Consider the following 114,249-nt stretch of genomic DNA (forward strand, 5'->3'; position numbering starts at 1 on the left):
GTGCCCTCGGCGAGCGCACCCGCGGTGCCGGTCGGGTCGAGCACGGTCTCGAAGGACGGTCCGGCCACACCCAGCTCGCGCCGCAGGTCCTCGATCGGGAAGTCCTGATGCGACACCAGATCCGACTCGACCCGTCGGGTGTCGGCGAGCAGCGCCCGCCACGAGTTCGACTCGGTGGTGAGCCGGAGGGGCAGCGTCCGGCCGTCCGTGGCGACGTAGCCGGTGGTGACGTCCTGCTCGCCGGACAATGCGGCGAGCACCGTGGCGTGGGCGGCGAGCAGCACCGAACTGAACGGCACCGCCAGGTCCTCCGCCAACCGGTGCCCGGCCGTCACCAGCGCGTCGGGAACCGGCGCCTCGTACTCGGCGACACCGGCCGCCGCGTCGAGCGTCCAGCGTGGGATCGCGGTGAAACCACCGGCGACGAGCACCCCGCGCCAGAACTCCCGGCCGGCTTCCGCTGGCATTCCCATGACAGTCTTCCCTCCACTTACCGCGGTCACGGTGCTACTTACCGCCGACCAGGGGCGGTGCGATCGACATTCATTTCTCTGGCGGGGTTTCCCGCCCAATGGTCGGCGGCCGGGACGTCCGTACCCTTCATCACGAAGGAATCGGCATCGATGACCGCACCATCGCCCACCGTCGCGCCGTAATGGACCAGGGAGCCGACGCCGAGTGTGGAGCCCGCACCGATGGTGATGTAACCCGACTTGAAGGCCCCGTCCTCCTGCGAATGACCCTGGAGTCGACTCCCCGCATTGAGGGTGGCATTGTCGCCGATCGTGGTCAGCGTCTTCTCGATGATGGCGCAACCATCGTCGAAGACATACTTTCCGATCCGGACTCCCAGAAGCCGCCAGACCAAGTTCTTGAACGGGGTGCCGTCGAGCAACCTCGGCTGTGCCAGCAGCTTCCAGTAGCGCTCGTGCCACCAGAAGTACCGGTCGTAGATCGAGCAGTACTGGGGCTGGAGAGGCCTGAACCCTGTGACGATGCGTTCGACCAGCACCACGTAGAAGGTGCCGAACACGAACATGAACACGCCGAGCGCGGCGATCACCAGCGCGCCGAGCGCCCCGTAGAAGTCCGCGGTGGCGAGCAGGGCCACGGACACCACGAAGAAGAGGAACCACCGCACCAGCAGCAGCAGCGCCATGCTGACCAGGTCGTACCTGTTCTTCGCCGCGATGGCGTGACGGCGCTTCACCCTCGTCAGATGAGCCATCTTGGTGTCGCGTTGGACCGAGCGCGGAATCTCGAAGCTCGTCGAGCCCAGAACCCCGGTGTCCTGCCGGACCTCTCCGTCGACCGGAATCCCGACCTTCGTGGCGAGAAGGCAGTTGTCGCCCGTCTTGCCCTGTGCCGGATAGACGATGAAGTTGCCGAGGAAGTTGTTCGCCCCGATGGCGGCGGGCGACACCCGGAAGGACGTGCTCGAGAACTCGGCATTCATGACCGACAGCCCGTCGGCGACCACCGTCCCGCTGCCGACGGAGGTGAGGAACGGGTTCTCGGTCCGGACGTCCATGCCGAAGTTGCACCCGGTCTGCACGACCGGGTCGAGCTTGAACCCGACCCACTTGAAGTAGGGGACGATGTAGGAGCTGTCACCGAAGAGGTTCACGAAGAACCGCATGTTCGTCGTGCGCGCGATCGCTCGGTGGGCCCAGTGGTGGAATCCGTACAAGGGGTAGAGCTTCCCCGGTGTGATGGCCTTGTTCAGGAGCCGAGGGACGATACCCACGAACAGCAGCGCGAGGATCAGGAAGCCGAAGAAGACCGAGGTCGAGAAGATCAGGGCGTCGCGGTAGAACCACCAGCTCTCGAGAGCCACCGGGTCCGCGTCCATGAGCTCATTGAGCTGCGGAACCTCGGCGAGCAGGACCACCAGGCCGCCGACCAGCACCGGCATTCCCACGACCAGCACGCCGAGCGCCTGCGTGACGCCGAAGAACGCCCTCTTGACGGTGTTACGGCTGGGCGCCGGGCTGGGCAGGCGGAAGTTCTCCTCCGTCTGCTGCGCCGGGGATCCGGACCAGCGCCCGCCGGCGGGAACGGCCTGGCCGGCGTTCAGTGAGGAGGCGTGCCCGAGTTGGCCCCCGTCGCCGACCGAGGTGTTGATGTCGAGCACGCTCATCTCGCCGACGAACGCACCCTTCCCGAGGGTGACCGCGCCGGTCCGGATGACGCCGGCCTCGGCCCGGTAGCAGTTGAAGAACGCGTCCTTCCGGATCACGGCGCCGGCACCGACCGTGAGCAGATCGGTGCACACCGGCACGTTCCGAGAGAAGATCACGGCCCCGCGCCCGATCTTTGCGCCGAGCGCGCTCAGGTACAGGTTGTAGAGCGGTGAGGTCGTGCTCATGCGCGACCGACCGCCGATGAACAGGAGCAGCGGGTTGGTCCGGATGAGCGTCTTGACGGTCCAGAAGCGGACGTAGGTCAAGCTCCAGACCCGGATCTCCTGGGGCTTCCAGCGGCCGATGATCAACCATTTGGCCACGATGGGAAGGACGCACAGGCCGATGACGGCGCCGCTGCCGAACAGGAGTGACCGCAGGTAGATATCAATGAGCCGGGAAGCGGCGGAGATCCACTCGTAGCCTGCGTTGGTGACGAGCGCAGCGAGATAGGAGTATGCGAGGAAGATCAGGATCTGCAGCGTTCCGCAGACGAAGTACTCCAGCTTGCCGGTGGCCCTGGCCGCGACTGGTTCCGGGGTCGGGCTCTCGATCATCTCGATCGCCGGGGCGGCGAACCCGACGGTCGGGGACGGTGCCGCGACGACTGCGGGCGCCGTGACCGCGACGGCCTTCGCCAGGCTTGCGATGGTCTGGTGCCGGTAGACGTCCTTTATCGATACCGACGGGAGGTCTGCCCGTTTCCTGACGCGCGCGCAGAAATGCGCCATGACAAGCGAGTCGGCACCGAGATCGTCGAAGAAGTGGCTGTCGACCGGCACCCGGTCGACGTGCACGACGTCCGCCAGCACCTCGGCGAGGCCCAGTTCGATGCTGGTCAGGGAGTCTGACGGACCATCCTGGATGGCCGGAGAGTTACTCCGAACGGTTGGAGGTGCAGCCACCGGGGCTGTCATCACCTCGATCGACTCTCCCACTACACGAGCTCCTTGCACAGGAAGTTGACAGTTTCGATACGGGTTCCGAGGAGCTCGCGGCAGGACCGCGGCAACCCGGTTCTAGGGGGAATTGAAAAGTGATGCGCATCGCTCTCGTGCTCGGGAATAGGATGCAGTCGAAAGTGACCGGGGACACTTCCATGAAACTGATCCAGATGATCAAGAAGGAGTGTCCCGAAATTCGCATCCGGCACATCGTCGACCAGCGACGACGGGTCGAACCCACCATGCCGGAGCAAGATCATCAATCCTCCTTACGTGCGAGCACTCAACTCCCCTACGTGCGATCGCTCATCAGGGTTCAGATCGCGGTCAGAGCGATCTCCTGGTGCCGGGGCGGTGGCGGGGAACCGCACTTCCGGCCGACGGTCCCGAGAACTGGCTGTCGGAGAGAGGCATCCGGGAAATCGTCAGATCGGGCCGCGATGTTTCACGACGCGTCAGTTTTCACTCGCCTGGACCTCCCCGCAGGAAAGTGTAACCCGAACGCGAGGGGATTCCATGCTATGTGACGCTGCGCGCGCCATCCAGCAGCTGTTACAGTGAGATCCTCGGGTTCAAGGAATGGTCAAGGTTATACCAATAATCATCTTCGACAGGTTGTCACAGGCCGCTTCGTCCGATTTGTATCGCATTAACCGCAGTATTGAAGATCAGATCGGCAGCGGGAACCACCCGTTTGGCGGCACCGAAAAGCCCGGCCGGTGCGCCTGGGGCGGTCCGCGCGGCCGCTCGGGCGCGCGTTCGCCCCAAGCTGATCAGCGGGAGCGCAGTGAGGTGCGTCATGGGCCGGCGCGATGCTGCCCCGCCGTCTCGCAGGGGGGTGCCTGACGTGAGCCCCGGATGGCGGGTGCCCGGCGCGCGGCTCACGGGGTAGGTACGGCGCTGCGGGCGCCGAAGTCGATGCTCATGACCGTCGGGCTGCCGAACCACTGCGCGTAGCGGCTCAGACGTGCCATCGGGCGGGCCCGCCGGGCGCCACCTGGTAGCGGCACGCCCGGCCGGTGCGGATCGACGCGGACAGATGGGCCCCGGCTTCCGGGGCCGCTCGGGTGATGGCGTCGATGACTCCGCGCAGGGTGCGGGTGACGTTCACCCTCGCCCGCTCGTCGGCGCCGGACACGGTTCTGCCTCGTCCGCCCAGGCCGGTGGCCCGGCGAAGCTCGTCGAGCAGGGCGGCGCGCTCGGTGGCCGCGCGCTCGGCGCCGGGGATGTCGCCCGTGGCGTCGGCGACGTCGAGCGCTTCCTCGAGCGCGGTCAGGCGCCTCCGGTACGTATTACGGGCGGCGTCGTCGAGCACCGGCTCCGCCGCGACAGCGGCCAGGCCCGCGCCGCCGGCGGCCAGGTCGAGCGACGAGATCTCCTGCCCGGACGCTGCGAGGAGCGCGCGGAGGTAGGCGACACCGCGGCCGTCGCGGAGCCGGGCCCGCTCGTCCCCGGCCTCGAGTAGCCAGTCCGTCCCGTCGCGGCGCAGCGTCCACTCGTCGGGCGGCGGGATGAACGCCGCTGCCGGCTCCGGCATGCCCAGCGGGGCGGCGATGTCGCGTGCGCGCCGGCGATGGGCGCGGGCCAGTTCGGCGTCGCCGTCGTGGCCGCGTCGGGCGAGCGTGTCGGCCAGCGCGGCCACGGTGTGGGCGAGGAAGGGCAGCGCGCCGTTCTCCTCCTCCCACGCGGCGGCTTCCGTGAGCAGTTCGACCGCCTCGTCGAGCAGGCCGAGGTGGGTGGCGAGGATGCCGAGATGGTGCGCGACCGGTCCCGTGACCGTGTTGGCGCCCGCCCACACCACCAGCCGCCCCCGGTAGCCGGCCAGCGCCTCGTACAGCCGGGTGGCGGCTGCCGTGTTCCCAGTGGCGACGGCCACCGCGGCGAGGTCCGCGGCCGCCCCGAGCCAGCGCGGCCCCGTGCCGGCCAGCACGCGGGGCAGGGCGCGTTCCAGCTCCAGGCCGGCCTCCGCCGTCCTGCCGAGCGACACCAGGAACCGGGCCGCCGTGGCCTCGTAGAGGTGCCCGGGGTGGCGACGCGAGAAGGCGCGCAGTCGCTCCAGTTCGGCCTGGTCGTCGGTAGTCGGTGGGTCCCCGCGCAGCAGCGTGATCGCCCACCGCAGGGTGATGACGAGCCGGTCGGTGTCGGCCAGCCCCACCCGCCTGCCCTGCTCGGCGACCTCCTCGATCAGCCGGTGGGCCTCGTCGAACCCGCCGCGCACCGTAGCCAGCATCGCGTACCGGGACACGACCATCACCGCGCCCGCCGTGTCGCCCGCGATGCGGGCCTCGCGTTCGAACGCGGCCAGTGCCGTCTCCGCCTCCCCGATCCGGCCCAGCTCCATCAGCGCCACGAATCGCCAGAAGATGCCGCGGCGCTCGAGCCCCAGATCCGCGGATCCGCGGGCCAGGTCGACGATCTCGCCGGCCGCGGCGAGCCGGTCCTGCGCCCCTCCTGGATCCCACAACGCGTGCAGCCGAGCGTCGAGGACCTCGGCGAGTACCGCCCGGTCACCGTTGCGGCGGGCCAGGGCGAGGGCCTCCTCGACGAGGACGCGGCGCCGGGCCGCGACGCCGGTGTCGCCGAGCAGCCCGTGGGCGAGCCGTGCTTTCAGCCGGGCGCGGGTGGCGTCGTCACACGCCCGGGTCAGCGCCGTCTCCAGCAGCCCGACCAACCCGGAGTCGACCTCGAGGAAGCCCTCGCGCGACGCCGTGCCCAAGGCGAGCGCCACGACCGGATCACCGCTCGCGTCGGCGTCGATAGTCGCCGCCAGCGCGCGGGCCGGGCCCGGTAGACCGCGCGAGGCCACCCACAGCGCGTGGCGCACCTCGGGGCGTGCCTCGCCGGTCACCTCGCCGATACCGGCGGGGCTCAACGGCCCCAGCCACACCTCGTCGGCCATGCCCAGCGGTGCTGCCGAGGTCGCGAGCAGGGCGACCGGCCTGCCCACCACCCGCCCCGCCAGCAGTGCCAGCAGCGCCAGCGCGTCCGGGCCGCCCAGATCCACATCGTCGACGACGATCAGCCGGCGTGGCGTCGAGCACAGTGCGACGGTCGCCGCGTCGAGATCGGAGAACTCCGGCTCGTCGAGCAGGCGGGCGGCCAGCTCGTCGGGCCCACCGGCGTCGCGTACCAGCTGCGCCCACACCTGGCGTCCTGGGTTCCCGCCTGCCGGCGTCCCCCGGAGGACCTCGAACCCCTGCTCCCGGGCCGTCGCGGCGGCGACGTCGGCCAGCGCCGTGCGCCCGGACCCGGGTGGGCCGGCCACGACCAGGACGTCTCCCGATCCGGCAGCGGCGCGGTCGAGCAGGCGCGTCAGCTCGGCGAGCTCTCGACGCCGTCCGGCCAGGTCCACGGGATCCAGGCTATTTCGTCAGGCGGACGGCGGACCGCACCCCGCCGCGGCCTGTCTCACGCGCGGCGCGGTGCTGGAGCCGGGGCGCGGTGCAGGACCGCCACCGCGAGCGCGACGATGCCGGCGGCGCCGGTCGTGGCCCCCACGCGCTGGAACAGGCCGACCAGACCGAGGGGGCCGGCCTGGCCGGTGACGACACACAGGGCGAAGAACAGCAGCGCCAGCCCGCGCGCCGCCCAGGCGTAGCGCGTCCAGCCGGACACGCGGCTCATGGCCGAGCCGAGGTAGAGGAACGCCACCGCGAACAGGAGCAGCCCGACGGCGCTGATCACGCTGTGGACGACCCCGTCACCGTCGGCGAGCTGCGCGGCCGCGGTGCAGCCGGGTTCTGCCTGGCTGCAGGGAAGCCGGCCGAACGCGGCCGACAGGTCCCCGCCGCCGTAGACGGACAGCGCGAGCAGGAGCGAACCGATCGCGGCCGGCCGACCGGCGGGCCGCAGCATCGGCCACACCGACCGCGCCGCGAACCCGACCAGCGCCGCGCCGCACAGGGTGAACACCACGATCAGCACCCACGCGCCCGGGGCGCCGGTGGCGTACATGTCGCTGATCGAGTGGGCGAGGACGCTGTAACCCGGTGGCTGCCACAGCGGGGCGACCAACCACGTCAGCACGAACCCGACGTGGGCGACCAGCGCGATCAGTGCCCAGCGCCGGACGGTGCGGGTCGCGGACGGTCGATCGATGCCTCCGCTGTCGGGTGCCCTGAGCACGGCTACCCCCTCACCGGCGGCCCAGGAACGGTTCCGTGGGCGAACGCGGTGACTCACCGTGTCCCAGTGACGCCGCGATCGACATCCATCACGCGTCGAGAGCACCGGATCGAAGGTCTGGTCGACGGCGACTGTGGTCGAACGCGTCAGGTCCGGACTGCGCTCTGCCTGCGTCCGACCACGAACCACAGCAGTGGGCCGAGGAAAGGCGCACAGAAGGCGAAGATGATCCAGACCAGCTTCATGCCCCCGCTCTGGTGGCTCCCCAGCACGCTGATCAGCGCGGCGATGAAGAAGACGAGGTACGCCAGAACGGCGAGGACCATTCCGGCGGCCACGACGGGACCCCAGAGCTGCTGGGAATCCTGGAGGGCGGTGACGGCGAGGGCCGACGGCATCGAGCGTCTCCTTGTCGAGGAGTCGTGGCGGTGGTCCGCCCGAACGGGCGTGGTGCCTGTCCGTCCATTCAGTCTGGGATCGACCGGGGCCCTTCACCTCGGCTCAACGGCTCCTCGTGGCCGCACCGCGTCGTACTTCCGGTCGACCCCGCTGATCATGCGGAAGTCGTAGGGCGGACCGGGGCAGGCCGCGATCAGCGCCGGGCGAACCTGCGGCGGTAGGCCGGGGTCACGACCACGACCGCGAGGACGGCCATGACGACCTGGAAGAGCAGGGCCCAGGTCGGCACCCCGGCGAGGGCGGCGATGGCCGTGCCGCCGAAGGCGCCGGCGATGGCGCCGAGAACCGTGCGCCAGCCCGCGATCCCCTGCCTTCGCCGTACGACGCGGTGCCCGATCGCACCGACGACCAGCCCGACGACGATCGCGGACACGATGGGGAAGTAGGTCTGGATGGCCGAGATGACGGCGGGGTTGACGGCGGGGTTGGTGGACACGGTTCCTCCCGGGTGCGTCCAGGGGCCGACGCTGTCGACCCGTGGTGACGATCAGCTCGTCGATCCACCCCGTACACGACCCGGCAGCGGCATCCGGTTCAGCCCGTCAGGCCCAGCTTCACGGCGCGGGTGAACTCGTCGTCGACCAGCACGACGTCGAAGCCGGCTCGGTCGAGCAGGCTCGCCGCGATGCCGGCCCGGAACCCCGAGGCGCAGTGCACCCACACCTGTCCGGTCGGGATCTCGCCGAGCCGGCTCAGGAGAGCGTGCATCGGGATGTGCGTCGAACCCGGTATCGAACCCGCCGCCCGTTCGTCGGGACGGCGTACGTCCAGAACGACGGTGCCGCCGTCCTCGCGTGGTCGGGCGAGCTGGTCGAACGTGACCCGCGGGTAGCTGTGGACCCGGTCGGGATCGGCCAGCTCGTCCGGGCCGCCGATCGCGGACCCGTCCGGGCGGTCGATGCCGATGCGCACCAGTTGACGTTGCGCGCCGGCGATCTGCTCCGCGCTCTCGCCGACGAGGGTGAGTGGCGTTCCCCAGGGGACGAGCCAGCCGAGGTAGGTGGCGAACTGCTGGCCGAGCTCGATCCCGATCGTGCCCTCGATGTGCGCGGTGGAGTAGGCGGTGCGGCTGCGCAGGTCGACCACCCACTCGCCGGCCTCGATCCGCGCCCGCAGCGCGGCGGGCTCCACCGGGCCGACGGGGGAGAGGTCGGCCGGCCCCGGGCCCTGCCGGTTCCGCGCGCCCATGTGCGCGTAGTAGCTCGGGTACGCGGTCAGCCCGGCGATCAGGTGTTCGACGAACGCGTCCTCGTCGTCCTCGGTGAGGGCGTCGTTGCGGGCGCGCTCCTGCGCGATGGTGCTGCCGCTGCCGCCGGTGGCGGAGCCGGAGGAGCAGAAGCTGCCGAAGCCGTGGGTCGGGTAGACCTCGTCCGCATCGGCACTCAGCTCGACCAGTTTCCGGGCCGAGTGGTACTGCGCGCGGGTCAGTTCCTCGGTGCGCCCGGCGTCGACGAGGTCGGTGCGGCCGACGCTGCCGTAGAGCAGGGACCCGCCGGTGAACAGCGCGGCCGGCCCGCTCCCGTCGTCGATCCGGTACGAGAGGTGGGTGTCCGTGTGCCCGGGTGTCGCGATCACGCGGACGTGCATCCGGCCGATCCGGAGTTCCTCCCCGTCGCGTGCCGGGTGCCGCTCGAACTCCACGGCGTCCTCCGCGGCCACCACATAGCGAGCGCCCGTACGCCGGCTCAGCTCCAGCCCCCCGGTCACGTAGTCGTTGTGGATATGAGTCTCCAGAACGACCGCGCACCGCAGGCCGAGGGCGGCGAGCACCGACTCCACGCGGTCCAGATCACGTTGAGGATCGATCACGATCGCTGACTGTCCGTCATGGGCGATGTAGCTCCGATCGCCCAGTTCGCTGGTCTCGACGATGCTGACTGCGACGGTCATGTCCCAACCCCTCACCTTGGGTAATGACCGTACATTAACTCGCCTCTCCCACTTCGTGGGCGCGATGGTGGTCACGCTTTCTGGGTGAGGCAGCAGAAAGGCGAGGGGAATTGTCGGAACCACGCCGATTCCGCGGTCCGCTACCGCGCGGTGATGTCCAGGGCGGCGATCAGAGCAGCGATGTCCCGGTGCCGGGTGGCGGCAGGCCAGACGGCCCAGGTCCGCCGCACGACCGGGTTGTCCACCAGCGGGTACCACTCCAGCCCGTCCGGGAGGGGCTGTCCCCAACCGGGGGAGGCGAGCCCGAACGCCCTGCCGGTGCCGATGCCGGCGAGCTTGACCTCCGGGGTGACCGGCCGGTCGTCCGTCGGTTGGTCGTCCACGACGATGCCCTCGGCGCGCAGGATGGCGGTGACCTGGTCGTGCCACCCCGGGCTGTCCGACCGGGCGAAGCCCATCCAGTGCAGACCCGCGAGCCGGTGCAGGTGGACGCCGGTGTCTCCGCGGATCTCCTCGGCGCGGGCGGAGCTGAGGATGACGCCCATGGCTTCTCGAACGGCCAGCACGATGTCGAGTTGGGGATCGGTGGGTCGATCGCGCACCAGCCCCACGTCGAGCTCACCGGCCAGCAGTGCCGCAAGCTGGGTGGTGCCGGACGCATGCACGACCGTGGCTCGCGTGTCGGGGTAAGCCTTGGCGAGCTCCCCCAGGGCTCTCGGCAACAGGTCCAGGGGAAGCTCCAGCGGCGCGCCCACGCGGATCTGGCCCGCCGTCACCTGCGACTCGGCAGCCGACGTGACGGCAGCCATGGTGGCGGTGACCCGGTCGTGATGCTCGATCAGACCCCGGGCCTCGCGCAGCAGAGTCGCGCCGGCGTCGGTGGTTCGGGAGCCGGCGTGACTGCGCACCAACAGCCGTGCGCCGACGCGGCGCTCCAGCGAGTTGATGGTCTGAGACAGTGCGGACTGGCTGACGTGAAGCTTCCGCGCCGCTGCCGACAGACCACCTTCCTCGACCACCACCACGAAGGCGCGCAGTTCGCGGATTTCCATACCGCCCATTGTGGCGAGCGCAACCGCGACCGCGCTGGTCGTCGCCCCGACCCCGCGTCGGGGCGCTCGACCGTGCTGATCAGATCGCTCCCTTTTCCGGGTCGCCTGCCGGCACCGAGGCCAGCACCTGGACGTCCATCGGGGCGCTCAACGCACCGTCCAGCGCGTCCATCAGCCCCCGCAGCGCCGGGCTCTTCGTGTGCGCCTCGAGGGCCGCTTCGTCGGCATATTTCTCGATCATGACCAGGCGGTCGGGACCCGCGTACATCGCGTATCTCAGCACGCGCGGCTCCTGCGCATGAGTTTGTTCGATCGCGTTGCCGAGCGCTGCCTGAACGTGGTCCCACCGACCCTCGGCCGGCGACATCGAGGCGATGACGACGACCTCTGATGTGGACATGCATCTCTCCTTACCGGGAGGGAAACGGGTGCTGGTGTACCTCAGATCGCGGTGCTCCCGGCGTCGACGTGAATCGTCGAACCCGTCATGTAGCTGGTGCGGGGCGAGGCGAGGAACAGGACGGCCTCCGCGATCTCGTGGGCTCGCGCCGTACGGCCCAGGGGAAGCGTCTTGGCGATGTCCTCGATGCTCTCGCCCCACTCCAGCAGCACCCCGTCGGTGCGGGTGGGGCCGGGGCTGACTGCGTTCACCCGCACACCACTGGAACCGAACTCGGCGGCCCAGGTGCGCGTGAGCGAGGTGAGCGCCGCCTTGGACGCGCTGTAGACGGAAGCGCCGGGGATGCCCTTCCACGCGGCGATGGAGGTGATGTTGATGATGCTGCCGCGGCCCTGTTCGAGCATGTGCGGTACGAGCTGGGCGACGAGGAAGTAGGCACCCCGGACGTTGGTGTCGAAGATCCGCTCGAACGAGGAGACCTCCTGCTCGATCGTGGGAGCGACGGGGAACGCGCCGGCGCCGTTGACGATGATGTCCACCGACCCGGCCTCACGGACGAGTTCGGCCACGGAGTCGAGGTCGGCCAGGTCGGCAGCGACAAATCGCACCGAACCTGCCTCGTGGATGTCCTCGACAGCCTTCTTGCCGCGTTCCACGTCGCGCCCGGTGATAATCACGTCGGCGCCTTCCCTGGCGAGCAGGCGGGCGGATTCGAGACCGATTCCCGCGGTGCCGCCGGTGACGAGTGCGGTTTGACCTTGCAGTTCCATCGTGGAGCCTCCAGAGGTGATCTCATCGAGCTTGCTCCTGATTGAACCGCCGCCCGCGGCGCGCTATTGCTTTTGACCAGTGGGATTACCGTGGGACGGGCATAAGATCTGCTTGTGGCCCGATCGGACCGGTCCTCAGAGGAGCGGGCCGAACACCAGGCCGGCGGCGATCATCAGGTCCAGAGCGCCGCACCACTCGGCGTAGGACCGCGAGACCACCCGGTCCTTGGCCAGGTGCACCCAGTCCCACACGGCGTGGCCGAGCCACCCGGCGGCCACGAGGTACCGCCCGAGGTCGGGATCGACAACCAGTCCGGCGACGGCGAGCGCTCCGAACCCGGCCATCCCGACGAGCTGCAGCCGGAAGTCCCGCTCCCGATGGCGTCCGTGGCTGGTGCCCCAGATCGCCGCCGCGAGAGCGATGGCAAGGAGGACCACGGAGGGCTCGATCCAGTCCTGTAGGCGCATCGCGATGAACAGCGCGATGCACACGAAGAACACCGGCCACGTCGCGCGCCGACTGCGCAGGGCCGCCACGATCACGTAGAGCATCGGCAGCGTCAGCAGGGCCTCGGCAAGGCCGTGGGTGGCGTCGTCCGTGACCTCACCGAGGAGTGAGTCGGCGCCGGCTGCGACTCCGACGACGGTCGGCCAGCGCTTCGCCGCGGCGGCCAGGGCACGTGTCGTCCGGGCTCGGGGGCGGCTGGGAGTGGAGGTAGGGGGAGGAGTGGTGTTCATGGCTTCAGGCTCGATGCGGACCACCGCACGTCACAGATGCGCGATGTCATCGCCCGGCCATGCGGTTCGCATGGTCCACGTGTGCGGCGAGCCGCGCCGTGGTCAGAGCCAGCCGTGTTCGCGCGCCGTGGAGATCGCCTCGGCCCTGCTGGCTGCTTCGAGCTTCGCGACAGCCGCGGCGAGGTAGTTGCGCACCGTTCCCGGCGACAGGTGCGCCTGCCGGGCGATGACAGCGACCGGGATGTCGTCGCCCGCCAGCCGCAGGACGTCGAGCTCGCGAGGAGTGAGGGGACACTCCGGGGCCAGCAGCGCGTCGGCGGCCAGGGCCGGATCGACGTAACGCCCACCCTCGTGCACGCGGCGGATCACCTCGGCGAGCAGAGCTGCTGGTGACCCCTTCGGGACGAACCCGCGCGCGCCGCTCCGCAACGCGCGGCGCAGCAGCGGCGGGCGACCGTGACCGGTCAGGATGACGACCGCGCACGACGGCGCCGCCGCCGCGATCTCGACGGTGGTCTCCAGACCGGACAGCCCGGGCATCTGCAGGTCGACGACCGCGACGTCCGGCCGGTGCGCCAGCACCAGCCCGACGGTATCGCGCCCGTCGCCGGCCTGGGCCACCACCTCGATGTCGGGCTCGAGTTCCAGGAGTGCCGCCACCGCACCGCGGATGAGGTGTTCGTCGTCGGCGAGGAGAACGCGGATCATGCGGGCACCGGAACCCTCGCCGTGAGGGTGAACGTGCCGGCCCGCGCCTGCACGCTCACCGTGCCGTCGACCTCGGCCAGGCGATCGGCGAGGCCGCGCAGGCCCCCGCTGTACCGGTCGGGTGCCGCGTGGGCCACGCCGTCGTTCGTCACGACCATCCGGACCTGCTCGGGTGGTGTGTCGACGTCGATCGTGCAGCGCGCGGCGCGGCTGTGGCGCAGCACGTTGGTGACCGCCTCGCGGAGAACCGGCACCAGATGCGACGCCTCGGCCGGCAGGTCGCGGTCGGGAAACTGCACGACGCATCGCACCCCGGCCGATCGGAGCACCTGCTCGACGGCGTCGATCTGGTCGCGCAGATCGACGGCCCGGTAGCCGTGCACCGTCTGCCTGACCTGCGCCAGAGCCGAGGTGGCCAGGCGCTGGATCTCCGCGGCCTGCTCGCCGGACCGTTCGGCATCGATCGGCGCCAGCCGCTTGGCCAGCTCCGCCTTGAGCGCGATCACCGACAGGTCGTGGCCGAGGAGGTCGTGCACGTCCCGGGCGAACCGCAGACGCTCCTCGCTCACCGCGAGCCGAGCCAGCGCGTCCTGCCCGTCGCGGGCCTGGACGACCAGCCGCCACAGCCCGATCTGCAGACCGTTGACCAGCGCCAGGCTGGTGCCGATGCCTGCGGTGATCACGACGTACTCGACGACCGCGCCACCGTTGGCCCACCCCACTGCCGCCGACACGGCAACGGTGAGCACGACCGCCGCGCTCGCAGCGGGCGCTCCGCGCACCAGCAGAGGCACGGCCCCGATGAGCGCGGCACCCAGCCAGGCCCAGCTCTCCCACCGGCCGGACTCCGCTCCCAGCGGCCCGACGAGCGGAACGGACACGATCGACGCGCCGAGCAGAGCCGACGACGACAGGCGACGACCCCGGGAGGAGAGTCCAGCCCGCAACTCGTTGACCAGCGCCCAGCCGAGACCGGCGCTGAAGGCCGCGATACCGACCGCGCCGAGCAACTGCTGCGTGAGCCGGTGTTCCACTCCGAGCCCGATCACCGGCATCGCGACGCTCGACACGAACATGATGCCCAGAGCGGCGAGTGTCACCAGCCGAGCGCGCCGGTACCCCTCCTCGAACTCGATCTCCGCCCAGCCGATCGGTGGAACAGAGCGGTGGGGCACGTCATGACGACCGGATTCGCCGGAACGCACGTGACCACCTCCGTCGACACCCTGTTCCTCCGAAGGATCATTGCGTACCCGGCAGGGGTATGAACAGCAGGCGCCGGCCGCCGCCTGTGGCCTGACCTACGAGGGCAGCGCGGCGGCCCCCTGGCCGGCCTCCCGCGCCACGCGTTCCAGCCGGTCCCGGTGGCTCTGGCGCTGCTCCTGGTCGGCCAGAGTCATGTTGTCGTTGTCCTTCCGTAGCCCGGCCGCCCCGTCGATGAGCTCCCGGACGATGTCGGCGTGCCCGGCGTGCCGGTGGGTCTCGGCGATCAGGTGCACCAGGATCTGGTGGAGCGTGACCTCGTTGCGGGGTGCGGGCCAGTGCGGCACCCGGCCGGGCGCGTCGAGCGCCAGCGCCTCGATCGTGGCGTCCGAGTGCGCCCACGCCCGGTGGTAGAGGCCGATGATCTGCTCGCGCGACTCGGCGGCGGTGGCCCACAGGTCGGCGTCGGGTTCGGCGTCGTCCTCGAACCAGGGCAGCGGTTCGTCCGACGGCCGGCCGAAGGTGTCGCCGAAGTAGCCGAACTCGACGCTGGCCAGGTGCTTCACCAGCCCCAGCAGGTTGGTGCCCGTGGGCGTCAGCGGGCGGCGGCTGTAGTACTCCGACAACCCGTCGAGCTTCCACAGCACGGCCTCGCGAGCAGCCTGCAGATAGCGGTGGAGATCCGCTTTCGGATCAGATCCGGTCATACCGCGCAGCTTGCCATCGGGTACCGACGAATCCCCGATCATTACCCTTGACCCTCTCACCGTGTGAGGCCCTGTACTCGGAGCCGCCATGTTCACCATCGGAGACTTCGCCGGGCACGGCCGGGTATCGGTCCGCATGCTGCGTCACTACGACGCCATCGGGCTGCTGCGCCCCGCGCACGTCGACCCGGCCACCGGCTACCGCCACTACCGGGCCGAGCAGCTCATGCAGCTCAACCGGATCGTCGCGCTGAAGGACCTCGGCTTCAGCCTCCACCAGGTCCGGTCGATCCTCCACGACCGCGTCGGTGCGGAGGAGCTGCGCGGGATGCTGCGGCTGCGGCGGGCGGAACTGGAGACGGTCATGGCCGACGCGGCGGCGCGCATGGCCAGGGTCGAGGCGAGGCTCCGGACGATCGAGAGTGAGAACCACATGCCCACCGACGGCATCGTCGTGAAGAGCCTTCCGGCCCTGCGGGTGGCCGAGCTGACCGGCACCTCGGGAAGCTTCGACCCGCGGGAGATCGGGCCGGTCGTCCGCATCCTCCACGAGGAGCTGCGCGGCTGCCTGGACACCGCCGGGGTGCAGGCGACCGGCCCCGCCGTCACCCGGTACGAGGACGTCCCGGGCACCGGCGGCGTGGTGGTGCGTGCCGGCCTGCCGGTCGCAGTGGCCGTCGACCACGTCGAGGGCGCGCCGATCGTCGACATCGACGGTGTCGACCGTGCCGCCACCGTCGTGCACTGCGGATCCATGGACCACTTCCTGCCCACCGTGCAGGCGCTGGCCCGCTGGCTCGGCGCCAACGGCCACGGCTTCACCGCGGAGCACGCCCGGGAGCTCTCACTGGCGCGGCCGCAGGACCGCGCCGGGTGGGTCACCGAGCTCCAGGTGCCCATCGCGGGATGACCCTCGGACCCGGGCCGCGATCACGGCAGTGAGGCGGGCAGCCCGAGAAGCGCGAAGTTATCGGGGCCGATGAACGAGGTGATCTCCGCGACCCGGTCGCCGCGGAGGGTCAGCACGTTGATCGACCACCCGACATGGGCTCCGGCGGCGTCGTTCCAGAGGTAGCAGCCCATCGCGGGCTGGCCGTTGGCGCTGGTGGGGAGGTGCCGCCATGATCCACATCCGGTCAGCGGTACCCGCACGGCGAAGTCGGTGACGGCCTCCAGGCCGTGGTACCAGTGCGGCAGCGGCGGCATCTCCCAGGTGACGTCCTCGGTGAGCAGCGCGACCAGTGCGTCGGCGTCGCCGCGTTCGATCGCGGACGAGAAACCGGCGACGATCTCGCGCCTGCGGGCGTCGTCGATCTTCCGCAGCGTCTGCTGCTGGGTGGGAGAGGGCACCTTCTCCGCGACGATCACGCGTGCCCGCTGCAGCGCGCTGTTCACCGCTGCCCGCGAGGTGTTCATCATCGTGGCGATCTCCGCGGTGGAGAAGCCGAGCACCTCGAAGAGCAGCAGCGCCGCCCGCTGGTTGCCGGGCAGGTGCTGCAACGCGGCGACGAAGGCGAGCTCGACGGCCTCGCGCTGTTCGTAGCGCGCGTCCGGGCTGAGCGGGCCCTCCGTGAGGGCCGCGTCGGGGTAGGGACCCAGCCAGGCGACGTCTCCCCGCGGGGCGGCGTCGACCACGGCGCGTTCGCTGGACGGACCGAGGTCGACGGGCAGCGCGCGCCTGCCCCGGCGTCGGACGCTGTCGAGGCAGGCGTGGGTGACCACCGAGTACAACCACGAGCGCAGCGAGCTGCGCCCCTCGAAGGACGCGAGCCCCCGCCACGCCCGGAGCAGTGCGTCCTGCAGGGCGTCGTCGGCGTCGTGGGTGGACCCGAGCATGCCGTAGCAGTGGGCGTGCAGCTCCCGGCGCAGTGGCTCGACGAGGCGGGAGAACGCGGCGTCGTCGCCGTCGCGGGCTCGGGTCAGGTCGTCGGCCGCCGGAATCGTGGTCTTCTGAGAGATTTCGCCCACGAGCGATGATTCTGCCCGACGGTGGGCGTCCCCATTCCCGACCGAGCACCATGCCCGTTCCAGGAGGCCCGATGAACGCCCCGTCGACCGTTCCCGCCACCGTCGCGACCCTGGAGGTCCCCGGCGCGCGGCTGCACTACGAAGTACGGGGCCACGGCCCGGTGGTCGTGCTCGTCGGCGCCCCGATGGATGCGGCGGCCTTCGCGCCGCTGGCCGACCTGCTCGCCGCCGACCACACCGTGCTCACCACCGACCCCCGTGGCGTCAACCGCAGCCAGGTGGCCGACCGCGACCGGGACTCCACCCCGGAGATGCGTGCCGACGACCTCGCCCGGCTGCTCACCCAACTCGACGCAGGCCCGGCCGCGGTGCTCGGCTCCAGCGGCGGAGCCGTCAGCGCGCTGGCCCTCGTCCAGGCCCACCCCGAACTGGTGCACACCGTCGTGGCCCACGAGCCCCCGCTCACGGAGCTGCTCGACGACCGTGAGCAGCTTCGCGCGCAGACCGAGGGCATGATCGCCACCTACCTGGCGGGCGACGTCATGGGGGCGTGGACGACCTTCTTCGCCCAGGCCCGGATCGACCTGCCCGACGGCGTGATCGAGCAGATGTTCGGAGGGGAACGCGACCCGCAGGCGGTCGCGGACGAACACCACTGGTTCGCCCACGAGATGAGCCCTACCACCCGCTGGCAGCCCGACCTCGCCGTCCTGCGGGACAGCCCGGTCCGCATCGTGGTCGGCGTCGGCGAGGAGTCCGGCGGCCAGATCTGTGACCGCACGTCCACCGCGCTCGCCGCCGCCCTCGGTATCGCACCGACCCGGTTCCCCGGCGACCACACCGGGTTCGTCGACGATCCCGAGCGGTTCGCCACCCGGCTGCGCGCGGTCCTGCAGGACCACTGAGATCCGGAGCCGACGATGACGCAGACCACCACCCAACCGCTGGACCACGCCTTCACCGCGCCGATCGAGAAGGACGGAGCCTTCGCCACCTACGTGACCGTGCCGGACTCCGCCGAGCTCCTCGGCACGAGGCGGCCCGTCAAGGTCGCCGGGACGATCGACGGCCACCCGTTCACCGCCACCCTGATGCCGTCGGGCAGCGGCCCGCACTGGCTCCCCATCAAGGCGGCCCTGTGCAAGCTGATCGGCAAGCACGCGGCGGGTGTCGAGGTGGCGTTCCACCTCGAGCAGCGGCTGAGCTGAACCGGCGGCGTGGTCAGTCGGGCGGATCGGACGCGGGCGGTCGCCAGGAACGGAGCAGCACGTCGACGGCGTCGACCACGACGTCGCCTGCGATCTCGTCGGGGAACAGCAGGCGCTGGATGAGCAGGCCGTCCTCGAGGGCGTGCACGATCAGGGCGAGCAGTGCCGGATCGGCGGGAAGCGCGCCGTACTCGCCGATCCGTTGCTCGATGGCCGTCTGGATCGAGGAGCGCGCCAGCTTCTCGCGCTGGGCCAGCATGGGCAGCGCCTCCGGGTTGCGCAGCGCATGCAGCACGAGCTCGAGACGCAGCGCCATCCAGTCCGGCAGGTTCTGGTCCCGTTCGCGGTTCCACTGCCGCAGCGACTCCAGCATGTCGCCGAACGACTCCGCCCGCCGTTGCAGGGCGCTGACCTCGGCAACCTCACGACGCGTGCGTTGTTCGAGCAGCTCGGCCACGAGCTCCTGCTTGTCGGCGAAGTTGCCGTAGAAGGCACCGCGCGTGTAGCCGGCCCGCTCGGCGATCTGCTCGACGGAGCTGCCGTTCACCCCGCGCTCGGTGAAGAGCTCGCGCGCAGCCTCGAGCAGCCGCTCGCGGGTCTGCGCCCGGCTCTCCTCACGGGTCAGGCGCTTCCTCGCCACGGTCGCTGAACCTACAGGCGCCGTCCGACGCCGGGCGGCACGGCTACGCCACGGCATCGACCGCGGGCTGCACCGGGGTGAACGTCCCGAACCGGGACTCCAGTACGGCGGCGGCCTGGAGGCACAGGTCCTCTCGATGCCACGGTCCGATCACCTGGACGCCCAGCGGCTGGCCGTCGACCACGCCTGTCGGAACGGCGACCGCCGGCACCCCGAGGAACGTGGTGGCGGTACACAGCCGCATGGCGCGGATGATGCTCTCCCCGGCTTCGTCGTCGTCGAGAGCAGCGTCGAACGGCCGCTCGGTGTAGACGGGCCCGAGTACGAGCGGGTAGCGCTGGGCGAAGGCGGCCCAGTCGCGCATCACTCCGTGCCGAGTGGCCGTGGCCTGCAGGTACGTGGCGAGGTCCGCCGGGTGCCTGCGCCGCATCGACAGCTCCATGTGCGCCGCGGACGCGGCCGTGAGGAGCGGCCGGATCCGCGGCCAGCCGAGCCCGAACTCCGTGGTGATCAGCGTGCTGTACGCCTGGATCGCGTCGTCGATCCGTGGTGGCTCGGCCTCCTCGACGACGTATCCGGCATCGGCGATCGCTGCCGCCGCCCGTTCGATCTCCGTGCGGATCTGTGGGTGCACCCCCTGGCCGCCAGGATCGACGGACACCGCGACCCGGATCGGCTCGGCACACTGCGGCCCGACGAGCGGGACGGCGACGGCGCGCGGGTCACGCGGATCGGTGCCGGCAAGCACCTCGAAGGCCGCCTGCAGGTCCGCGACCGTGCGAGCGATCGGACCGTCGGTGGGGAACAGCTGTGAAGCCAGGGTCGGGTCCGTGTCGCCGATCCGGTGCTCCATCGGAATGCGGCCGTAGGTCGGCTTGAGTGCGGCCACTCCGCAGAACATCGCGGGTAGTCGGACCGAGCCGCCCGCGTCGTTGCCCAGGCCGATGGCCGCCATTCCGCAGGCGGTGGCGGCCGCGTCCCCACCGCTGCTGCCGCCAGGGGTCCGGATGGCGCCCCACGGGTTGCGGGTCTCCCCGAACAGTTGGCTGACGGTGTTGTTGCCGCCGATGGTCAGGTCGGGCATGTTGGTGTGCCCGACCGCCACGGCGCCGGCCGCGCGCAGCCGTCCCACCGGCGGCGCGTCACGAGCGGCGACGAGGTGGCGGAAATGCGGAATGCCGTGTGTCGTCGGGTGCCCGGCGATGTCGATGTTCTCCTTCACGGTGAACGGCACCCCGGCCAGCGGGCCGAGGGGGTCTCCCGCCCGGCGAGCGCGGTCGATGCGGTCCGCGGCGTTCCTGGCGTCGCCGGCGACCAGGTTGGTCACGGCGTTCACGGCCGTGTTCACCTCGGCGATGCGGGCCAGGTGGGCGTCGACGACCTCCCGCGCGGACACCTCACCCGCGAACACTGCGCAGGCGATCCTCGTTGCACTCCATGTCCACAGGGGCTCGTTCACCCCATCAAGATACAGATCCGTATTCAAATTCAGGGCTGTATTTGGGTTGTCGGCCCGCCAGGTGTCCCCAGCGGTCGGCGAGCTGGGCCCACGGTCCGGTGGCGGCCACCCGGCCCTCCTCCGAGGACGACGACGCAGTCGGCGCGGGCCGGTGCGGACCGAGCACCGCCACGCGTGACCTTGACCGGCAACCTCGGATCACAAAACACGCCTCAGGCGTTGGCGGCGAGGTCCCAGCCGCTCAGGACGACCAGCAGGGCGAACACCTGAACGTGCCGAGGCAGGTCGGGCAGGGTGGCCACGGTGTCGTCGGCCTGCAGATGGGCACGGCGGATCGAGCCCGCCGGCCGGCCGTCGATCATGAGACGCTCCTCCGGACGCCAGAAGGAGGCACGCTCGAAGTCGTACGTGCGGCACTCAGCCTCGATCTTCCAGTGCTTACGGCCGGCCCGGGCCGCGACCGCGACCTCGGCGCCGACGGTGTGGTCGGTGAGCTCGTAGCGGGAGGCCAAGAAGTTCGTCCTCACCTCGAAGCCGCGGCCGTCCAGCTCGAACGTGCCGCCGGTGCGCCACGTCCTGGCATCCCACCGGGTCAGCGAGTGACCGTCGATGGTGATCTCGTAGTCGTTTGCCCAGAAGGCCTTGCGGGTGGCCTTCAGCTCGGTCATGCCGCGGCCGCCAGGATCAGCGCCAGCGCCTGCCCGATCAGGTTGTTGGTGACGTGAGCCAGTACCCCGGGCCAGACCGAACCGCTGCGGCGGCGGAGCTCGGCGGCGATCAGGCCGACGATCAGCGCGGTCACGAAAACGGCGTTCAGGCCGTGCATCAGGGCGAAGATCAGCGAGCTGCCGACGACACCGACGACCGCGCCGTAGCGCAGCAGCGCCGTGGTGACGACGCCGCGGAACAGGAACTCCTCACCGATCGGCGTGAGGACGGCCAGGAACAGGAACGACAGGATCAGCGTGAGAACTCCGCCGCCGGCCGCGTCGAGATACGGCTGCTGAATGTTCTCCGAGGGGCTGGTGAGGTAGTAGACGACCAGGCCGGCGACACGGGCGAGGACCGTGGCCACCAAGCCGCCGGCGATCCCGATCAGGAGCCAGCGGCCGGTCGACGGGCGTACGCCGAAATCGCGCCAGCTCAGGGAGCGGATGCGTGCGGCGACCGCGAATGCGGCGAGGCCTGCCACACCTGAGAGGGCGGCCAGGATGAGGCCGGCCGTTACCGGGCTGATTCCGTCAGTGACGCCCGTCCGATTGAGAGTGATCGGCAGGCCGTAGCCGACCAGTGCCAAGACGGCCAGACCGGCCAGGATCTCGGGCCAACCCGGTCGCTTCGTCTCGATCTGAGTGTTGGCGGACACGACAAACGACCCCCATACGTACTTTGCCTATGCCAAACACCCAGTAGCCCATCTTGTCCTAGCTCAAACCACGCGACTGCGGATCTCGTCCAGCACGGCACCGACCATCTGGATCGAGCCCTCGTCGAGCACGTTGCCGAACTCCACCACCTCGGTGTCCGGGCCGGCGACCGCGGCGAGGTCCGGTTCCTCACTCGGGACGACCAGCATCGCCAGGTCGGGACGAGGCTCAGTGGCCGCAGACGGGACGACGACCACCTCGGCGCGGCCGGCCGCCGCCAGCCAGTCCCTGACCTGTTCGGCCTGGTGCGGGGTCGAATAGCGGACGCCGGCCCGGGCGCCCTCGGGCAACCCGGCCACCTTCATCAGGGTCAGGATGTGCGGCGCCACGACGACCGCGACGGTCTCGATCTCCCGGCCGGAGGCGTGCGCCCAGCGCCGGACCTCAGCGAGGTGGAAGAACGTGGTGACCACCAGCTCGGCGTCTGCGGTGCTGGTGTCGAGTTCGGTGAGCAGGCTCGGGCGTACCTCGGCGTGCAGCCGGTCGGACAACTCCTTGGCGAAGGCAGAGGCACGTTCCTCGTTGCACTCGGCGAAGACCACCCGCACGTCGGACCCGGCCTGCCGGGCGATGACGTAGGCAGCGTCGCGTACCTCTTCCGGCGTCATCCCGCCGCGGACCGCCGCCAGCACCGCCTCGCGGAGATCGGAACGTCTCCGGGGCGGCTCTTCGGCGATCGTCGTCCCCGACGCGCCCCTGGTCTCGATCAGCTGGAGCTCGCGGAGCATCGCGTACGCCTTCGCGACCGTGTTGCGGTTGACACCCAGGTTGTCCGCGAGCCGGCGGACCGGCGGAAGGCGATCGCCCGGCCGCAGGCCACCGCCCTCGACCAGATACCGGATCTGCTCGACGATCTGGCGGTAGACCGGAGTTGCCGACGTCGCGTCGACGGTCAGCTCGCTCATCAGCCAACCCTATGTCCTAGGACGTTCACCTCGGGATCGTGCCGGTTGTGCTCAGGTCCGGGCGGAAGCTGCGCTAGACCAGCTCCAGCTCGCCCTTGGACTCATCGGAGGCGCGTCGAGCGGGCTGCTGCGAGTCGCTCAGCCCGCCAGGTGTCCCCAGCGATCGGCGAGCTGGGTCCAGGGTCCGGTGGCGGCCACCCGTCCCTCCTCCAGGACGACGACGCAGTCGGCGCGGGCCAGTGCGGATCTCTTGGAGCTGGCGCCCACGACGGTGACGCCGCGCCTGCGCAGCGCGTCCCACAGCTCCACCTCGGTGCGAGCGTCCAAGGCAGAGGAGACGTCGTCGGCCACCAGCAGCTCAGCGCCGGTGGCGAGGGCCCTGGCCAGCGCGAGCCGCTGGACCTGCCCGCCGGAGAGCCGCACCCCGCGGTGGCCGACCAGCGCCCCGTGGCCGCCCGCCTCCTCCACGTCGGTCTGCAGCCGGGCGTCCGCGACGGCGTCGGAGAACCCGCGGTCGTGGTCGAGGGCGATGTTGTCGACGAAGGACCCGGACAGCACCCGCGGTACCTGGCCGACGTAGGCGACCTGGCCCGGGCGGAGGAACAGTTCCGGGTCGTCGATCTCGCGGTCGTTCCAGCGGATGCTGCCCTCGTGGTCGACCAGCCCGGCCAGGCTGGCTAGGAGGCTGGACTTCCCCGAGCCGACCCGTCCCGTCAGCAGGACGAGGGAGCCCGCGTCCACGTCGAGGGTGACGCCGTCCGTTCCGACCGTGCCGTCGTCGTGGACCGCGGTCACGCCGTCCAGGCTGAGCCGCTTCAACGGCACCCGGCCGACGGCCGGTGGCGCGGGCGCCGCGCCGGTGGCCAGGTCCACCCCGGGGGGCAGGGAGATCAGGTCGTCGGCCCCGGACAGCTCCGACATGGCCTGCAGCCAGCGGCGCGCCACGGGCGTCTCGGTGACGGCCGCCCCGAACACCGTGCCGAACCAGCCCGAGCCGGCCACCGCCGTGCTCACCAGGAGCGCGGTGGCGAGGTCCCACACCCCGGCCAGGTGTGCCCACCAGGTGACGACCACACCCAGCTGGACCAGCAGTCCCGGCACGCCGTCGAGCAGCGTGCGCACCCGGTGCTCGTGGACCACCGCCGCCACCCGCTGCGCATCGACCTGGACCAGGTGGGACTGCACCGCGGACGTCGCGGCGGCCAGCTTCACCGTGCGGGCGGCGTCGAGTGCCGAGACCAGCGACGCGCCGAAGCGGGCCCTGGCGTCTCCGGCCTCGCGGCCCACCGCTCCCGCGAGCGGAGCACCGGCGGTGGCGGCCGCCGCCGACACGACCAGGATGCCGCCGATCACCGCTCCGGCCAGCAGACTGCGGGCGACGACCGCGGTGACCAGCACGACGCCCACCCCGTTGATCACGTCGACCCACCGGTCGCCGTAGATCACCAGCCGGTCCGAGTCGAGGGCCCTGGCGACGACCTCCCCCGGAGGCGTGCGCACCAGGCGGCGCTGCATCGTCTGCCCGCGCAACGCGGCGAGGCGCAGCCGCAGTGTCACCGCCGACCACCACAGCGGGTAGACGCGGAAGGCCAGTGCGATGGCCAGCGGGGCGACCAGGAGCGACACCGCGAGAGCGCCGGCTGCCGTCCACGCGGGGGTGCCCTGCTCCAGGGCGGTGACCAGCAGGCCCCACAGCCAGCCGGTCACGGCGCCGTATGACCCCAGCAGGGACGCGGTGAGGAACGCGAGCGCGCCCACCACGCCCCACTTCGGGTAGGCACGCAGCATCCGCAGCACCGTGCGCGCGAGACGGGGACGAACGGGGGCGGGCGCCGGCCTCGGCTCCCGACGCTCGCCGCGGCTGAGCAGGATCCCGGCCTCCGCGGGGCGCCCGGTCTCCCCGGCGGCGGCCAGCAGGTCGCGGAACGGCCCGGGCTCGGTGGCCAGCCGGGCGCGCGGCCCGTGCTGGACGACACGTCCCCGGTCGAGCACGGCCACGGTGTCGCACCGCCGCGTGGTGGAGAGCCGGTGGGCGATGACGATGCCGGTGCGGTCGGCGAGCAGCCGGTCGGTGGCCCGGGTCACGAGGCGCTCGGTCTGCGGGTCCATGCGGGCGGTGGCCTCGTCGAGGATCACGACCGCGACGTCGCGGACCAGCAGCCGGGCGAAGGCGACCAGTTGCTCCTCTCCCGCGGACAGCGTGCTGCCGCCGCTGCCCAGGCGGGTCGCCAGGCCGTCGGGCAGGGATCCCACCCACTCGGTCAGCCCCAACGCCTCGACGGCGCTCTCCACCGTGGCGCGCGGGACGTCGAGGAACAGGGTGATGTTCTCCTCGAGGGTCGCGGCGAGGATCTCCGTGCGCTGCGTGACCACACCCAGCGCCCGGCGCAGGTCCTCCATCGCCGTCGCCGTGACGTCCTGGCCGGCGACGAACACCGTGCCCGCCGGTGGCTCCAGAGCCCGCGACAACACCTTGGCCAGCGTCGACTTGCCGGCGCCGGTGCGGCCGACCAGCGCACACGTCGTGCCGGCGGCCACCGTGAGATCCACCGACCGCACGGAGAAGCCGCCGGGATACCCGACGGTGAGGTCGCGGAACTCGACAGCGGCCGGCCCGGCAGGCACGGGCGCGCCACCGACCGGCTCCTGTGGTGCGGTCAGCAGGCCGCCGATCCGTTGCAGGGCACCGAGGCCGGCCTGCACCTCCGGCAGGTGCTGGGTGACCTGGTTGAGCTGCCCGGCGAACGTCGTGACCAGCAGCCACAGGGTGACCAGCGCGGACACCTCCAGCTCGCCCCCGCCGACCAGTGCGGCGCCGCTCACGGCGAGGGCGGCGAGGGCACCGTGGACGACGAGTCCGGTGCGCAGGCCGACCTGGGTGGCGGCGGAGCAGGTGGCGGCCACGCGGTCCAGCACGTGCCGCGAGAGGCGCGCGTACTGGCGCACGACGTGCGGCTGCCCCAGCGAGGAGCGCACGTCGTCACGTCCGGCGACGGCCTCCTCCAGCTGGGCGGAGTGGTCGGACCACGCGGCCTCCTCGGCAAGCTTGCGCTCGGCCGTGAGCCGGGTGAGCGGGCGCACCAGCGCCACGGAGAGCAGCGCCACCAGCGGGAACCCGATCCAGGCAGGCCACCACGTCAGACCGGCGACCACCCAGGCCAGCACGGAGCGCAGCAGGGCCCGGCCCATGTTCCAGCCGGTGCGGCGCAGCAGCACGCCGACTTCTCTCGCGTCGTCGTCGACCCGGTCGAGCACCTCCCCGACAGCCAGTTCCTCGAGTGCCGGCAGCGGCTGGTGGAGTGCGGCGTCCAGCAGGTCGGCCCGCAGCCGGCCCTCGGCGCGGCCGACGACTCCGGAGAAGGCCGTACGCCCGGCCGTGTCCAGGAGGGTGGCCCCGAGCAGCAGGCAGGCGAGCAGCCCGACCAGCCAGGTGGTGGGTTGGTCGGCCAGCTGTCCGGCGACGACGGCCGCGAACGTCTCGGCCGCGGCGGCGACGCAGGCCACGACGACGGCGGCGGTGGAGGCGGGCTCGGCCAGCCGTCGCCAGGTCAGCCCTGCTGCGCGCACGTTCCCCCGCCCCCGGCACGGCCCGGCGACCGGGACCGATGGTGTTCGTCGGCCCGCACGCTAGCGCCGGAGTGCTGCTACCCGCCTCGGGTTTTCCGGGGCCTCCGCGCCCGTGGGACGGGGCAGAGCGCGCGTCGGAGGCTCAGCCGCCGATCTCGAGAGTGACCACGTCGGACACGGAGCGGCCGCCTCCGATGTCGCCGTCGACCACCAGCCGGGGCTGCTTCAGCGTGGCCCCGTCCTGGACGGTCGAGAGGATCAGCTGCTTGCCGGCGAGGGTGGCCTCTGCGGGGGTGACGGCGGCCGCGTAGTTGTCGGACCCGACAGCCACCACCGCCGTCCTCGACCGGACGGTGACTCCCGCGGCGCGCAGTGCCTGGGTCAGCGAGGGGCCGGACACGGTGTGGGTCTCCGGGCCCGTGGAGCCCGCGAACGTCACCGAGACCTCCTTCGCGGGAAGCCGGCTCAGCTCGTCCTCGGTCAGCGTCACGCGTCCGTCCGCGGTCACCACCTGCACCGAGCCCGGCGCGACCTTCGCGACTCCCGCGTCGGACACGGCGACCCGGACCGAGTCGACGTCGGAGATGCTGCGAGACCGGTTCGAGTCACCGGGCACCACCAGCCCGACGTCCGGGCCGTCCGCGGTGAGCACGGCCGGGTTCGCCCCGAACTTCGGGTCGAGCTCGCCCAGCGCGAAGGTGACGGCCTGCTTGTCGTGACCGGTGACGGTCAGCGTGACGCGCAGGTCGGTGTTGCGGCCGGCCGGCAGGGTCGGGGCGGACTTCTCGATCACGTCCTGCAGGGACACCCCGGTGACCGTCAGCGGTCCGTCGCCCGGCTCCACGATCGCGAACTTCTGCTCGCCGAGGTCGGCGAGCTCAGCCGCGGTGTAGGTGGCCGGGGAACCCACGTCGCCGGTGACCGAGACCGTGTCGGCCTCGACCGGTGCGGCGTATGCCGGTGCCGACACCGTGGCCAGCGACAATGCTCCGGCCACGGCCGTCACCGCGATTACCCGAGAAACGGTCAACCTTCGCACTTGTGCTGGTCCCCCTCTTTTTGCCCACCGGACAGATGTCATGAACGCGAACCTGCGGCAGCATCGGCCCGGTGAGACTATCGCCGCGCGTCGAGCGGGAGGTCTCCGGTGGAGCGGGTCTGCGGCGCACGCGGCCGCTCCGATCAGGCGACCCGTTGAACGGCGGCCCGCTCGGGGGAGGCGAGCACGTCCTCGCCGTAGAGGTCGTGCACCCAGTTGGTCTGGTAGACGGTGTCGAGGTAGCGCTCGCCGAGGTCCGGGGCGATCGCCACCGCGGTGAGGTCGCCGTCGTCGTGCCGGGCCAGCCAGTCCATCGCACCGCTGACCACGGTGCCGGTGGAGCCGCCGAACAGGAACCCGCGGCGGGCCAGCCGATGGCAGGCGCGGATGGCGTCGGCCTCCTCGACGTGCACCACCTCGTCGACGAAGGACTCGTCGAGCAGCGGCGGACGGATGTTCATACCCAGCCCGGGGATCATCCGGCGGCCTTGCGGGGTGCCGAAGGACACCGAGCCGACACTGTCCACTGCGATGATCCGCACCGGCCGGCGCCGGTTCCGGAAATAGCGCGCGCAGCCCATGAGGGTGCCGGTGGTGCCGGCCCCTACGAACAGCACGTCCAGGTTCGGGAAATGGCGGTCGATGGCGGGCGCCGTCGTGCGGAAGTGCGCCTTCCAGTTGGCCTCGTTGCTGTACTGATTGAGCCACACGTATCGGTCGTCGGAGGCCCGCAACGCGTGGATGTAGTTGATCCGTGCGCCGAGGTAGCCGCTGTCGGGATCCGGCTCGGTGATGATGTGCACCTGGCTGCCCAGAGCCTCCATCAGCCGCCTGGTCGCCAGGTTGCAGCGGGAGTCGGTGACGCAGATGAAGCGGTATCCCTTGTTCGCCGCGATCATGCTCAGCGCCACGCCCAGGTTCCCGGACGAGGACTCGACCAGCACCGATCCCGGCCGGAGCACCCCGTCCCGCTCGGCGGCCTCCACCATCTCGGTGGCGGCCTTCAGCTTGATCGACCCGGCGAAGTTGAACCCCTCGCACTTGAGGAAGAGCGAGCGTCCGAAGACCGTTTCGAGGTCGACGTAGAGGTCGTCCTCGTTGAAGCCCTGGGGAACGGATATGACTGGCACGATGGATCTCCTCAGCTGCGATATCAGGACTTCGGGCGTCTGGTGACGAGAAATATGATTCGTCCGGAGACCCCGTCCGGGCCAGCGGGGCAACCCCCGATACCGAGGGGTCGGCACCCGTAGGGAACGGGTGGTTTTCCCCGCGATCCGGGAGGCGTCCCGCAATTTCCCGAGCACGGCGGTAGGGAATTCCCTACCTTTCGCGTGGTGGCCGTGGGTCCGGTCTGGGAGCCGCGGAGCACCCCGACCGTAGGGTGCCGCCGTGGCCGGTCCCGAGATTCGCCGTTCCCTGTACTCGCACGCGCACCTGCGTCGGATGCCAGCGCTCGTCCTGCAACGGATGATCGACTACCTGCCACCCGACACCCCGCCCAGCGGTCCGGACGGGCCGGTCGCGGTGCTGGAGCAGCGGATCGCCGACCTGCTCGGTACCCCGGCGGCGCTGTTCTTCCCGACCGGTGCGATGGCCCAGCAGGTGGCGTTGCGGGTGCACGCCGGGCGCAGCGGTCGCGTCACCTTCGCCGCGCACCCGACGAACCACCTGACGATGTGGGAGCAGCAGGGATTCAGCGCCGTCCACGGACTGCGGTACCACCCGGCCGGTGACCCGAACCAGCTGTTGACGGTCGAGGATCTGGCAGCCGTCGCGGAGCCGCTGGCCGCCGTGGTGCTCGAGCTGCCACAGCGGGAGATCGGCGGTCAGCTCCCGGACTGGGACGATCTCGTCGCGCAGGTCGACCTGGCCCGCGAGCGCGGGGCGGCGGTGCATCTGGACGGGGCACGGCTGTGGGAGGCGCAACCGCACTACGAGCGCTCGTTCGCGGAGATCGCCGCCCTGTTCGACTCCGTCTACGTCTCGCTCTACAAGGGCTTGCAGGGTGTGCGCGGCGCGGTGCTGGCCGCCGACCGGAGCATCGTCGACGAGGCCGCGGTGTGGCGGCACCGGCTGGGCGGCGCGATCCCGGAGGCATGGCCGTTGGCCGTGTCCGCGCTGATCGGGCTCGACGACCTCCTGCCGCGGATGCCCGCCTTCCGGGACCACGCGGTCGCCATCGCTGCCGCGGTCAACGCCGGCACGGAGGCGTCCACGGTGCCGGCGCAGCCGCTCACGCCGTTGTTCCACGTTCATCTGCCCGTGTCGAAGGACGCGGCAGATCGAGCACAGGAGGAGATGCTCGCCGAGCACGGCACGCAGCTGTTCTCCCGCACCCGTACCTCACCCGATCCGAACCGCTGCGTGTTCGAGGTGTCCGTCGGCGAGAACGCCATGGAGTTCACGCCCGACGAGGTCGTCGGCCTGCTTCGCGAGCTGCTCGACCGGGCGGCCGGCCGCGCGATGACCCCCTAGCTGTAATGCCCAGGCGGGTTGTTGACCCGGCTGGTGAGTGGGTGGCCGCGGTGGGTTTTCTCGTCGGGGTGGATCTCGGCGTAGGCCGAGCTTCTTCGCATCCACGTGCACCAGCTCGCCCGGGCGGGCGTGTCCGCAGCGGTGGATCACCGTGCCGGTGGGGGCGGTCGAGCCAGGCCGGCCGGGCGAGTCCGGCAGGCCTCCGCCACGAGCGCTGAACGGGCGTTGACCTGCGACGACTAACAGTGATTCGAACATCTGTTCGAGTATGATGGAGGGGTGTCGGACAGCCCGCTCGCCACCGCGCATCGCCTCCTGGTCGAGGCGATCGACGCGCTGTGCGCGGCCGCTGAGTCCGGTGCCACCGACGACGACCTGCTCTCCGCCCTCACCCTGTGCGAAGGCACCAGCAGACGGTTGGACCGGGTCGTCGTCGCCACCGTGTCCACGCTGGAACGGCGCGGCACGTTCGCCGAGCGCGGCTACAAGTCCACCCCGGCCGCGCTGGGCGATCTGCTCGGGTGGGAACGGTTCGAGGCCCGTCACCGGGTGGTCGCCGCCGAGCAGGTGTGCCCGCGGGTGAGCCTCGACGGCACCGCGCTGCCCGCGCGGCTGGCCGCCACGGCAGAGGTGTTCGCGGCCGGGCAGACGGGTCTGCGGCACGTCGCGGTGATCGCCCGCGTGCTCGCGACCCCGGCCGCGGAGCGGCTCACGCCCGAGGTGTGGGCCGGTGCCGAGGCTCAGTTGGCGGAGAAGGCGGGCGTGTATACGCCATCGGAGTTGCAGGCTTGGGGTATCGCGCTGGTCGAGGCCCTCGACGAGGACGGCCCAGAACCCGACGACCGCCCACCCGCTGCGGTCAGCGAACTGCACCTGACCCGCCACCGCGGCAAGCCCGGCGGCACCCTCAAGGGCCGGTTCGACGACGCAGCCATGTTCGACGCCATCGCCACCGTGATCGACGCCCACGCCCGGCCCGTCACCGCCGACGAACCCCGCAGCCCCGCCCAACGGCAGGCCGAGGCCCTGGCTGATGTGTGCGGGTACGTGCTCGACCACGGTGACATTCCCGAATGCGGCGGGCGGCGCCCGCACCTGACCGTGCTGATCCGCCTCGAAGACCTGGAGAACCGGGCCCGCGCCGCCTACCTGGACTTCGGCGGCACCCTCACCCCGCAATCGCTGCGGATGCTGGCCTGCGACGCCGCGGTCGCCCCCATCGTGCTCAACGGCACAGGCCAACCCCTCGACGTCGGGCGGGCCACCCGCACCATCCCCGACGGCCTACGCCGCGCCATCGCCGCCCGCGACCGCGGCTGCGCCCGACCCGGCTGCGGCCGACCCGCATCCTGGTGCGAGGTCCACCACATCAAAGCCTGGCAGGACGGCGGCGACACCGCCCTGCACAACTGCGTCATGCTCTGCCGGGCCTGCCACCGCCTGCTCCACCACTCCGACTGGCAGGTCCGCATCCGCGACGGGCTCCCCGAGTTCATCCCACCCGCCTGGATCGACCCCCAACGAAGACCACGCCGAAAACCGCTCCTGCACCTCGCCGCGTAAGGGGTCGAGCAGATGGACGCGGTTGGCGGAGCCTCTGTGATCACTGGGGGGACATGGGGGGACACATGTCCTCAGGCCGACACGCCGTCAACAACGCACGGGCACTACACCTAGCCGCTGACCCGCCGGACGGCGTCGACGACCTGTGGCCCGTGCCCCAGTTCGGAGTCGTTGTGCCGGGCTTCCGGTACCTCGACGTACGAGGCGCCTGCGGCGTCGGCGACGGCGCGGCTCTGTGCCGTCGGCACGATCTCATCGGCTCCTCCGGCCACCACGATGGTCCGCACGGTCACCGACCCGACGGTCTCCCGGACCGGAAAGCGGTCCCGCAGCAGCGCGCGGGCGGGCAGGAACGGATAGTGGAGCGATCCCATGTCGGCGAGCGAGGTGAACGGGCTGCGCAGCACCAGCCCGCCGACGGGTCGCTCCACCGCGAGCCGGGTGCCGACGGCTGCGCCGAGGCTCTCCCCGAACAGCACCATCCGCGCAGGATCCACCCCGCGCTCGGCGACGAGGTGCCGGTACGCGGCCCGCGCGTCGGCCGCGAGGCCCTCCTCCGTGGGTGAACCGGGATTGCCGCCGTAGCCCCGGTAGTCGAGCAGCAGCACGTCGAACCCCTCGGCGGTCAGGGCGCGGGCGAGCGGGACGCGAACCGCCCGCGAGCCGGCGTTGCCGGGGAGGACCAGCACGGTGGTGCCCGTGGCCCGAGCGGTCGCGGGCGCGTACCAGGCGGCGAGGTCGAGCCCGTCCTCGGTGCGCACGTGCACGGTGGATCCGCCGGCGAGCACCTGCTCGGGCGCCGTGCCCGGCGTCCCCGATGGCAGGTAGACCAACCGCCTCTGGAACGCCCAGGCCAGCGCGGCCACCACGACGGCGAGCACCACCAGCGCGACGACGACGCGCAACGCTGTGGCCACCCGGCGCAGTCTGCCCGAGCGAGCTTTTGATGGCGTGCATAATCTAACTGTGGATTCCGCAGGGGAGAACGGCAGCGTCATCGGCGAGAGGATGGTCGCACTCGGCAACGATGTGAGCCTGCAGGTCGCCGAGATCGGTGAGGGCGAGCCGGTGGTCCTCCTCTGCGGCACCGGCCAGCACCACTGGATGTGGGCGCCGTTGCTACCCGCGCTGTGTCCGCGGTTCAGGGTGATCAGCTACAACCACCGTGGCATCGGCGACTCCGAGCGCGGCGCCGGGCCGCTCGGTATGCGATCCCTCGCCGACGACCTCGCCGAACTGCTCGACGCCCTGTCGGTGAACCGCGCCCACGTCATCGGCTGGTCCTTGGGCAGTGCCGTCGCCCAGGAGTTCGCCGTCAGCCACCCGGCGCGAGTCGCGTCGCTCGTGCTGGCCTGCACCTGGGGGCGGACCGACCAGTTCCAGCACGCCGTGTTCACCGGGTTGTCCCATCCCTGGCGCACCGGCGACCGGGCCGCCGGTCTCACCGCGATGCGCATCGTGTTCTCCCCGGAACTGCTCGTCTCCGGACGTTTCGTACCGGTCACGGCCCAGCTCGACACCATGTTCCCGAGCACCCCGTCGCAGATGTCGGCGATGGTCGAGCAGTGGGACGCCGACGGCGCCCACGATGCCCTCGACCGCCTGGGGGCGATCGAGTCCCCGACACTGGTGATCTCCGGAGAACAGGATCTGCTGACCCCGGCCCGTTCCGGTCGCGCCGTGAGCGACCGCATTCCCGGCGCGCGCTTCGAGCTGCTGACCGGACCCGGCTCCAGCCACGGGCTCATGTGGGAGCGCACCGAGGAGTTCACCTCACTGGTGTCGAGGTTCCTGGCCGGTCACCGGGGGCGTGGGAAGGCATAGTGCGGTGGCCGCCGAACTGGTGCGCCGGGCCGGTGTCGGCGGCCGCGGCGCGCAAGGCATCGGCAAGGCGGGCGGCCGGCTCGGACAAGGGGCGCGGGAGCCGAGCCAGGAGGACGCGCCGCTGTTCCTGCGAGCCGCCGCGCACCGTGAGGACGCGCACTCCGGGTGGCACCGCCGGTACGAGTGAGCCGGGCAGGGTGGTCACCCCGCATCCCGCGGCGACGAGATGCAGCTTGGCCAGCCAGTCACGGGCCGTGTGCGTGATCTCGGGCCGTTCGTCCAACCCGGGCCAGACCCCCAGCCGGTCCTGTTCCCGGGTGGAAGGGCTGGCGATCCACCGCTGACCGCGCAGGTCGGCGACGTCCACCGAGTCGGCTGCGGCGAGCGGGTGGGTGGCGGGCACCGCGACCTGCAAGCTGCGTTCGGCGAGCACCTCCAGTTCCAGCGAAGGTGTCTCGCTGTCGGGCGGCCGGAACGGCGGCACCGACGCCACCACGGCGAGATCGACAGTGCCGGCCCGCAGGGCGCGGACCAGGGCAGGTGTGCTGCCCTCCCGGGAGCTCACGGTGATGGCGGGGTGGGTCCGGCGCAGCGCGGCCAGCGCTCGGGGCACCAGGAGGGCGCCTGCACTGGTGAACCAGCCGAGCCGGACCGTGCCCACCTCGGTGGGCAGGCCCGCGAGCTCGCGGGCCGTGGCGTCGATCTCGTCGAGCACGGTCGCGGCCCGGCGCAGCACGACGTGCCCGGCGGGGGTCAGACGCACCCCGTCGTGGCGCCGCTCCAGCAACGTGGTGCCCGCCGCGCGTTCGAGCGTGGCGATCTGCCGGGACACGGCGGACTGGGTGTAGCCGGCCGCGGCCGCGGCCGCGGTGAGGGTGCGGCGCTCGGCGACCTCACGGAAGACCCTCAACGTGACCAGCGAGACGTCCGTGAAGTCCATGCGGTCCACGCATACCAGGTGTTCACAATTCTCGTTGGTCGCATGGGTCCCGGCCCTCATAGCGTGGGGGCGTGACAACGCCACGCATCGCACTGGTCACCGGTGCGAACCAGGGACTCGGCTTCGCGCTCGTCGAGGGGCTGGGAGCCCGCATGGGCCCGGACGATCTCGTGCTGCTCACCGGGCGCAATGCCGGACGCGTCGCGGACGCCACCTCGCGCGTCGTCACGGACGCCGCCACGAGGAGCCACGTGGAAGGCAGGGTGCTCGACGTCAGCGACTCCGGCGCCGTGGCCCGGCTGGCCGCCGAGCTCGACGACCGCTACGGCGGAGTGGACATCGTGATCTCCAACGCGGTCGCCAGGGTCACCCCGGACCGGTCCCAGCCCGATCAGGCCGACGAGGCCATCGGCGTCGCCAACGGCGGCACCCATGCGGTCCTGCGCTCGTTCGGCCCGGTGCTGCGACCCGGCGGACGGCTGATCGTGGTGGCCAGCTCGCTGGGCACGCTCGGCCACCTCGACCCCCGGCTCCACGCCCTGTTCGACGACGCCACGCTGGACGAGGTCGAGCAGGTCGTCGAGTCGTGGCGCGAGGCCGTCCACGCCGGGACGGCCGAGGCGCAGGGCTGGCCGCGTTGGCTCAACGTGCCGTCCAAGGTGGCCCAGGTCGCGGCCGTGCGGGCCGTCGCAGCGCAGCGTCGGGCGACCGATCTGCCCGTTGGCACGCTCGTCGCGGCCGTCTGTCCGGGGCTCGTGGACACCCCGACCTCCCGGCCGTGGTTCGACGACTTCAGCCGGGCACAGACCCCGTCGACGGCGGCCGAGGCCGTGCTCGACCTGGTGCTGTCCGACCACATCGATCCCGCCGCCTACGGCGAGCTGGTCCGCTTCGGCCGGGTGCTGCCGTGGCACGGCGGCACCCCTCCGCGGTCGCAGGACCAGCTGCTCACCCGCTGACATGGCGGGAGGTGAACCCGCGCAGCCGCAGGCTGTTGCCCACCACGAAGGCTGAGCTGAACGCCATCGCGGCGCCGGCCAGCATCGGGTTGAGCAACCCGGCGGCGGCCAGGGGCAGCGCGGCGACGTTGTAGGCGAAGGCCCAGAACAGGTTGCCCCTGATCGTGGTCAGGGTCCGTCGGGCCAGCCGGATCGCGTCGGCGGTGGCCCGGAGGTCGCCGCGGACCAGGGTGATGTCGCCCGCCTCGATCGCGACGTCGGCGCCGGTACCCATGGCCAGCCCGAGGTCGGCCTGGGCGAGCGCGGCAGCATCGTTCACGCCGTCACCGACCATCGCCACGACCTTGCCCTGCTCCTGCAGCCGCTTGATCACCTCGACCTTGTCGGCGGGCAGCACCTCCGCGATCACGGTGTCGGGGCCGGGCTCGATGCCGACCTCGGCGGCGACCGCGTGCGCGACGGCCGTGTTGTCGCCCGTCAGCAGCACGGGGGTGAGGCCAAGTGTCCGGAACTGGGCGATGGCCTGCGCCGAGGTGGGCTTGACGGTGTCGGCGACGACCAGCACGGCCCGGGGGGTGCCGTCGACGGCAACGGCGATCGCGGTGCGGCCCTGCGCCTCGGCCGCGGCCTTCGCCGCGGCGAGATCGTCGGGCAGGGGCTGGCTCCACCGCTCCAACAGCTCTGCCCGCCCGACGAGCACGGCGTGCCCGTCGACCACACCCTGGACCCCGAGCCCCGCGTGGTTGGCGAACTCCTCGACCTCCGGCAGGGCACCGACGCGTTCGGTGGCGCCGCGGGCGATCGCGGCGGCGATCGGGTGCTCGGAGGCGTTCTCGAGCGCCCCGGCCAGCCGCAGCACGCCGTACTCGTCGACGTCGTCGACACTGTCCGCGGCCGCCTCGGCCATGGTCACCGCGACGAGGCTCATCCGCCCCGTCGTGACGGTGCCGGTCTTGTCGAGCACGACGGTGTCGACCCGGCGGGTGGACTCCAGCACCTCGGGACCCTTGATCAGGATGCCGAGCTGCGCGCCCCGTCCCGTGCCCACCAGCAGTGCGGTGGGCGTCGCCAGACCCAGCGCGCAGGGGCAGGCGATGATCAGCACGGCCACCGCAGCGGTGAACGCGGCTGCGGCCCCGCCACCCGTGCCGAGCCAGAAGCCGAAGGTGGCCGCGGCCAGTGCGATGACGATCGGGACGAACACGCCGGAGATCCGGTCGGCGAGCCGCTGCACCGGTGCCTTGCCGTTCTGGGCGTCCTCGACCAGCCCGGCCATCCGGGCGAGCTGGGTGTCGGACCCGACCCGGGTGGCCACCACGACCAGCCGGCCCGCGATGTTGACCGTGGCTCCGACGACCGTGTCGCCGTGCCCGACCTCGACCGGAACCGACTCCCCGGTGAGCATCGAGGCATCGACGGCCGAGACTCCGGCCTCCACCACGCCGTCGGTGGCGATCTTCTCTCCGGGGCGGACGACGAACCGGTCGCCGACGGCGAGCTGGTCGGCCGGGACGCGGACCTCGACGCTGTCCCGGAGGACGGTGACCTCCTTGGCGCCCAGTTCGAGCAGCGCGCGCAGGGCGGCGCCGGCGCGGCGCTTGGCGCGGGCCTCGAAGTAGCGCCCGGCCAGGATGAACGTGGTGACGCCGGCGGCAACCTCGAGATAGATGTTCCCGGTGCCGTCGCTACGGCTGATCGTCAGCTCGAACGGATGGGTCATGCCGGGCACGCCTGCGGTGCCGAACAGCAGGGCGAAGAGCGACCAGAGGAACGCCGCGAGAACCCCGATCGACACCAGGGTGTCCATGGTCGCGGCGCCGTGGCGCAGGTTGACCCAGGCCGCCCGGTGGAACGGCCAGGCCGCCCACGTCACCACCGGCGCGGCGAGCGTCAGCGAGATCCACTGCCAGTAGGTGAACTGCAGAGCCGGGATCATCGCCATGGCGACCACCGGCACCGCGAGCGTGGCGCTGGTGATCAGGCGGTGGCGCAACGGCAGCGTCGCGTCCGGCTCCTCGGGCCCGGACGAGCTGCCGGTGGCTGCCGGCGGGGAAGGCAGGGTGGCGGTGTAGCCGGCGGCCTCCACCTGTGCGACGAGCGTGGCCGGTGCGACGCCGGCAGGCGCGCTGACCTTGGCCTTCTCGGTGGCGTAGTTGACCGTGGCGGTGACCCCGTCGAGCTTGTTCAGCTTCCGCTCGATCCGGTTCGCGCAGGACGCGCAGGTCATGCCGCCGATGGTGAGCTCGATGCCGGTGGTGGTGGTGGCGTCCGTGGGCGCCGTGGTGGTGGTGGTCATCGTTCCGGATGCGCCTTTCACGATCAGTGGCCGTGGCCGTCGCTGTGACCGGCGGGCGGTGCGACGTCCGCGATCGCGGCGCCGGTCGGCACGGTGAACTCCGCGGTGCGGACGACGTCGCCGTGCCGGAAGTCCAGGAACAGCCGGTAGGTGCCCGCGCTGGGGACCGCGGCCATGAACGAGATCTGTGGTCCCGCCGCGGTGCGGCCGTCCCCGGGTGCGCCGTCGGGATGGACGTGCAGGTAGGCGAGGTCGCCCTCGCGCAGCGCGACCAGGTGCCCGTAGGCGGCGAGGTAGGGCTGCAGGTCGTCGACCGGGCGGCCGTCCTTGCTCACCGTCAGCGTCACCGGTGAATCCCGCCCCGGCACGAGCTCACCGGTCAGCCCGACGGTGTACCCGTCGACCTGGGCCGTCCGGCTCGCCGCGTGCGTGACGGGCTCGAAGGCCCCCGCGGCGACCAGGTCGACGCCGAGCGTCGTGCCTTCTGACCCGGTGGGGGTGAAGTCGGCGAACGCGCGGTAGGAGCCCGCGGTCGGGAGGGTGAGTGGCACCCGCCACGTGCCGTCGGCTCCCATCTCGGGGTGGACGTGCTGGTAGGCGGTGGTGTCGCGGCGCACGACGATCAGGTGCATCCGCTTGTCGTGCTCGACGTCGAACGCGGTGACGGGCTTCCCGTCGGGCCCGGTGATGCGGAAGGCGAACTCGGTGGGCGTTACGGGGGTGAGCCTCGGGTCGGTGGGCGTGAAGGTGTAGCCGGCCCTGCTCGACGCGAGGCCGCCCGGCTGGTCCGGCGCGGCCACCACCACGGTGTCCGCGGTCGGGGCGGGCACTGCGCCGGACACGCCGGGGTCGGCAGAGGCGACGGAGCGGGGGCCGACAGCGCTTCCGGCCGCGTATCCGGCGCCCACGAGCAGGGCGAGTGCCGCGCCGTATGCGGCGAGTTTCGCGGTGGTGTTCATGTCCTTGTCCGTCCTGGTCGGTCGCGGTTGCCGGTGGGCAGCGGGTCAGCCGGCGAGCCGGTATCCGGCCTGGGCGACCGCGGCTTCGACCGCCGCGGCGTCGACCGGCCGGTTGCTGGTGACGGTGACCGCGCCGGTCGGCAGGTCAACTGCCACGCCGACCACGCCGTCGATCTCGCTGATCTCCTCGGTGACCGACGCGACGCAGTGCGCGCAGGTCATTCCGGTGACGGTGTAGGTGTTCTCGCTCATCAGAGGGGTCCTTTCGTCAGGTACGGGTAGGGGGTACCTGTATCTGCGAACGGGACGCTAGCACCGGGTGCGGGGTCGGACGAAGAAGATCAGTCGAACGGAGCAGTACCCCTGGGGGGTAACCGAGGATCAGAAACCGACGCCCGCCGAGACCACCAGGTGTTCGGCGATGACGTCGTGCGCGATGCGGGCCGCGTCCACAGACACGGCGAGCGGGACGTCCGGGGAGTCGATGGTGATGAGCGCCTTCCACAGGGCCCAGCCCCGGGCCCGTGCCCACATCGCGTCGTCGGCAGGCATCAGGGACCGGAACGTCTCGCGGCTCTCGCCGTGGAAGAGCGTCCACGTGATGACGAGGTCGCAGGCCGGGTCGCCCACCCCGCACGTGCCGAAGTCGATGACCGCGGCGAGGCGGCCACGGTCATCGACGAGGAGGTTGTTGGACGCGATGTCGCCGTGGAACCAGACCGGCGCCCCGGTCGAGGACGCCGCGAGGGCGGCGTTCCAGGCGTCGGTCGCGCCGGCACCGTCGACCCGCGAGCCGAGCGACTCGACGGCCTCGCGCGTCTCGGCGTCGTAGACCTCGAGCGGGGCGCCACGGAAGAAGCAGTGGGCGCCTGCCGCCGGCCCACCTGCCGCGTCGACGTGCTGCAGCGCCACGAGGAACCCGGTGAGATCCCGGGCGAAGCCGACGAGGTCGCCGACCCGTCCGGGAGTGGCGAGGTCCCCGTCGATCCAGCGGCGGACCGACCACGGCCACGGGTACTCGTCGGTCGGCGCGCCGAGGGCGAGCGGGACGGGGATCGGGAGCGGCAGGTGGGGTGCCAGCCGCGGCAGCCAGGTGTGCTCCTTCGCGACACTCTGCACGTAACCCGCGGCGCTCGGGAGCCGCACCGTCATGGTGTGCCCGAGGCGGAAGGTGCGGTTGTCCCAGCCGTCCACCTCGACCGGCACCACGGGGAGGTCGGCCCACTCGGGGAACTGTGCGGCGACCAGGCGCGCGGCGAGGGCGGCGTCGATCCGGTCGCGGTGCATCGCGAGCATCGTGGCGCTCCCGCGCTGCCCGTGGCGACCGATTTCGCGGGCTCGCGGGCTCACCCGCAGAGATGTGAGCTCACCAGGTCCGGGGAAGGCCGGGGTGCAGGCGTGCGATGTCTCCGCTCTCCAGGGCCACCAGGACCGAGTCGTCCGCCGCCATGGCGACACCGTGCGGCTCGTCGCCCTCGTGGAACGTGTGGAGTTCCGTGATCTCACCGCGCTCGGAGATGCGGGCCACCGCGTGGGCGGACCAGAGGGTGAGCCAGCATCCACCGGCGCGGTCGGAGGTGATGGCGTGGGGTCGCGCCGAGCGGTCCGGCAGGTCGAACTCCTGGAGATCTCCCGCAGGTGTCATGCGGCCGACGCGCCCGGCGTTGATCTCGACGAACCAGATCGCGGCCGTGTCGGCGGTGATGCCGACGGGCCCGCAGGCGGGGTCGGGCAGCCGGTGCAGGGTGATCGACCGGGCGGCGTCGATGCGTCCGATGGCGCCCACCCGGTTGAGCGTGAACCACAGCGCGCCGTCGGGACCCGGAGTGATCATCGAGGGCATCCCGCCGGCGTCGGGCAGGGCGGTCATGGACACGTTCCCGTCGAGGTCGAGGCGGCCGATTGCCTCGGCGCCGATCGCCGTGAACCACAGCGCCCCGTCGGGTCCGGCGGTGAGGCCGTACGGCCCGGCTCCGTCGGGGACGGCGAAGCTCCGCCGGGTTCCGTCGCCTGCGATGCGGTCGATGCGGTCGTCCCCGTTGCGGGTGACCCACAGAGCACCGTCAGGCCCGATCGCCGGCTGGGACGGGCGGCAGGCCGGGTTGCCGAGATCGTGGATCTCGACCGGTCCGGCGGCAGGCAGCCGGGCGACCTGCCCGGAGTGGACGAGTGTGGTCCAGGCGGCGTCCTGCGAGTCGACGACCACCACGTACGGGCCGCTGCCCGGCACACCCAGCGGCGTGCGGGTGATCTTCCTGATGAAATCCGCCTTCGCCACGAGGCCCTCTCCTCCGCCGTACGACAATCGCCGCGTGCAGTAGAGCGGAGCATTGTCGTCGCTGTCTCGCCAATACGCTGTTGTCCGGCCGCCCAGCCGATCGGGCATGCTGCCGCGATGCCGAGGAGAATGGCCGATCCCGTTTTCCGGGCGGCTCAGGAGGCCGGCCGGTATGCCCCGCACGTGCGTCCGATCAACGAAATGGTCGACGCACTGCGCGGTGATGCGCGCGGCTGGATGCCCCACGTCGCTCCGCTCCACGGCGGCACCACGGCTCGCGTGCTCAGCATCCTGCGCGATCCCGGGCCGGCCACCCGGGACGGTGCGGGATCAGGGTTCCTGTGCATCGAGAACGACGACCCGACTGCCGAGCGGCAACTGCAGATGTTCACCGACGTCGGTGTCGGGGCCGCAGACATCACGCCGTGGAACGCCTACCCCTGGTACATCAACGCCGCTCCCCGGGCGGCCCAGCTGGATGCGGGTGTGGCGCCGCTGGTGCAGCTTCTCGAGCTCATGCCCGACATCCGTGTGGTGTTCCTGCAGGGCAGCCACGCCCGAGCCGGCTGGACGCGCCTGACCAGGCGGCACCCGGGGCCTGCCCGGCGGGTCGAGAAGGTGGTCGCGACGTTCCACCCCGGCCGCCAGGCGCTCTTCCACCGCGACCCCGAGGTGCGTCGCGCCCGAGCGGAGCACCGGGAGAGCGCCTATCGCGACGTCGCGGCCCTCATCCGCTGACCGTCAGCCGCGTGCCTCGCTGAGCTCGGGTGCGTGGCGGTGGAGGTGGAGCGGCGCGGTGTGGATCCAGAACGCGTACACGATCCAGCCCAGCATCGCGAGACCCAGCCACGTGATCGACCGGTAGATCAGCACACTGGCCGCCGCCGGACCGGCGGCGACACCGGAGGTCACCAGCGCGGCGAGCAGGCTCGTCTCGGCCAGGCCGGCACCACCGGGAGAGATCTGCAGGGCGATGCTGCCCTGCACGAGCAGGAAGCCCACCAGCAGCACTCCCCAGGGCACCGGGGCGCCCACCGCGGCGACGCTGGCAGCCAGGCTCAGGAAGTCCAGTACCCACGTGAACGCCGCCAGCGCGGTGAGGCCGAGCCATTGGCCGACGCTCGGCTGCAGGAGCGTGATCCGGGTGGACAGCCGCTGGGAGACCTCGTCGGCGCGCACCGTCCAGGCATCGCGGCACGTGTGGCAGACCCCGGGTATCCAGCGGGCCACCAGCACCACCAGGTGCAGAGTGCTCCGCAGCACGGCGGGATGCGTGACCACCTTCCACGCGCCGACGGAGCCCAGGATGATCACCAGGGCGAGCACCACGGCAAGGGCGAGCGGGATGTGGCCGGCCATGCCGAGTCCGACGACACCCAGCACCAGCAGGGAGAGCGTGGCGAGCACGCCGGCCATGAGCACCGACCAGGACGCCAGGGCCGAGTCGATCCCACGGCGTCGCAACTGGTCGATCGCGTAGACGATGGCACCGGCGCCGCCGACGACGGGCACCGTGGTGGACACGGCGTTCTCGACGAAGTTGATGCCCTGCACCGTGGTGAACGGCAGGGTGCTCCCGCCAACGCGGAGTAGCTGCCGGTGCAGCTCGCCGTACAGGACCAACGGCGCGAGCCCGCACACGACCGCGACCATGAACCATTCCCACCGCAGGTGGTCCAACTGTCCGATGGCGGCGCCGGCCTCGGCGGCCAGGCCGGGCACCAGCCAGGCCAGGTAGCCGATCGCCGCGCCCACGACCGCCCAGTGCGCGATCGTCTGCCAATGCTTCTTGAGCATCAGAGCCGTACCGGCGTCGTCTGCTGGTCGTTGCCTCTGGTCACGTCCCCGGCCGGTTTCGGTTCGATCGAGCGTTCCTGTGAAGTGATCGCTTCTTCGCCATGATCAGAAGAAACGGATAGATCGCGAGCAGGGCAATCCCTCCTGCAGCGGAAGGTGCGGCAACACCGATCGCCAGCCCGGCCACCCACAGTATTACAGATGTGAACAGGGTGACGTAGGAGATGAGCCGCCACGGAGAACGCTGTGGCCCCATTGGTGCGGCGAGCCTGCGGGCCAGTTCGGGATCACTTCTTCGCACTGATTCTGCAATCCTGCTCAACTGCAGGAAGTCATTGTGATCAAGGCTCATGGGTTGATCACCGACGGCGGCCGGGCCGGCTCGTGCTCCGTCATGGACGTGGGATCCTCTCCGGGGGTCACGGGGGCCGACCTGCGGCTCGTCGGGGCGGCACGATGGTGACGAGCACTGCGTTGAACGCTTCGGTACGGCTGGGGTGGGTGCCGATCGCATCGCAGAGCGCGGCCCGCCGTGACGCTGTGCCGCACGGCGACAGCAGACCGCATTCATGATCTCCCGCGCGTCGATGCGGAGGAGCGGGGCGCCGAGGATCTCGTCCGTGTCGGCGTCGATCACGAACTCATGAGCCCGCAGGTTTCCCTTCCAACATACGCGCGAGACATCGCCATGAGCTGTGTCACGATCTTTGCCGCCCACCCCACGAGCGGCCGGAGGGCGGGTCAGGAGAAGGTCACGAGCACGCGGTCGAGCGGCATCTGGTCCCGGTGCGGGCCGTCGCCGGGGAGGGGCTGCACCGGCAGGGGGCGCGTGGTGTTCTCCAGCTCGTCGAAGGCTGCGGTGGAGGTGATCTGCCCGGTGGTCGTGAACGAGTCGATGACGTAGGGCACGCCTTCCGAGGTGAGCGGCGACGGCCCGTCCATCACGTGGAAGTGCAGGTGGGGCGCCGACGTGTTGCCGGAGTTGCCGACCACCCCGAGCTGCTGGCCCCGGGTGACCCGCTGTCCTTCGTTGACGACGATGGAGCCGTTCTGCAGGTGTGCGTAGAGCATGTAGAGGCCGCCACCGATGTCGATGATGACGCTGTTCCCGTCGGCTACCGCGGGGGTGGTGGTCGCGGGCAGCGCACCGGGCTTCTGGTCGGGCAGGCCGTTCTCCACGTGGACGACGGTGCCGTCGGCGGCTGAGATCGTGCGCTTTCCGTAGATCGTGTAGTCGGCGGGGTCCGCCGGGTCGTCTCCGGTGACGGTGCGGTTCCGGTCGTCGAGCTGCTCCCAGTCCACGGCGTACCGCTGGGCCAGCCATACCCGGTTGTCGATGGGCAGCGGTGCCCGGCGATGCCGCGGGGAGTCGCAGCAGCTGTCGGCGGCGATGTAGCGGGCACCGGGTTCGAGCGGTGGGCCCAGGACGGGCGGCGTGAGCGGCGAGACGGGGACGGAGGCCGGCCCCACCGTCGCGGTTCCTCCCGGCAGGCCGGGGCCGGAGACCGTGACCCGGTTGTCGAGGCGGTCGGGGACGTCGGACCGCACGGGGAACTCGAGCGTGACGTACAGCGTGGCCGTCTGCGCCTCGGTGAGCTGCTGGACGCCACCGCGCTCCGCGGGCTGGGCGAGCGCTGCGGCGACCTGGGCCTGGTCGAGGGTCTGGAGAACCGCCCCGGACGGGGCCAGCACCTCGGCCGTCGTCGGGGTCAACGTGAGCGGTGTGGTGTTCTCCAGCGCCAGCTCGTAGGTGACGATGACCTTGCCGTCGGAACCGGTGAACGGCACGACAGGTCCCCGGGCCGTCACGAGCAGCGGTGTGAGCGCCGTGGCCGTCGTGGTCGTCCGGGACTCACCGCTGACCGGGCTGGTGGTGGGGGCTGCCCGGGGCTCGGCCGGTCTCGGCGCTGCCACGCACCCCGTGATCACCATCGCCGCGGCGGCGAGCAACCCGGCCGCTGCCGTTCGACGCCGCGACGCTGCCATCACCGCTCCTACTCGGGCGGGCGCACGTTGTCCCCCCGGCCGCGGCGCCGGACTCGGAAAAGCTCTACCGGGGGTACTCGGCTGTGGACCGGGGGCGTTACCGGCTGCCGGTACCCGTCCCGCCGGTGTACGCGTGAGTGAGATCGAGTGCCGCGGGAACCCTGGTGCGTCACCGCGCGGAAGGGGAAGTGATCCACATGATGACCGTCATCACGGAAGTGACGCTCGAACCCGGCTCCGAACCTGAGTGGGACGCCGCGATGCGGGAGCGGCTGGCGACCGCACGGGGCCGCCCGGGATGGGTGGGTGGCCAGCTGCTCATCCCGCTCGACGGGCAGAACAAGCGCGTGGTCGTCGGCACGTGGCAGAGCCGTGCGGACTGGCAGGCGTGGCACGAGGAGGGCGCGTTCGCCGAGACGCGCGCCCGGATGGAGGGCCTGCAGGAGGGCGAGAGCGCGGTGACCTGGCACGAGGTGGTGGTGGAGGCGCGCGGGGAGTCGACGGACTGATGCCGGGCAGGCACGCGTCGGGGTAGAGAGGAGTCATGACAGACGCGAAGGCCGCCGACCTCGTGGTGCGAGCCGGCACCGTGCACACGATGGACCCGGCCGCTCCGCTCGCGACGGGTGTCGCGATCCGGCAGGGCCGGATCGTCGCGCTGAGCAGGGGCCTTGGCGAGTGGGACGGGCTCGCCGACCTGGTCGGACCGGAGACCACGGTGCTGGACGACCCCGCCCTCGTCGTGCTCCCGGCGTTCGTCGACACCCACAACCATCTGATGTTCGCGGCCCGCAACGTCCTCGGGGTGCCGGTGTCCCGGGCCCGGGACATCCCGGAGTTCGTCGAGCTGATCCGCCAGCGCGCCGCGCGCACACCGGCGGGGAGCTGGGTGGTGACCGCCGCCGACTGGCACGAGGTGCGGCTGGCGGAGCGCAGGATGCCGACGGCGACGGAGCTGGACCGCGCCACCACCGACCACCCGGTCCTCGTCGTGCGCGGCGGGCACAACGGCGTGCTCAACTCGGAGGGGATGCGCCTGGCGGGCATCGGGCCCGACACCGCCGACCTGCCGGGCGGCTTCATCGACCGCGACGCCGCGGGCCGGCCGACCGGATGGGTGCAGGACACAGCGCTGGAGCTCGCCCACCGCGTGGTGCCCCCGGTACCCACCGAGCTGCTCGCGAACGGCCTGGCCCAGGCGGCGGCGGAGTACGCGGCGCACGGCCTCGGCACCGTGCGGGACCCGGCCGTCACCCCGCCGGAGTGGCAGGCCTACGTCAGCGCCGCGGCGGCCGGACGCCTGTCGGTCCGCAGCCACGCGATGATCTGGACCACTCCGGCGGCGATCGAGGCCGCGGGGTCCATGGACGCCTACCTCGACGGGCTCGAGGCCGAGGACATCCGGCCGCGCACCGGCGCCGGCCTGCTGCGGGTCTGGGGCCTGAAGATGGTGCTCGACGGCGGGGTGGAGGCCGCCGCGCTGGAGCGACCGTACGCCGACCGGCCCGGCTACCACGGCGAGCTGATGTGGGACCTCGACATCCTGACGCAGGTGCTGGCCGTGGCGGTGCGGCGGGGTTGGCCGACCGGAGTGCACGCTTTCGGCGATCGTGCCGTGGCGGTGCTGCTCGACGCGGTGCGGGCGGTGAAGAGCCGGACCGGGCCGCTCCCGCCGGGGATGCTCGTGGTCGAGCACGGCGGTCTCATGGGTGACCGGGTCGCCGACGCGGCCGAGCTGGGAGTCCCCATCACCGTGCAGCAGGCGCTGCTCGAGGGGTTGGCCGAGCCGCTGGTGGCTGCCTGGGGGGTCGACCGGGTGGCGGACATGTTCCCGCTCCGGGAACTGCTGGACGCGGGAGCGCGCATCAGCGCGGGTACCGACCACCCGATCGGTCCGCTGGATCCGCTGCGGGGGGTCCACGGCATGGTCACCCGGCGGACGCCTGCCGGGTTGCTCGGCGCGGGTCACGCCATCAGCCGGATCGAGGCGTTGCACCTCTACACCACCGCGGGGGCCCGGCTGCTCGGCGGCGGAGCCACCGGGACCCTCGTGCCCGGCGCCCCGGCCGATCTGGTCGCCTACCCCACCGACCCGTTCACCCATGAGCTGGACGAACTGCTGGGCCTGTCGCCCGCCGCCACGGTGGTGGACGGCCGGGTGGTGCACCTCAGCGGGTGAGCCAGTCCGCGACATGGTCACATATCGCTGTTCCGGAGCCGAATTTTCAGCGATATGTGTCCATGTGACGGGTGTGGTCACCGCCCGAGCCGGGCATCCGTCCCTGTGGAACTGTTTCCTGATCTTCCGTATACGGACTGGCTGGGCACCCGTGCGACCCTGCACCGCTACGCCCAGATCGTCGGCAAGATCCGGCTGGCGGCGAGTCCGCGCCGCAACCACTGGTGGAGCGTGCCCTTCCACGTCACCGGCCGCGGTATCACCACCCGGCCGATGACCGACGGGACCACGATCTTCACCATCGACTTCGACCTCCTGGACCACCGGCTCGACGTCACCGCACTCACCGGCGAGCGGTACTCGTTCCCCCTGGCCGGGCAGTCGGTCGCCGGTTTCCACGAGCAGGTTCGCCGGGGGCTGTCAGCCGTCGGGGCGGACGTCACGATCGCCCAGCCCTGGCCGTTCGACCTGCCCGACTCCGGCCGGCCCTTCGCCGAGGACACCGAGCACTCCGTCTACGACACGGCAGCGGTGACCCGCTACTGGCGGGTGCTGAGCCAGGTGAACCTGCTGCTCGAGGAGTTCGCCGGTGGCTACTCCGGCAAGACCAGTCCCGTGCACCACTTCTGGCACACCTTCGACATCGCCGTCACCCGGTTCGGTGACGCCCACGTCGAGCACCCGGCGTCGACGGACGCCGTGACCCGCGAGGCCTACTCCCGGGAGCTGGTCAGCTTCGGCTTCTGGTTCGGCGACGAGACCTTTCCCGAGCCGGCGTTCTACTCCTACACGTCGCCGGAACCCGCCGGGCTGGCGGACGAGCCCCTGCGTCCGACGGCGGCCGGCTGGGTCGAGCGGGGCGGCAGCCACCTCGCCGTGCTGCGCTACGACGACGCCCGAGCGCAGCCGGACCCGCGGGCAGCGGTGCTCGGGTTCTACGACAGCGCCTACCGGGCAGGCGCGGGCCGGGCCGGCTGGGACATCGACAGGTGGGCGTGTGCAGGCGGCGTCACCGATCCCGTCATCGAGGCCGAGCGGCGCAGCGCGCGGCAGGCGTGACGCCTCGGGCACGGCAGGATCGGGCGGAGGAGGGCGGACGCGGAGGGAGGACCCATGGATCGCGTGCTGACGCGCAAGGGCGAGGCGACGCGTGCCCGGATCGTCGAGGGTGCGGCGGAGGTGTTGAGGGAGCGAGGGGTCGTACCGACCACGCTCGACGACATCCGGATCCACACGGCGACGAGCAAGGGGCAGCTGTTCCACTACTTCCCGGACGGGAAGGAGCAACTGCTGCTCGCGGTCGCCGAGTTCGAGGCGAACCGGGTGCTCGACGACCAGGAGCCCCATCTCAGCGGTCTGACGTCGTGGGCTGCGTGGGACCGGTGGCGAGAAGTGGTGGTCGAGCGGTACCGGCGACAGGGCGAGTCGTGTCCGCTCGGCTCCCTGGTCCTGCAGGTGGGCCGGTCCACTCCCGGCGCGCGAGCCGTGGTCCTCCGGCTCCTGCGCACCTGGGAAGCCGCACTGGCCACCGGGATCCGCGCGATGCAGGAGCAGGGCAGGCTCCCCGTCTCTCTCGACGTCGACCAGTCCGCCGCCGCGTTGCTGGCAGGCATCCAGGGCGGGGTGACGATCATGTTGTCCACGGGGGAGAGCCGGCACCTCGAGGCGGCGCTGGACACCGGCATCGCGCGGCTGCGAGCACTGGACCCACTGCCGGGCGGCACTAGGACGGGATGAGCAGGAGCTTCCCCGTGGTCCGCCGGGACTCGATGTCGGCGTGGGCCGTCGCCGCATCCGACAGCGGGTAGCGCCCTCCGACCCGGACCCGCAGCCTGCCGGTCGCCACGAGCCCGAAGACCTCGGAGGTCCGCGCGACCAGTGCCTCCCTGGTGCGCACGTGGTGGGAGAAGACCGGATAGGTGAGCCGGACGCTCTTCGGCAGGTCCGTGGGGCGCAGGGCCGGGATGCCCATGAACGGCCCGTAGAAGGCCAGGGTCCCGTGGTGGCGCAGGGCCTGCAGCGACGACGGGAAGGTCGCCGCGCCGCCGCCGTCGTAGACCACGTCGGCACCGTCACCGCCGGTGAGCTCCAGTACCTCGTCCTGGAAGCCCTCACCCTGCCGGACCAGGACGTGGTCGGCACCCGCCTCGCGCGCCACCCCCACCTTCTCCTCGCGCGAGACCACCCCGATCACGCGCCCACCGCGGGCCGTGATCATCTGGGTGAGCAGCAGCCCCACGCCTCCGGCAGCCGCATGCACCACAGCGGTGTCGCCCGGCCGGATGGCATGGACCTCGGTGGTGAAGTGGTTGGCCGTCAGACCCTGCATCATCACGCCGGCGGCGGTGTCGTCGTCGATGACGTCGGGCACCGCCACCAGCGCGGCAGCAGGAACGGCGGCGTACTCGGCGTAGCTGCCCTGGTGGTACACCCACGCGACGCGCTGCCCGACCTCGAACCCCTGCGCGCCAGGGCCCAGCCCGACCACCCGGCCCGTTCCCTCGACACCCAGGACCGCCGGCAGGGCCCAGCCGTCGTTCGCCACCGAGCGGACCCCGACGTCCATGTAGTTCACACCGGCCACCGTCACCTGCACCAGCACCTCTCCGGGCGCAGGCGCCGGTGTCGGCAGTTCGGTCTCGCGCAGCACCTCCGGGCCGCCCAACTGCGTGACCGTGATCGCGTGCATCGTGGATCTGCTCCCTCGTTCCGCCGGAGCCGCTCCGTGACTGCGGCATTCCGAGCGACAGTAAGGAGCAGATATTGGACCCGCAAGTCCAGAAATCGAAGGGGTTTTTCTGCCGACTCATCCCATTCCTCCGGCGGCGGCGGTGATTTCTCGGCCCGATTCCCTAACGGCGGGCGGTCGACCTGCGAGAGAAATACCGGTCGACAGCGGAGGGGACCACGTTCATGGCCGCAGCGCGCGTACCGCTCAACTTCTTCGGGATGCCGTTCGGGCTGGCCGGTCTGGGTGGCACCTGGCTCGAGGTGGCAGGCAACGGTCTGGCGACGCCGGTGGTCGGCAACGCGCTCCTCGTTCTCTCGGCGCTGGTGTGGCTGATCGTGCTCGTCGGCTACCTGCGTCACGCCCTCACCGATCGGTCCGCGCCGGCCCGCGACCTGCTCGACCCGGTGGCCGGACCGTTCGCGTCGTTGGCCGTGATCACGCCGATGCTGCTGGCCGCCGAGGGCGTGTATCCGTACGCGCCGGGCGTCGGCATGGTCCTGCTCGACGTGTTCCTCGTCCTCACCGTGCTGCTCGGAGCGTGGTTCACCGGGCAGTGGATCTACGGTCCGCTGGAGGTGGACAGGTTCCACCCCGGGTACTTCCTGCCCACCGTCGCCGGGGGCCTGATCGCCTCGGCCGGGGCCGCCGAGGTCGGCCAGCAGCGGCTCGCCGAGGTCATGCTCGGGCTCGGCGCGGTCTGCTGGATAGTGCTGGGCTCGATCATCCTCGGGCGGATGCTGTTCCGGCCGCTCCCGCCGGGGCCGGTGCTGCCCACCGTGGCCATCGAGGTGGCGCCTGCGGCGGTCGCGAGCCTCGCCTGGTTCGCGCTGAACGGCGGCCGGATCGACGCCGTCGCCGCCTTCCTCGGCGGCTACGGCCTGCTCATGGCGCTGGCCCAGATCCGGCTGCTGCCCGCGTACCTGCAGCTGCCGTTCATGCCCAGTACCTGGTCGTTCACCTTCAGCTGGGCCGCCGTGGCCACGGTGGCGATCCACTGGCTCGACGACGGCAGGCCCAGCGGCTACGCCGCCTACGAGTACCTCGTGCTCGCGGCGATCACCGCGCTGATCGGCGGTATCGCGATACGCACCCTGACGGCGATCGGACGGCGGCAGCTGCTGCCCCTGCCGGCGCCTGCCGCGGACGCAGTGCCCTCGACGGGCCGGGTCGAGACGCCGCCCGTACAGGTCAGGACGGGGTGGCGTCGTTAGCTGACCGGCCCTCGGATCGTCTCCACCTGTCCTGCCGCTCGCCTCCATCGTCGATCGCCCACGGACCCGCGTGGCCGGATCGGTACCGAGATGCTGACGTCAGATTCAGGTCTGGAGCCGCAATCCACCCACCGTCCGTATCCGCGGGAAAAGGATGATTCCGGCGTTCTGCGGTGAATGCGGTGAATTGACTCCGCGGCGACGGCCGTGCTCCTGTGGAAACGTGGCGGACCGGCAGATCGGTGTGAACACGAGTTCGGTGGACCGCCCCCAGCAGTGGAGTTGCGACGAATCGACCATCGGCACCCGGCTGACACGCGAGTACGGACTCCGGCACCCCTTCGTGGGCGCCGGTATGGCGTTCATCGCCCATCCGCCGCTGGTGGCGGCGGTGACCAACGCCGGGGGTCTCGGCATCATCGGCGCCTCGCCCGACCCGCCGGCCAGCCTGCCGGTGATGGTCGCCGAGGTGCGCGAGCTCACCGACGGGCCGTGGGGCGTGGACCTGATCTGCGCCGAAACCGGTATGGGTCCGGCGTGCACCGACGGGCACATCGACGCGTGCGTTCAGCTCGCGGTGCCGCTGGTGGTGTTCCACCACGGGCTGCCGCCGGTGGACTGGGTACGCCGGCTGACCGATGCGGGCGCCCGGGTGTGGATGCAGGTGTCCTCGATCGAGCTCGCCGCGGGAGCCGTCGAGCTCGGTGTCGTCGGCCTGGTCGCGCAGGGCGCGGAGGCGGGTGGCCACGCCCGCGGCGTCGTTCCGCTGCACGACCTGCTCGCCGGGACCCGCATCCGGTTCCCCGAGCAGCTGCTCGTCGCGGCGGGTGGCATCGCCGACGGGGCGGGTGTCGCCGCCGCGCTGCGGGCGGGCGCCGACGGGGTCTGGGTCGGCACCCGGCTCGTCGCGTCGGCCGAGAGCCACGCTCACCCCGAGTACAAACGGCGGCTGGTCGACGCCGCCGGGCCGCCCGTGGTGACCACGGCGTTCGGACCGGAGTGGCCGGGACAGCGCTACCACCTGCTGCCGACCAGGGCCGTCGCCGAGTGGGCCGGTCGGGAGGACGCCATCCCCGACCCGCCGCCTGCCGGAGTGATCGGTCGCACCACCCTGTTCCCGCACAGCGCGCGGACCCCGTACGACATGCCGACGTTCAGCGCGATCCCGCCCACGGCCGACACCACCGGCGAGTGGGAGGAGATGGTCTACCCGGCGGGCGACGGTGTCGGTCACGTCCGTGACGTGCGGCCCGCCGAGCAGATCGTCACCGGCATGATGAGCGAGGCATACCGTCTGCTCTCGACGAGCTGAGTGCAGAGCTCGCACGCACTGCGAAGGAGGAGACCGTGGCGGACGCACGACAGCGGGCGCAGGAGTTCTGCGAGCGGTTCGGCCTGCGGCTGCCGATCCTGCAGGCTCCGATGGCCGGAGCCTGTCCTCCCGAGCTGGCCGTCGCGGTGGCCGAGGCGGGCGGCATGGGTGGCGCCGGGGTGCTGCAGTTCGCCCCGGTGCGCATCGCGGAATGGGTGGAGCAGTTCCGCGCCGGCTCCTCCGGTGCACTGCAGCTGAACACCTGGATCCCGGAGCCGCCGGTCACCGATCCCGACGAGCGGGAGCGCCGGGTCTCGGAGGCCCGCGAGTTCCTCGGGCGGTTCGGGACGCCGGACGACGCCGCCGGGCCGCCGCCCCCGGCGTTCGACGCGCAGTGCGAGGCCATGCTGGCTGCCCGGCCCACGGTGATCTCGTCGATCATGGGCGTGTTCCAGCCGGACTTCGTCCGCCGGTTGCACGAGCAGGGCATCGCCTGGTTCGCCTGCGCCACCACGCTCGGCGACGCGCTCACCGCCCAGGAGGCCGGCGCCGATGCGATCGTGGCGCAGGGCATGGAGGCAGGCGGGCATCGGGGCAGCTTCGACCAGGAGGCAGCCGAGCGCACCGACGTCGGGCTGTTCGCCCTGCTTCCCCGGTTCGCCGACCACCTGCAGGTGCCGATCGTCGCCGCGGGCGGGATCGCTGACGGGCGCGGGGTCGCGGCGGCACTGGCGTTGGGCGCGAGCGCGGTGCAGGTGGGCACCGCTTTGCTGCGCTGCCCCGAGACGGGAGCCAGCAAGGAGTGGGCCGCGGCGCTGGACGGCCTGGCTCCGGAGGCCACCGTGGCCACCCGGGCCTACTCCGGCAGGCTGGCGCGGGCGGCGCCCACGTCGTACGTGCGGGCGTGGACCGAGCCGGGCGCGCCACGGCCGGCGCCGTTCCCGGATCAGCTCCGGCTCGTCGGGCAGTTGCGGCGGGGTGACCCGGACGGCATGGACGAGGTCAACCACTGGGCCGGGCAGAGCGCTGCGCTCGCCACCGAGGAACCGGCGGGTGAGGTGGTGTCCCGGATGTGGCGCGACGCGGCCGGGCTGCTCGCCTGACCCGGGCTCAGGATCCCGTGAAGCACCAGCGGGTCTGGCTGTAGGGGTCCTTCCCGAACCCGAACGCCGTGGCGGGCTCGATCCGGTACACGAGTGCCAGTCCCTGTCCGCCCGCGAACCCGCCCTCGCGGACGTCGAAGTGCCACTCGCTGCCGTACTTCTTCTCCCACGCGTCGGCGAGGACCTGCAGCCTGTGCGGATCGGTCACGCGTTCGGCCCGTCCCTCCACGGACAGGTCGAGCCCGCCGTGCAGGACGTTGGTGCCCGTGGTGAGCACGACCTGCGGGTTGGCTGCGATGTTGCGTGCCTTCTGCTCGGCCTCGCCCGTGCAGATGTGCGGTGCGCCGTCGACCCACACGGTCAGCAGCGGCGTGACGTGGGGCCGTCCGTCCGGCCGCACGGTGGAGAGCCACGCCACCTCGGCCGCGGCGAGGTGCGCCTGGGCCGTGGACCACGGAGTGGGTACGGCCTCCGGATCGCCGAAACGGGGGTCGATCTGCGTGGTGGGCTCGGTGCACTGCATCCGGTGTCCTCTTCTCTCGCTGGTCGTCGTCCCTGTGAGGACCGCACTGGGCGGTGGTTCTCATCGGATCCGGGCGATGCGTCCGGAGGATCCGTCCTGCGCGTGACACTCGTCCCGGCGGGTGACCCCCTGGCTTGACCGCCATGAGGGACGCGCCGACGATCGGACGGCAGACTCCTCCAGGCGGGAGACACGGTGTTCCCCGGAACCTTCGCGGCGCTCACCCCGGACAAGCCGGCAGTGGTCATGTCGGACACGGGTGCCGTGATGACGTACGCCGAACTCGACGAGCGCTCCGTCCGGCTCGCTCATGTGCTCCGCGACGCCGGGCTGCGCCCCGGCGACGTCGTCGCGCTCCTCGCGGAGAACATCGCGGAGTTCTGGGTGGTGTACTGGACGGCACTGCGCAGCGGCCTCTACTTCACCCCGGTCAACCGGCACCTGTCGGTACCCGAGATCACCTACATCGTGACCGACTGCGGCGCGAAGGCGCTGGTCGTCTCGGCGGCGATGGCCGACGCGACCCCCTGGCTGCCCGACCGGACCCCGGGCGTGGTGCTCCACCTGGCGATGGGTGGCCCGCGGGACGGGTACGACGACTACGAGGCCGCACTGGCAGCCGCGTCCCCCGAGCCGTCCGCAGACCAACCGCGCGGCGCCACCCTCCTGTACTCCTCGGGCACCACGGGGCAGCCGAAGGGGATCCGGCCGCCGCTGCCGAGCGAGCAGATCGGTGCCCACATCAGGCCCGCGGCCCGCATCCTGCGCGAAGCGCACGGTTACGGCGCCGACACCGTCTCCCTGTGCCCGGCGCCGCTCTACCACGCGGCGCCACTGGCGTTCTGTGGGACCGTCCACGCCACCGGAGGCGCGATCGTGGTCATGCCGCGGTTCGACGCCGCAACCGCGCTGGCGGCGATCGAGCGGTACCGGGTGACCCACAGCCTGTGGGTGCCGACCATGTTCGTCCGGATGCTCAAGCTGCCCGACGGCCGGCGGACGGCCCACGACCTGTCCTCGCACCGGCTCGCCCTCCACGGCGCAGCGCCGTGCCCTGTAGAGGTCAAGCGGAAGATGATCGAGTGGTGGGGCCCGATCCTGCACGAGTACTTCGCCTCCAGCGAGGGGCTGGGGATGACGTTGATCGACTCGGCGGAGTGGCTGCGGAAGCCCGGGTCCGTGGGGCGCCCGGCGTTCGGCATCCTGCACGTCTGCGACGACGCCGGGAAGGAACTCCCCACCGGCGAGGTGGGGCTCGTCTACGTGGAGCGCGACGTCTTGCCGTTCACCTACCACAACGACCCGGAGAAGACCCGCCGGTCGCAGCACCCGGAGCACGCCAACTGGGGGACGACCGGCGACATCGGCTACCTGGACGAGGACGGCTACCTCTTCCTCACCGACCGCCAGGCCTTCATGATCATCTCGGGTGGGGTGAACATCTACCCGCAGGAGGTCGAGAACGCGCTGGCACTGCACCCCGCGGTACTCGACGTCGCGGTCTTCGGCATCCCCGACGCGGACATGGGGGAGCAGGTGAAGGCCGTGGTGCAGCCCGCGCCGGGCGTGACGACCGGGCCGGAGCTGGCGGGTGAGCTGATCGCCTACCTGCGTGAGCGCATCGCGCGCTACAAGGTTCCGCGCAGCATCGACTTCGCCGACGCGCTGCCGCGCAGCGAGGCGGGCAAGCTCCAGAAGGGCAAGCTCCGTGAGGGCTACCCGGGCTGACCCCGGCCACGGCGTGCCACCTGACCCGCCCCACCCCGCGAGTCGCCCGTTTCCCGTCCGCGAGTCGCCCGTTTCGTGTGCGCGAGTCGCCCATGCGGGCGCAGTGCACTGCGCCGTGAAGCGGACCGCCGACCTACCGGTACTGCACTGAAGGGCCGATGTGACGCGAGGGCGGCCGCGCGTACCGTTTCCGGCCAACTCTGTGCCAGCAGTGCAGACACCGGGCCGCCGTCCGGCGGTCCGGCACGCCACGTCGGCTCTCGGAGCGGGCAGCCAGGCAAAGGGGCCGTACCCATGACCGTGGACGTCGCCACCCGTGATGGCTCGCGGGTACATCTGCCGGACGCCACCGTGACCGAGCTGATGTCCCGGCTGCGGGGTTCGCTCGTCACGGGGGAGGACGCGGCGGCCGCGGTCGAGCCGTGCGAGGTGTGGAACGCGATGCACGCGGACCGGCCCGCTCTCTCGGCCCGCTGCTCCGGGACCGCCGACGTCGTGGACGTGGTGAACTTCGCCCGCGACCACGGGCTGCTGCCGGCGGTCCGCGCCGGCGGCCACTCGGTGGCCGGGTTCTCGACGGTCCGCGACGGCATGGTCGTCGACCTCTCCGCGATGCGGGGCGTGCAGGTCGATCCCGAACGGCGGCTGGTGCGGGTGCAGGCCGGAGCCCTGCTCGGTGACGTCGACCGCGAGACGCAGGCCTTCGGCCTCGCCACCCCACTGGGCCGGGTCTCCGAGACGGGCGTGGCCGGGCTGACGCTGGGCGGGGGCTACGGGCACCTCCAGAACCGCCACGGGCTGTCCTGCGACAACCTCGTGGCGGCGCAGGTGGTGTGCGCGGACGGCACGATCCGCACGGCCTCGGCAGGCACCAACCCCGACCTGTACTGGGCCATCCGCGGGGGCGGGGGCAACTTCGGGATCGTCACGACCTTCACCTTCCGGCTGCACCCGGTGGGTCCGGTCGTGGCGTTCGCCGGCTCGTTCTACCCGCTCGAGGACCTCGCGGACATCGAGCGCCGGTGGCGGGACCACGTCGTCACCACACCCGACGCGGTGACCTCGTTCGTCGTCACGATGACGTTCCCGGCCGCGCCCGGGATGCCCGACGTGGTCCACGACCGGCCGGTGGCGATCGTGGGCGGGGTGTACTCCGGGAACCCGGACGAGGGCATGCGGGTCATGCAGCCGCTGCGTGAGCTGGGCACCCCGCTGTTCGACCTGTCCCAGCCCATGCCGTACTCCATGGTGCAGGCGGCCTTGGACCCGGTCTTCCCGCGCGGGAGGCTGCGCGCCTACTGGAAGTCGCAGTACCTCGACGAGCTCACCGACGACGCCGTCGACGCCATCGCCGGGCGGGCGCTCGACCGGCCCGCCCCGCAGACGCTGGTCAACACCTTCCACATCGGCGGCGCCGTGCATGCCGTGGGGTCGCAGGAGACCGCCTTCGCGGAGCGGTCCTCCCCGTTCATGGTCTCGGTGGACACGACGTGGACCGACCCGGCGCAGGACGCCGCGGCGATCGCCTGGGGCCGCGCCGCGTGGGAGGAGATGGGCAAGTTCGGCAACGGCAACGTCTTCCTGAACTTCACCGGGCTCGCCGACGAACCGGTGCAGGCGGGGGTGGGCAGCGCGTTCGGGCGCAACCTGCGACGCCTCGGGCAGATCAAGGCGGCGTACGACCCCGAGAACCTGTTCCAGGTGAACAACAACATCGTGCCCGCGTCCTAGGGGCGAGTCAGATCTCGGGTGCCTCGGGGTCGCGGGCGAGCACGGAGCGGCCGCCGTCGACCGGGACGGTGGCGCCGGTGACGAAGCTCCAGTCGTCGGACAGGAGGTGGGCGATGGTGGCGGCGACCTCGTCCGGCCTGCCGATCCGCCCGACGGGATGCAGGAGGCGCATCTCCTCCTCCACCCGGGCGGCCGCGGTCGGTCCGAGTTCGCGCAGCAGGGCCGTGTACCGCTCGGTGGTGACCGAGCCCAGCGCCACCGCGTTCACGCGCACCCCGTGGGGTCCGTACTCGACCGCGGCGGCGCGCGTCAGCCCTTCGATCGCCGCTTTCGCGGTGACGTACGGCGTGCAGCCGGGTACCGCGCGCCCGGCCTGATGGGAGGACACGTTGACGATCGCCCCGCCGGTGCCCGCCGCGAGGAACCGCCGGACGGCGACGGTGCAGCCGACCACGGCCGGTGCGAGGTTGGCCGCCACCAGGTCGAGGACGTGACGCGCCGGTGAGCTGTGGAGGGAGGCGTCGCGGAACACCGCGGCGTTGTTGACCCAGCCGGTCAGCGGGGCCAGTTCCTCCGCGCGGTCGGCGGCGTGCTCGGCGACCGACTCGTCACCGGCGTCGCCGACCACACCGACCGCGGTGGGGTGCCCGGTGAGCCAGCCGGTGGCCGTGGGATCGAACTCGACGGCGACGACGTGGCCACCGTCGCGCAGGAGCCGCTCGACCACCGCTCGTCCGACGCCGCGTCCCCCACCCGTGACGACGTAGGAACGGGCCTCGTCGCTCCTCGTCACCGGTCTCACCCTAGTGCCGGGACGGGGACGAAACGATCATCCCGGCCACTGTGACCGAAGTTGCAGATCTTGGATGTGTACCTGAACGACGCAACGACGCGCGGCGTCGGCGGCCCGCCGACACGCCGGGTGACCAGGAAGGAGCGCGCCCTTTCCCATCCGGCGGCAGGGTCAAACCGCCGTGTGACGAAAACCACGATTATCGGCGACGGACTGCTCCGGATCTGCTGTCACGGCGGCGATCTCGATTGGTCGCTGTTAACTTCTTGCAACATGGCTGCACCTGGTACGCACTCTGCCGCCGCCGTCGGGACCCCGGGAGGGACCGCCACCCTGTGCCGTCCTGACGTGGACGACGGCGTCGACTGCTGGCGCCTGGCCGCGGCGTCCAAGGTGCTCGACGTCAACTCCCGCTACGCGTATCTGCTGTGGTTCCGGGACTTCGCCGCGACGTCGATCGTCGCGAAAGCGGACGGCGAGGTCATCGGATTCGTCACCGGTTACCGGCGTCCGGACGAGATGCACACACTCGTCGTCTGGCAGGTTGCGGTGGCGGAGGACGCCCGTGGCTGCGGATTGGGTGCGGCGATGCTCGACGCTCTCTTCGGCGCTGTCCCCGGCGCCGATCATCTGGAAGCCACGATCACGCCCGACAACTCGGGATCGATTGCATTGTTCACCGCGTTTGCCGACCGGAACCGCGCCGACATCCGGCGTAGCGAACTGTTCGGCCCCGACCTTCTCGGCGCTTCCCACGAGCCCGAGATCCTGTTCAGGATCGGTCCGGTCGGGCGCCGAAACACCTGGGACGAGGGATGAGGAGTCATGACCGTCTTCGAGGATCTGGAGTCCGAGGTCCGGAGCTACTGCCGAAACTGGCCGGTGGTGTTCGACACCGCGCAGGGCGCACGTCTGAATGACGTCGACGGCCGCTCCTACCTGGATTTCTTCGCCGGCGCCGGTGCCCTCAACTACGGGCACAACCCGCCGCAGCTGAAGGAGCCGTTGCTGGAGTATCTCCGCCGGGACGGCGTCACTCACGGTCTCGACATGTACACCGCGGCCAAGGGTGAGTTCCTGCACACATTCGAGGAGTTGGTGCTGAGACCGCGCGGGCTCGACTACAAGGTGCAGTTCCCCGGACCCACCGGGGCCAACACCGTCGAGTCGGCGCTGAAGCTGGCCAGGAAGATCACCGGCCGCGAGTCGATCATCAACTTCACGAACGCCTTCCACGGGATGACCCTCGGTGCGCTCTCGGTCACCGGTAACTCGATGAAGCGCGGCGGCGCCGGTATCCCTCTCGTGCACGCCACGCCGATGCCGTTCGACAACTACTTCGACGGCACGGTGCCCGACTTCATGTGGCTGGACCGCCTGCTGGGCGACGCCGGCAGTGGTCTCAACGAACCGGCCGCCGTCATCGTCGAGACCGTGCAGGGCGAGGGCGGCATCAACCCCGCCAGGGTGGAATGGCTGCAGGGCCTCGCCGATCTCTGCCGTCGGCACGAGATCCTGCTGATCGTCGACGACGTGCAGATGGGGGTGGGGCGGACGGGGCCCTTCTTCTCCTTCGAGATCGCCGGTATCCAGCCCGACATCGTCTGCCTGTCGAAGTCGATCAGTGGCTATGGCCTGCCGATGGCGCTCACATTGATCAAACCCGAATACGACCAATGGGGCCCCGGCGAGCACAACGGCACCTTCCGTGGCAACAACCTCGCATTCATCACCGCCGCTGCGGCGCTCCGCGAATTCTGGTCCGATGACGTCATGGAGCGTTCCACACTCGCGAAGGGCGAGCGCATACGCGAGACACTCGAGGACCTGGCCGGGACAGCGGGTGACGGCCGGCTCGTGCCCAAGGGTCGGGGACTGGCCAGGGGTCTGTGTTTCGCACAGCCGGGGCTGGCGGCCAAGACCTGCGCCGCGGCATTCGAGCGCGGGCTGTTGATGGAGACGGCGGGACCGTCGGACGAGGTCATGAAGATCATGCCCCCGCTGACGATCACGGACGCCGAACTGGAGGAGGGTCTGATGGTGGTGCGCGAGTCGGTCGGGACCACGCTCGAGGGGGCGACGGCATGATCGTGCGCACCCTGGAGGAGATCACCGACACCGAGCGCGACATCAGCACCGAGCACTGGCGCAGCAAGCGGATCGTGCTCGCCGGTGACGGCGTCGGCTTCTCGCTGCACGAGACCGTGCTCGACGCGGGCTCGGTCAACGACTTCTGGTACGCCAACCACATCGAGGCCGTCTGGGTCATCGAGGGTGAGGGCGAGCTGTACGACAAGGACAACGACGAGACCCACCGGCTGGAGCCGGGATCGGTCTACGTTCTCAACGGCAACGAACACCACCAGCTGCGACCGCGTACACGGATGCGCACGGTGTGTGTGTTCAACCCGCCCGTGACGGGGCGTGAGGTCCACGACGAGAACGGCGTGTACCCGCTGATCGTCCCGGCCACGGAGGAGGAGGCTTCCTGATGACGTTGCTCGACACGACCACGGCCGACCGCTATCCCACCCGGGTGGCGGACCGGCCCTCGCTGATCGAACGCGTCGAACCCACGGTCTGGGGCGGTACCGACGAGCCCGGCCCCCTGTCGTCCGACGAGCTCGCCGCGCACGACCGCGACGGCTTCGTCACAGTGCCGCAGCTGCTCACCCCCGACGAGGTGGCCGCGTTCGGCGCGGAGCTCGACCTGCTGGCCACGGACCCGGGGATCCGCGAGGACGAGCGCACGATCGTCGAGAAGAGCTCGCGGCAGGTGCGCTCCATCTTCGAGGTGCACCGGCTCAGCGACGCCGTCGCGGCGCTCGTCGCCGACGAGCGGGTGGCAGGCCGCGCGCGCCAGATCCTCGGCTCGGACGTCTACGTCCACCAGAGCCGCATCAACTACAAGCCCGGGTTCGGCGGGGCCGGCTTCTACTGGCACTCCGACTTCGAGACCTGGCACGCCGAGGACGGCATGCCGACACCGCGGGCGGTGAGCATCTCCATCGCGCTCACCGAGAACTACCCGCACAACGGCTGCCTGATGATCATGCCCGGCTCGCACCGCACGTTCGTCGCGTGCGTCGGTGAGACACCGGCCGACCACTACAAGGAGTCGCTGCGCGAGCAGGAGATCGGCACGCCCGACCCGGAGAGCCTCACGACCCTCGCCGACCGGCACGGCATCGCCATGCTGACGGGCCCGGCCGGGTCGGCCACGCTGTTCGACTCCAACTGCATGCACGGCTCGGGCAGCAACATCACCCCGTACGCGCGGTCGAACATCTTCGTGGTGTTCAACAGCGTCGACAACGGCCTGACCGAGCCGTTCGCCGCGCCGTCGCCGCGGCCGTCCTACATCGCGGCCCGGGAGATCACGCGCGTCCCGCGCTGAGCGCGGCCGTCACAGGGCGGGCTGGCCGCCGCCGTCGAGGGGCAGCAGGTCGGGGCGCTTGGGCACGAACCCCTCGCCGGTGCGGCGACCGCGCATCCGCCTCCGCACGTAGGGCATGACGAAGTCGCGCATCCAGACCAGGTCCTCGCGCTGGCGGTGCCGCCACGGCGCGGGCACGGCAGCAGGCAGCGGTGCGCGCCAGTCCTCGACGACGGGCTCGCCGAGCGTCTCCAGCACGCGCAGCGCGACGCGCCGGTGCCCCTCGGCGGTGAGATGCAGCCGGTCCCTGCCCCACGTGCGGGGATCGGCCAGCGGGGCCATGCCCCAGAGATCGACGACCGTGCTGCCGTGGCGCTCGGCGCTCGCCCGCATGAGCTCGTTGTAGCAGGCCACCCGGCCGCGCAGGCGGCGGATGATCGGGTGCATCCGGCCCAGGTCGAAGCCGGTGAAGACGAGCACCTGTGCTCCGGTGGCCGTGACCCGTTCCAGCGCGGAGTCGAACCGGCGGGCGAGGTCGTCGGTGTCGCAGGTGACGCGGATGATGTCGTTGCCGCCTGCACAGAACGCGATGAGGTCGGGGCGCAGGCGTTCGGCCACGGGAAGCTGGTCGTCGACGATCTGGTCGAGCAGCTTGCCGCGCACGGCGAGGTTGGCGTAACGGAACCCCGGCCTGCTTGCGCCCAGCCGCTCCGCCACCCGGTCGGCCCAGCCGCGCGGCGTGCCGTCAGACCGCCAGTCGTCCAGGCCTTCTGTGAAGCTGTCACCGAGCGCCACGAAACTGTTGCCCGCCACGTCACGCCCCTCGTTAAGGTCCGCTTCACCCTCTCGTCGGGTGCAGATCGCTCCAATATCACCCAGGAACGGCGATCCGCGCCACCGTCCGCCGGGTGATCTGGTGTGTGTACAGCGACACGAAGCAGTCACGAGGGCCGAGATAGGGCACCCTGACCTGGTGGCTCGTCGCAACCCGAACCCCGACGCCTCACTGGCGGAGATACTCGGTGGCCACGGAGCGGCGGTGGACGCGACCGTTCCGGTCGTCGCGTTCGTACTGGCGTTCACGATCGCCGACGCCGTGGCGTGGTCCTCGCCCGTGGCCTGGGCCGGTGGCGCGGCCGTGCTGGCGGCCGCGGTGATCGGCGTGATCCGCATGCTCGGCGGCAAGCGCCCGCGTGCCGTGCTGCTGGGCCTGCTCGGGGTGGCGGTGGCCGCGCTGGTGGCGCTCTACACCGGCCGCGCGGTCGACTTCTTCCTCGTCCAGATCGTGTCCAACGCGGCGAGCGCGCTCGTGTGGGCGGTGTCGATCGTGATCAGGTGGCCGCTGCTCGGCGTGGTGGTGGGCACCGCGCTCGGCCAGCGCACCCGGTGGCGCCGCGACCCGGACCTGCTGCGCGGCTACCAGCGGGCCAGCTGGGTCTGGGTGGGCCAGTACCTCGTGCGTCTCGCGGTGTTCGTGCCGTTGTACCTCGCCGACGCCGTGGTCGCGCTGGGCATCTCGCGGTCGGTGCTCACCTGGCCGCTCGTGGCCCTGTGCGTCGCGTTGTCCTGGCCGGTGCTCCGTTCGGCGCTGCCTCCGGGACATCGCGGGCTGCGGCATCCGGAGGCAGGCACGAAGGGTTCCCGACCGCCGACGTGAAGGCGGTCACCAACGGTGGTCATCCGGAGCGATTCAGACGGGCGCCGCGTTGAAATCATGGACGTTCGAGAGCCCGAAGATGTGATCGCCGACAGGAGCCATGCCTCAGTACCCCCCCGCCCCCCGTCCCGACCACTCCCGCCCCGGCGCGCGGCAGACGCCCCCGGTGCGGATACCGGCGCAGCGCACCCCACCGCCGTCTCGAACGCCTCCGACCAGGGTCAGCCCGCCCACGACCGAGGCGACGGTGCCGACGCAGCCGAAGGGCGGGATCGACCTCACGCTCAACAAGGTGCTGGCGGGCGCCGGGGCCGCGGCGACGAGCGCGGTGCTCGGGTCCTTCTTCGGCGCGGCGGGCACGGTGACGGGTGCCGCGCTCGGCTCGGTCGCGAGCACCGTGGCCTCCACCCTCTACCAGCAGTCACTTGACCGCACGCGGGACAAGATCGCGGCCCGCATCCGGTTCACCCGCGGCCGCGGCATGGATGCGGTGGAGGAGCGGGCCACCGAGATCACCATGCCGATGCCGCGCATCTCCCCCGAGGCGGCCACCACCCAGCTTCGCGTCGGACCCGGCGTCCAGCCGGTGGTCGCGGCGCGGTCCCCGCGGCACCGGATCCTGCTCTGGTCGGGTGCGACCGTGCTCGTGTTCGTGCTCGGCCTGCTCGCGATCACGGGGGTCGAGTGGGCGAAGGGTTCCACCCTCACCTCAGGCCAGTCCGGGACGTCCGTCGGCCGGGTGATCGAGGGCAACCACGAGCCGAGGCACAAGGAGGAGCGGATCGAGCCGACCCCGACGCCGGAGCCGACGCCCACCCCGACCACGAGCGCCGACCCCAGCACCGACCCGAGCACCGCTCCGGGCGCCGGTCAGGACAGCAGCGGCACGAACTCGTCGACCGACCCGGGCGACGGTGGCAGCGCCACCTCCCGCCCCGACGCTCCCGGCGGCGACTCCGGCGACGTCCGGAACGGTGGCTCCGGGAACGGCGGTGGCTCGGGGAACGGCGACTCGGGGAACGCGGGCTCCGGGAACGGTGGCTCCGGAACCGGTGGCTCGGCGAACGACGGCTCCGGGAACAACCGATCGGGCGGCGACGGCTCGGGCGGCGACAACCCGGGCTACAACGGCGGCGCGGTCCCGACCCCGCTGGTCGCGGTCCCCGGCGCCGGCAACTGAGCGGTCCTCGCAGAGCCGGCGGCCTCGTCGCAGAGGCTACGGAGCCTGCGAGGACGGCAGCCGGTCTGCGAGGACGATCACGCGCGGAGGCGGGCCGCCAGTGCGGCGGCGGCCGCTCGCGGGTCCTCGGCCTGCGTGATCGCCCGCACGACGACGACGCGCTCGGCACCGGCGTCCAGCACCTCGTCGAGGCGGGTCTCGTCGATGCCGCCGATGGCGAACCACGGCCGCGACGGTGACCGACCCGCCACCGTCCGCACCAGATCGAGCCCCGGCGCCGGCCGGCCCGGCTTGGTCGGCGTCGGCCAGCACGGGCCGACGCAGAAGTAGTCCACGCCCGCCTCCTCCGCGGCCGTCGCGGTCTCGTCCGCGCTGTGCGACGAGCGCCCGACCACCACGTCGTCGCCCACGATCTTGCGGGCCCAGGCGACGGGCAGGTCGTCCTGGCCGAGGTGCAGGACATCGGCGCCGGCGGCGAGCGCCACATCCGCGCGGTCGTTCACCGCGAGCAGCGCGCCGTGCCGGGCGCAGGCCTCGGCGAGCACCTCCAACGCCGCGAGCTCATCGCGGGCCTCCAGCGCGCCGTCGGTGCCCTTGTCACGTAGCTGGACGATGTCGACACCACCCGACAGCGCCGCGTCGGCGAACCGGGCGAGGTCGCCGGTGCGGCGCCGCGCGTCGGTGCAGAGGTAGAGGCGCGCGTCGGCCAACCGCGCGCGCAGGGCGTCTCCGTCGAATCCGGGCACGGTGCCCGACCCTACGCGGCACCGGACGCGGCGCGTACTGTGAAGCCCAGGTGACGCACGGGAGCCCGGCAGCGGGCTGAGAGGGGATCCGCAGATCCCGACCGTCGAACCTGATCCGGGTCATGCCGGCGCAGGGAGCGGGGAGATGACGAACTCACGGTTGACGGTGATCGGTGCAGGGGTGATCGGCCTGTCCTGCGCCTGGCGAGCCGCGGCAGCGGGCCTGCAGGTCACGGTGCTCGATCCGGCTCCGGCCTCCGGGGCGTCCTGGGTGGCGGGCGGCATGCTCGCACCGGTCACCGAGGCGTGGCCGGGCGAGGAGGCGCTCCTGGAGCTCGGCGTGGAGTCCGTGCGTCGTTGGCCCGGATTCGCCCAGGAGGTCGCCGCCGCCGCGGGCCGCCCCGCCGGGCTGCGCACCGAGGGCACCGTGGTGGTCGCCACCGGAGCAGGCGACCGCGCCGAGCTGGACACTCTGGCGGGCTACCTGGCGCGGCTCGGCCGTGCCGTCGAGCGCCTGTCGGGCCGCGAGCTGCGGCGCCTGGAGCCCGCACTGGGTCCGGACGTCCGCGGTGGCCTGTCGGTACCCGACGACCTCGCGGTCGACAACCGCGTGTTGCTCGCCGCCCTGCGGGCCGCGGCCGAGCGGGCCGGGGCCACCGTCGTCGAGAGCGCCGCGCGGGCCGTCCTCGACGATGGAATGCGCGTCACGGGTGTGCGCACCGACGGGGCCGAGTTCCCGTCCGACCTCGTGCTCGTCTGCGCGGGTGCCCACTCCGCCACGCTGCACCCGGTGCTGCGCGGGCTGGTGCGCCCGGTGAAGGGCGAGATCCTGCGGCTGGCCCACCGCGCGGGCGCGTTCCCGCCGCCGAGCCGCACGGTCCGGGCGCTGGTGGACGGCCGCCCGGTCTACGCCGTGCCGCGCGACGGCGGCGGCCTCGTCATCGGAGCCACGCAGGCCGAGACCGGGTTCGACACCGAGGTCACCGTCGGCGGTGTGCGCGACCTGCTGCGCGACGCCGAGCGGGTGCTCCCCGGCATCGCCGAGTACGCACTGGTGGAGAGCGCGGCCGGCCTGCGGCCGGGCAGCCAGGACAACCTGCCGCTGGTGGGCGCGCTGGGCCCGGAGGGGCTGCTCGTCGCCACCGGCCACCACCGCAACGGGATGCTGCTCGCACCGGTCACCGCCGACGCCGTGCTGGCGCTCCTGCACGGCCGTCCGGTCCCCGATGCGGTGCGTGCGGCGGACCCGCACCGATTTCGCGGAGCGCATCGGCATCCCGAGGAGGTAGCACGTGCACGTGTGGATCAACGGTGAGCAGCGCGAGCTGGGCGCGGGCGCGAGCGTGCTCGACGCGCTCACCGAACTGGGCGCGCCGAGCAGTGGCGTGGCGGTCGCGGTGGACGGCGAGGTCGTGCCGCGGGCCGGCTGGGCGGACACCCGGCTGGCCGACGGCGCACGTATCGAGGTCCTGACGGCGGTGCAGGGAGGATGACGATGATCGGAGAGTCCGTGACACGTTCGGACGTCGACGGCGACGTCCTGGTGATCGGTGGGCGGAAGATCCCGTCCCGGCTGATCATGGGGACCGGTGGTGCGGGCAACCTGGAGATCCTGGAACGCGCGCTCGTCGCGTCCGGCACCTCCCTGACCACGGTGGCGATGCGGCGGATCGACGCGGCCACCGGCACGGGAGTGCTCGACCTGTTGCGTCGCCTGGGGATCGAGGTGCTGCCCAACACGGCGGGCTGCCGCACCGCGGCGGAGGCCGTGCTCACCGCGCGGCTGGCGCGCGAGGCGCTGGAGACCGACCTCGTGAAGCTCGAGGTGGTGGCCGACGACCGCACGCTCCTGCCCGACCCGATCGAACTGCTCGACGCCGCGGAGCAACTCGTCGACGACGGCTTCACGGTCCTGCCCTACACCAACGACGACCCGGTGCTGGCGCACAAGCTGGAACAGGCCGGCTGCGCCGCGGTGATGCCGCTGGGTTCGCCGATCGGCACCGGGCTGGGCATTCGCAACCCGCACAACATCGAGATGATCGTGGCGGCCGCCTCGGTGCCGGTCGTGCTCGACGCCGGTATCGGCACGGCATCGGAGGCCGCGCAGGCGATGGAGCTGGGCTGTGATGCCGTGCTGCTCGCCACGGCGGTCACGCGGGCGGCCGACCCGGAGCGGATGGCATACGCGATGCGGCTGGCGGTGGAGGCGGGACGCGCCGCGCGGGGAGCGGGCCGTATCCCACGCCGCTACTGGGCGCAGGCCTCCTCCCCGGACCCGGACGCCGGCTGAGGTCCGCCCTCACTCCACGAAGCAGAACTCGTTGCCCTCGGGGTCGAGCATCACCTGGAACGAGCCATGGGCGTCGGTGACCACCCCTCCGCTGCGGGTGGCGCCCAGCCCGACGGCTTCGTCCGCGGCCGCCGCGACGGCTGGCCCGGAGAGGTCGAGATGCAGCCGGTTCTTCGTGGCCTTGGCCTCGGGCACGGCCTGGAAGGCCAGCCGGGGCATGCCCGGCGGATCGACGTAGGACCAGCTGGGCTGGCGGTCCACGGGCGCCCCGCCGACCAGAGCGGCCCAGAACCGGACGAGCCGGGCCGGGTCGTGGCAGTCGATGACGATCTCGTCCAGACGGGCGCGCACGCGGGCACGATAACGGCCGAGCGCGTCAGCCCTCGAGCATCGGCACGACCGGTTCCACGCCGGCGCGATGCCGCCGGGCGAGCTCCTGGTAGATGCCCGGGTTGCCCTCCACCCACCACCGGGCCGACTGCGTCAGCGGACCCTTCTCCCGGGCGACCGTGTCCAGCACGAGCCGGTCGTCGGGCACCACGGTGTTGGGAGCGACGGTGGCGCCCGCACCCACGAGGCAGCGCGCCCCGATGCGGGCGCCGTCCTGGATGGTCGAGCCGTTGCCGATCAGCGCCTCGGGGCCGATCACGCAGCCGTGCACCACACAAAGGTGCCCGATCGTCGCACCCGCGCCGACCTCCGTGATGGGATCATTCCCGCCGTGCAGCACACAGCCGTCCTGCACATTCGCGCCCTCGCGGATGATGATGGGACCGAAGTCGGCGCGGAGCACCGCGTTGTACCAGATCGACGCGTTGGCCTCGACGCGAACATCGCCCACCAGCGTGGCGGTGGGGGCGACGAACGCGTCCGGATGCACGGTCGGGGACAGGCCCTCGAAGGAGAACAGCGGCATGGCCCGCAGCGTGCCACCCGGGTGCGTCCGGCGCGTCGATCGGGCAGCCGTCTCCCTGCCGGGCACCGTGGTGGCCGACCGTGGGGAGGTGCTCGGCGATGATCGCACGACGTGGGCCGGTCCTCGTCGCCATCGCGGTGGTGCTCGCCGGATGCGGTGCCGAGTCCGGGCCGTCCGGTCCGCCGCCCGGCGCCGCGCTGCCCGAGCCGGTGCCCACGGTCCGGTCGACCCCACGGACGGGCTCCACGACCGGTGAGCCGACCGCGGTGCCGGTCTACTACGTGGCGGACACCCCGGCGGGCCCGCGGTTGCAGCGGGAGTTCCACCGCGTGCCGTCGGACGACCGGGCGAGTGCTGCCGTGCGCGAGATGCTGGCCGAGCCCACCGGGACCGACCCCGACTACCACTCGTACTGGCCGTCCGGCACCACGTTGCGCACCCCGGTACGCGTCGAGGACGCCACGATCGTCGTCGACCTGGCGGGGACGAACGGTGCCCCGCCGAGCGCCGAGCTCGCGGAGCTCAGCGTGCAGCAGCTCGTGTTCACGGTGCAGGGCGCGCTGCGGTCCGCCGACCCGGTGCGGATCCTGGTGGACGGCCGGCCGGTGGCGCGCCTGTGGGGGTCGGTGCCGACGGCCGAGCCGGTGCGCCGCGGCGACGACTACGCGCTCCGCTCCCTCGTCCAGATCGACGGGCCCGCCGACGGCGCGGTGGTCGGGCGCGAGGTCGAGGTGACCGGTGAGGCCGCGGTGTTCGAGGCGACGGTGCTGTGGGAGGTGCTGCGCGACGGCGCCGTGGTGCGGTCCGGCGTCACGAGCACCACCGAGGGCCAGCGGTTCGCCCCGTTCGCCTTCACGGTGGACCTGGCGCCCGGTGACTACGTCGTGCGGGTGCTGGAGGACGACGCGTCCGGCGGCGAGGGACGCCCCGTTCTGACCGACGACAAGTCGGTGACCGTGCGCGGATAGGCGCCCACCGCACGTCAGTCCGGTGGGGCCTTCGGGGTCCTCAGCCCCAGGCTCCGCAGCTCCAGCGCCGCGAGCCCGTGCACCACGGCCCGGTCGTCGCGCCGCCAGGCCGCAGCGGGGTCGGGGGAGACCTTGAGCAGGCGCCGGACCGGCAGCCGGGTCATCGCGCGCAGGGCCAGGAGATCGGAGTCGACGGAGCGCACCGCCACGGCCGACCGCGCCGCCCGTGCGTACCGGAGGCGCAGCGGCAGCCACACGAGCAGCACCGGCAGCGCCCCGAGCACCACGATCCCGACCGCCGTGCCGAGCGCGACGGTCGCGACCGTCTCCAGCTGCTCCCGGCCTGCCGTGGCCAGCGCATCGCCCGCCCCGGTGCCGCCGCTCAGCCCGCGGGCGAGGTCGTCCCCGACGAACGGCACCTGCTGGGCGGTCCGCGCCGCCTCGTCGAAGGCACCGCGAATGGTGTCGCCGGCTTCCACCATCGTCCGGGCGGGCCCCTGCAGGCCCAGGATGAGCTCCCGGGCCGCCTGGGCGGCCAGGACACACAGCACCAGCCAGCCGACGACGAGCAGGTCCGCCAGCAGCTGGAGTGCTACCCGCGCCGGACGTTCGGCGTAGAACCGCATGGCGGCGCAGCGTACGGCCGACCCCGACCCGCCCCCGACCCCACCGGCCACCCCCCGCCCTCCCCCCGCGAGTCGCCCGCCCCGGCCCCGCGAGTCGCCCGTCCCGCGATCTCGCCGGCGGGTTCGCGCTCACCGCGGACGGGATGGCCTGGTTCCGTGACGAGCTGGGCTTCGTGCCGGCCGCATCACGTCGTCCCGTGGCGCGCGCGTGCCTCGACTGGACCGAACGGCGGTCGCACCTGGCGGGGCAGGCCGGCGCCCACCTGCGATCCCGGATGCAGCACAACGGCTGGATCGCGGGCAGGGGCAGTGGGCGTGCCGTCGGCTGACCCCGTCGGGGACGCGTGCGCTGTCCGACCTGCTCGGCGTCACGCTCCCCGCCGCCGCGACACCGACCTGACGGGCAGGTCGCGCGGCGGTCAGACGTGGATGGGGCCCTGCCGCTCGGCGAGGCGGGAACCGGCGCCACCCCAGTGCAGGGCGATCATCTCCGCGGCGATCGAGACGGCCGTCTCCTCCGGGGTGCGGGCGCCCAGGTCGAGCCCGATGGGCGACGACATGCGGTCGATCTCGGCCTCGGTCACCCCGACCTCACGCAGGCGCTCCAACCGGTCCTCGTGCGTGCGCCGCGAGCCCATCGCCCCGATGTAGCCGACCTCCGGCAGCCGCAGGGCCACCTCGAGCAGCGGCACGTCGAACTTCGGGTCGTGGGTGAGCACGCACAGCGCCGTCCTGGCGTCGATCCGCCCGGCCTCCGCCTCGGCGGCGAGGTAGCGGTGCGGCCACTCCACCACGACCTCGTTGGCACCGGGGAAGCGCGACGCCGTGGCGAAGACGGGACGCGCGTCGCACACGGTGACGCGGAAGCCGAGGAAGCTGCCGATCTTCGCGACCGCCGCCGCGAAGTCGATCGCACCGAACACGATCATCCGGGGCGGCGGGGCGAACGACTCGACGAACACGTCGAGGCCCTCGCCGCGGCGCTGCCCGTCGACGCCGTAGTGCAGCATCGCGTTGCGCCCCGCGTCGAGCAGGCCGCGGGCGTCGTCGCGGATGGCGTCGTCGAGACGGGCCGAGCCGGTGCCGCCGTCGGTACGGTCCGGCCACACGATCAGCCGGGTGCCGAGCCGCTCGGCCGGGCCGGACACCACGGTGGCCACCGCGACCGGCGACTCGTCGCGGATCGCCTCGGCCACTGCGCCCAGCTGCGCGTACTGCTCGGGGTCGACCTTCTCCACGAAGATGTCGATGATCCCGCCGCACGTGAGCCCGACCGCGAAGGCGTCGTCGTCGGACACGCCGTAGCGCTGCAGGATGGGCCGCCCCTCGGCCAGCACCTGCTGCCCGAGCTCGTAGACGGCTCCCTCGACACAGCCTCCTGAGACGCTGCCGACGGCTTCACCGCCCGGGCCGACCAGCATCGACGCGCCGGGCTGACGTGGAGCGGAACTGTATGTTCCGACCACGGTGGCGAGCGCTGCCGGCTCGCCCTTGTCCCACCAGCCTTCCAGCTGGCGAACTACGTCACGCATGTCTGACCACCTCGAGCAGTTGTTGCAGGGTGGCGAGGCTGTGCCCGGCCAACAGATCGTCCAAGTACGGAAGTGCGGCAACTATTCCGCCCTGTACCGGCGCGTAGCCCTCCTTTCCCGCGTGGGGGTTGACCCACACCAGCCGGTGGGCGAGCCGCCGCAGCCGCGCCATCTGCTGGGAGAGCAGCTCGGTCCCGCCGCGTTCCCAGCCGTCCGAGAAGACCACGACGACGGCGCGTCTGGCAGCGCCGCGTTGCCCCCAACGGTCGACGAACGCCTGCAGCACCTCGCCGAGGCGAGTGCCGCCCGACCAGTCGGGGATCGCCTTGCCCGTGGCCGCCAGCGCGCGTTCGGCGTCGCGCATCTGCAGCTCCCGGGTGACCCGGGTGAGCCGGGTGCCGAGGGTGAACACCTCGACCGCGCCGGGCGACCGGCGCACCACGACGTGGGCGAAACGCAGCAGCGCGTCGGCGTACGGCTCCATGGAGCCCGAGACGTCGACGAGCAGCACGATCTTGCGAGGGCGCCGGGAATGGTCGCGACGCCGCAGCTCGCGCAGCTCACCCTGGTTGTGCAGGGTGGCACGCAGGGTGGCCCGGCCGTCGGTGCCGCCGTGCCGGGACGGCCGCATCCGGCGGGACCTGCGCCGCGGCAGCTCGGGCTGCAGCAGGGCCAGCAGGCTGCGGAGGTGTTCGCGCTCGGCAGGCGTGAGCTCGGCGAGGTCGCGGTTGCGCAGTACCTCCGCGCCACTGGTGCGGGCCCGGATCTGCGGCTCCTGCCCGTCGTCGTCGCTCTCACCGTCGGAGTTGTCCGGGGTGAGCGCGGCGAGCGTGGGCGGTGGCGGCTTGCGGTGGTCGCTGATGTCGGTGCGGCCGCCCTGCGGCGGGGTGAACCAGTCCTCGAACGCGCGGTCGTAGCGCGGGAGGTCGTCGGGGTCGGAGCAGAGGGTGAGCCGACCGGCCCAGTAGGTCTGCGTCCGGCTGGTGACGTCGAGCGCGTCGAGCGCGGCGAGGAACGCGGCCACCCGGTCGGTGGTGATCGCGAGCCCCGCGTTGCGGAGCACGACCGTGAATCCGACCAGACCCGGGACCGGGTCGTCGGTCGGCGCTGGCATGGGCGCGGTCATGACTCAGGAGGCGAGCAGGGTGTCGAGCTGCTTGCGGACGCGGTCGGCGTCCTCGCGGTACTTGAGGACGGCGCCGAGCGTGGCGGCCGCGCTGTCGACGTCGAGGTGCCGGGCGCCGACGAGCTGCAGGGCGCGAGCCCAGTCGATCGTCTCGGCCACGCCGGGCGGCTTCAGCAGGTCGGACCGGCGCAGCTGCTGGACCGCCCCCGCCACCTGCGCGGCGAGGCGCTCGGGCAGGCCGGGTAGCCGGGAGTGCAGGATCTCGATCTCGCGCTGCAGATCGGGGTGGTCGAGCCAGATGTAGAGGCAGCGCCGCTTGAGTGCGTCGTGCACCTCGCGCGTGCGGTTGGACGTGAGGACGACGACCGGCGGCACCTTCGCCCGGATCTCACCGATCTCGGGAATGGTGACCGCGTGTTCGGTGAGCACCTCGAGCAGGAATGCCTCGAACTCGTCGTCGGCGCGGTCGATCTCGTCGATCAGCAACACGCTCGGAGTGGTCTGCAGTGCGCGCAGGATGGGCCGGGCGAGCAGGAAGCGCGGGTCGTACAGGGACGCTTCCACCGCGTCGGCGTCGAGCGTCGCACCGGTGGCGCTCGCCGTGGCCTCGAGCGCGCGCAGGTGCAGCAACTGGCGGGGGAAGTCCCAGTCGTACAGGGCCTGGGCCGCGTCGATGCCGTCGTGGCACTGCAATCGGATGAGCTCGGCCCCGAACACCTGCGCGAGGGCATGGGCCAGTGCGGTCTTGCCGGTTCCCGGCTCGCCTTCGCAGAACAGGGGCCGGTTCATCTGCACGGCCAGGTACGCGGCGGTGGCGATGCCGTCGTCTGCGAGGTAGCCGGTGGTGCGCAGGGCAGCCGCCAGCTCGGTGGGGGAACCCGTGGCGTTCGGGCGATCGGTCACGGATCCAGCATGACTGAACAGGGGAACCCTAGCCACCGCGGGTGAGGACACGGGGCCCCGCGGGGGGTGGATCCGGCCGAGTTTCATGACATCGGCTACTCGCTGTGACCGGCCCATCTACTGCCGGACCAACAATACTTCCGGTTTGATTGTATTGGATCCACCGTGATGCGACCTTAATCGACAGGCGCCCTGACCTGCGAAAATATGGACATTGCCACCTGTTCCCGTTGCCTGTCGTGATCTCGGTCACCCATCTGGGGTTTGACGATTTCCCGAGGGCCTCTCGTAACGTCTACGGCCGGTCGTTCCGAGAGGGCCGATCGGAATACATCCGGAGCTGTCGCACCAGGGCCCTGTCCCGCAGTTCCGGTCCGTCGAGATGGAGGCGGGACAGGGCCGAGGACGCCATTTCGGAGAAGTCGCCCCAGGCTTTGCCGAGATGACAAGGAGCTGCTCGCCGGGTCGAACCCCCTGCCCGCTGACGAGCAAGTTCTCCTCGATGGCGCGAATGGAGAACAACGAAATGACTTCACGACCTGTTTCCCGCAAGGGCCGAAGTCTCCTGCGTCTGGCACTCGCCGGCGCAGTTGCGGTTGGTGTCCCGTTCGCTGTTGCAGGCACCGCCAATGCCGCCCCCGACTCCGCCTGGGACAGGCTTGCCCAGTGCGAGAGTGGCGGCAACTGGAAGATCAACACCGGAAACGGCTACTTCGGTGGCCTGCAGTTCAACCCCACGACCTGGCGGGCCTACGGCGGCTCGGGTATGCCGCACCAGGCGAGCCGGCAGCAGCAGATCGCCGTCGCCGAGCGGGTGCTGGCGGCGCAGGGCTGGAACGCATGGCCGTCCTGCTCGCGCAAGACCGGTGTGCGCGGCAACGTCTCCCAGATCCGGGCCTCCGAGCCCATTGCCGCGAAGGCCCCGGCAAAGGCGACGGCTCCGGCCAAGGCCAAGGCCAAGGCCAAGGCACAGGCCAAGGCGCCGGCGCGGGTGGAGAGGGTTTCGGCCCCGCACCTCGCCAAGAACGGCGCGGACTACACCGTCGTCAAGGGCGACACGCTCAGCAAGATCGCCGCGGACCGTCGTCTTCCCGGCGGCTGGCACGCACTCTTCGACCGCAACACCGACGTTCTGAACAACCCGAACGTCCTGCGGATCGGTCAGCAGCTCGACCTGCACTGACGCGCCCGTGCGCGGGTGCGGAGCGGCTTTGTGCGGCTCCGCACCCACGCGCGGCCACAGCCCTCAGGTCGAGCCGACCCACTCGTCGGTGCCGTCGGTGAATGCCTGGTGCTTCCAGACGGGCAGCAGCCGCTTCACCTCCTCGACCAGTTCGGCGCAAGTCTCGAAGGCCTCGCGCCGATGGTCGGCAGCAACGGCGCAGGCGAGCGCGACGTCCCCGATCTCGAGTCGGCCGACCCGGTGGCTCACCGCGATCGCCCGCACGCCCGTCGTGCGTGCAGCGATACCGGCCGCCACCTCGGCCACGACCTTCTCCGCGCTCGGGTGAGCGCTGTACTCCAGGCCGCGCACGGCCCGGCCGCCGTCGTGGTCACGCACCACGCCGGCGAACGTCACCACGGCGCCTGCGGCGGCGTGGTCGACGAGCGCGGCGTGCTCCGCCACGTCGAGCGGCGACTCTCCGACGGCAGCCCGTAGGACTGCCGCTCGGGTGGTTGCTTCCGTCATCGATGATCGCCTCCTCGAAGCTGGTCCACCGCGTGCTCCAGCACCTCGGCGAGTACCGACAGGCCGTCACGGACCCCACCTGTAGATCCGGGCAGGTTCACGACGAGCGTGCGCCCTGCGACCCCGCTGAGTCCGCGGGAGAGCACCGCCGTGGGCACCTTCGGCGCTCCGGCCGCCCGGATCGCGTCGGCCAGGCCGGGCACCTCATAGTCCAGGACCGCGCGGGTCACCTCGGGTGTCGCGTCGGTGGGCGAGATGCCGGTGCCACCGGTGGTGATCACCACGTCGACCCCGTCCGCGACGGCGGACCGCAGTGCGTCGCCGACCGGTTCGCCGTCGGGCACCACGGACGGGTCCGGGGTATCGAACCCCCGCGCGCGCAGCCAGTCGACGATGAGTGGGCCGCCGGTGTCGGCATATACCCCTGCGGAAGCCCGGTTCGACGCCGTCACCACGCGGGCGCGGCGGCCGGAAGCGGTCACGAGCGGTCCTCCGGACGCGTCCAGGTGCCCGTCTTGCCGCCGTCCTTCCGCTCCACCCGCACGCCGTCGAGTACCGCGGCCGGGTCGACGGCCTTGACCATGTCGTGCAGGGCGAGCCCGGCCACGGCGACCGCGGTGAGCGCCTCCATCTCGACGCCGGTGCGGTCGGTGGTGCGCACGGTGGCCCGGATCCGCACCTCCGCTCCGTCCGGCTCGAGGTCCAGCACCACCCCGCTCAGGGCGATCGGGTGGCAGAGCGGCACGAGGTCGGGGGTGCGCTTGGCGCCCATGATCCCGGCGATCCGCGCGGTGGCGAGCGCGTCGCCCTTCGGCAGGCCGTCACGGCGGAGCAGTTCCACCACCTCGGCGGTGGTGCGCAACGTGCCGGTGGCGACCGCTGTGCGCGCGGTGGGTTCCTTGTCGGTGACGTCCACCATGCGGGCGGCGCCAGCCGTGTCTACGTGGGTGAGCTCCACACCCGAACCCTACGGCGTGGACGAAGCCGGTGCCGCGGCGCGCAGAAGCGGGCACGCGAGGGTGATCTGCCTCACTCGGACGCAACCTCCGATGATCTCGAGCGTTGGTAAAGAGGGGATGGTGAGCAGCCATAATTCTGCCCCACTGCGCCGTTCGGAGTACACGATCGAGGTGTGCGCCGCTCCGCGCGCTGTGTTTGCTCCCGGCCCGCGCGGACGTAGCGTCCTCCGCGGCACTCCGGAACTCCCCAGGTTCCGAGGGCCCCGGAACCGCAGCGCTCCCCTGTCCGGCGGTCCCGGCTCCCCGTCGCCTCACGAAGCGCGGGACAGGAACGGACCGTGGCGGCAGCCCCACTGTCGCCCCGCCAGCTCCCCGGCGGACGTCCGTGCGCAGCGCACGGAGATACACCCATGGCGCGCTACCGCGGCCGTCACCGTGCCCCCACCACGACCGGGCGGACCATCGCCCGCACCGCACTAGCCGGAGCCGTCGCAGGAGCACCACTCGTGATCGCCACCCCGGTGGCGCACGCGGCGACCGACAGCACGTGGGACCGCGTCGCCCAGTGCGAGAGCGGCGGCCGGTGGGACATCAACACCGGCAACGGCTACCACGGCGGGTTGCAGTTCTCGCCGAGCACCTGGAGAGGTTTCGGCGGCGCCGAGTTCGCCCCGGTGGCGTACCAGGCGAGCCGTGCTCAGCAGATCGTCGTCGCCGAGCGCGTGCTGGCCAAGCAGGGCTGGGGCGCATGGCCCGTCTGCTCCCGCAAGGCCGGTGCCGTCGGCGAGCCGGCCACCCAGCGCAACGCCCCCGCCCAGCAGGTGCGGCTCAGCGCTCCCGCTGCCCCTGCCGCCACGAACGGCACGTACGTCGTGCAGCGGGGGGACACCCTGTCGTCGATCGCGAGCCGCCACGGTGTCGCCGGTGGCTGGAAGGCCCTGGTGGACAAGAACCCCGGACTCGCCGGGAACCCGAACCGGATCTCCCCCGGGCAGCACCTCACCCTGTGATCCGGCCTGCTGACCCGCAGCCGACCTCGGCAACGGGGCCGGGTGCGGGTCAGCAGGACCGGTAGCGAGCCAGCTGTTCGGGAGTGTCGACGTCGTCGGGGTCGGCCAGGTCCCCGCACTCCACCAGAGCGAGATCGGGGTTGCCTGCCAGGTAGCCGCGGGCACCGGCGTCGCCGACCGCCACAGCACGCACCCCGGCCCAGTGTGACCGTCCGATGAGGACGGGATGGGCCGGGTGCCCGGAGTAGGCGGCGCGCAGCAGGACGTCGGGGCCGGTCCGGGCCGCTATCCGGGCCACGGCCGCGGCCGTGACCCCCGGCAGGTCCACCAGATGGACGAGCGCGGCCTCGGGAACGGGGTCGAGCCCTTCCAGCGCGGCGAGCCCGGTGCGCAGCGAAGCACCCATGCCTTCCTGCCACCCCTCGGCCACGACGACGTGAACGCCGGACGGGACGAGGTCGGCCACGTCCGTGGCCGCCGCGCCGAGCACCACGACCAGCGGCGCGCAACCGCCGTCGGCCAGCACCCGAAGGGCTCGCCGGACGAGGGGCTCACCGCCCAGCTCGACCAGCGCCTTGGGCCTGCCCATCCGGCGCCCGGCGCCCGCCGCGAGCAGCAGGCCGGTAGGGGCGCTTATCTGTTGATCTCCGTGACGGGGTGCACGTACGGCACCTCATCGAGCGGGAACTCCACGTCGCCGAACGGCGACAGGGAACCCTGCCGCGGGCTGGCGAGCTCGCTCACCGGATGTTCGCCGTCGGGCAGCTCCGGCCACGTCGGGTCGATCCGGCCCTCACGGGCGGCCTTGGCCACGGTGTCCTCCTCGGGGTCGGGCGTCGCGGCCGATTATCCCGTACCGGGCCGCGTGGTGAGGGACGAGGTCACGTACAGACCACTTCGGACCACATCGGGACCCGTCGCAGCACCCCACTGACGTCCTGACGATCAGGTGCGGTACACGAGGGGCGTCGTCCCGCGGGTGCCGACTACCGTGGAGACGATGCCCACTCCGCTGGTCGACTGGTTGCGCGCCCAGGACGACGAGACTCTCGCGGTTCTGCTCCGGCTGCGTCCGGACCTGGCCGTGCCGCCCCCGGCGGACCTCACCGTGCTGGCCACCCGGGCCGGTATCCGGGCGTCCGTCCACCGCGCGTGCGACGACCTCGACCGGGTCACGCTCATCGTCCTCGAGGCGCTGGTCGTCGCCGGTGCGGACAGCGCGCCGGTCCCGTTCGCCGAGGTGCGCAGGCTGCTGGGTCCCGACGTGCCCGGCGCGGCGCTCAGCGGCCCGCTGGCGGCCCTGCGCGAGCGTGCGCTGGTGTGGGGCCCTGACGACGAGCTGTCCCTCGTCCCCGCCGCGCTCGACGTGGTGCCGCGCCATCCCGGCGGCCTCGGCCGGGAGGCAGCGGGCCTTGCGGGGTCGTCGGAGCTGTCCGGGCTGCTCGCTGCCGTGTCTCCCGACGAGCGGCGGGTGCTGGACGCGCTGGCGGCCGGCCCGCCGATCGGGCGCAGCCGCGCGGGGTCGGATCCGGACAGCGCGGTCGGCAGGCTGCTGGCCCGCGGGCTGCTCGTGCGCGTGGACGCCGAGACGGTCGAGCTACCGCGGCAGGTGGGGCTGGCGCTGCGGGGGGACCGGCCGCTCGGCAACGTCGACGTCACCCCACCGGACATCGGGGCCAGGAAGCGCGGTGCCGACGTCGTCGACCGCACCGCGGGAGGAGCCGCGCTGGGCGTGCTCCGCCAGCTGGAGCTCCTCATCGGCTTCTGGGGCCGGACGCCACCCGCCGTGCTGCGCTCCGGCGGTCTGGGGGTGCGGGAGCTGCGCCGGGCGGCCAAGGAGATGGACGTCGACGAGACCGTGGCCGCCCTGCTCGTGGAGCTGGCCGTGGCGGCCGACCTCATCGGGGAGAGCGACGGCGTCGCACCGGACTGGGTGCCCACCACCAACGCGGACGTGTGGGCGGCAGGCGGTCCCGAGCTGCGCTGGTCGCTGATCGCCCGCACCTGGCTGGACCTCCCGCGGTTCCCCGGTCTGGTGGGCCGCAAGGACGACGCCGGCCGCGTGATCGCGGCACTGTCCGAGTCCGTCCGGCGCCCGCTCGCCCCGCGGGACCGGCGCCGGGTGCTCGCCGGGCTGGCCGAGCTGCCTCCCGGCACGTCGCCCGGGTCGTCCGCCGCGCTCCGCGACGTACTCGCCTGGCGCGCCCCGCGCCGCGGCGGCCGGCTGCGCGACGAGGTGGTGGGGTGGGTGCTGGCCGAGGGCACCGTGCTCGGCGTGGTCGCCCTCGATGCCCTCTCCACGCCCGGGCGGGTGCTTCTCGACAAGCCGGACGGGCTGGTGGTCGCACTGCGCGCCACCCTGCCCGAGCCCGTCGACCACGTGCTCCTGCAGGCCGACCTGACCGCCGTGGCTCCCGGCCCGCTCCAGCCCGAGCTCGCCGCGGAGCTCGTGCTGGTGGCCGAGGTCGAGTCGGCGGGTGGAGCCACCGTCTTCCGCTTCACCGACGCCACCATCCGCCGTGCGCTCGACGCCGGCCGCACGGCCAGCGAGCTGCACGAGCTGCTCGCGAAGCGTTCGGCCACCCCCGTGCCGCAGGGCCTGACCTACCTCATCGACGACGTCGCGCGCCGGCACGGACGGCTGCGCGGGGGCGTGGCGTCCGCGTTTCTCCGCTCCGACGACGCCGTGCTCATCAGCGAGGTGCTCGCCCACCCCGACAGCGCGGCCCTGGAGCTGCGCCGGATCGCGCCGACGGTGGTGGTCTCGCCGCTGTCGCTCGTAGAGCTGCTGGACGGGCTTCGCGCCGCCGGTTTCAGCCCGGCCGCCGAGGACACCGGCGGCGCCGTGCTCGACCTGTCCGACAAGGGCAGACGGACCGCGCCCCGGCGGCGAGTGCCCGGACGCACCGGGTCGCCGCCGGAACCCGGCGGCGAGCAGCTTGCCGCGCTCGTGTCCCGGATGCGCGCCGGTGACGCACTGGCCGGCGTGCGCCGCGATGCCGGAGCCCGGGCCAACGGGGGCATCCCCGACCTGCTGCGGTCGGCCGCCGCTGCCCGGCAGCGTGTCTGGATCGGGTTCGTGGACGGGCACGGGGTGGCGGGCGAACGGGTGCTGGAGCCGACGAGCGTCGGCGGCGGTGTGGTGGAGGGCCGGGACACGGTGGAGGGCGGCCTGCACCGCGTGCCACTGCACAGGATCACCAGCATCGCGATGGTCGAGGGCTCGTCGAACGACTCCTGAGCGCTCCTCACGCCCGGACGCAGCCAGGCGCCTCCCCGGCGGAGCTCGCCCTTGCGGGAGAGCGGAGCCGGGAGAGACGCCTGGTTCGTGGAGTGCGTGCCTGGATCAGCGAGCGCCTGCGGTCATCCTGTGTTGCATGGCGTGCTCCACCAGCGCGATGAGGGTCTGCTTCGTGGACTGCCGGATGCGCGCGTCACAACTGACGATCGGGATGGCCGGGTCGATCGACATGGCTTCCCGGACGTCCTCGACACGGTGCTGGAGCAGCCCGTCGAAGCAGTTGAGGCCGACGACGTAGGGCAGCCCGCGGTCCTCGAAGAAGTCGATGGCCGCAAAGGAGTCGGCCAGCCTGCGGGTGTCGACCAGCACCACGGCGCCGATGGCGCCCTTGACGAGGTCGTCCCACATGAACCAGAACCGGTGCTGTCCGGGCGTGCCGAACAGGTAGAGGATCAGCTCCGAGTCGAGTGACACACGGCCGAAGTCCATGGCCACCGTGGTGGTGACCTTGTTGGGCGTGGCCGCGAGGTCGTCGACTCCGGCGCTGGCCTCGGTCATGACGGCCTCAGTGGTCAACGGAACGATTTCCGAGACCGAGCCGACGAACGTGGTCTTGCCGACGCCGAAGCCGCCGGCCACCACGATCTTGGCGGAGATGGTTGCCGCGGTGGCGATCATCTGCTGTCCGAATCCCCCTGATTGATTGGTCAACGCCGACGCTGAGCGAGGGGGCGACCCGTCAGGTGGGTAACTAGAGCCGACGGAGTCCACTCAACACCCTTTCCATCAGAGCGAGGTCCGGCACGTTGCCGGCGCTGCTCGCGGTCTGGTGCACGGTCACCGCGCCGAGTGCCGCCATGTCGCTCAACAGCACCCTCGCGACCCCCAGCGGGAGTGACATGAGTGCCGCGACCTCGGCGACCGAGCGCGTCTGCTCGCACAGTTCGGCGATGACCCGGTGCTCGACCTGCAACAGGCCAATCTGGTCCCGGCCAAGTCGGCTCGTGGACACCAGAGTTTCGATGGCCAGATCGAGCCTGGCCTTGGTACGACCACGAGTCCAGGCGTACGGCCTGACCGCCGATGCACCCGCCTCCTGGCCGAGTTGTTCCGCCTCGACGATGCGCATGTCGATCGGCGCTGTCGCCGGCCCCGGTTTGAACAGCTCGGGCGAAGGTGCCGCGCGCTGAGCGGCCGCACTTTCGTCCGAGTCGGCAGGGACGTCGTCGTTCAGCTCGACGTCAGCACCTCGCCTGCGCCCCCACTTGCGGCGGCGCGGCGTGCGCTTGGCATCGAAGCTGAACCCGTTCATGACGTCGGCGAAAGTTGGCTCCGAGGATTGCCGGCGCTCGTCGTCGGGCCCGGGGGGCATCGGACTCACCTGCCTTCCTACCGATCGGTTGCCATTCCGGGGGTGGTACGGGGTGGGGGTGTTGCTCAGAACCCGCCGAAGGAGCCCTGCAGCTCGGCACGCAGCTCAGGCGTGAGGAGCTGGCCGACGCGGTCGACGAGCAGCGTCATCTCGTAACCGATCAGCCCGATGTCACAGCTCGGGGAGGCCAGCACGGCGAGGCACGAACCGTCGCTGATGGACATGAGCAGGACGATCCCGCGGTCCATCTCGACGACCGTCTGCACGACGCCACCGGCGTCGAAGCAGCGTGCGGCGCCCTGGGTGAGGCTGACCAGTCCGGACGACACCGCGGCGAGCTGGTCGGCCCGGTCGCGGGGCAGCCGGTCGGAAGCTGTGAGCAACAGTCCGTCGGCCGACACCACGATGGCGTGGGCGACACCTGGCACCCGCTCCGCGAAGTTGGTGACCAGCCATCCGAAGCGGCTCGGCTGCGTCTGTGGCGCCGTCATGAAGACTCCTCGTCGTGATTGACACCAGCGTTGGCGGAATTCGAACCAGCGTTGGCCCCTGAGCCCGGGTCCGCTGCGCCGCGCATGCGGCTCTCGCGGCCTTGACGGACACCGTGCTGGTAGCTGGCGAGCCGACCCCGGACGGTCTCTGCGCTTCGTGCGGAGGAGACCGGAGGGGCCAGTACTGCAGATCCTGCGCTGCCCGGCACGAGCCGTGCCCGTGGGCGCCGTTTGGGCAGTCCGGCGGCCGTGACCTCGTCGGGCTGCTCGGCGACCACCGCGCTCGCCGCTCGCCATCCCTCGTCGGCCTGGCTCGCGAACTCCTGGTCCGCTGCTCGGGCGACGGGCTCCGGGGTGGGAGCCTTCTCCGGTGCCTGGCGGGTCTGGCGGACCGGCTCGGGCGGAGCGGGTGCCGGGGTCGGGGTCGGCGCTGCAGCGGGTGCCGGTGCTGCGGCGGGCGGCGGGGTCGGAGCAGGAGCCGGGGGCAGCGGTGCCGGTGCCGGTGCCGGCGTGGGAGCCGGCGGGGGCGTGGGAGCCGGTGCCGGGCTGGGCGCCGACTGCCGCATCGGAGGACGCTGCGCCGACGGCCGCGGAGGCCCGCCGTGCTCGGTCTGCCAGTTGACCGGGATCGGGCGGTTCGAGCGGAACCACGCCGACGCGATCTCCTCGAAGATCGGCGTGGTCTCGCTGGGGTCGAACTCGCCGGTCCTCCGAGGGCTGACGGGTGCGGCTGCCGGCTCCGCGATGACCGGAACGCTCGGGGCGAACAGCTCGTCAGCCTGGACAGGAGCCTCGGCCGGAGCCGACTGCCCGACCTCAGGCTGCTGAGCGTGCTGGGCCTGAGCGTGCTGGGCCTGCTGGACAGGCTGAGCGGGCTGAGGCTGCTGAGCGGGCTGGCTGGGCTGGGGCTGCTGAGCGGGCTGGGCCTGCTGGGAGCGCTGAGCCTGCTGGCCGGGCTGAGCAGATCCGGCCTGCTGACCGCGCTGGTCGGAGCCTGTGCCCTGGGTGAACTGCCGCGGAGCCGGCTGCTCCGGCCGAGGCGTGGTGGCCCGGGGCGGGGGCAGCGGGTTGCCCCGGCCCAGGATCGGCATGGGCATCGTGAGCGGGGCCGGTGGCACCTGAGGCGGAGCGCCTCGTTGTGGCAGCGCCTCGCCGGCGCGCCCGGTGTCGACCGGGAACGAGCCGGTGGGCGGTGCGCCCGCCGAGGCCTGCTCAGCTGCGCGGTCCTGGCCCGATCCCGGCTGGTCGCCCTGCTGCTCACCGCCGTGGGCGGCTTGCTGGCGGGGGTTCGACCCGGAGTCGTCGGACCGCGCGTCCCGACCGGCAGGGGTGGCGCCGGTGCTGAACGTCGGGCTCCCGTTGGAGGTGGTGGGCTCGCTGGGCGAGTACCCGTTCGGGGCGGCGTCGCTGCTGGACCACAACGAGCGGGAGGTGTCGGGCTGGCCGCCGTTGCGGTAGGACCCGGTGTTGAACGTGTTGCCGGGCTGCTGGTTGGGCGTCTGCCGCTGATCGCGCCGCTGCTGTTGTTGTTGCTGTTCGAGCTTGGCCGCATCAGTGGCGGCCTGTGCGGCGAGATCCCGAGCCCGCTGTACCGCCCGCTGCTCCGCCGCGGCCTGGTCGGCCGCCGCCTGCTCGGCCGGATCGGGCCTGCTGTGCTGCGGGGGCTGGCCTTCGGGCCGGACCGACTGGCCCGGTCGCCTGGTGGGCAGCTTCCCGATCGAGCCGGAGCCGTTGACCGTGGGAGGCGGCTGCGTGGAGAACAGCTGCCCGTCCTGCCCGGCCGGTGCGTCGAAGACGCCCGTGGGGTTGGCCGGACCGTCCGTGCCCGCGACCAGCGCCGAGAGCGATCCGGGACGGGCCGAGCCGTTGGTGCCGGGACGCTGCGCGGAGATGGTGTTCGCGCGGTTGGGGATCGCGGGGGCCGGGCGCTGCGGCTCGAGCGGCTCGGCGGAGGAGGGGATGAGGTAGCCGGGCACGGTGACCGACGCGGTGAGGCCCGCACCGGGACCGCCCGCCGACGACGTGCTGAGCCGCACGTTGACGCCGTGGCGGGCGCCGAGGCGACCGACCACGAACAGGCCCATTCGCCGGGACGCCGACACGTCGACGGTCGACGGACCGCCGAGTCGCTGGTTGGCGTCGTTGAGCTCGTGGTCGATCATGCCGACACCGCGGTCCGCGATCTCGATGACGATCGATCCGTCGGCCGTGCGGGTGGTGCTCATGACCACCTGCGAGTCGGGCGGGGAGAAGCTCGTGGCGTTGTCGAGCAGCTCGGCAAGCAGGTGGACGAGGTCGGACGCCGCCCGGCCCACGACGTTCACCGTGGGCGGGGCCTGCACGATGATCCGCTGGTACTGCTCGACCTCCGACACCGCGGCGCGGAGCACGTCGACCATCGGGATCGGCGCGATGTTGCGCTTGGCCAGGTCGGTGCCCGCGAGAACCAGGAGGTTCTCGCTGTTGCGCCGCATGCGGGTGGCGAGGTGGTCGAGCTGGAACAGGTTGGACAGCTGGTCCGGGTCCTGCTCGTTGCTCTCCAGCTGCTCGATGAGCTGCAGCTGGCGCTCGACGAGCGCCTGGCTGCGGCGGGAGAGGTTGACGAACATCGCGCTGACGTTGGACTGCAGGGCCGCCTGTTCGGCCGCGAGGCGGACCGCCTGTCCGTGGACCGCATCGAACGCGCGGGCCACCTGGGCCACCTCGTCGCGGCCGGTGAGTGGCACCGGATCGACTTCCACGTCGGGCGTCTCGCCCGCGCGCATGCCCTCGACCGCCTGCGGCAGTCGCCGTTCGGCGACGTCGAGTGCCGTGGTGCGCAGCACCTGCAGCGACCGGAGCAGGGCCCGGGCGACGAGCACGGCGATCGTGGCGCCGATGAGCAGGCCGAGCATCAGGATGACCGAGTTGAGACCGGCCTCGTTGCTGGCCCGCTCCTCTGCCGCGGCGCTGGAGCCGGCCAGTGCCTTGCGGATACGGGTGGAGGCGCGCTCGGCAGCGGCCTTCGCGTCCGCGTAGGCGGAGTCCCACGCGACGGCCGGGACCGAGATCGGCCTGTTGGGCGCGGTGAGGAGGATCTGATCCTTCAGGCGCTCGCGCTGCGTGTTGGCGGTGGCGTCGAGGGGGTTACCGACGACACCCAGGGTGAGCGCGGACTGGTACTCGCGCAGGGCTGCCGTGAGCTGGCTGTCGGCGGCGAGTGCGGCTTCCTCGTCGGAGGGCCGCAGGGTGCGGGCCTTGATCGCGGCACCGAGCACCGTGTGCTGCAGGGCCAGCTGCTCCGAGGTGTTCATGACGGCGGTGAGGGCGTCGGGGAGACCCCCGATGCCCGGCGTGCTCAGCTGGCGCAGCAGGGCGCGGCCGAGGACGTCGACGCTGTCGATGATCGTGGTGTAGCGGTCGGTGAGCTGGTCGGAGGTGACGGCGGGGTTCTGCGCGGCGTCGGTGCGGATGGGGCCGAGGCCCGAGAGCTCACGCTCGGCTTTCTGCAGCGCGCTGCGCGTGGTGACCTCGAGCTCGGCCGCGCTGTGGACGGCGCCGAGCATCTGGTCGATCTGACCGTCGGTCTGCTGGAATCCCGCCTCGAGGGCGGCGCGGTCGTCGACGCGGTTGCCCGCGGCGAACAGTGCGGCGGCGTTGCGCTCCTGGCGGAGGGAGTCGGCTGCGCTGGAGACGTGCTGCGCCACCTCCAGCAGGCGGCTGCTTCTGCCGAGTTCGGCGGCCTGGCTGGCCTGGTCGGACACCCGGAGGATGCCCAGGGCCAGGGCCAGCATGGCCGGGATGAGACAGACGATGACCAGCTTCCAGGCCAGCGTCCAGTTTCGCGGGTTGAACCGCTCGGACCAGGTGGCCCTGGTCTCGGTGCTGGTCACGTCAACGTCCCCCTGATGATTGCCGGCGACGATCGAGCGAACTCTGGCACGCACGGGTGATCGCCCGCGAGACCGAACAGGCTGAGCTGCGGTCCAGGGGCGGTGGGTGGCCGGGAGCGGGTGCCAGGCTCGGGGAGCAGTGCTATGAGCATCGGGTCGATCCGTCGCGCCTTCTGTCGGGGGCGGGCCGGTCGGCTGTTCCGGCCCGCGTGGTGCGCGCTCCGCCGGCTCCGACACGCGCCCTCTGGGGAAGGGCGATGACCTCCAGGACCCGGTACGATCGCGGTGGCACACGTGCACTTTCGGACAGAGCCGGCACAGCATAGCCGAAGTGGTCGATCACACCTTCGCCGAGGCCGGACGGCGGCGTTCCCCCGAACGGATCACCTGTCGGTGCGCGCGGCAGATCACGGTAACCCCCGGCGTCGGCCGGGTTTTTGTGAGGAGTACCACACGTATGACCGACGGGCCGCTGATCGTCCAGTCCGACAAGACGCTGCTGCTCGAGGTCGACCATCCGGCCGCCACGGAGGCCCGGGGGGCCATCGCGCCGTTCGCCGAGCTGGAGCGCGCGCCCGAGCACGTCCACACCTACCGGGTGACGCCACTCGCACTGTGGAACGCGCGTGCCGCGGGCCACGACGCCGAGCAGGTGGTGGACGCGCTCGTCCGCTTCTCCCGCTACGCGGTACCGCAGCCGCTGCTGGTCGACGTGGTCGACACGATGGGCCGGTACGGGCGTCTGCAGCTGACCAACTCGCCCGTGCACGGGCTCGTCATGGTGGCCCTCGACCGGGCGGTGCTGGAGGAGGTGCTCCGGCAGAAGAAGATCGCCCCACTGCTCGGGGCCCGGATCGACGACGACACCGTGCTCGTACACCCGTCGGAGCGCGGGCATCTCAAGCAGGCGCTGCTCAAGATCGGCTGGCCCGCCGAGGACCTCGCCGGCTACGTCGACGGCGAGGCGCACCCCATTGCCCTCGCCGAGGACGGCTGGTCGCTGCGCGACTACCAGCGCCAGGCCGTCGAGGGCTTCTGGGCCGGCGGTTCCGGCGTCGTCGTGCTGCCGTGCGGGGCGGGCAAGACGCTCGTCGGCGCGGCCGCGATGGCGCAGGCGCAGGCCACCACGCTCATCCTCGTCACCAACACCGTGTCCGGACGCCAGTGGAAGCGCGAGCTCATCGCGCGCACGTCGCTCACCGAGGACGAGATCGGGGAGTACTCCGGCGAACGCAAGGAGGTCCGGCCGGTCACGATCGCGACCTACCAGGTGATCACCCGCAAGACCAAGGGCGAGTACCGGCACCTGGAGCTGTTCGACTCCCGGGACTGGGGCCTCGTCATCTACGACGAGGTGCACCTGCTCCCCGCGCCGGTCTTCCGGATGACCGCCGACCTGCAGTCGCGGCGCAGGCTCGGCCTCACCGCCACCCTCGTGCGCGAGGACGGCCGGGAGGGCGACGTCTTCTCGCTGATCGGCCCCAAGCGCTACGACGCGCCGTGGCGTGACATCGAGCAGCAGGGCTGGATCGCCCCGGCCGACTGCGTCGAGGTCCGGGTCACGCTCACCGAGGCCGAGCGGCTCGGGTACGCCGTGGCGGAGGCCGAGGAGCGCTACCGCATGGCCTCCACCGCCCACACCAAGCTGAACGTCGTCAAGGCCATCCTCGGCAAGCACCCCGGCGAGCCCGCGCTGGTCATCGGGGCCTACCTCGACCAGCTCGACGAGCTCGGCGAGGTGCTCGACGCCCCGGTCATCCAGGGCTCCACGAAGAACAAGGAGCGCGAGGCGCTGTTCGAGCAGTTCCGCCGGGGTGAGCTGCCGGTGCTCGTGGTGAGCAAGGTGGCGAACTTCTCCATCGACCTGCCCGAGGCGAGCGTCGCCGTCCAGGTGTCGGGCACCTTCGGCTCACGGCAGGAGGAGGCCCAGCGGCTCGGCAGGCTGCTGCGACCGAAGGGCGACGGCCGGCAGGCCCACTTCTACTCGGTCGTCTCGCGCGACACGCTCGACACCGACTACGCGGCACACCGGCAGCGGTTCCTGGCGGAGCAGGGCTACGCCTACCGCATCGTCGACGCCGACGACCTCCTCGGGCCTGCCGTGCCGGACGTGGGCTGAGCCGCGGTCCCGGCTCTCGCCTCAGGACGATCGAGGGTGGCGCACCGCCTCCACCACCGACGCCATGTCCTCCGCTCCGTGACCTGCCTCGCCTGCCGCCGCGAACTGCCCGTACAGCGCGCGCATCAGGCTGTCGTCGACGCCGGCGCCGCGCAGGGCGTCGGCGATGAGCGAGGCGTCCTTGGCTGCGCCGTCGGTGGTGAACGAGGGCGCGTAGTCCCCGGCGATCATCGCGCGACCTTTGAGCTGCGCGTAGCCGCAGTCGGTGCCCCCTCCCGCGATGGTGTCGAGAAACTGCTGGGGATCCAGCCCGAGGCCCTCGGCCAGCCCGATCGCCTGCGCGGTGCCGCCCATGACGGACAGCACCCAGGAGTTCGCCACGAGCTTGAGCCGGTGGCCGTCGCCGGGCAGCGGGCCGACCCACACGGTGCGGGCGCCGACCGCGTCGAACACCGGCGTCACCGCGTCGCGGAGATGCTCCGGCCCCCCGGCCAGCACGAGGAGCTTGCCCTCCTCCGCAGGCTGGCGGGTGCCCAGCACGGGGGCGTCGACGTAGTCCACGCCTGCCTGATCGGCGAGTTCGGCGAGCCGCAGCGCACCGTCGAGCCCGACGGTGCTCGACTGCACCCAGACCGCCCCTTCCGCGGCGGACGGCAGCGCCTGCTCCATCACCGACTCCACGGACGCGGCGTCGAAGAGCATGCTGACGATGACGTCGGCCCCGGCCACCGCGGAGGCGGGGTCCTCGGCCACGGTCGCGCCGACGTCGGTGAGCGCGCGGGCCTTCTCGGCGTCGCGGTTCCACACCGTGAGGGCGAGGCCGGCCCGGGCGATGTTCCTCGCCATTCCGGCGCCCATGATGCCGGTTCCCAGCACCGTCACGGCTTTCGTCGTCGTGGTCGTCACGGTCGTTCTCCTCGCGTTGTCGGTGTCGGTCCGATGCCGTCGGTGCCCACGTGAATCGCGTCGGCGCCCGGCCGGCGACTCTCCGGGACTCAGCCTATTCCTTGCGGCAAGAATGAACAGTGGGGCCGCCGACTTCTGCTCGAGAGAAGCATTTTGCCTGCTCAGAGCCGTCTACGGGCCATTGATCGGCATCGCGGCCGGCCAGCGGGAAGGAATAGATGCGGCCCGACCGCGATTTTCGAGGGAATAGATCACCGGGGTCCTGGCCGGTCGGCGGAACGGCGAAATCGACAAACCGTGCGGACGAGATGTCCGGGTGCGCAAATATCGCCACCGAGCGGTTCAGGGGCGAGTGCGCTCGGGCGTGCTCTCGCGGATGATCACCTCTCCGCGTACCCGCCGGATCCGCGGCTGGTCGGCGGGCGGCTCGAGCACCAGTTCCAGCGCCCAGGCGCCCAGGTCCTCCAGCGGCAACCGGACGGTCGTCAGGGCCGGGGTGGCATCGCGCAGGGTGACGATGTCGTCGAACCCGGCCACCGCCATCGTCGACGGCACCGCGATCCCGCGGTCGCGCAGCGCGGCCAGTGCGCCGAGCGCCATCACGTCGTTCACTGCGAACACACAGTCGATGTCGGCGCCGCGGTCGAGGATCTCGATCATCGAGTCGTAGCCGCCGTCGCGGGTGAAGCCGCCGTGCGCGACGCTGTCCTGGCCGATCTGCACCCCGGCGCGCGTGGCGCCCTCGCGGAACCCGGCGAACCGGTCGCGGGCGGTGAGCAGGTCGGAGCGGCCCGCCAGCACCGCGAACCGGCGGTAGCCGCGGCCGCACAGCGCCTCGGCGAGTGCCCTGGCGCCTGCCCGGTTCTCCAGGACGACGGTGTCGGCCGCGATCTTGCGCTGGCTGATGAAGGCGACGCGGCCGCCGGACTGCTCGAACGAGCGCACCTCGGCGCCGAGCCGTTCGGTGAGGTCGCGGTCGTGCACCCGGCTGCCCACGACGATCACGGCGCGGGCCCGCTGACTCCGGAGTGCGGCCACGTAGTCGAGTTCGCGTTCCTCCCGCCCGAACGTGCACGCCATCGTGACGACGAGGCGGTGGTCCTCGGCGGCCCGGATGGCACCGGCGGCGATGGAGGAGAAGTAGGGGTCGCCGACGTCGCCGATCACGAGTCCCACGAGGTTGGTGCGGCCGCGGGCCATCGCCTGGGCCTGCGCGTTGGCCGAGTACTGCAGGGTGTCGGCGGCCTCCAGCACCCGTTCGCGCAGGTCCGGGCGTACGCGCCGGGTGCTGCCGTTGAGCGCGCGGGAGGCGGTGGCCAGTGAGACCCCCGCCGCGCGTGCGACGTCGAGAAGCGTGACCGACGCGGTCGTGACGCGGTCGCTCATGGCCGGGCCTCCTGTGCTGCGGGACCGGGCCGGACCAGTGGACCGGACGGGCCGCGCCGTCGATGGCCGCAGTGCCGTCCGGCCGGGTCCAGGTCCCGTATCGGTGGAGCCTACCGTCCACCCCGGGCGAGGAAAGCGCATTCCCCCGCTCGGGTGGCGTGGCCGGTGCTCAGCCGGCTCCGCCGGCGGGTACCACCGACCCGATGCGCACCGGATCGTAGGGAGTGAGGAAACCGCACATGCCCAGAACGGCCGGAGCCGGCTCCTCGATGCGTGACACACCCGCGTCCAGCAGGTGCGAGTGGTCACCGGTGGCCAGCGCGGCCAACTGCTCGCCGGTCCGTCTGCTCACCGCTGCCGCGCCCTCCTCCCACCGTGTCCGCCACGCCGCCAGCTGGGGCCGCACCAGCGCCGCGGCAGCGGCGTAGAACTCGTCGAGCGCGGCACCGTTCCCCGCGCCCAGCTGCTGCGTGAGCTCGGCGAACCCCTCGATGGCGAGGTCCCGCCGGGCCCGCGCACGCTCCTCGGACGGCACCCCGTCCGGACCCGCCAGCGAGGTCGCGCGCTCGTAGGTGTCGCGGTCGGTCAGGTGGGCAGGCGGGAGGGTCAGTACCGCATCGCCCGCCTCCGGCAGGCCACTGTTCTGCATGACCACCACCACGTGCAGGTCACCGTCGTTCACCGCGCGGTGGATCGTGCCCGGGGTGAACCAGACGACGTCCCCGGTGTGCAGCGGTGACTCCACGAGGCCTTCCGCCGCGGTCAGGGTCTGCAGCCTGCCGGTGCCGCCCACCACGATGTAGCACTCGGAGCAGCACAGGTGCATGTGCGGCGAGCCGCCGCACAGCCCGTCGGCGGTCTCCCACGGGTAGACGCGCAACGCGCTGATCCCCACCCCACCCGGGAACTCCGGCAGGGCAGCGCTCACAGCGAATGCTCCGCGGCGAAGCCTTCGCACTCCTCGCGCGTCCAGATCCGGTCGGCGACGGCCACCCGGTGCTGCAGGGAGAGCGAGACGCCGTCGGCGAGCGTGATCTCCTTGTCGAAGGCGGGCGAGGGGTTCACCGCGGGGAACGGGTCGTTGCGCACGAACCAGGTGAGCGTCCCGTGGCTGGTCGACCCGGCGAGGACCAGCAGGGTCGCGCCGCCGTCGACGTCGTCGTTCTTGCCCGTGTATGCGAGCCACGGAGACTCGGTGGTGCCCATCGTGTCCGGGCCACCGCCACCTCCGGCGGTGATGATCTCGCCGCCGGTGAAGCCGCGGGGCCCGCGCCAGAAGAACCCCGTGTAACCCGCGTTCGGCCGTCCGTGGGTGGTGGGGCTGCCCAGCTCCAGGTCCTCGCCGCGGACGTTGCGCAGCTCCGTCGCGAAGTCGAGCAGCCACGTGCCGCGCTCGGCGTCGACGCCGTGGAAGCGCAGCGTGCGCGTCTCGGCCACCCAGCTCTCGCCGGTGGAGGCCACCCAGGTGAGCGACTCGCGGAGGGTGAGCTCGTCCCCGGTCAGGTCGATGATGTCGAAGGAGTCGTGGCGCATCGTGCCGACGTTGTCCAGCGCGACGTAGCCCTGCCCGTGCACGTAGGTGTTGCCGCCCCAGAAGTTCTGCCCGGACACGTGCGACCAGGTCATCTGCAGGCCCTTGTGCCAGCGGTGGTCGTGCGGGCGGTACGCCGCCACGAGCGCGCCGGACAGCGTCCGCATCGGGTACAGGTAGGGCTTGGGCGCCTCGAACGTGGGCAGGTCGTGGCCGTAGACGTAGCTCGCGATCTCCACGTCGCCGACGCCGATACCGATCTTCAGGCCGTGCTCGTGCGTGACTGTCAGCCCGGTCATCGGGTCACCTCCGCCGTGACGCCCGCCGTGTACTGGCCGGCGCCGTCCAGGTGTGCGTGGAAGGGGTTGCCCGGTGCCAGCTCGTCGCGGGTGACGGGCCGGCCGGTGATCGCCGACTGGTACAGCCCCGTGATCAGCTCCATGCTGCGGCGCCCGTCGGGACCGCTGGCCGGTGGCCGACCACCGCGGTCCATCGCGTCGAGGAACTCCGCCAGCTGCGCGTTGTGCGAGCTGCGGACGTCGGTGGCCGGCAGCCAGCCCGCCGAGCGTTCCTCGTCGACACCGCGCCGTGGCGTCCAGGTCCAGTTCGAGTTGTCGTAGCCGTACAGGTGCGAGACCTCGACCGTGGCGTCGGAGAAGTCGAAGCGCAGGTAGCTGACCTCGCGCGGCGACAGGACGCTGTTGACGACCGACACCAGCGCTCCGGACTCGAACGACACCGCGGCGAGCGAGACGTCCTCGGTGGCGATCCGCCGGTCCAGGGTGCCCATCATCGCGCGGACCTCGCGCCAGTCCCCGAGCAGCGAGAGCATCAGATCCATCTGGTGGATCCCGTGCCCCATCGTGGGGCCGCCGCCCTCGGTCTCCCACTTGCCGCGCCACGGCACCTCGTAGTACGCGTCGTCGCGGTACCAGAGCGTGTGGCAGATGCCCACCAGCGGACGTCCGAGCGCCCCGGTGGCGATCTGCTCGCGCAGGGTGCGGGCCGCGGAGCCGAACCGGTGCTGGAACACGTACCCGACGTACGGGCCGCCCTCCCGCTCCTCGGCGGAGAGCGAGTCGTACTCGGCCAGCGACAGCACGGGCGGCTTCTCGCACCACACCCACGCGCCGGCTTGCAGGCAGGCCCGGACGCCGTCGTGGTGGGCCGACGGCGGGGTGCAGATGATCGCCAGGTCGGGCCGTTCGGTGGCCAGCATCGTGTCGAGATCGGTGTAGCTGTGTTCCACCCCCCACTCCGCGGCGAACGCGGCGGCGCGGTCGCCGTCCACGTCGACCACCGCCACGACGGTGGCGCGCCCGTCCTGGGCCTGGATGGCAGGCAGGTGGCGGCCACCGGCGATGGCGCCCGTACCCACGATCGCGACCCGGTACTGCTTCTTGCCGTCTGGCATGTGCACGAGCTCCCTCGGGTTGTCGTCCGAACTCAGCGGTGACGCTGGCGAATGGCCTGGGAAGGGGTGACGAAGCGCAGGCTGATGGCCAGCCCGAGTACCGCGACGAGCATGTAGGTCACGGCCATCGCCGCCGTCAGCGGACCGGGCACGCCGCCCGGGTCGGAGATCGCACCGAAGAGTGCGACGACGAGCGTCTGGGTGTCGGCGGCCGAGACGAAGAACGTGAGCTCGAAAGCGCCGAGGGTCCTGACGAGGACCAGGATCCCGGCCGCGAGCATCCCGGGCAGGAGCAGCGGGATCAGCACCCGGCTGAAGAGGCGCAGGTTGTTGGCCCCGAAGACCCGTGCGGCGTTCTCCACCTCGGGGGAGATCTGCTCGACGAACGGAACCATGATCAGGACGACGAGCGGGAGCGTCGGCACGAGGTTCACGAGCACCACGGCCGTCATCGAGCCGCCGAGCCCGACGCGGTACATGAGCGCCGCGAGCTGCACCGCGTACGTCATCGGCGGCAGGATGATCGGCAGCAGCATGAGCAGCATGACCACCGACCGGCCGGGGAAGGCGCGGCGGGCGAGCAGGTAGCCGGCAGGCACGCCGGCCAGCAGCGCGATCACGACCACCGCGATCCCGGCCTGCGCCGTGTTGGCGAGAGCCTGCGACATGCCGGTGCTCGACCAGGCCCTGCCGTACCAGGTGGCGGTGAGGCCTGCCGGCCACCAGCCGCCCCGCCACGTGGTGGCGAAGGACTGGACGACGACGGACGCCAGCACCCCGAGGATCACGGCCACGAAACAGCCCGCGGCCACCCACGTGATCACGGCGGTGAGCGTCGGGCGCTCGCGCCGCGTGCGCGCGGGCGGACCGGCCGCGAGGTCGGCGGCGAGATCGGCGGTGGTCATCCCTTGCCTCCCGTCGCCGGGCCGCGGTAGAGCCGGTTGCGCAGCAGCATCAGGACACCGAGGATCACCAGTTCCAGCACGGTCATGACCACCGCGATGGCGGCGGCCGCCGGGTAGTCCGAGCGCTGCGAGGCCGCCTGGTAGATCGGCAGCGTGAGCACGTGGGTGGCGTTGTCGGGCTGCCCCACGAGGATGGCCGACGGGAACACGGCGAACGCCTCCACCAGGCAGAGCGTGAACGCCGTGATCAGGCCGGGCACGGCCAGCGGCATGATGATCCGCCAGAACCGGGCGGCGCGGCTCGCGCCGAGGGTGGCCGCGGCGTCCTCGATCGACCGGTCGATGCCGCCGAAGAAGCCCATCAGCATCACGAACGCGAACGGGATGCTCACAAGGGTCGTGGCGATGAACGTGCCCGTGTAGTTGTAGATGAACTGCTGCGGTGGGACGCCGAGCGAGGTCAGCAGCAGGTTGATCCAGCCCGTCGGCGAGAAGACCTGGGTCATGCCCTGGGCGATGAGCACGGAGCCGAACGTCAGCGGCAGGAGCACCACCAGCGTCACGATCCGGCGGCCGGGGAAGTCGCGGCGCATCCGGAAGGCCAGCGGCGCGGCTGCCGCCACGCTGAGGACCGCGACGGGCACGGCGAGCCGCAGCGTCTTCCAGATGGAGTCGCGCAGGTACGGATCGCCGAAGAAGTCGGTGTAGTTGGCCAGCGGGTCGCCGCCCTTGAGCGGCTGGAACGAGATCGACAGCCCGTAGAGGAACGGGTAGACGAACAGCGCGCCGATGATCAGCACCGCGGGCAGGATGAGCAGCAGGGTCCAGTCCACGCCGCGCTCCGCGAGGCGATGGCGCAGCGGCTGCGGCGGCCGTGCCGGTGCGGTGGTGGCCGGCTCAGCCGTGAGCGTCATCGGGCACCTCCGCCCGCCCCTCGGCGGGGAACACCAGCACCCGCTCCTCGGGGGCGCCGAGAGTGACGCGTGCGCCGGCCGCCACCGGCTTCTCGGTGCGGAAGTGCAGCACCACACCGCGTTCGGTCCGGGCGCGGACGGCGAGCTCGCGGCCGTGGTACTCCACCACCTCGGCGAGCGCGGGGACGTCGTTCACCCCGGCCCGTCCCGGCACGATGTCCTCCGGTCGGATCGCGACCATCACCTCGGAACCGGCCCGGAGACCCGCCGCCGGGTCGGCCGTGCCCTGCAGCCGCAGGTCCTCGGCGACCACGCAGACCCGGCGCGGGTCGCTCTCCACCCGCTCCACCCGCGCGCTGATCATGTTGCGGTAGCCCATGAAGCCTGCGACGTACGCGCTCGCCGGCTGGGTGTAGACCTGCTCGGGCGTGCCGCTCTGCTCCAGCCTGCCGCCGCGCAGCACCACGAGCCGGGTGGCGAGTGACAACGCCTCCTCCTGGTCGTGGGTGACGTAGAGGACCGACAGCTCGCGTTCCTGGTAGAGCCGCTTGATCTCGGTGCGCATCTCGATGCGCAGCGCCGCATCGAGGTTGGACAGCGGCTCGTCCATGAGCACGATCTCGGGATCGATGGCCAGTGCCCTGGCGATCGCGACGCGCTGCTGCTGGCCGCCGGAGAGCTGGGACGGGAGCTTGCCCGCATGGTCGGCGAGCTGGACGAGGTCGAGTGCGCTCTGCGCCCGCCTGCGCCGTTCCACGCGTGGGACCTTGCGCATCGCGAGCCCGAACTCGACGTTGCGCGCCACCGTGAGGTGCGGGAACAGCGCGTAGCTCTGGAACACCATCCCGAAGCCGCGCTTGTCGGCAGGCAGGGAGTCGATCCGCTTGCCGTCGCGCCAGATCGAGCCGGTGGTCAGCGGCTGCAGTCCGGCGAGGCAGGCCAGCGCCGTCGACTTGCCGCAGCCGGACGGCCCGAGCAGGGCGACGAACTCACCGCGGGCCAGTTCGAGGTCGAGGTCGGTCAGCGCGGCCGTCTTCCCGTACCAGCGCGACACCTGGCGCATCTGCAGCGAGCCGAAGGTGCTCTCCTGCGTGCGCCCGCCGGTGGTGCGCTCAGCTACCGACATGGCTGCCGACCTCCCGCTGCCACAGGTCGAACGCCTCCACCATCGTCGGGGGTGGGAGCGGCGCATGGTTCTGACCGGACGCCAGCGCCTGCGGGTAGAAGTCCGGCCTGCCGAACTGCTGCAGCAGCGCCTGGCCGTCCGCGGGGGCGTCCGACGGCTTCACGTTCTTGTTCGCGGTGATCAGCGACCCGGTGGCGTAGGTGAGGGCCTGCTGGTCGGGCTGCAGCGTGAACTTGATCAGCTCGAGCGCCACGTACAGCGTCTGCGGCGAGACCCCCTTGGGGATCATCATGAAGTGGCCGTCGCCGATCCAGTGCTGGTCGGCGAACATGGCTACGTCGTCGGTGCCCGCCCACGTGCCGTCCCGGCGGCTGTTGATGTCCATCGACACGATGGTGGGGATCAGCTGCAGCTGACCGGAGCCGAACTGCTGGTTCATGATCGTCGAGCTGGCGGGGTACGAGGTGACGTACTTGCCGAGCTCGCGCAGGTAGGCCCAGGTCTTGCTCCACCCGTTCACGGGGTCGGAGGGATCACTGTCACCCAGCATGTACGGCAGCGACATCATGAACGTGCGGCCGGGACCCGAGTTTGCGGGCTGCGCGTAGGTGAACTGGCCGGGGTGCTCGCGGGCCCAGGCCAGCAGCTCATCGGGAGTCTTGGGTGGCGCGCTCGTGGTGCCCGGATGGAAGGCGAGCAGCGGGCCGTTCGGGTTGTACCGGTTGAGGACGCCGTAGCCGCCGCTGAGGTCCTGCAGCTCCTTGCTCGGCGCGTCCTGCACCTGCGAGAGGTCGGGGAGGCTCGACGAGAACTGCGGCAGCAGCTGCATGATGAGGTTCTCGGTCTGGCCGGCGCCCAGCACGTCGGGGCCGCCGAGAACCACCGAGATGTCGACCTTGTCGGCCACCTGCTGCGCGCGCACCTTGCCTGCCACGTCGGGGGCGGGGGCCGTCTGGTAGCTGATGCCGGAGACGAGCTCGGGGTGTGCCTTGGCGAAGTTGTCGTAGATGACCTTGTTGCCGGTGAGGTTGCCCGCTCCGTCGAGCAGCGTGAGGGCGATCGGACCGGTGGGTCGCTCGGGGGTGACCACCTCATCGGCGCCGCCGGTCTGCTGCGCTCCGGGTGCACCGCACCCGGCGAGCCCGAGCAGCACCACGGCGGCAAGACCCAGGCCGAGCCGGCCGCGTCCCGTACCACGACTGATCACGTTGTACCTCCATGTACGGCGTGACGGGAAAGCAGTCCACGAATCCGGTATGCGCTTTCCGGACGGGCGTGGTAATCGCTTTCCAGCATGACCTTGTCCGCCGGACGGAGTCAAGACCACCCGAACGCATCACGTGGGTCGTTCGCGCCCACCGTCCTTGTCGACGACCCGTAGATCTACGGACGCCGCGGGGCCGTCACGGCCACTACCGTTCAGGACATGGGCGGGACCACCGCACCAGCGCTCCTCGGGGGGATTCGCCACGGAGGCGGCGCTGGATGCCGGGGGACTTTCAGGTGGTCCCGCCCACATCATCGACACCCGGCGTCCTGGTTTCCGTACGGCGGGGATCCGCCGTACCGGTTCCGTAGTTCTCCGGACGCCCCGGCCGGTTCGCGCGTCCTAGCATTCGGATCATGGAGACGACCACCGCACCGGCCCGCCGCGGCCGCGTCCTGTACGGGGTCGCGCTGGTCCTGACGATCCCGCTCTCCCTGGTGACGGCCTTGTTCGGCGTGGGGGCGGGCGGGATGTTCGCCCTGTGCTACGACTCGGGGGTGAGCGCCGCGGCCGACCGCTGCGCCGCGGTGGGGATCTTCCTCGCGGTCGCCTGTCTCGCGACGCTGCTCGTTCCGGTGGTCTTCGGCATCTGGGGCCGGCGGGCCACCACCCGGGCCCAGGTCGCCGCCCGGCTGGGTGTCTGCCTGCTCGCCTACGTGGTGCCGCTGCTCTTCTTCGGGGCGATCACCCTGCTCTGAGCTCGTACGGAACGCCGAAGGGGCGGCACCCGGAACCGGGTGCCGCCCCTTCGGGACGTGCTGGGTACTGCTCGGTGGGACGGACTCAGAAGTCCATGCCGCCCATGCCGCCGGTCGGGTCGCCACCGGCCGGGGCCGGGTTCTTCTCCGGCTTGTCGGCGATGACGGCCTCGGTGGTGAGGAACAGGGCCGCGATCGAGGCTGCGTTCTGCAGCGCCGAGCGGGTGACCTTGGCGGGGTCGATGATCCCGGCCTTGATCAGGTCCTTGTACTCACCGGTGGCCGCGTCGAGGCCCTCGCCGGCGTTGAGGCCGCGCACCTTCTCCGCGACGACGCCGCCCTCGAGGCCGGCGTTGATGGCGATCTGCTTGAGCGGAGCCTCCAGCGCAACCTTGACGATGTTGGCGCCAGTGGCCTCGTCACCGTCGAGGCCGAGACCCTCGAACAGGCCGGCACCGGCCTGGATCAGGGCGACGCCGCCGCCGGCGACGATGCCCTCCTCGACGGCCGCCTTCGCGTTGCGAACGGCGTCCTCGATGCGGTGCTTGCGCTCCTTGAGCTCCACCTCGGTGGCCGCTCCGGCCTTGATGACCGCAACACCGCCGGCCAGCTTGGCCAGGCGCTCCTGCAGCTTCTCGCGGTCGTAGTCGGAGTCGGTGCGCTCGATCTCGGCGCGGATCTGGTTGACCCGGCCCGCGATCTGGTCGGCGTCCCCGGAACCGTCGACGATGGTGGTCTCGTCCTTGGTGACCACGACCTTGCGGGCGCGGCCCAGCAGCGACAGGTCGGCGTTGTCCAGCTTGAGGCCGACCTTCTCCGAGATGACCTCGCCACCGGTGAGGATGGCCATGTCGGCGAGCATCGCCTCGCGGCGGTCACCGAAGCCCGGGGCCTTGACGGCAACGGACTTGAAGGTGCCACGGATCTTGTTGACGACCAGGGTGGCCAGGGCCTCGCCCTCGACGTCCTCGGCGATGATCGCGAGCGGCTTGCCGCCCTGCATGACCTTCTCCAGCAGCGGGAGCAGGTCCTTGACGGTGGAGATCTTGGAGCTGACCAGGAGGATGTAGGGGTCCTCGAGCTCGGCCTCCATACGCTCCGCGTCGGTGACGAAGTAGGGCGAGATGTAGCCCTTGTCGAAGCGCATGCCCTCGGTGAGCTCGAGCTCCAGACCGAAGGTCTGGGACTCCTCGACCGTGATCACGCCTTCCTTGCCGACCTTGTCCATCGCCTCGGCGATCAGCTCGCCGATGGTGGAGTCGGCCGCGGAGATCGAGGCGGTGGCAGCGATCTGCTCCTTGGTCTCGACCTCCTTGGCGGTCTTGAGCAGCTGCTGGGAGACGGCCTCGACGGCCTTCTCGATGCCCCGCTTGAGCGCCATCGGGTTCGCACCGGCGGCGACGTTGCGCAGGCCCTCACGGACCAGCGCCTGCGCCAGCACGGTGGCGGTGGTGGTGCCGTCACCCGCGATGTCGTCGGTCTTCTTGGCAACTTCCTTGACGAGCTCGGCCCCGATCTTCTCCCAGGGGTCCTCGAGCTCGATCTCCTTGGCGATCGACACACCATCGTTGGTGATGGTGGGCGCGCCCCACTTCTTCTCCAGGACAACGTTGCGGCCACGCGGGCCGAGCGTCACCTTGACAGCGTCGGCGAGGGTGTTCATGCCGCGCTCGAGCCCGCGGCGCGCCTCCTCGTCGAAAGCGATCATCTTCGCCATGGGGGTGTTGTCCTCCGATTGGGATGACACGAAAGTCTCGCGTCGAGCCCGGCGCCCGCGACGGACGACCGACAACCCTGCGCCGGTCTCACCTGCTCGACATCTGGCACTCTACCGTGCCGAGTGCCAACCCGGTTTTAGCACTCGCGCCCGGCGAGTGCAAGGTCACCCGACGGTGGTGGGAAGCCCCGGAAACGAGCCGGGGGGACCGGTTCGACCGATCCCCCTGGTGACTCGCTGCGTCGACGGCTCCGTCAGATACGACGCACTGCGTCCGCCTGGCTGCGCCCGTCCCGGCCTGCCGTCGTCTCGAACTCCACGCGGTCGCCCTCGTCCAGCGTTCTGAAACCGTCCGACTGGATCGCGCTGTAGTGGACGAAGACGTCCGGCCCGCCGTCGGTGGCGATGAAGCCGAAGCCCTTCTCCGCGTTGAACCACTTGACCGTGCCCTGAGCCACGGCACCTCCATGTTCCTCGCTGATCTACGCCCGATCGACGCTACCCAAAAACCAGCGCCTGCGCCCTTATGAGATCGCTGAGTGCGGTCAGGCAGGATGCCTGTGTGGCGAGCTTCCCGAGGACCGTAGAAGAACACCGTGCCGTGGTCGCTGCGCTGCTGCCGCAGATGCCCGCCGAGGACGTCCCGGTCGGGCAGGCCAGGGGGCGCGTGCTCGCTGCCGACGTCGTGGCAGCGGTCTCGCTGCCGTCCTTCGACAACTCGGCCATGGACGGGTACGCCGTGCGCGCCGCCGACCTGCAGGGCCGGGAGGACTCGCGTCCCGTCGAACTGCCCGTCGGCGCCGACATCCCGGCGGGGCGGCTCGACGTGCCACCCCTCGAACCCGGTACCGCTCACCGGATCATGACGGGAGCCGCGCTGCCCGCAGGGGCCGACGCCGTGGTGCCCGTCGAGGACACCGACGGCGGCACCGCGACGGTCCGGCTCTCCGCCACGCCCGCCCCGGGCGCGCACGTCCGCTACGCGGGTGAGGACGTACTGGCGGGCGATGTCGTCCTCACCGCCGGCATGGTGCTCGGCCCGGCCCAGATCGGGGTGGCGGCCGCGGTCGGTGCGGTCACGGTGGCGGTACGGCGCCTGCCCACCGTGCTGGTGCTGTCCACCGGCTCGGAGCTGGTGGCGCCCGGAATCGCGCTGCAGCCGGGGCAGATCTACGAGTCGAACGGTCCGATGCTCGCGGCCGCGGTCGAGGACGCAGGCGGTCGTGCCGAGCTGCTCCGGTTCGTCCCGGACGACGTCGAGCAGTTCCTCGACCGGCTCCGCCGCCGCCTCGAGGCCGGGCACGTCGATCTCGTGCTGACCTCCGGCGGGGTGAGCGCCGGGGCCTACGAGGTCGTGCGCGACGCGTTCTCCGGGCGGGGTGTGGAGTTCGGCAAGGTCGCCATGCAGCCCGGCGGGCCGCAGGGGGCTGGGCTCGTCGACGAGCTGGGCGGGGTCGGAGTGGTGACGCTGCCCGGTAACCCGGTGAGCTCACATGTCTCGTTCGAGGTGTTCGTCCGGTCCGCTCTGCGTGCCTCGTTCGGGCATCCGTACCCTGATCGGCCTGTCGTGACGGCTACGCTGAGTGAGCGGTGGACGTCGCCCGCGGGGCGCCGGCAGTACCGCAGAGGCGTCCTCGATGCGGTGCACGGCACGGTTCGCGAGGTCGGCACCCCGGCGTCGCACCTCCTCGGCTCGTTGGCCAGGGCGGAGTGTCTGGTCGTCGTTCCGGAGGCCGTAACAGAGCTCGACGAGGGCTCGCCGGTCGAGGTGTGGTTGCTCGAGCCCTGAGGTGGGAGAGGGATGTGACTCAGGTCACATCCCTCGGAGGCAACAATTTCCGCTCCCAGAGCGTCTTACTGATTGGGTGTTCGGCCGATCGGTGCACATCACAGCCTTTCAGGGCCTGTGATCTGGACGATCGATCGGGTACTCGGGGATACTTGTAGAGCGGCGTCGGGAAACCGGGGTCGCGTCGCAACAGACCTACCGCCCGTCGCTGGGGAGCGGACGAGCGGTTCCACGGCCGGGGTCGTCGTCTCGGGGGATGACGGCCCCGGCCCTTTGCGTTCACCCGGTCCTCGGCCCGGTGACGGCAGTGTGGCACACGGTGACGATCTGCTGTCGCGTACCGTAGCCGCCGCTGCGATCGTCCCGTGTCGCCACCCGGAGGAGCCGACCCGCCCCCATGCCCGACCCCATCGGAGCCGCCCCTCCCGGGGCCTCCCCTCCAGCACCATCCCACGCCGGGCTGTCGCTGCCACACGTCGCCGGGCTCATCCGCGCCGCCGTCCCTCCGATGCATCCCGGAGGCCGTCCTCTGGTGGCAGCCGTGGCGGCAGCGGCAGCGGTGGTCAGAACGGCCACCGGCCGCGGCACCTTCGTCGGCGCCCTCGCCACCGCCGCCACCGCGGCCTTCTTCCGCGACCCCCGCCGCGTCCGGCCGCCGCTCGCCGACGTGGTGCTCGCCGCCGCCGACGGCACGGTGGCCACCATCTCCGACGTACTGCCCCCGCCCGAGCTGGCCCTCCCGCCCACACCGGTGTGCCGGGTGAGCGTGTTCCTGTCCGTGCTGGACGTGCACGTGCAGCGGATCCCCGTCGACGGGCGCGTGCTCGCCGTCGAGTACCGCCCCGGCCGGTTCCTGTCCGCCGACCTCGACAAGGCCAGCGAGGACAACGAGCGCAGCGCGCTGCTCCTCGAGACCTCCGGCGGCGTCAAGCTCGGGGTCGTGCAGATCGCGGGGCTGCTCGCCCGGCGCATCGTGTGCGATGTCGGCCCGGGCGACGAGGTCGCGGCGGGCGAGACCTACGGGCTCATCCGGTTCGGGTCCCGCGTCGACGTCTACCTGCCCCCCGGTTCGCGGGTCACCGTCTCCGTCGGGCAGCGCACGATCGGCGGCGAGACCGTACTGGCCGAGCTGCCAGGGCACGGGGTGTCCTGATGCCCGCCCCGCCCTACTCAGCAGGTGTCCGGCTGCTGCCGAACGCCGTCACCGTCCTCGCGCTCTGCGCCGGGCTCTCCGCCGTCTACTTCGCCCTCAGCGGACGCTTCGAGCTGTGCGTCGCCGCCGTGGGTGCCGCCGCGCTGTGCGACGCGCTCGACGGGCGGCTCGCCCGCCTGCTCGACGCGAGCACCCGGATCGGCGCCGAGCTCGACTCCCTGGCCGACCTGGTGTCGTTCGGCGTCGCGCCCGCGCTGGTCATCTACATCTGGGCGCTGGAGGGCAGCCGGTTCGGGTGGATCGTCGCGCTGGTCTTCGCCATCTGCATGGCACTGCGACTGGCCCGCTTCAACACCCTGATCGACGTCGAGGACGAGTACCCGTTCACCAAGGAGTTCTTCGTCGGCGTCCCGGCTCCCGCCGCGGCCCTGTCGGCAGGAATCCCGCTCTACCTCACCCTGCACTTCGGGCCGGGCTGGTGGTCGACCCCGCTGCTGGTGGGCCTGTGGGCCCTGCTCGTGGCCGGGCTGATGGTGAGCCGACTACCCACGCTGTCGTTCAAGACCGTGCGGGTGCCGCCCAACTACATCGCCCCGCTGCTCGTGCTGGTCGGTATCGCCGCCGCGCTGCTGATCACCGCACCGTTCCTCGGGCTCGCCATCGTCGCCGTCGTCTACCTCCTGCTCATCCCCTACACCGGCTACCGGTACCGCTGGCTCGCCCGGCACCCGGAGGCCTGGGGCGTCCCGGTCCGGGAGCGCCGCGCCGTCGCCAGGGCAGCGCGCTCGGCCCGCCGGCTCGGACTGCGCTCCCCGCTGCGCCGCCGCGTCGCCGGCCGGGCCAGCGCCATGGCCCGCGCCGTCCGCCGGTTCGGCGACGACCCCACCGGAGCCATCCAGCGCGGCCGCGCGAGCAACGGCCGCACCGGCAACGGCCGGGCCCCCGGCCCGGCCCCCCTGCCCCCTCGCAGCAGGCTGCGGCTCGGCCTGCGCCGGGCCCGCCGCCGCTGACCCCTGCCCCGACCCGCGTCATGGACACATAACGCTGTCTCGAGCCCTTCCGAACAGCGTTATGTGTCCACAACGCTGACGGCGGGGTGCGGGGGGTGCGGGCGGGCGCGCTGCCTGGGGCTGGCCGTCCGCGCGAGTCGCCCGTTTCGTGTGCGCGAGTCGCCCGTTTCTGCTGCGGCCCGGCTTCGCGGCCGCGTCGTGGTCCCGTGTCGCTGTTCGACGCCGCCTGTTTCGCGTCATGTGTCCATGACGCGGCGGGTGCCGGGGGTGTGGGGGAGGGCGTTAGCGTTCAGCCCGTGCCGGCTCCCTCGATCACTCTCGTCGCCCGCCTCGCCGCGTCCGCTGCCGACGCAAGGCGTGGTGTCGTGCGGCTGCACCCCGAGGTCATCGATGCGCTCGGGCTGCGGTCGTGGGATGCCGTCACGCTGACGGGAGCCCGCGTGACCACGGCTCTCGTCGCTCCAGCAGGCGGGCCGGCTGGGCAGGCGACGCTGGACGACGTCACGCTGTCCAACGCGGGGCTGTCCGACGGCGCCGCGGTGGTGGTGGCGCCGGCACTCGTCGAGCCCGCCCGTCGGGTGCTGCTCACCGGCTCCCGGCTCGCCCGTGCCTCGCTCACCCCGGAGACCGTGCGGCTCGCGTTGCTGGGCAAGGTCGTCACCGCGGGCGATGCGGTCTCGCTGCTGCCGCAGGACGTCGAGCCGGCCCCGGGCCTGGACGTGCACACCGCCCGCAAGCGCGTCGCCGGTGCTCTGGGCAGCGCGTGGACCACCGAACTGCTCACCGTGGGGACCGTCGAACCGGCGGGAGCGGTGGCCGTGCTGCCGAGCACGGTGGTGGGCTGGGAGGGTGGCCCGGTGACCGGGGTCCCGGTCGACGGGGCAGTGCCGTCCGCGGCTGCGGCGGGCGGTGCCGTGCAGGCCCGGGCCGTGCCGGGCGCGCCGGCGGCACCGGCCACGTCCGCCGTCCGGGAGGCCGTCGAGCCGGCCGTCGCCGAGCCGACCGTTGCCGTCGAGGATCTCGTCGGCAACACGGACGCCGCGCGCAGGCTCGTCGAGTGGCTGGAGCTCACCCTCGACCGGCCGGAGCTGCTCACCCGACTGGGCGGTTCCGCCCGGCTCGGTGTGCTCCTCGTCGGACCTGAGGGCGTCGGGAAGCTGACGTTGGCGCGCAGTACCGCTGCCGCCGTCGGCGCGACCTGCGTGGAGCTCGCGGCGCCGGGGGTGGCCGCGATCGAGGCGGGCGCCGCATCGCAGCGGGTGCACGAGGTGATCGGTTCGGCGCGGGCGGCGGCCCGGGCTGGCACCCGGACGGTGCTGGTGGTCACCGACGTCGATGCCCTGCTCCCGGCCGCGTCACCGCCACCGCTCGCCACCATCGTGCTGGACGCGCTGCGGGAGGCGGCGGGGACGCCGGGGCTCGCGCTGGTCGCCACCACCTCGTCGCCCGAGTCGGTGGACCCACGGCTGCGCGCTCCCGACCTCGTGGACCGTGAGCTCGGGCTGGCGCTGCCCGACCTGCGCACACGCACCGAACTGCTGCGCAGGCTGCTGGCCACGGTCCCGCTGTCCGACGACGTGGACCTCAAGGCGGTGGCCGAGCGAGCCCCCGGGTTCGTGGCCGCCGACCTCGTCGCGGCCCGGCGGGAGGCGGCGGTGCAGGCCGCGCTCCGGCACACCGGTGAGGGTGAACCCCGGATCTGCCAGGAGGACCTGCTCGACGCCGTCGGCTCCGTGCGCCCGATCTCCATGTCGTCGTCGGACACCCTGCAGACCGGCGGGATCAGCCTCGACCAGGTGGGCGACATGGTCGAGGTCAAGCAGTCGCTCACCGAGGCGGTGCTCTGGCCGCTGCAGTACCCCGACTCGTTCGCCCGCCTCGGCGTCGCCGCCCCGAGAGGGGTGCTCGTCTACGGTCCGCCCGGCGGCGGCAAGACCTTCCTGCTGCGCGCGCTGGCCGGCACCGGACAGCTCAACGTGTTCGCCGTGAAGGGCGCTGAGCTGCTCGACAAGTACGTCGGCGAGTCGGAGCGTGCGGTCCGCGAGCTGTTCCGAAAGGCCGCCGACGCCGCGCCGGCCCTCGTGTTCCTCGACGAGGTCGACGCCCTCGCCCCGCGGCGTGGGCAGTCGTCCGACTCGGGCGTCGCGGACCGGGTCGTCGCCGCGCTGCTCACCGAGCTCGACGGAGCGGAGCCGCTCCGCGACGTGATCGTGGTCGGCGCCACCAACCGGCCGGAGCTGATCGACCCGGCCCTGCTGCGGCCGGGGCGGCTGGAGCGGCTCGTGTACGTGCCGCCGCCCGACGCCGCCGCCCGCGCCGAGATCCTGCGCGCGTCCGGGAGGAACATCCCGCTGGCCGACGACGTGGACCTCGACGCCCTCGGCGCGGACCTGGACGGTTACTCGGCCGCCGACTGTGCCGCGGTGCTGCGCGAAGCCGCTCTCGCCGCGATGCGGGAGTCGCTGGACGCCGCCGTGGTGACGGGCGCGCACATCGCCGCGGCCCGCGCTGCCGTGCCGCCGTCGCTGGACCCGCTGCAGGTGGCTGCGCTGGAGGCCTACGCCGAGCGCCGGGTGTCCTGACCGGCCGGCGTCACCTGCCGCGGTAGTCGTTGGTGGCGATGACGATCAGTCCGGGACTGGCCTCGTCGAGACCCTGGAACCGCGCCTCGACCCGCAGCCCGAACTGGGTGGCGAGTGCCTGGGCCGCCTGCTGCTCGGACGTGCCGGGGCGGTAGTAGACGGTGCTCGTCGGGATGATCCCGGACGGATAGTTGCCGACCTCCTCGACCTGCCACCCGGCGTTGCGGAAGTCGGCGGCGGCACGGGCGGCGAGACCGGTGATGGTGCTGTTGTTGTAGACCCGCAGCGGGGCGCGCACGGCGCCGGAGCCTGCGGCGCCACCCGGCCGTGTGACGTCGTCCTTGGTGGTCGGGCCACCCGCCCCACCCGCTCCACTCCCGCCACTCGAGCCGGACGGGGCCGGGGCGGCGATGCCGGGGGGCGGCGCCGCGACACCGTTGGTGGGGGTGGGGCTGAACGACGGCAGCGGCACGGCGCTGTCGCCGGTGGGGGCGGTACCGCTGGGGGGCGGGGCGGCCGCGCTCGCGCTGGGAGCGGGGGTGTCGGTGACCAGGGTGGACGGGGGTGGCGCAGCCGCCTGCGAGCCGTTGTCGCCACCACCGCCGGTGGCGAGCGCGGTGAGGCCGACGACGCCGGCGATGATCCCGATACCGATCAGTGCGAGACCGCCGATTCGCAGCGGAGACGGCCCTCCGGACGAAGCGGGTGCGGTCACGAATGCCTCCGGTGGGGGGTTAGTTCCGTTCAGCGGCCGGGGCGATCATGGTGCCGCTACCACGGCTCGATGCCCAGGCGACGCGCCGCACGAGTGCGCTGCCGGCTGCTGCGCAGCCGTCGGAGCCTGCGTACGAGCAGTGGGTCGGCGGCGACTGCCTCCGGCTTGTCGATCAGTGCGTTGAGGATCTGGTAGTAGCGGGTGGCCGACATGTCGAACAGCTCGCGGATCGCCTGTTCCTTCGCGCCGGCGTACTTCCACCACTGACCCTCGAATGCGAGGATCTCGCGCTCCCTGCGGTCCAGCTCGCGGTTGGCGCTCCCGGCGGGAGACCCCCCGCTGGGGCCGGTGGCGGACTCCATCACGCTCCTTGCAGGCCTGGCCGTCGGCGAATGACATGACTGTCATTCGCGGCGGCCATTCAACCACGATGGACCGACGGAAAGCGGTCAGGCACGCAGCACCCGGTGGAGTGGATCGATGGTCGGTACCCCACCGGCGACCCAGTGCGGCGGCCAGAAACGTGCACCGGGCCCTCGCGCGCCAGAACGGCGCCTCGCGGCGTTGCCCCGCACCCGAGTACAACCCGGTACGCGGATGCGGGGGCGCCTTGCGACGCGCCGTTCTGATCACGCGATCACCCCGGCAACGTTCCCGGCCACCGCACTAGTCTCGTCACCGTGGCTGTCCGTCCCATCCGCATCGTCGGTGACCCCGTCCTGCACACGCCCACCCGGCCCGTCGAGGTCTTCGACGACGAGCTGAAGGCGCTGGTCGAGGACATGTTCGACACGATGGCTGCCGCCGACGGTGTCGGCCTCGCCGCGAACCAGATCGGGGTCGACCTGCGCCTGTTCGTCTACGACTGCCCCGACGAGGAACTGCGGGAGAGAGTGCGCGGCGTCGTCGTCAACCCCGTGCTGGAGACCTCGGAACGTCCCGAGACGATGCCCGACCCCGAGGACGACGAGGAGGGCTGCCTCTCGGTGCCGGGCGAGCATTTCCCGACGGGCCGTGCGGAGTGGGCCCGCGTCACGGGCTCGGACGTCGACGGTGCGCCGGTGGCGGTGGAGGGTCGCGGGTTCCTGGCCCGGTGCCTGCAGCACGAGACCGATCACCTCGACGGCGTGATCTACCTCGACCGGCTCGTCGGGCGTAACCAGCGTGCCGCCCGCCGGATGCTCAAGCAGCTCGACTGGGGTGTGCCGGGGCTGGCGTGGGATCCGGCGACGCAGCAGGCAGAGGACGTCTAGGAGCGCCAGGAACACGAGTGGAGGGCGTGGCGTTCCGACTTCTGTAACACTGTAAGCAGAAGGAGGTCGCCATGGACGAACTCGACTCCTACTCCCGCACCGTCAGTGCGGTGGCGGCCGAGCTCACCGGGCGGGTGGCGGCGATCCGCACCGGCCGCGGCAGCGGCTCCGCCGTGGTCGTCGACGACGACGGCGTACTGGTCACCAACGCCCACGTGGTCGGCGACGCCACCCGGGGCCGCGCCGACTTCGTCGACGGCACCCAGGCCGACATCGTCGTCGTGGGCGCCGACCCGCTCTCCGACCTCGCGGTGCTCCGCGCCGCACGGCCGGGCGACCTACCGCCGCCCGCGCGGCTCGGCGACGCCGACGAGCTCGTCGTCGGCCAGCTCGTGGTGGCCGTCGGCAACCCGCTCGGCCTCGCGGGCTCGGTGACGGCGGGCGTCGTGAGCGCGCTCGGACGGGCCCTGCCCACCCGTAGCGGGAGCGCGGGGCGTGTCGTGGAGGACGTCATCCAGACCGACGCGGCGCTGAACCCCGGCAACTCGGGGGGAGCGCTCGCCGACAGCCGCGGGCGCGTGGTCGGGATCAACACCGCTGTCGCCGGGGTCGGGCTCGGGCTGGCGGTGCCGGTCAACGCGACGACGCGGCGGATCGTGGCCACCCTGCTCGCCGACGGGCGCGTGCGACGCGCCTACCTCGGGGTCGTCGGCGCCCCCGCGCCCGTGCCTGCGACGGTCGCCGAGCGCTACGGCCGAGGCAGCGGGCTTCGCCTCGCGGAGGTGATCGGCGGCAGCCCGGCGGCCCAGGCCGGCCTGCGGGCCGGTGACCTCGTGCTCGACGTCGGCCGTCGCCCGGTGCAGGACGCGCAGGGCGTGCAGCGCCAGCTCTTCAGCGACGCGATCGGGGTGCCGCTGCCGGTCACCGTGCTGCGCAACGGAGCGATGGTCGACGTGGTCGCGGTGCCCACCGAGCTGCGCTGACACCACCAGCTGTGCCGACACCACCGCACTGGTCAGCGCACGTGGCCGTGCTCCCACGCCCACGCGGCGATCTCCACCCGGTTCCGGGCCGACAGCTTGGCCTGCACGTTGGTGAGGTGCGTCTTCACCGTGGACAGCGAGACGAACAGCTCGGCCGCGATCTCCGCGTTCGTGCGGCCACGGGCGACGGCCTGCACGACGTCCAGCTCCCGTGGGGACAGCGGGTCGGGCAGCGGGGCTCCCGCAGCGGGCCGGGTGGCCAGGTGTTTCAGCAGCCGCACGGTGACCGACGGCGACACGAGCGCGTCACCCGCCGCCGCGGCCCGCACCGCCTCGACGAGCAGCCGCGGCCCGGCGTCCTTGAGCAGGAACCCGCACGCACCCACCCGCAGCGCGCCGTACACGTACTCGTCGAGGTCGAACGTCGTGACGACGACGATCCGCGGCGGCTCCCGGTCGGCCATCAGCAGGCGGGTGGCCTCCAGCCCGTCCAGCTCGGGCATGCGGATGTCCATGAGCACCACGTCCGGCCGCAGCTCGCGGGCGCGGGCGATGGCGTCGACCCCGGTGCCGGCCTCGCCGACCACCTCGATGCCGTCCTCGGCCGAGAGGATCAGCCGGAAACCGGTGCGCACCATCTCCTGGTCGTCGGCGAGCAGAACCCGGATCATCGCGTGCCCCGCAGCGGCAGCCGTACCGACACCGTCCACTCCCCGGGCCCCGTCGGGCCGGCGGTGAGCGTGCCGTCCAGCGCGCCCACCCGCTCGGCCATCCCGGCGAGCCCGAAGCCGCTCGACCCCGCGAGCGGCCCCGAGCCCCCCGCGGGCACTCCGTCGTTGCGGACCGACACCACCAGTGCCTCCTCGCGCATCCGGACATCCACCTCCACGGCCGTGGCTTCCGGAGCATGCCTGCGGACGTTGGTCAGAGCTTCCTGCACGACCCGGTAGCCCGTTGCGGCGATCCCCGCGGGCAGCACGGCGTGCTCCAGCCCGGGCGCGGTCGCGAGCCGCACGAGCCGGGCGGCGGGGTCGAACCGGCGGACGAGCGTGCGGACCTCGCGCAGCTCAGCGCCCGGCGTGCGCGTGGCCTCGGCGGCGTCCTGGCCGCGCAGCACCCCGACCATCCGGCGCATCGCGGCGAGCGCGTCCGTGCCTGCCGTCTCGATCGCGGCGAGCGCGCGGTCGACGTCGTCGGGAGAGGTGCGGGCCACCACCGCGGCGGCCTGCGCTGCCACGACGATCCCGGTGACGTGGTGGGCGACCACGTCGTGCAGCTCGCGGGCCAGCTCCATCCGCTCCGCCGCCCGGACGTCCGCGAGTGCGGCGCGCCTGCGCGTCTCGACCTCGCGCAGGACGAGCCCGACGGCGACGGCCCCGCCCCATCCGAGCGCGCACGGCAGGGCGAGCCCGCGGGCGTCGTCGGCGGTGAAGCGGATGACCGGTGACCCGACGATCGCCACCGCGGCGGCCGCGGTGAGCAGCAGTGCGGGGCGCAGCCGGCACCGGCGCAGCACGGTGACGACGGCCACGGCGAGCGCGAGCAGCTCCGCGAAGGAGAGGAAGTAGGGGCCGCTCGGGCGACCCAGCAACCCGACCGCCGGGGTCAGGGTGAGGACCGAGATCGTCAGCGAGGAGCCCACCGCGAACACGGCGACGAGGACCGCGTCCGCGCCCGGCCGCCTGCGTAGCAGGACGATCCCGGCGACGGCGATCCCGGCGACGACAGGGAGGTAGTTGCCGGTGTTGTGGGAGATGACGGCGTCGGCCAGGAGCCACACCGCGTAGGCGGCCAGCTCGACCACGAGGTCGACATGCCGCCGGACCCAGCGGAGCGGGCGGATCATGCAACGAGCCTATTGCGCGTCCGCTCGTGCTCCCTCGGCCGGAAGTACGAGGTCCGGGCGTTCCGTTCGGTCCTCCGGACGAGGTGTGCAGTGCAGCCGCACTGGGATCGTTCCGGTCATGACGGACATGATCGCTGCGGTGTTGGGCACCGCGGCATGGACGACGGGCCTGCTCGTCCTGGCGTTGATGGCGGCGCTGCCGCTCCTGGAGCGGTTCGGCACGCCGGGTGCGCGGCGGTGACCGGTCCTCTGCCGCCCGGTGCCCTGCGGGCGCCGTCGCGTCACCTCCGCCCGGCCATCCGCGCCGTCGACCTCGTGAAGGTCCACGGTCGCGGCGATGCCGCCGTCCGCGCGCTCGACGGGGTGGACCTCGCCGTACCCGCGGCCCGGTTCACCGCGATCATGGGGCCGTCCGGTTCCGGCAAGTCCACGTTGCTGCACCTGCTCGCCGGGCTGGACAACGCCACGTCCGGCCAGGTCCTCCTCGGTGACACCGAACTGGGCGCGTGCAGCGACGCCCAGCTGACCGCGCTGCGTCGCGACCGGATCGGGTTCGTGTTCCAGGCCTTCAACCTGCTGCCCCAGCTGACCGCGGCCCAGAACATCGAGCTGCCCGCGCGGCTCGCGGGGCGTCGTCCCGATCGGGCGTGGCGCGACACCCTCGTCGGCCTGCTCGGCATCGGCGACCGGCTCACGCACCGTCCCACCCAGCTGTCGGGCGGCCAGCAACAGCGGGTCGCCGTGGCCAGAGCGCTGCTGGGCCGACCCGAGGTGGTCTTCGCGGACGAGCCGACCGGCAACCTCGACACCGCCAGTGGCCACGAACTGCTGAACCTGCTGCGCACGTCGGTCAGGGAGCTCGGCCAGACCGTCGTGATGGTGACGCACGACCCGGTGGCGGCCTCGTTCGCCGACGAGGTGGTCCTGCTGCGGGACGGTCGCGTGGCCGGCTCGGTGCCCGACCCACGCCCGGACTCCGTTCTCTCCGCCTTGTCTGCGCTGTCGGGCGCCCGGGCGGGTATCTGATGGCCCGCGGTGCGGCGGGGGCGCTGCTCGCCGAGACCCGCCGCCGTCCGGGACGCCTGCTGCTCACGGGGCTCGCCATCACGGTGGCCACGGTCTTCGCGGCCGGCACGCTCCTGTTCGGCGAGACACTGCGCTCGTACCTGGGCGCCACCAGCGTGGAGACGCCCGACACGGTCGCGGCGGTCGTCCTGCCGGATCGGCTGCCGGAGGACGCCCGCGCCGACCTCGACGGCCGGGTGTCTTCCGTCGACGGTGTCGCGCAGGCCGTGGAGCTGCGGGAGCTCTACCCGACCGTCGGGGGCGCAGGCGCGGCCACGACCTGGCGGGTGATGTCCGATCCGATGACCGGGCCCCTCACCCGCCTGTCCGCACCTCCCCTGCAGGGCACGTTGCCGGCGGGGCCAGACCAGGTGGCGGTGGGCGAGGGCACGGCGGAGCGCGCCGACCTCGCGCCGGGCGACACGGTCACGCTGTCCGCGGGTGAGGGGGTCCCGCGGACGGTGACGGTCACCGCCGTGGTGCCGCTGGCCGACGGAGGGCTGAACTCGCTCGTCACCACTCCCGATGCCATGTCGGCACTCGGCGGCTTCCTCGAACAGGTGGACGTCGCCGCGGATCCGGGAGTCGACCCCGCGGAGCTGGCCGCCCGTATCTCCGCTGCCCTCGGAGCCCCCGACGCCGCACGGACGGGCACCGAGCAGCGCGCGGCCGAGCTCGCGGACGGGTCGGCCTCGGTGAGCGCCGTGCTCGTCGGCGTCGGCGTTTTCGCGGCGCTGGCCCTGGTCGCGGCCGCCGTGATCGTCGCGTCGACCTTCCGCATCGTGCTCACCCAGCGGCGCACGCAGATGGCCCTGCTGCGGTGCGTGGGGGCCCGGCGGGGGCAGGTGGTCCGGGCCGTGCTCGCCGAGGCGGTCGTCACCGGCCTCGTCGCGGGTGCCGTGGGCGTGGGGATGGCGTTGCTCGCCGGGTACGGGCTGGTCGCGGCGGTGCGCGCGAGCGGTATGCAGGACGTGCCGGACCTGGTGGTGTGGTGGGCGGGGCTCGCCGGGGTGCTGGTGGTGGCCGTGCTGGCGACGGTGCTGGCTGCGCTCGCACCCGCGCTGGCGGCGGCGCGCATCCCACCGGTGGCCGCACTGGGTGTCGCCGACGCCTCGGACGCCGGAACACCCCGCGCCGGACGCCGGGCCGTGGTGGCCGCCGTCCTGGCGGTGGCCGCAGGCGGCATCGCCGCACTGGCGCTCGGCGCCGCGTCGACCCCCGACGAGCTCGCCATCATGGTCGTGGCGGGGTCCGGGATCATCGCGTTCGGCGCGCTCATCGTCATCGGCCCCGTGCTGGTGCGGGGGCTGGTGGCGGTCGCCGGGCGCCCGATAGCCGCGATCGGCGGCGCGTCCGGGCGCCTCGCGGTGGCCAACGCCGCCCAGGTGCCCCGACGCACCGCGGCGACGATCTCCGTGCTGGCTCTCGGCGTCGGCCTCACGTCGGCCCTGCTGGTCGGGGTGTCGTCGGTCCGCGCGGGTGCCGAGCAGACCATCGCGGAGCAGTTCCCGACCGATGTCGTCGTCGCGACGGGGGACGCCGAGGGCGCCGCGGCACTGGCGGCCCGGCTGGCCGCCGATCCCCGGCTGACCGTGCGGGCCGACGGGCCCGCCGTGTTCGTCGACCCCGCGCCGGGGGTCGCGGAGGACGACGCTCGCGAGGCGGTCGAGCAGGGTGCGAGCGGGATGCCGGGCGCGCTGGTGCAGTACGCCGGGGACGCGCGGGAGCAGGTGGAGACGACGCTCGCCATTGCGCAGCTCATCGGGTTCGGGCTCGTCGGGATGACCGCGCTCGTCGCCGTGGTGGGGGTGGGCGTCACGCTGACGCTGTCGGTGACGGAACGGACCAGGGAGACCGGGCTGCTGCGCGCGGTGGGGCTGTCCCGGCACGGCGTCCGCTCGATGGTGGCCTGGGAGGCCGCGCTGACCGGCGCGGGCGCCGCCGTGATCGGGGCCGCGCTCGGTGCGGTCTACGGCGTGCTCGGTATGCAGGTGCTCGGCCTCACCAAAAGCATCTCGCTGCCCATTCTGACGCTGACCGGGCTCGTTGTCGGGGTCGTCGTCGTGGCGGCACTGGCTGCGATGGCACCGGCCGTTCGCGCGGGTCGGGTGCCGCCGATCCGCGCGCTC

Annotated in this window: 107 protein-coding genes, 2 pseudogenes and 1 riboswitch (1 of these 110 only partly in view); of the genes and pseudogenes, 42 read left to right on the forward strand and 67 right to left on the reverse strand. The window is 72.1% G+C overall.

Annotation, left to right across the window (positions count from 1 at the left end; all coding sequences use genetic code 11):
* The 14 genes and pseudogenes from AC5L35_RS28390 to AC5L35_RS28455 all read right to left on the reverse strand — a co-directional run.
* Positions 1-473 (reverse strand): annotated as a pseudogene (locus tag AC5L35_RS28390) (non-ribosomal peptide synthetase); the annotation flags it as partial.
* Between the two features lie 38 nt (positions 474-511).
* Positions 512-2,995 carry a Pls/PosA family non-ribosomal peptide synthetase gene (locus AC5L35_RS28395; RefSeq protein ID WP_495062780.1) on the reverse strand — a complete coding sequence of 828 codons (2,484 nt, stop codon included), beginning with the start codon at positions 2,993-2,995 and terminating at the stop codon, positions 512-514.
* Positions 2,996-4,088: 1,093 nt separating this feature from the next.
* Complete coding sequence (locus AC5L35_RS28400) at positions 4,089-6,479, reverse strand: AAA family ATPase (RefSeq protein WP_495062781.1); 2,391 nt, start codon at positions 6,477-6,479, stop codon at positions 4,089-4,091.
* A gap of 56 nt (positions 6,480-6,535) precedes the next feature.
* Entirely contained in the window at positions 6,536-7,252 is a 717-nt protein-coding gene (locus AC5L35_RS28405; protein ID WP_495062782.1) for a DUF998 domain-containing protein, read from the reverse strand.
* 146 nt (positions 7,253-7,398) lie between these two features.
* On the reverse strand, positions 7,399-7,650 hold the full coding sequence (locus AC5L35_RS28410) for a PLD nuclease N-terminal domain-containing protein (protein ID WP_495062783.1): 252 nt from the start codon (positions 7,648-7,650) through the stop codon (positions 7,399-7,401).
* 194 nt (positions 7,651-7,844) lie between these two features.
* Entirely contained in the window at positions 7,845-8,147 is a 303-nt protein-coding gene (locus tag AC5L35_RS28415; RefSeq protein WP_495062784.1) for a GlsB/YeaQ/YmgE family stress response membrane protein, read from the reverse strand.
* Between the two features lie 98 nt (positions 8,148-8,245).
* Complete coding sequence (locus AC5L35_RS28420) at positions 8,246-9,601, reverse strand: MBL fold metallo-hydrolase (protein WP_495062785.1); 1,356 nt, start codon at positions 9,599-9,601, stop codon at positions 8,246-8,248.
* A 140-nt stretch (positions 9,602-9,741) separates the two neighbouring features.
* Positions 9,742-10,653 (reverse strand): LysR family transcriptional regulator, encoded by a 912-nt coding sequence (locus AC5L35_RS28425; protein ID WP_495062786.1) that lies wholly within the window; start codon positions 10,651-10,653, stop codon positions 9,742-9,744.
* Between the two features lie 79 nt (positions 10,654-10,732).
* Positions 10,733-11,053 (reverse strand): putative quinol monooxygenase, encoded by a 321-nt coding sequence (locus tag AC5L35_RS28430; RefSeq protein ID WP_495062787.1) that lies wholly within the window; start codon positions 11,051-11,053, stop codon positions 10,733-10,735.
* 41 nt (positions 11,054-11,094) lie between these two features.
* Positions 11,095-11,823, reverse strand: coding sequence for an SDR family NAD(P)-dependent oxidoreductase (locus tag AC5L35_RS28435; protein WP_495062788.1), 729 nt, complete (start codon positions 11,821-11,823; stop codon positions 11,095-11,097).
* Between the two features lie 135 nt (positions 11,824-11,958).
* Positions 11,959-12,561 (reverse strand): hypothetical protein, encoded by a 603-nt coding sequence (locus AC5L35_RS28440; RefSeq protein WP_495062789.1) that lies wholly within the window; start codon positions 12,559-12,561, stop codon positions 11,959-11,961.
* A gap of 102 nt (positions 12,562-12,663) precedes the next feature.
* Positions 12,664-13,269, reverse strand: a complete 606-nt coding sequence (locus AC5L35_RS28445; RefSeq protein ID WP_495062790.1) for a response regulator — start codon at positions 13,267-13,269, stop codon at positions 12,664-12,666.
* Positions 13,266-14,474 carry a sensor histidine kinase gene (locus tag AC5L35_RS28450; protein ID WP_495062791.1) on the reverse strand — a complete coding sequence of 403 codons (1,209 nt, stop codon included), beginning with the start codon at positions 14,472-14,474 and terminating at the stop codon, positions 13,266-13,268. Before AC5L35_RS28450 ends, AC5L35_RS28445 begins: the two co-directional genes overlap by 4 nt.
* Positions 14,475-14,570: 96 nt before the next feature.
* Complete coding sequence (locus AC5L35_RS28455; protein WP_495062792.1) at positions 14,571-15,179, reverse strand: DinB family protein; 609 nt, start codon at positions 15,177-15,179, stop codon at positions 14,571-14,573.
* An 88-nt stretch (positions 15,180-15,267) separates the two neighbouring features.
* On the opposite strand from AC5L35_RS28455, the gene AC5L35_RS28460 reads away from it, so the two are divergent.
* Entirely contained in the window at positions 15,268-16,089 is an 822-nt protein-coding gene (locus tag AC5L35_RS28460) for a MerR family transcriptional regulator (protein WP_495062793.1), read from the forward strand.
* Between the two features lie 20 nt (positions 16,090-16,109).
* Here the strand turns inward: AC5L35_RS28460 and AC5L35_RS28465 are convergent, their stop codons facing one another.
* Positions 16,110-17,138, reverse strand: a complete 1,029-nt coding sequence (locus AC5L35_RS28465; RefSeq protein WP_495062933.1) for a sigma-70 family RNA polymerase sigma factor — start codon at positions 17,136-17,138, stop codon at positions 16,110-16,112.
* 80 nt (positions 17,139-17,218) lie between these two features.
* Here AC5L35_RS28465 and AC5L35_RS28470 point away from each other — a divergent pair, with 80 nt between their 5' ends.
* Positions 17,219-18,052 (forward strand): alpha/beta fold hydrolase, encoded by an 834-nt coding sequence (locus AC5L35_RS28470; protein WP_495062794.1) that lies wholly within the window; start codon positions 17,219-17,221, stop codon positions 18,050-18,052.
* A gap of 15 nt (positions 18,053-18,067) precedes the next feature.
* Entirely contained in the window at positions 18,068-18,355 is a 288-nt protein-coding gene (locus AC5L35_RS28475) for a DUF1905 domain-containing protein (RefSeq protein WP_495062795.1), read from the forward strand.
* Positions 18,356-18,368: 13 nt separating this feature from the next.
* Here AC5L35_RS28475 and AC5L35_RS28480 read toward each other — a convergent pair whose 3' ends face one another.
* The 8 genes from AC5L35_RS28480 to sbnA all read right to left on the reverse strand — a co-directional run bounded on the left by AC5L35_RS28480 (position 18,369) and on the right by sbnA (position 28,522).
* A complete protein-coding gene (locus AC5L35_RS28480; protein WP_495062796.1) occupies positions 18,369-18,995 on the reverse strand; it encodes a TetR/AcrR family transcriptional regulator in 627 nt (208 codons plus the stop codon).
* Between the two features lie 43 nt (positions 18,996-19,038).
* Positions 19,039-20,454: an amidase gene (locus AC5L35_RS28485; protein WP_495062797.1), complete on the reverse strand. Its 1,416-nt coding sequence runs from the start codon at positions 20,452-20,454 to the stop codon at positions 19,039-19,041.
* A gap of 212 nt (positions 20,455-20,666) precedes the next feature.
* Positions 20,667-21,122, reverse strand: a complete 456-nt coding sequence (locus AC5L35_RS28490; protein WP_495062798.1) for a hypothetical protein — start codon at positions 21,120-21,122, stop codon at positions 20,667-20,669.
* Entirely contained in the window at positions 21,119-21,751 is a 633-nt protein-coding gene (locus AC5L35_RS28495) for a CPBP family intramembrane glutamic endopeptidase (protein ID WP_495062799.1), read from the reverse strand. Before AC5L35_RS28495 ends, AC5L35_RS28490 begins: the two co-directional genes overlap by 4 nt.
* A 132-nt stretch (positions 21,752-21,883) precedes the next feature.
* A complete protein-coding gene (locus AC5L35_RS28500; RefSeq protein WP_495062800.1) occupies positions 21,884-22,786 on the reverse strand; it encodes a GntR family transcriptional regulator in 903 nt (300 codons plus the stop codon).
* A gap of 138 nt (positions 22,787-22,924) precedes the next feature.
* Entirely contained in the window at positions 22,925-26,353 is a 3,429-nt protein-coding gene (locus AC5L35_RS28505) for an ATP-binding cassette domain-containing protein (RefSeq protein WP_495062801.1), read from the reverse strand.
* Positions 26,354-26,495: 142 nt separating this feature from the next.
* Positions 26,496-27,359: a hypothetical protein gene (locus AC5L35_RS28510; protein WP_495062802.1), complete on the reverse strand. Its 864-nt coding sequence runs from the start codon at positions 27,357-27,359 to the stop codon at positions 26,496-26,498.
* A 176-nt stretch (positions 27,360-27,535) separates the two neighbouring features.
* Positions 27,536-28,522 (reverse strand): 2,3-diaminopropionate biosynthesis protein SbnA, encoded by a 987-nt coding sequence (gene sbnA, locus AC5L35_RS28515; protein ID WP_495062803.1) that lies wholly within the window; start codon positions 28,520-28,522, stop codon positions 27,536-27,538.
* A 262-nt stretch (positions 28,523-28,784) separates the two neighbouring features.
* On the opposite strand from sbnA, the gene AC5L35_RS28520 reads away from it, so the two are divergent.
* Positions 28,785-29,870, forward strand: a complete 1,086-nt coding sequence (locus AC5L35_RS28520; protein ID WP_495062804.1) for a threonine aldolase family protein — start codon at positions 28,785-28,787, stop codon at positions 29,868-29,870.
* A 279-nt stretch (positions 29,871-30,149) separates the two neighbouring features.
* The gene (locus tag AC5L35_RS28525; RefSeq protein ID WP_495062805.1) at positions 30,150-31,433 is read left to right on the forward strand and encodes an HNH endonuclease signature motif containing protein; all 1,284 of its coding nucleotides are present in this window, start codon (positions 30,150-30,152) and stop codon (positions 31,431-31,433) included.
* A gap of 110 nt (positions 31,434-31,543) precedes the next feature.
* Here the strand turns inward: AC5L35_RS28525 and AC5L35_RS28530 are convergent, their stop codons facing one another.
* The gene (locus tag AC5L35_RS28530) at positions 31,544-32,350 is read right to left on the reverse strand and encodes an alpha/beta hydrolase (protein WP_495062806.1); all 807 of its coding nucleotides are present in this window, start codon (positions 32,348-32,350) and stop codon (positions 31,544-31,546) included.
* A 49-nt stretch (positions 32,351-32,399) separates the two neighbouring features.
* Here AC5L35_RS28530 and AC5L35_RS28535 point away from each other — a divergent pair, with 49 nt between their 5' ends.
* Entirely contained in the window at positions 32,400-33,257 is an 858-nt protein-coding gene (locus AC5L35_RS28535) for an alpha/beta fold hydrolase (protein WP_495062807.1), read from the forward strand.
* On the opposite strand, the gene AC5L35_RS28540 is transcribed toward AC5L35_RS28535, so the two are convergent.
* The gene (locus tag AC5L35_RS28540; protein WP_495062808.1) at positions 33,202-34,197 is read right to left on the reverse strand and encodes a LysR family transcriptional regulator; all 996 of its coding nucleotides are present in this window, start codon (positions 34,195-34,197) and stop codon (positions 33,202-33,204) included. The two genes, AC5L35_RS28535 and AC5L35_RS28540, sit on opposite strands and share 56 nt — an antisense overlap.
* A gap of 71 nt (positions 34,198-34,268) precedes the next feature.
* Here AC5L35_RS28540 and AC5L35_RS28545 point away from each other — a divergent pair, with 71 nt between their 5' ends.
* Positions 34,269-35,156: an SDR family NAD(P)-dependent oxidoreductase gene (locus tag AC5L35_RS28545; RefSeq protein WP_495062809.1), complete on the forward strand. Its 888-nt coding sequence runs from the start codon at positions 34,269-34,271 to the stop codon at positions 35,154-35,156.
* On the opposite strand, the gene AC5L35_RS28550 is transcribed toward AC5L35_RS28545, so the two are convergent.
* From AC5L35_RS28550 to AC5L35_RS28570, 5 genes are all read right to left on the reverse strand, one after another.
* Positions 35,146-37,452: a heavy metal translocating P-type ATPase gene (locus AC5L35_RS28550; protein WP_495062810.1), complete on the reverse strand. Its 2,307-nt coding sequence runs from the start codon at positions 37,450-37,452 to the stop codon at positions 35,146-35,148. The two genes, AC5L35_RS28545 and AC5L35_RS28550, sit on opposite strands and share 11 nt — an antisense overlap.
* A 23-nt stretch (positions 37,453-37,475) precedes the next feature.
* Entirely contained in the window at positions 37,476-38,411 is a 936-nt protein-coding gene (locus tag AC5L35_RS28555; protein WP_495062811.1) for a DUF8832 domain-containing protein, read from the reverse strand.
* 45 nt (positions 38,412-38,456) lie between these two features.
* Positions 38,457-38,663, reverse strand: a complete 207-nt coding sequence (locus AC5L35_RS28560; RefSeq protein WP_495062812.1) for a heavy-metal-associated domain-containing protein — start codon at positions 38,661-38,663, stop codon at positions 38,457-38,459.
* A 129-nt stretch (positions 38,664-38,792) separates the two neighbouring features.
* Complete coding sequence (locus AC5L35_RS28565; RefSeq protein WP_495062813.1) at positions 38,793-39,707, reverse strand: aminoglycoside phosphotransferase family protein; 915 nt, start codon at positions 39,705-39,707, stop codon at positions 38,793-38,795.
* Positions 39,708-39,777: 70 nt separating this feature from the next.
* Positions 39,778-40,689 (reverse strand): Vgb family protein, encoded by a 912-nt coding sequence (locus AC5L35_RS28570; RefSeq protein ID WP_495062814.1) that lies wholly within the window; start codon positions 40,687-40,689, stop codon positions 39,778-39,780.
* 129 nt (positions 40,690-40,818) lie between these two features.
* Here AC5L35_RS28570 and AC5L35_RS28575 point away from each other — a divergent pair, with 129 nt between their 5' ends.
* Positions 40,819-41,427: a uracil-DNA glycosylase gene (locus AC5L35_RS28575; RefSeq protein ID WP_495062815.1), complete on the forward strand. Its 609-nt coding sequence runs from the start codon at positions 40,819-40,821 to the stop codon at positions 41,425-41,427.
* Between the two features lie 3 nt (positions 41,428-41,430).
* On the opposite strand, the gene AC5L35_RS28580 is transcribed toward AC5L35_RS28575, so the two are convergent.
* From AC5L35_RS28580 to AC5L35_RS28590, 3 genes are all read right to left on the reverse strand, one after another.
* Positions 41,431-42,486, reverse strand: coding sequence for a lysylphosphatidylglycerol synthase transmembrane domain-containing protein (locus AC5L35_RS28580; protein ID WP_495062816.1), 1,056 nt, complete (start codon positions 42,484-42,486; stop codon positions 41,431-41,433).
* 40 nt (positions 42,487-42,526) lie between these two features.
* Entirely contained in the window at positions 42,527-42,838 is a 312-nt protein-coding gene (locus tag AC5L35_RS28585) for a DUF3040 domain-containing protein (RefSeq protein ID WP_495062817.1), read from the reverse strand.
* Between the two features lie 389 nt (positions 42,839-43,227).
* A complete protein-coding gene (locus AC5L35_RS28590; protein ID WP_495062818.1) occupies positions 43,228-44,472 on the reverse strand; it encodes a M23 family metallopeptidase in 1,245 nt (414 codons plus the stop codon).
* Between the two features lie 197 nt (positions 44,473-44,669).
* Here AC5L35_RS28590 and AC5L35_RS28595 point away from each other — a divergent pair, with 197 nt between their 5' ends.
* The 4 genes from AC5L35_RS28595 to AC5L35_RS28610 all read left to right on the forward strand — a co-directional run bounded on the left by AC5L35_RS28595 (position 44,670) and on the right by AC5L35_RS28610 (position 48,388).
* Positions 44,670-44,981, forward strand: a complete 312-nt coding sequence (locus AC5L35_RS28595) for an antibiotic biosynthesis monooxygenase family protein (RefSeq protein ID WP_495062819.1) — start codon at positions 44,670-44,672, stop codon at positions 44,979-44,981.
* A gap of 35 nt (positions 44,982-45,016) precedes the next feature.
* A complete protein-coding gene (locus AC5L35_RS28600; RefSeq protein ID WP_495062820.1) occupies positions 45,017-46,651 on the forward strand; it encodes an amidohydrolase in 1,635 nt (544 codons plus the stop codon).
* Positions 46,652-46,756: 105 nt separating this feature from the next.
* Positions 46,757-47,710, forward strand: coding sequence for a DUF5996 family protein (locus tag AC5L35_RS28605; RefSeq protein WP_495062821.1), 954 nt, complete (start codon positions 46,757-46,759; stop codon positions 47,708-47,710).
* Positions 47,711-47,764: 54 nt separating this feature from the next.
* A complete protein-coding gene (locus AC5L35_RS28610; RefSeq protein ID WP_495062822.1) occupies positions 47,765-48,388 on the forward strand; it encodes a TetR/AcrR family transcriptional regulator in 624 nt (207 codons plus the stop codon).
* Here the strand turns inward: AC5L35_RS28610 and AC5L35_RS28615 are convergent.
* The gene (locus tag AC5L35_RS28615; protein ID WP_495062823.1) at positions 48,375-49,340 is read right to left on the reverse strand and encodes a quinone oxidoreductase family protein; all 966 of its coding nucleotides are present in this window, start codon (positions 49,338-49,340) and stop codon (positions 48,375-48,377) included. The genes AC5L35_RS28610 and AC5L35_RS28615 overlap by 14 nt on opposite strands.
* A gap of 224 nt (positions 49,341-49,564) precedes the next feature.
* On the opposite strand from AC5L35_RS28615, the gene AC5L35_RS28620 reads away from it, so the two are divergent.
* From AC5L35_RS28620 to AC5L35_RS28630, 3 genes are all read left to right on the forward strand, one after another.
* Positions 49,565-50,593, forward strand: a complete 1,029-nt coding sequence (locus AC5L35_RS28620) for an SLAC1 family transporter (RefSeq protein WP_495062824.1) — start codon at positions 49,565-49,567, stop codon at positions 50,591-50,593.
* A gap of 223 nt (positions 50,594-50,816) precedes the next feature.
* Positions 50,817-51,905 (forward strand): NAD(P)H-dependent flavin oxidoreductase, encoded by a 1,089-nt coding sequence (locus AC5L35_RS28625; RefSeq protein ID WP_495062825.1) that lies wholly within the window; start codon positions 50,817-50,819, stop codon positions 51,903-51,905.
* Positions 51,906-51,940: 35 nt separating this feature from the next.
* Positions 51,941-53,008: an NAD(P)H-dependent flavin oxidoreductase gene (locus AC5L35_RS28630; protein WP_495062826.1), complete on the forward strand. Its 1,068-nt coding sequence runs from the start codon at positions 51,941-51,943 to the stop codon at positions 53,006-53,008.
* A gap of 7 nt (positions 53,009-53,015) precedes the next feature.
* Here AC5L35_RS28630 and AC5L35_RS28635 read toward each other — a convergent pair whose 3' ends face one another.
* Positions 53,016-53,531: a pyridoxamine 5'-phosphate oxidase family protein gene (locus AC5L35_RS28635; protein WP_495062827.1), complete on the reverse strand. Its 516-nt coding sequence runs from the start codon at positions 53,529-53,531 to the stop codon at positions 53,016-53,018.
* Positions 53,532-53,726: 195 nt separating this feature from the next.
* On the opposite strand from AC5L35_RS28635, the gene AC5L35_RS28640 reads away from it, so the two are divergent.
* A complete protein-coding gene (locus AC5L35_RS28640) occupies positions 53,727-55,259 on the forward strand; it encodes an acyl-CoA synthetase (protein ID WP_495062828.1) in 1,533 nt (510 codons plus the stop codon).
* 294 nt (positions 55,260-55,553) lie between these two features.
* Positions 55,554-56,990: an FAD-binding oxidoreductase gene (locus AC5L35_RS28645; protein WP_495062829.1), complete on the forward strand. Its 1,437-nt coding sequence runs from the start codon at positions 55,554-55,556 to the stop codon at positions 56,988-56,990.
* Positions 56,991-56,997: 7 nt separating this feature from the next.
* Here the strand turns inward: AC5L35_RS28645 and AC5L35_RS28650 are convergent, their stop codons facing one another.
* Positions 56,998-57,783: an SDR family NAD(P)-dependent oxidoreductase gene (locus AC5L35_RS28650; RefSeq protein ID WP_495062830.1), complete on the reverse strand. Its 786-nt coding sequence runs from the start codon at positions 57,781-57,783 to the stop codon at positions 56,998-57,000.
* A 75-nt stretch (positions 57,784-57,858) separates the two neighbouring features.
* On the opposite strand from AC5L35_RS28650, the gene ectA reads away from it, so the two are divergent.
* Genes ectA through thpD form a run of 4 tightly spaced genes read left to right on the forward strand, consistent with a single transcriptional unit; the run spans position 57,859 to position 61,180 of the window.
* Complete coding sequence (ectA, locus tag AC5L35_RS28655) at positions 57,859-58,602, forward strand: diaminobutyrate acetyltransferase (protein ID WP_495062934.1); 744 nt, start codon at positions 57,859-57,861, stop codon at positions 58,600-58,602.
* A 6-nt stretch (positions 58,603-58,608) separates the two neighbouring features.
* Entirely contained in the window at positions 58,609-59,871 is a 1,263-nt protein-coding gene (gene ectB, locus AC5L35_RS28660) for a diaminobutyrate--2-oxoglutarate transaminase (protein ID WP_495062831.1), read from the forward strand.
* Positions 59,868-60,275 (forward strand): ectoine synthase, encoded by a 408-nt coding sequence (locus AC5L35_RS28665; RefSeq protein ID WP_495062832.1) that lies wholly within the window; start codon positions 59,868-59,870, stop codon positions 60,273-60,275. Before ectB ends, AC5L35_RS28665 begins: the two co-directional genes overlap by 4 nt.
* Positions 60,275-61,180, forward strand: a complete 906-nt coding sequence (thpD, locus tag AC5L35_RS28670) for an ectoine hydroxylase (protein ID WP_495062833.1) — start codon at positions 60,275-60,277, stop codon at positions 61,178-61,180. Before AC5L35_RS28665 ends, thpD begins: the two co-directional genes overlap by 1 nt.
* Positions 61,181-61,189: 9 nt before the next feature.
* Here thpD and AC5L35_RS28675 read toward each other — a convergent pair whose 3' ends face one another.
* Complete coding sequence (locus tag AC5L35_RS28675) at positions 61,190-61,972, reverse strand: SGNH/GDSL hydrolase family protein (protein WP_495062834.1); 783 nt, start codon at positions 61,970-61,972, stop codon at positions 61,190-61,192.
* A gap of 160 nt (positions 61,973-62,132) precedes the next feature.
* On the opposite strand from AC5L35_RS28675, the gene AC5L35_RS28680 reads away from it, so the two are divergent.
* Positions 62,133-62,816 (forward strand): DUF3159 domain-containing protein, encoded by a 684-nt coding sequence (locus tag AC5L35_RS28680; RefSeq protein WP_495062835.1) that lies wholly within the window; start codon positions 62,133-62,135, stop codon positions 62,814-62,816.
* 100 nt (positions 62,817-62,916) lie between these two features.
* Positions 62,917-63,996, forward strand: coding sequence for a hypothetical protein (locus AC5L35_RS28685; RefSeq protein ID WP_495062836.1), 1,080 nt, complete (start codon positions 62,917-62,919; stop codon positions 63,994-63,996).
* A 77-nt stretch (positions 63,997-64,073) separates the two neighbouring features.
* Here AC5L35_RS28685 and thiE read toward each other — a convergent pair whose 3' ends face one another.
* Positions 64,074-64,742 (reverse strand): thiamine phosphate synthase, encoded by a 669-nt coding sequence (thiE, locus tag AC5L35_RS28690; RefSeq protein WP_495062837.1) that lies wholly within the window; start codon positions 64,740-64,742, stop codon positions 64,074-64,076.
* Positions 64,743-64,789: 47 nt separating this feature from the next.
* Positions 64,790-64,896, forward strand: a riboswitch (TPP riboswitch).
* Between thiE and thiO the strand changes: the two genes are divergently transcribed.
* From thiO to AC5L35_RS28705, 3 genes are all read left to right on the forward strand, one after another.
* Positions 64,888-66,057: a glycine oxidase ThiO gene (thiO, locus tag AC5L35_RS28695; protein WP_495062838.1), complete on the forward strand. Its 1,170-nt coding sequence runs from the start codon at positions 64,888-64,890 to the stop codon at positions 66,055-66,057. It overlaps the preceding riboswitch by 9 nt.
* Positions 66,035-66,235, forward strand: a complete 201-nt coding sequence (gene thiS / locus AC5L35_RS28700; RefSeq protein ID WP_495062839.1) for a sulfur carrier protein ThiS — start codon at positions 66,035-66,037, stop codon at positions 66,233-66,235. The genes thiO and thiS overlap by 23 nt, the downstream gene beginning before the upstream one ends.
* Before the next feature lie 17 nt (positions 66,236-66,252).
* Positions 66,253-67,035: a thiazole synthase gene (locus AC5L35_RS28705; RefSeq protein ID WP_495062840.1), complete on the forward strand. Its 783-nt coding sequence runs from the start codon at positions 66,253-66,255 to the stop codon at positions 67,033-67,035.
* A 9-nt stretch (positions 67,036-67,044) separates the two neighbouring features.
* On the opposite strand, the gene AC5L35_RS28710 is transcribed toward AC5L35_RS28705, so the two are convergent.
* Both AC5L35_RS28710 and AC5L35_RS28715 read right to left on the reverse strand, forming a co-directional pair.
* Entirely contained in the window at positions 67,045-67,386 is a 342-nt protein-coding gene (locus tag AC5L35_RS28710; RefSeq protein WP_495062841.1) for a VOC family protein, read from the reverse strand.
* Between the two features lie 25 nt (positions 67,387-67,411).
* Positions 67,412-67,951, reverse strand: a complete 540-nt coding sequence (locus AC5L35_RS28715) for a gamma carbonic anhydrase family protein (protein ID WP_495062842.1) — start codon at positions 67,949-67,951, stop codon at positions 67,412-67,414.
* Between the two features lie 98 nt (positions 67,952-68,049).
* Here AC5L35_RS28715 and AC5L35_RS28720 point away from each other — a divergent pair, with 98 nt between their 5' ends.
* Positions 68,050-68,919, forward strand: a complete 870-nt coding sequence (locus AC5L35_RS28720) for a GerMN domain-containing protein (protein ID WP_495062843.1) — start codon at positions 68,050-68,052, stop codon at positions 68,917-68,919.
* A gap of 14 nt (positions 68,920-68,933) precedes the next feature.
* Here the strand turns inward: AC5L35_RS28720 and AC5L35_RS28725 are convergent, their stop codons facing one another.
* Positions 68,934-69,545 carry a hypothetical protein gene (locus tag AC5L35_RS28725; protein ID WP_495062844.1) on the reverse strand — a complete coding sequence of 204 codons (612 nt, stop codon included), beginning with the start codon at positions 69,543-69,545 and terminating at the stop codon, positions 68,934-68,936.
* Between the two features lie 143 nt (positions 69,546-69,688).
* On the opposite strand from AC5L35_RS28725, the gene AC5L35_RS28730 reads away from it, so the two are divergent.
* A complete protein-coding gene (locus AC5L35_RS28730) occupies positions 69,689-69,874 on the forward strand; it encodes a hypothetical protein (protein ID WP_495062845.1) in 186 nt (61 codons plus the stop codon).
* 90 nt (positions 69,875-69,964) lie between these two features.
* Here AC5L35_RS28730 and AC5L35_RS28735 read toward each other — a convergent pair whose 3' ends face one another.
* Genes AC5L35_RS28735 through AC5L35_RS28745 form a run of 3 tightly spaced genes read right to left on the reverse strand, consistent with a single transcriptional unit; the run spans position 69,965 to position 73,106 of the window.
* A complete protein-coding gene (locus tag AC5L35_RS28735) occupies positions 69,965-71,077 on the reverse strand; it encodes an XdhC family protein (RefSeq protein WP_495062846.1) in 1,113 nt (370 codons plus the stop codon).
* On the reverse strand, positions 71,070-72,191 hold the full coding sequence (locus AC5L35_RS28740) for a vWA domain-containing protein (RefSeq protein ID WP_495062847.1): 1,122 nt from the start codon (positions 72,189-72,191) through the stop codon (positions 71,070-71,072). The genes AC5L35_RS28735 and AC5L35_RS28740 overlap by 8 nt, the downstream gene beginning before the upstream one ends.
* Positions 72,192-72,206: 15 nt before the next feature.
* Positions 72,207-73,106 (reverse strand): AAA family ATPase, encoded by a 900-nt coding sequence (locus tag AC5L35_RS28745; RefSeq protein WP_495062848.1) that lies wholly within the window; start codon positions 73,104-73,106, stop codon positions 72,207-72,209.
* A 511-nt stretch (positions 73,107-73,617) separates the two neighbouring features.
* Between AC5L35_RS28745 and AC5L35_RS28750 the strand changes: the two genes are divergently transcribed.
* Positions 73,618-74,289 carry a transglycosylase family protein gene (locus AC5L35_RS28750; RefSeq protein WP_495062849.1) on the forward strand — a complete coding sequence of 224 codons (672 nt, stop codon included), beginning with the start codon at positions 73,618-73,620 and terminating at the stop codon, positions 74,287-74,289.
* 63 nt (positions 74,290-74,352) lie between these two features.
* On the opposite strand, the pseudogene AC5L35_RS28755 reads toward AC5L35_RS28750, so the two are convergent.
* Positions 74,353-75,278, reverse strand: a pseudogene (locus tag AC5L35_RS28755) (molybdenum cofactor biosynthesis protein MoaE).
* Complete coding sequence (moaC, locus tag AC5L35_RS28760) at positions 75,275-75,754, reverse strand: cyclic pyranopterin monophosphate synthase MoaC (RefSeq protein WP_495062850.1); 480 nt, start codon at positions 75,752-75,754, stop codon at positions 75,275-75,277. The pseudogene AC5L35_RS28755 and the gene moaC overlap by 4 nt, the downstream one beginning before the upstream one ends.
* A 411-nt stretch (positions 75,755-76,165) precedes the next feature.
* Between moaC and AC5L35_RS28765 the strand changes: the two genes are divergently transcribed.
* Positions 76,166-76,765: a LysM peptidoglycan-binding domain-containing protein gene (locus AC5L35_RS28765; protein ID WP_495062851.1), complete on the forward strand. Its 600-nt coding sequence runs from the start codon at positions 76,166-76,168 to the stop codon at positions 76,763-76,765.
* A 49-nt stretch (positions 76,766-76,814) separates the two neighbouring features.
* On the opposite strand, the gene AC5L35_RS28770 is transcribed toward AC5L35_RS28765, so the two are convergent.
* Both AC5L35_RS28770 and AC5L35_RS28775 read right to left on the reverse strand, forming a co-directional pair.
* Positions 76,815-77,402: a nucleotidyltransferase family protein gene (locus AC5L35_RS28770; protein WP_495062935.1), complete on the reverse strand. Its 588-nt coding sequence runs from the start codon at positions 77,400-77,402 to the stop codon at positions 76,815-76,817.
* The gene (locus AC5L35_RS28775; RefSeq protein ID WP_169397040.1) at positions 77,399-77,578 is read right to left on the reverse strand and encodes a hypothetical protein; all 180 of its coding nucleotides are present in this window, start codon (positions 77,576-77,578) and stop codon (positions 77,399-77,401) included. The genes AC5L35_RS28770 and AC5L35_RS28775 overlap by 4 nt, the downstream gene beginning before the upstream one ends.
* Positions 77,579-77,765: 187 nt before the next feature.
* On the opposite strand from AC5L35_RS28775, the gene AC5L35_RS28780 reads away from it, so the two are divergent.
* Positions 77,766-80,006: a helicase-associated domain-containing protein gene (locus tag AC5L35_RS28780; protein WP_495062852.1), complete on the forward strand. Its 2,241-nt coding sequence runs from the start codon at positions 77,766-77,768 to the stop codon at positions 80,004-80,006.
* Positions 80,007-80,111: 105 nt separating this feature from the next.
* Here AC5L35_RS28780 and AC5L35_RS28785 read toward each other — a convergent pair whose 3' ends face one another.
* The 4 genes from AC5L35_RS28785 to AC5L35_RS28800 all read right to left on the reverse strand — a co-directional run bounded on the left by AC5L35_RS28785 (position 80,112) and on the right by AC5L35_RS28800 (position 85,741).
* Complete coding sequence (locus AC5L35_RS28785) at positions 80,112-80,684, reverse strand: GTP-binding protein (RefSeq protein ID WP_495062853.1); 573 nt, start codon at positions 80,682-80,684, stop codon at positions 80,112-80,114.
* 73 nt (positions 80,685-80,757) lie between these two features.
* Positions 80,758-81,378, reverse strand: coding sequence for a DUF742 domain-containing protein (locus tag AC5L35_RS28790; RefSeq protein ID WP_495062854.1), 621 nt, complete (start codon positions 81,376-81,378; stop codon positions 80,758-80,760).
* A gap of 65 nt (positions 81,379-81,443) precedes the next feature.
* Positions 81,444-81,869 carry a roadblock/LC7 domain-containing protein gene (locus tag AC5L35_RS28795; protein WP_169397043.1) on the reverse strand — a complete coding sequence of 142 codons (426 nt, stop codon included), beginning with the start codon at positions 81,867-81,869 and terminating at the stop codon, positions 81,444-81,446.
* Positions 81,866-85,741, reverse strand: coding sequence for a sensor histidine kinase (locus AC5L35_RS28800; protein ID WP_495062855.1), 3,876 nt, complete (start codon positions 85,739-85,741; stop codon positions 81,866-81,868). The genes AC5L35_RS28795 and AC5L35_RS28800 overlap by 4 nt, the downstream gene beginning before the upstream one ends.
* Positions 85,742-86,198: 457 nt before the next feature.
* Here AC5L35_RS28800 and AC5L35_RS28805 point away from each other — a divergent pair, with 457 nt between their 5' ends.
* Positions 86,199-87,860, forward strand: a complete 1,662-nt coding sequence (locus AC5L35_RS28805) for a DNA repair helicase XPB (protein ID WP_169397045.1) — start codon at positions 86,199-86,201, stop codon at positions 87,858-87,860.
* Positions 87,861-87,881: 21 nt separating this feature from the next.
* On the opposite strand, the gene AC5L35_RS28810 is transcribed toward AC5L35_RS28805, so the two are convergent.
* The 9 genes from AC5L35_RS28810 to AC5L35_RS28850 all read right to left on the reverse strand — a co-directional run bounded on the left by AC5L35_RS28810 (position 87,882) and on the right by AC5L35_RS28850 (position 97,249).
* Positions 87,882-88,766 (reverse strand): NAD(P)-dependent oxidoreductase, encoded by an 885-nt coding sequence (locus AC5L35_RS28810; protein ID WP_495062856.1) that lies wholly within the window; start codon positions 88,764-88,766, stop codon positions 87,882-87,884.
* Positions 88,767-89,108: 342 nt separating this feature from the next.
* The gene (locus tag AC5L35_RS28815; protein ID WP_495062857.1) at positions 89,109-90,152 is read right to left on the reverse strand and encodes a LacI family DNA-binding transcriptional regulator; all 1,044 of its coding nucleotides are present in this window, start codon (positions 90,150-90,152) and stop codon (positions 89,109-89,111) included.
* Between the two features lie 169 nt (positions 90,153-90,321).
* On the reverse strand, positions 90,322-91,080 hold the full coding sequence (locus AC5L35_RS28820) for a cupin domain-containing protein (protein ID WP_495062858.1): 759 nt from the start codon (positions 91,078-91,080) through the stop codon (positions 90,322-90,324).
* The gene (locus AC5L35_RS28825) at positions 91,077-91,982 is read right to left on the reverse strand and encodes a DUF6807 domain-containing protein (protein ID WP_495062859.1); all 906 of its coding nucleotides are present in this window, start codon (positions 91,980-91,982) and stop codon (positions 91,077-91,079) included. The genes AC5L35_RS28820 and AC5L35_RS28825 overlap by 4 nt, the downstream gene beginning before the upstream one ends.
* Positions 91,979-93,097, reverse strand: a complete 1,119-nt coding sequence (locus tag AC5L35_RS28830; RefSeq protein ID WP_495062860.1) for a Gfo/Idh/MocA family protein — start codon at positions 93,095-93,097, stop codon at positions 91,979-91,981. Before AC5L35_RS28830 ends, AC5L35_RS28825 begins: the two co-directional genes overlap by 4 nt.
* A gap of 32 nt (positions 93,098-93,129) precedes the next feature.
* Entirely contained in the window at positions 93,130-94,002 is an 873-nt protein-coding gene (locus tag AC5L35_RS28835) for an ABC transporter permease (protein ID WP_495062861.1), read from the reverse strand.
* Complete coding sequence (locus AC5L35_RS28840; protein WP_495062862.1) at positions 93,999-94,916, reverse strand: ABC transporter permease; 918 nt, start codon at positions 94,914-94,916, stop codon at positions 93,999-94,001. Before AC5L35_RS28840 ends, AC5L35_RS28835 begins: the two co-directional genes overlap by 4 nt.
* A complete protein-coding gene (locus AC5L35_RS28845) occupies positions 94,900-96,042 on the reverse strand; it encodes an ABC transporter ATP-binding protein (protein WP_495062863.1) in 1,143 nt (380 codons plus the stop codon). Before AC5L35_RS28845 ends, AC5L35_RS28840 begins: the two co-directional genes overlap by 17 nt.
* A complete protein-coding gene (locus tag AC5L35_RS28850) occupies positions 96,029-97,249 on the reverse strand; it encodes an extracellular solute-binding protein (RefSeq protein WP_495062864.1) in 1,221 nt (406 codons plus the stop codon). The genes AC5L35_RS28845 and AC5L35_RS28850 overlap by 14 nt, the downstream gene beginning before the upstream one ends.
* Positions 97,250-97,665: 416 nt before the next feature.
* On the opposite strand from AC5L35_RS28850, the gene AC5L35_RS28855 reads away from it, so the two are divergent.
* Entirely contained in the window at positions 97,666-98,007 is a 342-nt protein-coding gene (locus tag AC5L35_RS28855) for a hypothetical protein (RefSeq protein ID WP_495062865.1), read from the forward strand.
* 85 nt (positions 98,008-98,092) lie between these two features.
* On the opposite strand, the gene groL is transcribed toward AC5L35_RS28855, so the two are convergent.
* Both groL and AC5L35_RS28865 read right to left on the reverse strand, forming a co-directional pair.
* On the reverse strand, positions 98,093-99,724 hold the full coding sequence (groL, locus tag AC5L35_RS28860) for a chaperonin GroEL (protein WP_495062866.1): 1,632 nt from the start codon (positions 99,722-99,724) through the stop codon (positions 98,093-98,095).
* A 254-nt stretch (positions 99,725-99,978) separates the two neighbouring features.
* Positions 99,979-100,182, reverse strand: a complete 204-nt coding sequence (locus AC5L35_RS28865; protein ID WP_075944303.1) for a cold-shock protein — start codon at positions 100,180-100,182, stop codon at positions 99,979-99,981.
* Between the two features lie 68 nt (positions 100,183-100,250).
* Here AC5L35_RS28865 and moeA point away from each other — a divergent pair, with 68 nt between their 5' ends.
* The 4 genes from moeA (at position 100,251) to AC5L35_RS28885 (ending at position 106,258) form a co-directional block, all read left to right on the forward strand.
* Complete coding sequence (moeA, locus tag AC5L35_RS28870; protein ID WP_495062867.1) at positions 100,251-101,513, forward strand: molybdopterin molybdotransferase MoeA; 1,263 nt, start codon at positions 100,251-100,253, stop codon at positions 101,511-101,513.
* Positions 101,514-101,910: 397 nt separating this feature from the next.
* Positions 101,911-102,666 (forward strand): phosphatidylserine decarboxylase, encoded by a 756-nt coding sequence (locus AC5L35_RS28875; protein ID WP_495062868.1) that lies wholly within the window; start codon positions 101,911-101,913, stop codon positions 102,664-102,666.
* Positions 102,666-103,676: a CDP-diacylglycerol--serine O-phosphatidyltransferase gene (gene pssA, locus AC5L35_RS28880; RefSeq protein ID WP_495062869.1), complete on the forward strand. Its 1,011-nt coding sequence runs from the start codon at positions 102,666-102,668 to the stop codon at positions 103,674-103,676. The genes AC5L35_RS28875 and pssA overlap by 1 nt, the downstream gene beginning before the upstream one ends.
* A 296-nt stretch (positions 103,677-103,972) precedes the next feature.
* Entirely contained in the window at positions 103,973-106,258 is a 2,286-nt protein-coding gene (locus AC5L35_RS28885) for an AAA family ATPase (RefSeq protein WP_495062870.1), read from the forward strand.
* A 10-nt stretch (positions 106,259-106,268) separates the two neighbouring features.
* Here the strand turns inward: AC5L35_RS28885 and AC5L35_RS28890 are convergent, their stop codons facing one another.
* The gene (locus tag AC5L35_RS28890) at positions 106,269-106,973 is read right to left on the reverse strand and encodes a LytR C-terminal domain-containing protein (protein WP_495062871.1); all 705 of its coding nucleotides are present in this window, start codon (positions 106,971-106,973) and stop codon (positions 106,269-106,271) included.
* Between the two features lie 56 nt (positions 106,974-107,029).
* Positions 107,030-107,335 (reverse strand): DUF3263 domain-containing protein, encoded by a 306-nt coding sequence (locus AC5L35_RS28895; protein ID WP_495062872.1) that lies wholly within the window; start codon positions 107,333-107,335, stop codon positions 107,030-107,032.
* 318 nt (positions 107,336-107,653) lie between these two features.
* Between AC5L35_RS28895 and AC5L35_RS28900 the strand changes: the two genes are divergently transcribed.
* Entirely contained in the window at positions 107,654-108,226 is a 573-nt protein-coding gene (locus AC5L35_RS28900) for a peptide deformylase (RefSeq protein WP_495062873.1), read from the forward strand.
* 71 nt (positions 108,227-108,297) lie between these two features.
* Complete coding sequence (locus tag AC5L35_RS28905; protein ID WP_495062874.1) at positions 108,298-109,209, forward strand: S1C family serine protease; 912 nt, start codon at positions 108,298-108,300, stop codon at positions 109,207-109,209.
* Positions 109,210-109,241: 32 nt separating this feature from the next.
* Here AC5L35_RS28905 and AC5L35_RS28910 read toward each other — a convergent pair whose 3' ends face one another.
* Entirely contained in the window at positions 109,242-109,880 is a 639-nt protein-coding gene (locus AC5L35_RS28910; RefSeq protein ID WP_495062875.1) for a response regulator, read from the reverse strand.
* Positions 109,877-111,055 carry a sensor histidine kinase gene (locus tag AC5L35_RS28915; protein WP_495062876.1) on the reverse strand — a complete coding sequence of 393 codons (1,179 nt, stop codon included), beginning with the start codon at positions 111,053-111,055 and terminating at the stop codon, positions 109,877-109,879. Before AC5L35_RS28915 ends, AC5L35_RS28910 begins: the two co-directional genes overlap by 4 nt.
* A 118-nt stretch (positions 111,056-111,173) precedes the next feature.
* Between AC5L35_RS28915 and AC5L35_RS28920 the strand changes: the two genes are divergently transcribed.
* The 3 genes in view from AC5L35_RS28920 to AC5L35_RS28930 are tightly spaced (each overlapping or abutting the next) and all read left to right on the forward strand, a layout consistent with a single transcriptional unit that may run on beyond the window.
* Entirely contained in the window at positions 111,174-111,296 is a 123-nt protein-coding gene (locus tag AC5L35_RS28920; RefSeq protein WP_495062877.1) for a hypothetical protein, read from the forward strand.
* Entirely contained in the window at positions 111,293-112,081 is a 789-nt protein-coding gene (locus tag AC5L35_RS28925; protein ID WP_495062878.1) for an ABC transporter ATP-binding protein, read from the forward strand. The genes AC5L35_RS28920 and AC5L35_RS28925 overlap by 4 nt, the downstream gene beginning before the upstream one ends.
* Positions 112,081-114,249 carry the 5' portion of an FtsX-like permease family protein gene (locus tag AC5L35_RS28930; RefSeq protein WP_495062879.1) on the forward strand. Its footprint extends 12 nt past the window's final position, so the window shows 2,169 of its 2,181 coding nt (coding positions 1-2,169); it begins with the start codon at positions 112,081-112,083; its stop codon lies beyond the right edge, outside the window. The genes AC5L35_RS28925 and AC5L35_RS28930 overlap by 1 nt, the downstream gene beginning before the upstream one ends.

The sequence above is a fragment of the Pseudonocardia sp. OZ21 genome, assembly GCF_059359135.1.

Coding starts and splice junctions, on each gene's coding strand:
- AC5L35_RS28635 (WP_495062827.1), bottom strand. CDS start 53,531: ATGCAGTGCACCGAGCCCACCACGCAGATCGACCCCCGTTTCGGCGAT.
- AC5L35_RS28580 (WP_495062816.1), bottom strand. CDS start 42,486: ATGCTCAAGAAGCATTGGCAGACGATCGCGCACTGGGCGGTCGTGGGC.
- thiO (WP_495062838.1), top strand. CDS start 64,888: ATGACGAACTCACGGTTGACGGTGATCGGTGCAGGGGTGATCGGCCTG.
- AC5L35_RS28735 (WP_495062846.1), bottom strand. CDS start 71,077: ATGCGTGACGTAGTTCGCCAGCTGGAAGGCTGGTGGGACAAGGGCGAG.
- AC5L35_RS28920 (WP_495062877.1), top strand. CDS start 111,174: ATGACGGACATGATCGCTGCGGTGTTGGGCACCGCGGCATGGACGACG.
- AC5L35_RS28420 (WP_495062785.1), bottom strand. CDS start 9,601: ATGACCGTCGCAGTCAGCATCGTCGAGACCAGCGAACTGGGCGATCGG.
- AC5L35_RS28720 (WP_495062843.1), top strand. CDS start 68,050: ATGATCGCACGACGTGGGCCGGTCCTCGTCGCCATCGCGGTGGTGCTC.
- AC5L35_RS28855 (WP_495062865.1), top strand. CDS start 97,666: ATGGAGACGACCACCGCACCGGCCCGCCGCGGCCGCGTCCTGTACGGG.
- AC5L35_RS28830 (WP_495062860.1), bottom strand. CDS start 93,097: ATGCCAGACGGCAAGAAGCAGTACCGGGTCGCGATCGTGGGTACGGGC.
- AC5L35_RS28840 (WP_495062862.1), bottom strand. CDS start 94,916: ATGACGCTCACGGCTGAGCCGGCCACCACCGCACCGGCACGGCCGCCG.
- AC5L35_RS28815 (WP_495062857.1), bottom strand. CDS start 90,152: ATGAGCGACCGCGTCACGACCGCGTCGGTCACGCTTCTCGACGTCGCA.
- AC5L35_RS28555 (WP_495062811.1), bottom strand. CDS start 38,411: ATGAACACCACCGCGAAACTCGCCGCATACGGCGCGGCACTCGCCCTG.
- AC5L35_RS28475 (WP_495062795.1), top strand. CDS start 18,068: ATGACGCAGACCACCACCCAACCGCTGGACCACGCCTTCACCGCGCCG.
- AC5L35_RS28795 (WP_169397043.1), bottom strand. CDS start 81,869: ATGACGGCGCCACAGACGCAGCCGAGCCGCTTCGGATGGCTGGTCACC.
- AC5L35_RS28835 (WP_495062861.1), bottom strand. CDS start 94,002: ATGACCACCGCCGATCTCGCCGCCGACCTCGCGGCCGGTCCGCCCGCG.
- AC5L35_RS28645 (WP_495062829.1), top strand. CDS start 55,554: ATGACCGTGGACGTCGCCACCCGTGATGGCTCGCGGGTACATCTGCCG.
- AC5L35_RS28490 (WP_495062798.1), bottom strand. CDS start 21,122: ATGACCGAGCTGAAGGCCACCCGCAAGGCCTTCTGGGCAAACGACTAC.
- AC5L35_RS28615 (WP_495062823.1), bottom strand. CDS start 49,340: ATGCACGCGATCACGGTCACGCAGTTGGGCGGCCCGGAGGTGCTGCGC.
- AC5L35_RS28790 (WP_495062854.1), bottom strand. CDS start 81,378: ATGCCCCCCGGGCCCGACGACGAGCGCCGGCAATCCTCGGAGCCAACT.
- AC5L35_RS28845 (WP_495062863.1), bottom strand. CDS start 96,042: ATGTCGGTAGCTGAGCGCACCACCGGCGGGCGCACGCAGGAGAGCACC.
- AC5L35_RS28750 (WP_495062849.1), top strand. CDS start 73,618: ATGGAGAACAACGAAATGACTTCACGACCTGTTTCCCGCAAGGGCCGA.
- AC5L35_RS28410 (WP_495062783.1), bottom strand. CDS start 7,650: ATGCCGTCGGCCCTCGCCGTCACCGCCCTCCAGGATTCCCAGCAGCTC.
- AC5L35_RS28715 (WP_495062842.1), bottom strand. CDS start 67,951: ATGCCGCTGTTCTCCTTCGAGGGCCTGTCCCCGACCGTGCATCCGGAC.
- AC5L35_RS28665 (WP_495062832.1), top strand. CDS start 59,868: ATGATCGTGCGCACCCTGGAGGAGATCACCGACACCGAGCGCGACATC.
- AC5L35_RS28460 (WP_495062793.1), top strand. CDS start 15,268: ATGTTCACCATCGGAGACTTCGCCGGGCACGGCCGGGTATCGGTCCGC.
- ectB (WP_495062831.1), top strand. CDS start 58,609: ATGACCGTCTTCGAGGATCTGGAGTCCGAGGTCCGGAGCTACTGCCGA.
- AC5L35_RS28550 (WP_495062810.1), bottom strand. CDS start 37,452: ATGACCACCACCACCACGGCGCCCACGGACGCCACCACCACCACCGGC.
- AC5L35_RS28585 (WP_495062817.1), bottom strand. CDS start 42,838: ATGAGCCTTGATCACAATGACTTCCTGCAGTTGAGCAGGATTGCAGAA.
- AC5L35_RS28500 (WP_495062800.1), bottom strand. CDS start 22,786: ATGAGCGAGCTGACCGTCGACGCGACGTCGGCAACTCCGGTCTACCGC.
- AC5L35_RS28470 (WP_495062794.1), top strand. CDS start 17,219: ATGAACGCCCCGTCGACCGTTCCCGCCACCGTCGCGACCCTGGAGGTC.
- AC5L35_RS28875 (WP_495062868.1), top strand. CDS start 101,911: ATGCCCGACCCCATCGGAGCCGCCCCTCCCGGGGCCTCCCCTCCAGCA.
- AC5L35_RS28825 (WP_495062859.1), bottom strand. CDS start 91,982: ATGACCGGGCTGACAGTCACGCACGAGCACGGCCTGAAGATCGGTATC.
- AC5L35_RS28565 (WP_495062813.1), bottom strand. CDS start 39,707: ATGCTCGCGATGCACCGCGACCGGATCGACGCCGCCCTCGCCGCGCGC.
- AC5L35_RS28740 (WP_495062847.1), bottom strand. CDS start 72,191: ATGCCAGCGCCGACCGACGACCCGGTCCCGGGTCTGGTCGGATTCACG.
- AC5L35_RS28765 (WP_495062851.1), top strand. CDS start 76,166: ATGGCGCGCTACCGCGGCCGTCACCGTGCCCCCACCACGACCGGGCGG.
- pssA (WP_495062869.1), top strand. CDS start 102,666: ATGCCCGCCCCGCCCTACTCAGCAGGTGTCCGGCTGCTGCCGAACGCC.
- AC5L35_RS28620 (WP_495062824.1), top strand. CDS start 49,565: ATGGCCGCAGCGCGCGTACCGCTCAACTTCTTCGGGATGCCGTTCGGG.
- AC5L35_RS28595 (WP_495062819.1), top strand. CDS start 44,670: ATGATGACCGTCATCACGGAAGTGACGCTCGAACCCGGCTCCGAACCT.
- AC5L35_RS28780 (WP_495062852.1), top strand. CDS start 77,766: ATGCCCACTCCGCTGGTCGACTGGTTGCGCGCCCAGGACGACGAGACT.
- AC5L35_RS28540 (WP_495062808.1), bottom strand. CDS start 34,197: ATGGACTTCACGGACGTCTCGCTGGTCACGTTGAGGGTCTTCCGTGAG.
- AC5L35_RS28445 (WP_495062790.1), bottom strand. CDS start 13,269: ATGATCCGCGTTCTCCTCGCCGACGACGAACACCTCATCCGCGGTGCG.
- AC5L35_RS28435 (WP_495062788.1), bottom strand. CDS start 11,823: ATGGAACTGCAAGGTCAAACCGCACTCGTCACCGGCGGCACCGCGGGA.
- AC5L35_RS28425 (WP_495062786.1), bottom strand. CDS start 10,653: ATGGAAATCCGCGAACTGCGCGCCTTCGTGGTGGTGGTCGAGGAAGGT.
- AC5L35_RS28560 (WP_495062812.1), bottom strand. CDS start 38,663: ATGAGCGAGAACACCTACACCGTCACCGGAATGACCTGCGCGCACTGC.
- AC5L35_RS28440 (WP_495062789.1), bottom strand. CDS start 12,561: ATGAACACCACTCCTCCCCCTACCTCCACTCCCAGCCGCCCCCGAGCC.
- AC5L35_RS28430 (WP_495062787.1), bottom strand. CDS start 11,053: ATGTCCACATCAGAGGTCGTCGTCATCGCCTCGATGTCGCCGGCCGAG.
- AC5L35_RS28725 (WP_495062844.1), bottom strand. CDS start 69,545: ATGCGGTTCTACGCCGAACGTCCGGCGCGGGTAGCACTCCAGCTGCTG.
- thpD (WP_495062833.1), top strand. CDS start 60,275: ATGACGTTGCTCGACACGACCACGGCCGACCGCTATCCCACCCGGGTG.
- moeA (WP_495062867.1), top strand. CDS start 100,251: ATGAGATCGCTGAGTGCGGTCAGGCAGGATGCCTGTGTGGCGAGCTTC.
- AC5L35_RS28905 (WP_495062874.1), top strand. CDS start 108,298: ATGGACGAACTCGACTCCTACTCCCGCACCGTCAGTGCGGTGGCGGCC.
- AC5L35_RS28910 (WP_495062875.1), bottom strand. CDS start 109,880: ATGATCCGGGTTCTGCTCGCCGACGACCAGGAGATGGTGCGCACCGGT.
- AC5L35_RS28895 (WP_495062872.1), bottom strand. CDS start 107,335: ATGGAGTCCGCCACCGGCCCCAGCGGGGGGTCTCCCGCCGGGAGCGCC.
- groL (WP_495062866.1), bottom strand. CDS start 99,724: ATGGCGAAGATGATCGCTTTCGACGAGGAGGCGCGCCGCGGGCTCGAG.
- AC5L35_RS28785 (WP_495062853.1), bottom strand. CDS start 80,684: ATGATCGCCACCGCGGCAACCATCTCCGCCAAGATCGTGGTGGCCGGC.
- AC5L35_RS28455 (WP_495062792.1), bottom strand. CDS start 15,179: ATGACCGGATCTGATCCGAAAGCGGATCTCCACCGCTATCTGCAGGCT.
- AC5L35_RS28590 (WP_495062818.1), bottom strand. CDS start 44,472: ATGGCAGCGTCGCGGCGTCGAACGGCAGCGGCCGGGTTGCTCGCCGCC.
- AC5L35_RS28575 (WP_495062815.1), top strand. CDS start 40,819: ATGGCCGATCCCGTTTTCCGGGCGGCTCAGGAGGCCGGCCGGTATGCC.
- AC5L35_RS28730 (WP_495062845.1), top strand. CDS start 69,689: ATGGCCTGGTTCCGTGACGAGCTGGGCTTCGTGCCGGCCGCATCACGT.
- AC5L35_RS28600 (WP_495062820.1), top strand. CDS start 45,017: ATGACAGACGCGAAGGCCGCCGACCTCGTGGTGCGAGCCGGCACCGTG.
- AC5L35_RS28805 (WP_169397045.1), top strand. CDS start 86,199: ATGACCGACGGGCCGCTGATCGTCCAGTCCGACAAGACGCTGCTGCTC.
- AC5L35_RS28915 (WP_495062876.1), bottom strand. CDS start 111,055: ATGATCCGCCCGCTCCGCTGGGTCCGGCGGCATGTCGACCTCGTGGTC.
- AC5L35_RS28685 (WP_495062836.1), top strand. CDS start 62,917: ATGCCTCAGTACCCCCCCGCCCCCCGTCCCGACCACTCCCGCCCCGGC.
- AC5L35_RS28610 (WP_495062822.1), top strand. CDS start 47,765: ATGGATCGCGTGCTGACGCGCAAGGGCGAGGCGACGCGTGCCCGGATC.